General features: G+C 49.7%; 74 protein-coding genes, 10 tRNA genes and 1 pseudogene. 72 read left to right on the top strand and 13 right to left on the bottom strand.

The annotated features are described in order from the left end of the window. The first annotated feature begins 57 nt into the window (after nucleotides 1–57). The 18 genes from AB4124_RS31570 to yajC all read left to right on the top strand — a co-directional run bounded on the left by AB4124_RS31570 (nucleotide 58) and on the right by yajC (nucleotide 9,262). Nucleotides 58–149: transfer RNA gene (locus tag AB4124_RS31570), tRNA-Ser, on the top strand. A 17-nt stretch (nucleotides 150–166) separates the two neighbouring features. Next, nucleotides 167–241 (top strand) — tRNA-Glu (locus AB4124_RS31565). A 135-nt stretch (nucleotides 242–376) separates the two neighbouring features. Then, nucleotides 377–452: transfer RNA gene (locus AB4124_RS31560), tRNA-Val, on the top strand. Nucleotides 453–539: 87 nt separating this feature from the next. Then, nucleotides 540–616, top strand: a tRNA-Met gene (locus AB4124_RS31555). 31 nt (nucleotides 617–647) lie between these two features. Next, a tRNA-Asp gene (locus tag AB4124_RS31550) sits at nucleotides 648–724 on the top strand. Between the two features lie 132 nt (nucleotides 725–856). Then, nucleotides 857–932: transfer RNA gene (locus AB4124_RS31545), tRNA-Lys, on the top strand. A gap of 41 nt (nucleotides 933–973) precedes the next feature. After that, nucleotides 974–1,048, top strand: a tRNA-Gly gene (locus AB4124_RS31540). Nucleotides 1,049–1,052: 4 nt separating this feature from the next. Beyond that, nucleotides 1,053–1,129, top strand: a tRNA-Arg gene (locus tag AB4124_RS31535). Nucleotides 1,130–1,171: 42 nt separating this feature from the next. Then, a tRNA-Leu gene (locus AB4124_RS31530) sits at nucleotides 1,172–1,251 on the top strand. 8 nt (nucleotides 1,252–1,259) lie between these two features. After that, nucleotides 1,260–1,333 (top strand) — tRNA-Pro (locus AB4124_RS31525). A gap of 147 nt (nucleotides 1,334–1,480) precedes the next feature. Next, the gene (locus AB4124_RS31520; RefSeq protein WP_441975264.1) at nucleotides 1,481–2,194 is read left to right on the top strand and encodes a BofC C-terminal domain-containing protein; all 714 of its coding nucleotides are present in this window, start codon (nucleotides 1,481–1,483) and stop codon (nucleotides 2,192–2,194) included. A gap of 213 nt (nucleotides 2,195–2,407) precedes the next feature. Continuing rightward, nucleotides 2,408–2,911 (top strand): crossover junction endodeoxyribonuclease RuvC, encoded by a 504-nt coding sequence (gene ruvC / locus AB4124_RS31515; RefSeq protein ID WP_076320426.1) that lies wholly within the window; start codon nucleotides 2,408–2,410, stop codon nucleotides 2,909–2,911. Then, entirely contained in the window at nucleotides 2,908–3,525 is a 618-nt protein-coding gene (gene ruvA, locus AB4124_RS31510) for a Holliday junction branch migration protein RuvA (protein ID WP_441975263.1), read from the top strand. The genes ruvC and ruvA overlap by 4 nt, the downstream gene beginning before the upstream one ends. A 34-nt stretch (nucleotides 3,526–3,559) precedes the next feature. Further along, a complete protein-coding gene (gene ruvB, locus AB4124_RS31505) occupies nucleotides 3,560–4,567 on the top strand; it encodes a Holliday junction branch migration DNA helicase RuvB (RefSeq protein ID WP_076320428.1) in 1,008 nt (335 codons plus the stop codon). 57 nt (nucleotides 4,568–4,624) lie between these two features. Then, nucleotides 4,625–6,715, top strand: coding sequence for a SpoIID/LytB domain-containing protein (locus AB4124_RS31500; RefSeq protein ID WP_441975262.1), 2,091 nt, complete (start codon nucleotides 4,625–4,627; stop codon nucleotides 6,713–6,715). Nucleotides 6,716–6,720: 5 nt separating this feature from the next. Then, on the top strand, nucleotides 6,721–7,752 hold the full coding sequence (queA, locus tag AB4124_RS31495) for a tRNA preQ1(34) S-adenosylmethionine ribosyltransferase-isomerase QueA (protein ID WP_441975261.1): 1,032 nt from the start codon (nucleotides 6,721–6,723) through the stop codon (nucleotides 7,750–7,752). Nucleotides 7,753–7,772: 20 nt separating this feature from the next. Further along, nucleotides 7,773–8,912: a tRNA guanosine(34) transglycosylase Tgt gene (gene tgt, locus AB4124_RS31490; RefSeq protein WP_098742576.1), complete on the top strand. Its 1,140-nt coding sequence runs from the start codon at nucleotides 7,773–7,775 to the stop codon at nucleotides 8,910–8,912. Between the two features lie 47 nt (nucleotides 8,913–8,959). Next, complete coding sequence (gene yajC, locus AB4124_RS31485) at nucleotides 8,960–9,262, top strand: preprotein translocase subunit YajC (protein ID WP_076320432.1); 303 nt, start codon at nucleotides 8,960–8,962, stop codon at nucleotides 9,260–9,262. Nucleotides 9,263–9,381: 119 nt separating this feature from the next. On the opposite strand, the gene AB4124_RS31480 is transcribed toward yajC, so the two are convergent. Continuing rightward, nucleotides 9,382–9,771, bottom strand: a complete 390-nt coding sequence (locus AB4124_RS31480; RefSeq protein ID WP_076320433.1) for a TIGR04086 family membrane protein — start codon at nucleotides 9,769–9,771, stop codon at nucleotides 9,382–9,384. A gap of 192 nt (nucleotides 9,772–9,963) precedes the next feature. Between AB4124_RS31480 and AB4124_RS31475 the strand changes: the two genes are divergently transcribed. Further along, a complete protein-coding gene (locus tag AB4124_RS31475; protein ID WP_441975260.1) occupies nucleotides 9,964–10,746 on the top strand; it encodes a YetF domain-containing protein in 783 nt (260 codons plus the stop codon). Here the strand turns inward: AB4124_RS31475 and spoVB are convergent. Beyond that, nucleotides 10,743–12,344, bottom strand: coding sequence for a stage V sporulation protein B (gene spoVB / locus AB4124_RS31470; protein WP_441975259.1), 1,602 nt, complete (start codon nucleotides 12,342–12,344; stop codon nucleotides 10,743–10,745). The genes AB4124_RS31475 and spoVB overlap by 4 nt on opposite strands. A 188-nt stretch (nucleotides 12,345–12,532) precedes the next feature. Here spoVB and AB4124_RS31465 point away from each other — a divergent pair, with 188 nt between their 5' ends. The 6 genes from AB4124_RS31465 (at nucleotide 12,533) to AB4124_RS31440 (ending at nucleotide 19,196) form a co-directional block, all read left to right on the top strand. Beyond that, a complete protein-coding gene (locus tag AB4124_RS31465) occupies nucleotides 12,533–12,790 on the top strand; it encodes a post-transcriptional regulator (RefSeq protein WP_076320436.1) in 258 nt (85 codons plus the stop codon). Nucleotides 12,791–12,921: 131 nt separating this feature from the next. Next, nucleotides 12,922–14,172, top strand: coding sequence for a protein translocase subunit SecD (secD, locus tag AB4124_RS31460; protein ID WP_076320437.1), 1,251 nt, complete (start codon nucleotides 12,922–12,924; stop codon nucleotides 14,170–14,172). After that, the gene (secF, locus tag AB4124_RS31455) at nucleotides 14,162–15,079 is read left to right on the top strand and encodes a protein translocase subunit SecF (RefSeq protein WP_441975258.1); all 918 of its coding nucleotides are present in this window, start codon (nucleotides 14,162–14,164) and stop codon (nucleotides 15,077–15,079) included. The genes secD and secF overlap by 11 nt, the downstream gene beginning before the upstream one ends. 148 nt (nucleotides 15,080–15,227) lie before the next feature. After that, nucleotides 15,228–16,193, top strand: coding sequence for a cation diffusion facilitator family transporter (locus AB4124_RS31450; protein ID WP_441975257.1), 966 nt, complete (start codon nucleotides 15,228–15,230; stop codon nucleotides 16,191–16,193). Nucleotides 16,194–16,254: 61 nt separating this feature from the next. Further along, complete coding sequence (recJ, locus tag AB4124_RS31445) at nucleotides 16,255–18,654, top strand: single-stranded-DNA-specific exonuclease RecJ (RefSeq protein WP_441975256.1); 2,400 nt, start codon at nucleotides 16,255–16,257, stop codon at nucleotides 18,652–18,654. 26 nt (nucleotides 18,655–18,680) lie between these two features. Then, nucleotides 18,681–19,196 (top strand): adenine phosphoribosyltransferase, encoded by a 516-nt coding sequence (locus tag AB4124_RS31440; RefSeq protein ID WP_076320441.1) that lies wholly within the window; start codon nucleotides 18,681–18,683, stop codon nucleotides 19,194–19,196. 93 nt (nucleotides 19,197–19,289) lie between these two features. On the opposite strand, the gene uraA is transcribed toward AB4124_RS31440, so the two are convergent. Beyond that, complete coding sequence (gene uraA, locus AB4124_RS31435) at nucleotides 19,290–20,588, bottom strand: uracil permease (RefSeq protein WP_441975255.1); 1,299 nt, start codon at nucleotides 20,586–20,588, stop codon at nucleotides 19,290–19,292. 301 nt (nucleotides 20,589–20,889) lie between these two features. Between uraA and AB4124_RS31430 the strand changes: the two genes are divergently transcribed. The 8 genes from AB4124_RS31430 (at nucleotide 20,890) to AB4124_RS31395 (ending at nucleotide 32,375) form a co-directional block, all read left to right on the top strand. Beyond that, on the top strand, nucleotides 20,890–23,067 hold the full coding sequence (locus AB4124_RS31430) for a RelA/SpoT family protein (RefSeq protein ID WP_430113237.1): 2,178 nt from the start codon (nucleotides 20,890–20,892) through the stop codon (nucleotides 23,065–23,067). 251 nt (nucleotides 23,068–23,318) lie between these two features. After that, complete coding sequence (gene dtd, locus AB4124_RS31425) at nucleotides 23,319–23,762, top strand: D-aminoacyl-tRNA deacylase (protein WP_076320444.1); 444 nt, start codon at nucleotides 23,319–23,321, stop codon at nucleotides 23,760–23,762. A gap of 501 nt (nucleotides 23,763–24,263) precedes the next feature. Then, complete coding sequence (locus AB4124_RS31420) at nucleotides 24,264–24,770, top strand: type 1 glutamine amidotransferase domain-containing protein (RefSeq protein WP_100535766.1); 507 nt, start codon at nucleotides 24,264–24,266, stop codon at nucleotides 24,768–24,770. A gap of 83 nt (nucleotides 24,771–24,853) precedes the next feature. After that, nucleotides 24,854–25,309 carry a hypothetical protein gene (locus AB4124_RS31415; RefSeq protein ID WP_076320446.1) on the top strand — a complete coding sequence of 152 codons (456 nt, stop codon included), beginning with the start codon at nucleotides 24,854–24,856 and terminating at the stop codon, nucleotides 25,307–25,309. Between the two features lie 720 nt (nucleotides 25,310–26,029). Beyond that, on the top strand, nucleotides 26,030–27,283 hold the full coding sequence (gene hisS, locus AB4124_RS31410) for a histidine--tRNA ligase (RefSeq protein ID WP_441975254.1): 1,254 nt from the start codon (nucleotides 26,030–26,032) through the stop codon (nucleotides 27,281–27,283). Between the two features lie 46 nt (nucleotides 27,284–27,329). Continuing rightward, nucleotides 27,330–29,105, top strand: a complete 1,776-nt coding sequence (gene aspS / locus AB4124_RS31405) for an aspartate--tRNA ligase (RefSeq protein WP_441975253.1) — start codon at nucleotides 27,330–27,332, stop codon at nucleotides 29,103–29,105. A 35-nt stretch (nucleotides 29,106–29,140) separates the two neighbouring features. Further along, nucleotides 29,141–29,896, top strand: a complete 756-nt coding sequence (locus AB4124_RS31400) for a tRNA threonylcarbamoyladenosine dehydratase (RefSeq protein WP_098742591.1) — start codon at nucleotides 29,141–29,143, stop codon at nucleotides 29,894–29,896. Between the two features lie 301 nt (nucleotides 29,897–30,197). Continuing rightward, nucleotides 30,198–32,375, top strand: a complete 2,178-nt coding sequence (locus tag AB4124_RS31395; protein WP_441975252.1) for a HelD family protein — start codon at nucleotides 30,198–30,200, stop codon at nucleotides 32,373–32,375. 108 nt (nucleotides 32,376–32,483) lie between these two features. Here the strand turns inward: AB4124_RS31395 and AB4124_RS31390 are convergent, their stop codons facing one another. Beyond that, the gene (locus AB4124_RS31390) at nucleotides 32,484–32,630 is read right to left on the bottom strand and encodes a hypothetical protein (protein WP_430181996.1); all 147 of its coding nucleotides are present in this window, start codon (nucleotides 32,628–32,630) and stop codon (nucleotides 32,484–32,486) included. Nucleotides 32,631–32,871: 241 nt separating this feature from the next. Here AB4124_RS31390 and AB4124_RS31385 point away from each other — a divergent pair, with 241 nt between their 5' ends. The 4 genes from AB4124_RS31385 to nrdG all read left to right on the top strand — a co-directional run bounded on the left by AB4124_RS31385 (nucleotide 32,872) and on the right by nrdG (nucleotide 37,736). Next, complete coding sequence (locus AB4124_RS31385) at nucleotides 32,872–34,179, top strand: replication-associated recombination protein A (protein ID WP_441975251.1); 1,308 nt, start codon at nucleotides 32,872–32,874, stop codon at nucleotides 34,177–34,179. A 57-nt stretch (nucleotides 34,180–34,236) separates the two neighbouring features. Next, nucleotides 34,237–34,776 (top strand): PCYCGC domain-containing protein, encoded by a 540-nt coding sequence (locus AB4124_RS31380; RefSeq protein ID WP_430133415.1) that lies wholly within the window; start codon nucleotides 34,237–34,239, stop codon nucleotides 34,774–34,776. Between the two features lie 231 nt (nucleotides 34,777–35,007). Continuing rightward, nucleotides 35,008–37,236 carry an anaerobic ribonucleoside triphosphate reductase gene (locus AB4124_RS31375; RefSeq protein ID WP_441975250.1) on the top strand — a complete coding sequence of 743 codons (2,229 nt, stop codon included), beginning with the start codon at nucleotides 35,008–35,010 and terminating at the stop codon, nucleotides 37,234–37,236. After that, entirely contained in the window at nucleotides 37,233–37,736 is a 504-nt protein-coding gene (gene nrdG, locus AB4124_RS31370) for an anaerobic ribonucleoside-triphosphate reductase activating protein (protein ID WP_441975249.1), read from the top strand. Before AB4124_RS31375 ends, nrdG begins: the two co-directional genes overlap by 4 nt. 75 nt (nucleotides 37,737–37,811) lie before the next feature. Here nrdG and mnmA read toward each other — a convergent pair whose 3' ends face one another. After that, a complete protein-coding gene (gene mnmA, locus AB4124_RS31365; RefSeq protein WP_441975248.1) occupies nucleotides 37,812–38,921 on the bottom strand; it encodes a tRNA 2-thiouridine(34) synthase MnmA in 1,110 nt (369 codons plus the stop codon). A 300-nt stretch (nucleotides 38,922–39,221) separates the two neighbouring features. Here mnmA and cymR point away from each other — a divergent pair, with 300 nt between their 5' ends. The 15 genes from cymR to AB4124_RS31290 all read left to right on the top strand — a co-directional run bounded on the left by cymR (nucleotide 39,222) and on the right by AB4124_RS31290 (nucleotide 55,684). Then, nucleotides 39,222–39,641, top strand: a complete 420-nt coding sequence (cymR, locus tag AB4124_RS31360) for a cysteine metabolism transcriptional regulator CymR (RefSeq protein ID WP_009592789.1) — start codon at nucleotides 39,222–39,224, stop codon at nucleotides 39,639–39,641. Between the two features lie 13 nt (nucleotides 39,642–39,654). Next, a complete protein-coding gene (locus tag AB4124_RS31355; RefSeq protein WP_430113225.1) occupies nucleotides 39,655–40,800 on the top strand; it encodes a cysteine desulfurase family protein in 1,146 nt (381 codons plus the stop codon). Nucleotides 40,801–40,941: 141 nt separating this feature from the next. Next, nucleotides 40,942–41,463 carry a PRC-barrel domain-containing protein gene (locus AB4124_RS31350; RefSeq protein ID WP_076320455.1) on the top strand — a complete coding sequence of 174 codons (522 nt, stop codon included), beginning with the start codon at nucleotides 40,942–40,944 and terminating at the stop codon, nucleotides 41,461–41,463. Between the two features lie 11 nt (nucleotides 41,464–41,474). Then, the gene (locus AB4124_RS31345; RefSeq protein WP_071222775.1) at nucleotides 41,475–41,684 is read left to right on the top strand and encodes a hypothetical protein; all 210 of its coding nucleotides are present in this window, start codon (nucleotides 41,475–41,477) and stop codon (nucleotides 41,682–41,684) included. 157 nt (nucleotides 41,685–41,841) lie between these two features. Next, nucleotides 41,842–42,909 (top strand): AI-2E family transporter, encoded by a 1,068-nt coding sequence (locus tag AB4124_RS31340; RefSeq protein ID WP_076320456.1) that lies wholly within the window; start codon nucleotides 41,842–41,844, stop codon nucleotides 42,907–42,909. Nucleotides 42,910–43,328: 419 nt separating this feature from the next. After that, nucleotides 43,329–45,956, top strand: a complete 2,628-nt coding sequence (gene alaS, locus AB4124_RS31335) for an alanine--tRNA ligase (protein WP_441975247.1) — start codon at nucleotides 43,329–43,331, stop codon at nucleotides 45,954–45,956. Between the two features lie 217 nt (nucleotides 45,957–46,173). After that, a complete protein-coding gene (locus AB4124_RS31330) occupies nucleotides 46,174–46,434 on the top strand; it encodes an IreB family regulatory phosphoprotein (RefSeq protein ID WP_006208869.1) in 261 nt (86 codons plus the stop codon). 12 nt (nucleotides 46,435–46,446) lie between these two features. Beyond that, the gene (gene ruvX / locus AB4124_RS31325) at nucleotides 46,447–46,860 is read left to right on the top strand and encodes a Holliday junction resolvase RuvX (protein WP_076320458.1); all 414 of its coding nucleotides are present in this window, start codon (nucleotides 46,447–46,449) and stop codon (nucleotides 46,858–46,860) included. A gap of 17 nt (nucleotides 46,861–46,877) precedes the next feature. Continuing rightward, nucleotides 46,878–47,180, top strand: a complete 303-nt coding sequence (locus AB4124_RS31320; RefSeq protein ID WP_076320459.1) for a DUF1292 domain-containing protein — start codon at nucleotides 46,878–46,880, stop codon at nucleotides 47,178–47,180. After that, on the top strand, nucleotides 47,180–47,491 hold the full coding sequence (locus AB4124_RS31315; protein WP_179090578.1) for a DUF1292 domain-containing protein: 312 nt from the start codon (nucleotides 47,180–47,182) through the stop codon (nucleotides 47,489–47,491). The genes AB4124_RS31320 and AB4124_RS31315 overlap by 1 nt, the downstream gene beginning before the upstream one ends. 94 nt (nucleotides 47,492–47,585) lie before the next feature. Further along, on the top strand, nucleotides 47,586–48,629 hold the full coding sequence (gene mltG / locus AB4124_RS31310) for an endolytic transglycosylase MltG (protein ID WP_076320461.1): 1,044 nt from the start codon (nucleotides 47,586–47,588) through the stop codon (nucleotides 48,627–48,629). A 112-nt stretch (nucleotides 48,630–48,741) separates the two neighbouring features. After that, complete coding sequence (locus AB4124_RS31305) at nucleotides 48,742–49,674, top strand: peptidase U32 family protein (protein ID WP_441975246.1); 933 nt, start codon at nucleotides 48,742–48,744, stop codon at nucleotides 49,672–49,674. 12 nt (nucleotides 49,675–49,686) lie between these two features. After that, nucleotides 49,687–51,033 (top strand): peptidase U32 family protein, encoded by a 1,347-nt coding sequence (locus tag AB4124_RS31300; RefSeq protein WP_441975245.1) that lies wholly within the window; start codon nucleotides 49,687–49,689, stop codon nucleotides 51,031–51,033. Nucleotides 51,034–51,247: 214 nt separating this feature from the next. Continuing rightward, nucleotides 51,248–53,422, top strand: coding sequence for a methyl-accepting chemotaxis protein (locus AB4124_RS31295; RefSeq protein ID WP_441975244.1), 2,175 nt, complete (start codon nucleotides 51,248–51,250; stop codon nucleotides 53,420–53,422). Nucleotides 53,423–53,893: 471 nt separating this feature from the next. Then, nucleotides 53,894–55,684: a peptidoglycan D,D-transpeptidase FtsI family protein gene (locus AB4124_RS31290; RefSeq protein ID WP_441975243.1), complete on the top strand. Its 1,791-nt coding sequence runs from the start codon at nucleotides 53,894–53,896 to the stop codon at nucleotides 55,682–55,684. Here AB4124_RS31290 and AB4124_RS31285 read toward each other — a convergent pair. After that, on the bottom strand, nucleotides 55,633–56,796 hold the full coding sequence (locus AB4124_RS31285; protein ID WP_430133387.1) for an AI-2E family transporter: 1,164 nt from the start codon (nucleotides 56,794–56,796) through the stop codon (nucleotides 55,633–55,635). The genes AB4124_RS31290 and AB4124_RS31285 overlap by 52 nt on opposite strands. A gap of 142 nt (nucleotides 56,797–56,938) precedes the next feature. Here AB4124_RS31285 and AB4124_RS31280 point away from each other — a divergent pair, with 142 nt between their 5' ends. Further along, nucleotides 56,939–58,321, top strand: coding sequence for a polysaccharide deacetylase family protein (locus AB4124_RS31280; RefSeq protein ID WP_441975242.1), 1,383 nt, complete (start codon nucleotides 56,939–56,941; stop codon nucleotides 58,319–58,321). A gap of 129 nt (nucleotides 58,322–58,450) precedes the next feature. On the opposite strand, the gene ilvD is transcribed toward AB4124_RS31280, so the two are convergent. Both ilvD and AB4124_RS31270 read right to left on the bottom strand, forming a co-directional pair. Then, a complete protein-coding gene (ilvD, locus tag AB4124_RS31275) occupies nucleotides 58,451–60,139 on the bottom strand; it encodes a dihydroxy-acid dehydratase (protein WP_076320468.1) in 1,689 nt (562 codons plus the stop codon). 238 nt (nucleotides 60,140–60,377) lie between these two features. Next, nucleotides 60,378–60,617, bottom strand: a pseudogene (locus AB4124_RS31270) (KGG domain-containing protein); the annotation flags it as partial. A gap of 209 nt (nucleotides 60,618–60,826) precedes the next feature. Between AB4124_RS31270 and AB4124_RS31265 the strand changes: the two are divergent. The 3 genes from AB4124_RS31265 to mgrA all read left to right on the top strand — a co-directional run bounded on the left by AB4124_RS31265 (nucleotide 60,827) and on the right by mgrA (nucleotide 63,524). Beyond that, on the top strand, nucleotides 60,827–61,594 hold the full coding sequence (locus AB4124_RS31265; protein ID WP_379415474.1) for an HAD family hydrolase: 768 nt from the start codon (nucleotides 60,827–60,829) through the stop codon (nucleotides 61,592–61,594). A gap of 37 nt (nucleotides 61,595–61,631) precedes the next feature. Beyond that, nucleotides 61,632–62,384 carry an NAD-dependent protein deacylase gene (locus AB4124_RS31260; RefSeq protein WP_076320470.1) on the top strand — a complete coding sequence of 251 codons (753 nt, stop codon included), beginning with the start codon at nucleotides 61,632–61,634 and terminating at the stop codon, nucleotides 62,382–62,384. 123 nt (nucleotides 62,385–62,507) lie between these two features. After that, the gene (gene mgrA / locus AB4124_RS31255) at nucleotides 62,508–63,524 is read left to right on the top strand and encodes an L-glyceraldehyde 3-phosphate reductase (RefSeq protein WP_441975241.1); all 1,017 of its coding nucleotides are present in this window, start codon (nucleotides 62,508–62,510) and stop codon (nucleotides 63,522–63,524) included. 137 nt (nucleotides 63,525–63,661) lie between these two features. On the opposite strand, the gene AB4124_RS31250 is transcribed toward mgrA, so the two are convergent. Then, nucleotides 63,662–64,525, bottom strand: coding sequence for an AraC family ligand binding domain-containing protein (locus AB4124_RS31250; protein WP_441975240.1), 864 nt, complete (start codon nucleotides 64,523–64,525; stop codon nucleotides 63,662–63,664). Nucleotides 64,526–64,714: 189 nt separating this feature from the next. On the opposite strand from AB4124_RS31250, the gene AB4124_RS31245 reads away from it, so the two are divergent. The 12 genes from AB4124_RS31245 to AB4124_RS31190 all read left to right on the top strand — a co-directional run bounded on the left by AB4124_RS31245 (nucleotide 64,715) and on the right by AB4124_RS31190 (nucleotide 81,041). Next, nucleotides 64,715–65,893 (top strand): galactokinase, encoded by a 1,179-nt coding sequence (locus AB4124_RS31245; RefSeq protein WP_441975266.1) that lies wholly within the window; start codon nucleotides 64,715–64,717, stop codon nucleotides 65,891–65,893. 1 nt (nucleotide 65,894) lies between these two features. After that, on the top strand, nucleotides 65,895–66,884 hold the full coding sequence (galE, locus tag AB4124_RS31240; RefSeq protein ID WP_441975239.1) for a UDP-glucose 4-epimerase GalE: 990 nt from the start codon (nucleotides 65,895–65,897) through the stop codon (nucleotides 66,882–66,884). 19 nt (nucleotides 66,885–66,903) lie between these two features. Beyond that, nucleotides 66,904–68,493 carry a UDP-glucose--hexose-1-phosphate uridylyltransferase gene (locus tag AB4124_RS31235; protein WP_441975238.1) on the top strand — a complete coding sequence of 530 codons (1,590 nt, stop codon included), beginning with the start codon at nucleotides 66,904–66,906 and terminating at the stop codon, nucleotides 68,491–68,493. A gap of 177 nt (nucleotides 68,494–68,670) precedes the next feature. Beyond that, nucleotides 68,671–69,834 (top strand): iron-containing alcohol dehydrogenase, encoded by a 1,164-nt coding sequence (locus AB4124_RS31230; RefSeq protein WP_430113211.1) that lies wholly within the window; start codon nucleotides 68,671–68,673, stop codon nucleotides 69,832–69,834. 203 nt (nucleotides 69,835–70,037) lie between these two features. Next, nucleotides 70,038–70,571: a protease gene (locus AB4124_RS31225; protein WP_076320476.1), complete on the top strand. Its 534-nt coding sequence runs from the start codon at nucleotides 70,038–70,040 to the stop codon at nucleotides 70,569–70,571. Between the two features lie 4 nt (nucleotides 70,572–70,575). Next, on the top strand, nucleotides 70,576–72,108 hold the full coding sequence (locus AB4124_RS31220; protein ID WP_076320477.1) for a flotillin family protein: 1,533 nt from the start codon (nucleotides 70,576–70,578) through the stop codon (nucleotides 72,106–72,108). 147 nt (nucleotides 72,109–72,255) lie between these two features. Then, entirely contained in the window at nucleotides 72,256–73,113 is an 858-nt protein-coding gene (glcT, locus tag AB4124_RS31215) for a glucose PTS transporter transcription antiterminator GlcT (RefSeq protein ID WP_076320478.1), read from the top strand. 283 nt (nucleotides 73,114–73,396) lie between these two features. Next, entirely contained in the window at nucleotides 73,397–75,478 is a 2,082-nt protein-coding gene (gene ptsG / locus AB4124_RS31210) for a glucose-specific PTS transporter subunit IIBC (RefSeq protein ID WP_430133365.1), read from the top strand. Between the two features lie 59 nt (nucleotides 75,479–75,537). Beyond that, nucleotides 75,538–75,813, top strand: coding sequence for an HPr family phosphocarrier protein (locus AB4124_RS31205; protein WP_009591829.1), 276 nt, complete (start codon nucleotides 75,538–75,540; stop codon nucleotides 75,811–75,813). Further along, complete coding sequence (ptsP, locus tag AB4124_RS31200; RefSeq protein ID WP_339292762.1) at nucleotides 75,806–77,527, top strand: phosphoenolpyruvate--protein phosphotransferase; 1,722 nt, start codon at nucleotides 75,806–75,808, stop codon at nucleotides 77,525–77,527. Before AB4124_RS31205 ends, ptsP begins: the two co-directional genes overlap by 8 nt. A 335-nt stretch (nucleotides 77,528–77,862) precedes the next feature. After that, on the top strand, nucleotides 77,863–80,217 hold the full coding sequence (pulA, locus tag AB4124_RS31195; protein WP_441975265.1) for a type I pullulanase: 2,355 nt from the start codon (nucleotides 77,863–77,865) through the stop codon (nucleotides 80,215–80,217). A 194-nt stretch (nucleotides 80,218–80,411) separates the two neighbouring features. Next, nucleotides 80,412–81,041, top strand: coding sequence for a 50S ribosomal protein L25 (locus AB4124_RS31190; RefSeq protein ID WP_441975237.1), 630 nt, complete (start codon nucleotides 80,412–80,414; stop codon nucleotides 81,039–81,041). An 83-nt stretch (nucleotides 81,042–81,124) separates the two neighbouring features. Here the strand turns inward: AB4124_RS31190 and AB4124_RS31185 are convergent, their stop codons facing one another. From AB4124_RS31185 to kduI, 4 genes are all read right to left on the bottom strand, one after another. Next, complete coding sequence (locus AB4124_RS31185) at nucleotides 81,125–82,009, bottom strand: transporter substrate-binding domain-containing protein (RefSeq protein ID WP_441975236.1); 885 nt, start codon at nucleotides 82,007–82,009, stop codon at nucleotides 81,125–81,127. Nucleotides 82,010–82,273: 264 nt separating this feature from the next. Then, a complete protein-coding gene (gene kduD, locus AB4124_RS31180; RefSeq protein WP_441975235.1) occupies nucleotides 82,274–83,026 on the bottom strand; it encodes a 2-dehydro-3-deoxy-D-gluconate 5-dehydrogenase KduD in 753 nt (250 codons plus the stop codon). 77 nt (nucleotides 83,027–83,103) lie between these two features. Continuing rightward, nucleotides 83,104–83,853 (bottom strand): DeoR/GlpR family DNA-binding transcription regulator, encoded by a 750-nt coding sequence (locus tag AB4124_RS31175; RefSeq protein WP_076320484.1) that lies wholly within the window; start codon nucleotides 83,851–83,853, stop codon nucleotides 83,104–83,106. Nucleotides 83,854–83,893: 40 nt separating this feature from the next. Beyond that, nucleotides 83,894–84,727 (bottom strand): 5-dehydro-4-deoxy-D-glucuronate isomerase, encoded by an 834-nt coding sequence (gene kduI / locus AB4124_RS31170; protein WP_379416045.1) that lies wholly within the window; start codon nucleotides 84,725–84,727, stop codon nucleotides 83,894–83,896. A gap of 273 nt (nucleotides 84,728–85,000) precedes the next feature. Between kduI and AB4124_RS31165 the strand changes: the two genes are divergently transcribed. The 4 genes from AB4124_RS31165 (at nucleotide 85,001) to AB4124_RS31150 (ending at nucleotide 89,259) form a co-directional block, all read left to right on the top strand. Next, nucleotides 85,001–85,828: a glycerophosphodiester phosphodiesterase gene (locus tag AB4124_RS31165; RefSeq protein ID WP_076320486.1), complete on the top strand. Its 828-nt coding sequence runs from the start codon at nucleotides 85,001–85,003 to the stop codon at nucleotides 85,826–85,828. A 191-nt stretch (nucleotides 85,829–86,019) separates the two neighbouring features. Then, on the top strand, nucleotides 86,020–86,760 hold the full coding sequence (locus AB4124_RS31160; protein ID WP_076320487.1) for a hypothetical protein: 741 nt from the start codon (nucleotides 86,020–86,022) through the stop codon (nucleotides 86,758–86,760). Between the two features lie 226 nt (nucleotides 86,761–86,986). Then, complete coding sequence (locus AB4124_RS31155; protein ID WP_076320488.1) at nucleotides 86,987–87,397, top strand: BlaI/MecI/CopY family transcriptional regulator; 411 nt, start codon at nucleotides 86,987–86,989, stop codon at nucleotides 87,395–87,397. After that, nucleotides 87,397–89,259 carry a M56 family metallopeptidase gene (locus AB4124_RS31150; protein ID WP_076320489.1) on the top strand — a complete coding sequence of 621 codons (1,863 nt, stop codon included), beginning with the start codon at nucleotides 87,397–87,399 and terminating at the stop codon, nucleotides 89,257–89,259. The genes AB4124_RS31155 and AB4124_RS31150 overlap by 1 nt, the downstream gene beginning before the upstream one ends. The last annotated feature ends 327 nt before the right edge of the window (nucleotides 89,260–89,586 follow it).

The following is an 89,586-nucleotide window of genomic DNA, read 5'->3' as shown; positions in this document are numbered from 1 at the left end:
CACTCGACTGTTAATCGAGTTGTCACAGGTTCGAGTCCTGTTCGGGGAGCCACTTATGGAGAGGTGTCCGAGTTGGCCGAAGGAGCACGATTGGAAATCGTGTAGGCGCCAAAAGCGTCTCGAGGGTTCGAATCCCTCTCTCTCCGCCAGCAAGGACTGCATATATGGCCCGTTGGTCAAGGGGTTAAGACACCTCCCTTTCACGGAGGTAACAGGGGTTCGAATCCCCTACGGGTCACCACTATCTTTATTGCATCAGGGGATGAGAATCCCGTCGGTTCGTCGGAGGGTAACTTCGTAAGCATAGACTTCGCAGTCTCGAACGAAGTGAGAGTATCCCCTACGGGTCACCATTATCTTTAACAACATTCCAGACGGAGGCTTAGCTCAGCTGGGAGAGCATCTGCCTTACAAGCAGAGGGTCGGGGGTTCGATCCCCTCAGCCTCCACCATGATTTATCCCCAAAACGTGAAGCACATGCTTCGCAAGTAATTCCGATTACTTTTCGGGGACCCCATTTAAGCAACCCTTTTAATGACGCGGGGTGGAGCAGTTCGGTAGCTCGTCGGGCTCATAACCCGAAGGTCGTAGGTTCAAATCCTGCCCCCGCAACCAATTTTATATCGCAATAGCGATAATGCCTCATGGAACTGTGGTGTAGAGGCCTAACATGCCTGCCTGTCACGCAGGAGATCGCGGGTTCGAATCCCGTCAGTTCCGCCATTCTTATAAGCTTCAGGGATGAGAATCCATCATGGGTTCGTCGAAGCATCATCTTCGTAAGCATTGACTTCGTAGTCTCGAACGAAGAGAGAGTATCCCGTCAGTTCCGCCATTCTTTACTCTTAGTAATAAGAGCCATTAGCTCAGTTGGTAGAGCACCTGACTTTTAATCAGGGTGTCGAAGGTTCGAGTCCTTCATGGCTCACCATCTTTACCAAGAGTGCTTGAGACGGAATACATATTTACATTGCGGACGTGGCTCAGCGGTAGAGCATCGCCTTGCCAAGGCGAGGGTCGCGGGTTCGATTCCCGTCGTCCGCTCCATTTTGCGCCCTTAGCTCAGCTGGATAGAGCGTTTGACTACGAATCAAAAGGCCGGGAGTTCGAATCTCTCAGGGCGTGCCATTTTTCAAACTAAATTACTTACTCTATATGAAATTTCATTGTGCCGGTGTGGCGGAATTGGCAGACGCGCGCGACTCAAAATCGTGAGGGAAACCGTGGGGGTTCGAGTCCCTTCACCGGCATTAATTAACGGGATGTAGCTCAGCTTGGTAGAGCACCTGGTTTGGGACCAGGGGGTCGCATGTTCAAATCGTGTCATCCCGATTCGAATCGAAAGACTGCTTTCAGTTACACTGAAAGCAGTCTTTCTTTGTTATGGATTGAAAATGATGCTAATGGCAAAAGCGGAACTGAATAATTCGGCAGCTTCCCGGTCACAATATGAAAAACATTGAATAGAAGGGGATAACCTTGAGTGTTTTTCATTTCTTTAAGAAGCTGTTCAGAAAACGGTGGAGACGCTGGAGACGCGCGATTTGGCCCTGTGCAATCCTATTGATCGCAGGTATCATGATATGGACCGGCCAGAATATAAAGGATCAGATGCACAAGCTGCTCACTGCTGCATCCGACGAAACGCCACTGGCCGTAGAAACGATGCATTACTTGCAGATCGCGGATGATAAGTTGGAAGAACGCTGGCAGGATCAGAGGGAATTTATGCAGAAGCTGAATACCTCGAAGGGAAAGAAGCATGTTCATGTTCGCATCACTTATGTATGTGGCATCGAAGAGCAGGATATGGGTAAGCTTACGGCGGACGGTATTTATGAACTGATGAATAAAAATCCTTTATGGCAGGGACGCTTGGATAACAAAGGAGTAGTTTGGCTGGAGCACACCGTATCCGACCTCTCCCCCACCTGTAAGAGGCAAGCTTATATGAGTATCGATTCCCAAGGAAACTTAACGTTGTTTGATGGCCCACCGGAAGAAGAGAAAGTGATGCGGACCTTCTTTCAGCTGGATGTCGGTTCGATGGAGTCTTCTTTGCCCAAAGATGTGATCAAGCAGCTTGAAGAAGGTATTCGAATCCAAGATATGGAAGAGTATAACAGTGTTCTGTCAACCTTTAGCGATTATGCACGGGATATGGCTGAGAATGTCATGAACCCGACCCCTTAAAATTGTCCCTGCTTTGTCGCTTGGTGACTGAAAATGCTGCTGCCCGGAAATTTTCCGGGCAGTTTTTTGCGTTGGAGGGGGATGTCAGCGGTCTCAAAATAGTGGATACGTAACGGTTGCTTAAAGGATCAAAGTTTTTCCTCAACAGAGGTCGATCTTTTGTTATAATGAGAGAACGATACATATGTTCGCTTCATCAGAGGAGAGATTGGTTTGCGCATTTTAGGGATCGACCCCGGGATTGCGATTGTAGGTTTCGGGTTTGTAGATAAGGTTGGAAGTAAAGTTACACCGGTACAGTATGGCTGTATCCAGACGGAAGCCCATACACCGGATGAAGAGAGGCTGCAACACGTGTACGAAGGCATGCAGCAGCTTATTGATAAATATGAGCCTGAGGCCGTTGCTTTCGAGAAATTGTTTTTTAACCGCAATGTAACCACGGCGATGTCCGTATCCCAGGCCAGAGGAGTTCTTATCCTGGCTGCGGTCCAACGCGGGCTCCCGATTGCAGAATATACGCCGATGCAGGTGAAGCAGGCGATTGTCGGCTATGGCAAGGCCGAGAAGAAACAGGTACAGGAGATGGTCAGGATGTTCCTGAAGTTGCAGAGCATTCCCAAACCTGACGATGTGGCGGATGCATTGGCTGTAGCGATCTGTCACGCGCATTCCTATACACTGAATTCCAAGTTAAATGAGGTATTGCGAAAATGATCGATTTTTTACGGGGACAGGTAGTCCACTTAGAGAGTGAATATATTGTACTGGATGTTCATGGGGTAGGATACCGGGTGTTCTGTCCGAATCCGTATGCCTTTGCCAAAACCGAAGGAACCATCACGGTGTTTACCCATCATCATGTCCGTGAAGATGCCATCCTGCTGTTTGGATTTCCGACACGGGAGGAACAGAAGCTGTTCCGTAAACTGATCGAAGTCTCGGGTATCGGTCCGCGTGTGGCGCTCGGCATATTGGGCGGGGGATCACCGGATCATGTGGTTTCCGCCATCTACCAGGAGAATGTATCCTTCTTAATCAAGCTTCCGGGAATCGGTAAGAAAACAGCGCAGCGCATGATTCTGGACCTGAAGGACAAGCTTGAGGGATTCGGAAATGCGAGCATGATGACAGGTCTTTTTGCCATTCAGGAGCCTGAGCCGGAAGCTGACGGCTCGGCGTGGTCTGAGGCTCGTGAAGGATTGAAGGCTCTTGGTTATACGGATAGCGAGCTGGATAAAGTCTGGCTGAAGATCAAGGATTCCGGCGCAAGCGGCGAATCCGTCGATGTGCTCATGAAGCGGGCACTGCAGCAGCTATTCGCTGGTTAGATAGAGAATCGCTGCAGGAGAGGAGTTTATATAGATGGACGATCGAATTATTTCCGCCAATCTAATGATGGACGAACAGGCTGTCGAGCTTAGTCTGCGTCCACGCTATTTAGCTGAATATATAGGACAGAATCAAGTTAAGGAAAATCTCAAGGTATATATCGAAGCGGCAAAAATGCGTAACGAAGCGCTTGACCACGTGTTGTTGTACGGTCCTCCGGGTCTCGGCAAAACGACACTGGCGAATATTATCGCCAATGAGCTTGGCGTTAATCTCCGTACGACTTCCGGTCCGGCAATCGAGCGACCGGGGGATCTGGCTGCACTTCTCACTAATCTGCAGGAAGGAGATGTCCTGTTTATTGATGAGATCCATCGGCTGCACCGGACGGTAGAGGAAGTGATGTATCCGGCGATGGAGGATTTTGCGCTGGATATTATGATCGGGAAAGGGCCAAGCGCACGCTCGGTACGTCTGGACCTGCCGCCGTTTACCTTAATTGGCGCCACTACCCGGGCTGGATTGCTCTCTGCGCCGCTTAGGGACCGTTTTGGCGTGGTAAGCCGTTTGGAATTCTATACGGTGGACGAGCTGAGTTATATTGTGTCACGCAATGCGGATCTTTTAGAGATCGAGATATTAGGAGAGGCAGCAGAAGAGATTGCCCTGAGGTCGCGCGGGACGCCCCGCATTGCCAACCGTCTCTTGAAACGGGTCCGTGATTATGCTCAGGTTCGAGGAGATGGCATGATAACGCCAAGCATCGCTCAGGAAGCGCTGAAAATGCTGCAGATCGATCCGATGGGACTGGACTTTATTGATCATAAAATGTTGAACGCCATGATCAAAAGCTTCCGTGGGGGACCTGTAGGTCTGGATACCATCGCGGCAACCATTGGAGAAGAAAGCCAAACCATTGAAGATGTTTATGAACCGTATCTCCTGCAGATCGGTTTCTTGCAGCGTACACCCCGGGGACGGGTTGTAACGCCCACAGCTTATCAACATTTAGGTATTCCCTTCCCTGAAGATCGTCGTTAGATTATAGAATCATTACACTCATACCAAATCCTAATAGCTACAGGAGGAAAGACTTAAATGGATAGGAACTGGACGAAATCATTATTCGGTTGGACCACCAAGGGACTCTTGTCACTGGCTGTTGCCGGAACCCTATGGAGCGCGCCTGCAGTACATGCGGCCGCTCCTTCAATAGATACGATTCGAGTTGCGATGTTTTTGGATCTGGGAAGTCAGTATAAATCAACAACCAATGCCGTTACGCTGAAATCCGCTGAGGCTCTGACGGCATCGCTGCTTGTATCCGGTGCTCAGCAGACTTTGATGAGCATTCCAGCAAACCAGCAGGTCCGAATGAGTGTGGATACATACCGCGTCAAGGTGCTCGAGACCACGGATTGGAAAACGGCTTCGGAAGCGGCGAAAAAACTGGAGGCGACGAATGACAAACCGACGCTGTTTGCAGACGGCAATGTATACAAACTATATGCCGGTATGTATGGGACAGAGAAAGCGGCCGTGGACGCGGCAACGCGAACTGCGAAGACGGTAGCTGCATATCTGAATGGTCAAACGCCTTCTGTTAAAGGCGGACTGCATTTGTCTGCGGGATCGTACGGATCGGAGGCTGAGGCGGAGTCTGTACGTAAGACGTATGCAAATGCCGGCATGGATGCCTTCAATGTTGTGGTACCTAACGGAGGTGCATCCGCTTATGAGGTTTGGGTAGGCGAGGCAGCCAACACAGCCGATCTGGCTGCAGTCAGACAGGAAGCTACTCCAATATCCGGCGCCCTCGTTGAAATGAATGCCGCAACCACGGGTCTGATGATGAGACGAGATGTAAGCCTGAACCTGGCGACTCCTCAAGAGACACAGCATTATATGTTGTCAGGTGGTCAGTCGGTTCTGCGGGTAGAAGGAAGCTCAGGTGCCGGAACGAATGTGAAGGAGCGATCGGATCGCTCCTATCGAGGCGCTTTGGAGATCGGACAAAAGAACGGTCAATTGTATCTCGTCAATGAACTGCCGTTCCAGCAGTACCTGTATTCCGTCGTTGGAGCCGAGGTGCCATCTACTTGGGGTGTTGAAGCGCTGAAAGCACAGGCTGTAGCGGCACGCAGTTATGCGCTCTTCCAAGGAAATAAGTTCGAAGTAGCCCATGTCGTGGACACAACGCTAAGCCAGGCCTATTATGGGACCGCCTATGAGTATCCAAGCATTATTCAGGCAGTGGATGCAACTGACGGCGAAGTGGTCATGAAAGACGGCAAAATAGTGGAAACCGTGTTCTCCTCCAATAGCGGAGGAATGACGGCGGACTCCACCGAGGTGTGGGGTAACCGTAACGATCTGTTTGCCGCGGTGGAAAGCACTGGAGATTCCTCATCCCAGGCAGCGCTTAAATCTTGGTATCATGTACTTCTTCCGAGTGGCGCTACAGGCTATGTACGTGAGGACAATGTGAAGGAAACCGGCAACAAAACATCGGCAGGGCTCCTCTATATGACCGTTACCGCCAAGGATACGAATGTACGCCCATTGCCATTGATCCAATCGAACGTTGAGCCTGTAGGCAAGATGAATCCAGGAGAAACGGCTGTCGTCCTTGAGAAAGTGGCGGAATCCAACAGCTATGACTGGGTTCGTGGTCCGTATACTTCGGATCAACTACTGTCCTCTCTAAAAGGAAAAACCACTAACAGCCTGCCTGCTTCTATTACTTCGCTGGATGTAACGGAGCGAGGCCCTTCTGGACGTGCCCTTACGGTGAAAGCCAACGGTCAAGTGCTGGACGTAAAATATCCGGATATGTTCCGCTCGGCTTTTAACGGACTGCCAAGCACATTGTTTGATATTGAATCGACCGGAAGTTATACTGTATTGAGCGCGAATGGTGCGGTATCAACGGTTTCAAGCGGCCAAACGATATCCGTTATCTCAGGGAGCGGTAACGGAAATGTCAAAGGTTCCGGTACCGTTGTGATGAATGGATCGGGGAAAGCACGTGTGATTGAAAGCTCTTCCGGCTTTAAATTTACCGGTAAAGGCTTAGGCCACGGACTGGGCATGTCCCAATGGGGTGCCAAAGGAATGGCAGATGAAGGGTATGATTACAAGCAGATACTCCAACACTATTACCGCAACACGACTATTACGAAGGACTGAACGACATGAATGTGAATTTGTATGATTTTGAATTACCCGAACACTTAATTGCGCAGACGCCACTGCTTGATCGAAGCTCTTCCAGGCTTCTCACGCTGGACAAAGAGAACGGACATATAAGCCATCAAACGTTTGCGGACATTATAGACAGTCTGAATCCGGGGGATACACTCGTATTAAACGATACCAAGGTCATACCGGCCCGATTGTTTGGTGCAAAGGAAGACACCGGTGCGAAAGCAGAGGTCCTTCTGCTGAAGAATATGGGGCAAGACCGGTGGGAAGCACTTGTAAAACCGGGCAAGAAGCTGAAAAAAGGGAACGTAATTTCCTTTGGGGACGGTAAATTAAAAGCGATCATTGAGGAAGAAGGCGAGATGGGTGCTCGCATTCTATCCTTTTCGTATAAAGGGATTTTCCAAGAAATCCTGGATGAACTGGGGCAAATGCCGCTTCCGCCATATATTAAGGAGAAGTTGGATGACCGCGATCGGTATCAGACCGTATATGCGAAGCATGAAGGATCTGCAGCCGCTCCCACGGCGGGCCTGCACTTCACGGAAGCTCTCCTGGAACAGATTCAGGCCAAGGGAGTAGACATCGCCTTCATTACCCTTCACGTGGGATTGGGGACATTTCGTCCGATGTCCGTGGAACAGGTTGAGGATCATGTCATGCATGAAGAGTACTATTCCCTTTCCCAGGAAACCGCTGAGCTGCTGAATGAAACGAAGCGGCGCGGCGGTAGGGTTATCGCTGTAGGGACTACCTCTTGCAGAACGCTGGAGACGGTTGGATCGGCGCTGGAAGGCGAGCCGCTGCGTGAGAGCAGCGGCTGGACAAGCATTTTCATATATCCCGGATATGCTTTTACCGTTGTGGACGCGCTGATTACGAATTTCCATCTGCCGAAATCCACGCTGGTGATGTTGGTCAGTGCGCTGGCCGGACGCGAACACATTATGAAGGCGTACAAGGAAGCTGTTGAGAAGGAATATCGATTCTTCAGCTTTGGAGACGCGATGTTTATCTATTAATTCGGAGGTTGGTTAATACAATGGTAGCAGCTGTTACTTATGAACATATTAAAACGTGTAAACAATCGGGCGCGAGGCTCGGCAGAGTGCACACCCCGCACGGCGTGATCGATACGCCGACATTCATGCCTGTGGGAACATTGGCAACGGTAAAAACCATGAGTCCGGAAGAACTAAAGGCTATGGATGCCCACATTATATTGAGCAACACCTATCATCTCTTTTTGCGTCCTGGACACGATATTGTGAAGGAAGCGGGCGGACTGCACAAATTCATGAACTGGGACCGTCCGATCCTGACCGATAGCGGAGGCTTCCAGGTATTCAGCTTAGCAGAAATGAGAAAAATATCGGAAGAAGGCGTACATTTCCGTTCCCACTTGAACGGAGATAAACTGTTTATCTCCCCGGAAGTCGCGATGGAGATTCAGAACGCGCTTGGATCTGATATTATGATGGCTTTTGATGAATGCCCGCCTTATCCTGCGGAGTATGAATACGTTAAACAATCCACCGAGCGGACCTCTCGCTGGGCTGAACGCTGCTTAAAGAGCCATGCCAGACCGGAAGACCAAGCCCTATTCGGCATCGTTCAGGGAGGCATGCATGAGGATCTGCGCCGTCAGAGCGCCCGTGATTTGACTTCCATGGATTTCCCGGGTTATGCTATTGGTGGACTTAGTGTGGGAGAATCGAAGCAGCTTATGTATGAAGTGCTGGATTACACGGTGCCCTTGCTGCCGAACAATAAGCCTCGCTATTTGATGGGAGTCGGATCACCCGATGCGTTGATTGAGGGCTCGATTCGTGGTGTGGATATGTTCGATTGCGTGCTTCCGACGCGGATCGCTCGCAACGGGACAACGATGACAAGTCAAGGCCGTCTTGTCGTTCGAAATGCTCAATATGCCAGGGATTACGGACCGCTGGATCCGGAATGTGACTGCTACACTTGCCGTAACTACTCGCGTGCTTATTTGCGTCATCTGATCAAGAGTGATGAAACGTTTGGATTAAGATTGACGACGTATCATAACCTGCATTTCCTGCTCAATTTGATGCGTAACGTGCGTCAGAGTATTATGGAAGACCGTCTGCTTGATTTCCGCGATGAGTTTTTTGATAAGTACGGCCTACATGATAATGAAAAAGGGTTCTAAAGCAAGTTCATGGCCATCATGATAAGTTTGTGAAAGGGGGGAAAGATATGTTTGATTTAGCAGCTGGTGCAGGTCAAGGCGGAGGCGGTATTTTAGGGTTGATTCTGCCTTTCGTTTTGATGTTTGTCATCTTTTATTTTCTGCTTATTCGTCCACAGCAGAAAAAACAGAAGACCAGAAACGCAATGCTTAGCGCCTTGTCAAAAGGCGATAAAGTGGTAACCATTGGAGGCCTTCACGGTACAATTGTGGAGATTACCGACGATATTGTGGTTTTGAAAGTGAACGATGTAACGAAGTTGACGTTCGATCGTAACTCTATCAGCCATAGTGTGAATGCGGATGCATAATTACGTTTCACCTACATATGGAATGTAATCGTTATAACAAAGGCCGATTCCTTTTAGGAGTCGGCCTTTGTTTTTTAGCATGGTAGTGAGATGCTCGCCAGGAGCGTTAGTTTGAAACTTTATTTTTTTAAGTTGACCCCGAACATTCCCCCGATGGCGCCGGCGGCAAATACCGTGGCAATCAGCGTCAAATCTCCGAGAGATAAAGAACTATCCAAAGCAAGAAAGCCAATGACGAGCAGCGTAATGCCATATATCAGCCCTGTCAGGCAGCCGTAATACCAACCTTTGTTTCCTGCGCGCTTGCCGCTCACACAACCTCCGATAAAGGCTGCGATGGCATGTACGAGAAACGTGTAGAACGATAAATCATCTTCGGCTAGTCCGCTGCCCCATAGAAGCAGGGATAAAGCAAACGCGCCAAGAAACATCCAGAAAAAAGAATACAAAAGTCCTGAAAGAATCGGATTGGAGATCCTGAAAGTGAAAACTCGCCGGATCGGTTCCATGAATCATCCCCCTTAACTAATCTTGATCATTATATTGTATGGCCAAGCCTGTACTTATAGTACAAACCGAGCATTTTGCATCCGGTTTTGCATGATTTCCATTAATTAATCCGTTGTAATCGAATGGGAAAAGCTATAGCAGGCCAGAATAGCTGTACATGAGAATGTTCGACAAGCTAGGAGGGATTGTTTATGTCTCATATGACTATTCTGATTCTGCGGACCATTCTGATGTATGTGGTCATCTTTGTCACCATGAGAATCATGGGCAAACGGGAAATCGGAAAACTGTCTATCTTCGATTTGGTCATATCTGTTATGATTGCAGAGATTGCCGTTTTTGTTCTGGAAGATGTCCAAAAGCCGATTTGGGAGGGACTTGCTCCTATCGCCGTTTTGGTTGCCATTCAGGTAGGTCTTGCTTACATCGGACTGAAAAATCGAAATATACGGCTGTTTGCTGACGGAAAGCCAAGCGTATTGGTGTCCCGGGGCAGGCTGCACCGTAAGGAGATGGCAAAGCTCCGCTATAATCTGGATGATCTGATGCAGCAGCTAAGGGGCAAAGATATTGACAGTCTGGCGGATGTTGAATTTGCGATACTTGAAACTTCCGGTCAGCTCACCGTGATTCCAAAGGATACGGGGGACAGCTCAAACGGCAGTTCGAATAACTCTTCAAGTTCATCCAACACCTCAGGGGCCACCAATTTTTCATCTACTTCATCCCAATCCGGAAAAGAGAACCCTACAGTCGTAGATATTCCTTACGATAAAATTACGTATGAAGGCCTGCCCATCCCGCTTATATTGGATGGAAAGGTGCAGGACGAGAACCTTGAATTAATCGATAAAACGCGGTTCTGGCTTAAGAACGAGATACAGAATTACGGTGCTAAGGATTTTAAGGATATTTTTCTATGCTCTATTGACCATAAAGGCCGGATTTACATTGACCGTAAAGACAGGATCTAACGACGGCTGAATTTGTTGAACCAGGTGCCGACGACAGGCACACGATCCAAATCTCGCGGTGTTACCAGCTTGGTCATAAAAATCATGATGAAATAGACCAGAATACCAATTGCGATGGAAGCCCAGAATTGCAGCCATGGCGCGGTCGAAAACGGAAGATGTTTGTACCCATAGAGGACACAGGCACCCATAATGATCATAACCGCCCCGATTTTGACATAATCCAGCAGACGGAATCGAAAGCCGATCAGTCTCGATAGGCTGAAACCGTGGAGTAATGTAACTGCAATACTGTTTACGATAATGGCAATGACGGCCCCTATTATGCCGAAGGCGGGATTGGATGCCAAAAACACGATGAGGCTCATTTTGATGATCGCCCCGAATAACGTGTTGAGTAATGCCCGGCCCGGACGGTCCAGAGCTTGCAAGGCAGCTTGAAGCGGGGACTGCACATACAGGAACAAGGCAAACGGCGCCATGATTTTGAGCATATCGCTAATCTCCGCGTTGTCGTATAGGAGCAGGCATAATGGCTCAGCCAGGACAAACATAATGATGGCAAACGGAGCTCCGGAGACAAGGGCTAGCCGAAGGGATTGGTTCATTCGTTTGTGGATGGTCGTCCGGTCATTGCGGGCGGCTGCTTCCGAGAGTGAAGGCACCAGAGAGATGGCCAGAGAAACCGTCAGAGCACCGGGCAACAACAGGAGCGGGATGATCATCCCTTGCAGTGCTCCATACTGAGCGGTTGCTACGGATGTCGCTATACCTGCCATGGCCAGGCTGCGATTGGTCAGGATTGTCTCCAGGAGGTAGGAGAATGAACCTACCATCTTGCCCCCCGTCACAGGCAATGCAATACCGAATAAACGTTTCAGAATACCTTTATTCGAGGGAGAGTCTTCTTTTGCAGTTTTTTCGGATATTACTTTTTGCGGTTTAGGTAAAAGTTTATTCCTAGGTCGTCCCTCCCCGGGATATTGCAGCAGCAGGGCTAGCATCCCAATCAGTTCCCCCACGGCTGTTCCGAGCATAGCACCCGCAGCCCCATAAGCGATGCCTTTGGGCATCAAGAGATGCGCAAACCAGAGCATGCAAATAATTCGGACAATTGTCTCGATCACGGAGGAACTTGCGGAGGGAATCATGTTCTGTTTGCCCTGGAAATATCCACGGTAGACCGACGAAACGGCAATGATGATCAACATGGGTGTCATGCTGATAAAGGTTTGGTATACACGCTCGTCCGGCAAAAGCACGCCGGTTACCCAAGGGGCAAGGAGCAGACTAAGTCCCGTAAAGAGGGCGCCTGCTGTAAGCGTCAGCATCAGGCTGACATGCAGGATTTGCTTGGAAGCATCACGCTTTCCGGCACCTTCCGCTTCGGCAACCATTTTGGCAATGGCTAGCGGAATTCCACCGGTAATGATCGTCACGAGCACGATAAAGAAGGGATAACCCAGTTGGTAAATTCCGACACCCTCGGGTCCAATGATCCGGGGGAGGGCGATCCGGGGGATAAAACCGAGTAGGCGGTTTAATATGCCGGCTGCAAGTAAAATCAGCGTTCCTTTAATAAATGATTGCTTGTTCACTGTCCATCCCACTCCCTGGTTAAGACTGAATACGGTGACACGACATGGCTATTCTTATGGATATGCCCTACCTGTCCCATCTGATGACTTTACTTTTTTTTCAGGACATGGTAGGAATAGAAGGAAAGCAATGTATCCTGTCGAATGTAACTTAGGGACAACAGGGAGTCAGTGAGGAGGCCATATGCATGGAACTCGAGCAAATGAGCGAGGAAGAATTGATGAGCACCATTGAGATGGTATGCTTGAGCAAGGTTGAGGAAATGCATTTGATTGGGTACGAATATGTGACTAGCGACGATATTTGGAACTGTGTCAGCAGTAAATATGAAAAGGAAGGCATCCCCTCCCTCCACAAACTGGTCAATGACATTCTGTCCTTGAAGGCGACAGCTTTAATGAACTATATGACAATATCAGCATATAAGGGATCTTCTTTCGATTAATCGAAGAGGTCCTTTTTGCCTTGCGGATATAAGGGTTCATTCATAAACCCGACAAATTTTGATAAATTGACTGGGTTTTATGACATCGCTATAATAGGAATATTGAGTAAAAAGGGGGAACAAAGGACGGCATGAAGAGAATAATCAGTTTCGTCGGAACCGTACTCGTGATCACTGTTTTAATGGCCGTTACAACTCCAGGCTTGCTGAAAGACGTCCGTCTAGGTCTGGATCTTAAGGGTGGATTCGAAATCCTTTATGAAGCAGAGCCTTTGATGGAAGGGCAGCAAGTCACAAAAGAAGCACTGCAGGAAACCGCAAAGAGCTTGCAAAAGCGTGCGGATGCAATGGGAACATCTGAGCCTGAGGTTACGCCGGAAGGGGCGAACCGGATTCGCTTGAAGGTGGCAGGCGTAACGGATGAGGCTGAAGTTCGAAAAACGATGAAAGAACCTGCGAACCTCACATTCCGAAGCAATGACGGCTGTAAAGAAGGCGAGGAGTTCTGTAAGATTGAGCTCCGCGGCGACGATTTCGTCGAGAACGGCGCATCGGTTGCCTATGACCAGCTTAATCAGCCTATGATAGATATTAAAGTGAAGGACAAAGGGAAGTTTGCTGAAATTACAGGACGTCTTCTCGGTCAAGAGCTGGCTATCTTCATGGACGATCAATTGCTATCAGCTCCGACGGTACGTGCCGCATTAACGGATGGTACCGCACAAATTACAGGGAGCTATTCGCTGGATGAAGCGAAGCAGATCCGGGATACGATTAATCTCGGCGCCCTGCCGCTGAAGCTGGTTGAGAAGTACTCTCAGAGCGTAGGAGCTACGCTCGGTATGCAATCTCTTACGAAAACGGTAGAAGCAGGTCTTATCGCGTCCGTTGCGATTCTGCTGTTCATGATAATCAGATATCGCGTACCGGGTTTGCTGGCAAGCTTTGCACTTATTTTGCATACATGGCTTCTGATTCTTATTTTTGTATGGGCTGACTTTACGTTGACGCTTCCAGGTATTGCAGCATTTATATTAGGTATAGGTATGGCGGTTGATGCCAATATCATCACCTATGAACGCATTCGGGAAGAGATCAGAACGGGCAAGAGTGTTCCATCAGCTGTTAAAGCAGGCGGTAAGTCATCCCTGCGAGCCATCATGGACTCCAACTTGACGACGATACTCGTTGCCGCTGTCATGTTCGGATTTGGTACCGGCGCGGTTAAAGGTTTTGCGCTTGTATTGATTCTGGAGATTATCTTGAGTATTGCCACGAACGTTTATTTCTCCCGTTTCTTGCTCAATCTACTTGTGAATATTGGTTGGGCCCGCAAACCGAGCCATTATGGCGTAAAGGAGCGTGACATTCGTGAGCTTTAAGAACTTTGATTTCGTAGGCAAAAGCAGATTTTTCTATATTCTATCCATTGCAATTACGATTCTGGGCTTGGTATTTCTCTTGACTCGTGGTCTTAACTATGGAGTTGATTTCCAATCTGGCTCGAACGTAGATATCTCTCTCTCCAAGCCGCTGACTACGGAGCAGATTAATACCGTATTAAAAGAGGCTGGCATCGGTGAAGATGCGAGCATTACTCCTGGTAATGACCGCGTGAATATTCGATTCAGCGAGGTGCTGACCGAGGACCAGGATCTGAAGATGCGTTCCGGCATTGAGAAGCTGGATAAAACGGCCACCTTCGAGATCAACACGGTTGACCCAGAGATGGCAAAAGAGCTGGGCCGAAACGCAATTTATGCGGTATTGATTTCCTGTATCGGGATTATCATCTATGTCAGCATCCGTTTTGAATGGCGGTTTGCGATTGCAGCGATTATAGCGTTACTTCATGATGCATTTGTTGTTATTAGTATTTTCTCCATCCTCGGTCTCGAGGTGGATCTGACATTCATTATTGCCGTTCTGACGATTATCGGTTATTCGATTAACGATACGATCGTCATCTTCGACCGGATCAGGGAGAACCTGAGGTTTGCCAAGATTAAAAGATTCTCGGATCTTAAAGATCTGGTTAACAAAAGTTTGACCCAGACGATCGGACGTTCGATCTATACAGCATTGTCTGTTTTCATCGCTGCACTCTTCATGCTCCTGCTTGGCGGTGAATCGATTCAGATGTTCTCTCTGGCAATTTGTATCGGTTTGGCATTCGGCGCGTACTCTTCGATCTTTATCGCAAGTCCGTTGTGGCTCGTCCTTAAGGGGCGCAATGTCAACAATAAACCAAATTCGCCTAAGCCAAGCAAGGATAAGATTGAAATCTAATTCAGCCGCTGTTGGCGTAGCAGTCTAGACAGTCTAGATAGCAGAGGGTCCTATACAAGTGGAAAGCCGCGTCGCAGGCGACGCGGCTTTCTAAAGTTAACAGCGATAATAAATATAGGATCGATAGTGACATTGAGGGGGGCCTCAAGTGAGCAATGAACGTTTGAATCATACGGAGACTGTCCTTTGGACAGGCATTGTAACGGATTTTGCATTAGCCTTGTGTAAAGGGATCGTCGGATATTTATCCGGCAGTAAGGCTCTAATCGGAGATGCTCTGCATTCTGTGGCAAATGCCGTGACTTTATTGGTGGATCGTTTACCGAGCCTGGGTATATTCGGCAATAAAAGCTCCATTCGGGACAAACGGAAGGTTTCGGACACGACGGAGCCCGTGATTTCGATTCTATTTGCCGTTTTATTGATCATGGGCGGTATTCAAATTGCGGTATCCGCGATTCAAACCATGGCATCAGGCGACCTGGAGCCGCCAACCAAATCGGCACTGCTTGCTGTTTTCATATCACTCGCGGTGAATGAAGCGGTGTTTCAGTACCAATGTCGGCAGATAAAAAGAAACAAGGATCCCCGGTATGAGGTGCTGTCCGCTGATCATCGATTTGCCTTGTACTCTTCGCTAACGGTATTAATCGGCGTGTCACTAGCTATGGGGGGCTCTTATTTTGAATGGACACCCCTGCTCTATATGGATTCGGTTGCGGCTCTGATTGTGGCTTGTCTCGTGATCCGCAAAGGGTATATACTAATCGTTCATTCCGTTTATGGAACGCTCGTGGAAGAGAAGCGGCATGAGCACGAAGCCGATTTCATGGATACGATTCAGCGAGTGCATGGCGTGATCACGATCGAGGAACTGAAGGTTCAGGAATACGGGCAGATCCGTCATGTGAACATTGAAGTGAAAATTACCGTGAATCCGCGGACGTCCGTATTGGAGGCTCAAGAGATTGCCGAGCGAATCCGGAAACTGTTAACCCATCGCTTTATTCAGGTTACGGATGCCAAGGTTCACGTGGTACCCTATGAACCGGGTTATCCATATAAATCGAACTATGACTTAATGGACAACGATATGCCGACACTGCCGCAGTAGCGTCTGGAGCTAACAGGTGTAAGTCAACAGGAAAAAGGCAGGAAAAGGAAGGTGAGTCCCTGTGCTGTATTCCAAATATGAATGGAGAATACGCTCGGCAGAGTCATCGATCATCGATAGGCTGGCCCAGGATTTGTCGCTGCCACCCATGGTGGCTTCACTCATGGCGTCACGGGGGATACAATCAGCCGAGGATGGACGGAGATTTCTATATGGAACGTTTGAGCTGACGCATGACCCTTATCTCATGCAGGGGATGCAAGAGGCTGTCCCGCGTATTCGTAAAGCTTTGGAGGATCGGGAACATATTCTGATCTATGGCGATTATGATGCAGACGGTGTTTCCAGCACGTCATTGATGATTCATCTGATGCGCTACTTGGGTGCATCTTATGATATTTATATACCACACCGATCCAATGAAGGTTATGGTTTACATAATCACGCGCTGGATTGGGCCCATCAACAAGGGGTCAGTCTAGTCATTACCGTAGATACTGGAATTAGTGCAGTCGAGCAAATTGCGTATGCCAATAGCCTTGGCATCGACGTAATTGTCACGGACCATCATGAGCCGCCTGAAGTGCTGCCAGAAGCTTATGCACTGATCAACCCGAAACTCCCTACATGCCCGTATCCCTTTAAGGGGTTGGCAGGCGTAGGCGTAGCTTACAAGCTGGCACAGGCTCTCGTTGGAGAACCACCGGAGGAATGGCTTCAGATTGTTTCCATCGGGACCATTGCGGACTTGATGCCGCTTACGGGGGAGAATCGGGTGCTTGTGAAGCACGGAATCGAATCAATGCGGAATACGAGGTATGAAGGCATTCGATGCTTACTGGAGGTATCGGGGATCCATGTGGAGCAGGTGACTGCCGTAAATGTGGCATTCTCCATGGCACCACGGATTAACGCCAGTGGCCGTCTGGATCATGCAGGCCGTGCCGTTACGCTTCTTACAACAGAACACCGTGATGAAGCGGAACGGCTTGCCTGGGAACTGGATGGGCTGAACAAGGATCGGCAGCAAGTGGTCGAAAACATCGTCCAGGAAGCGCTTAGCATGGTTCAAAACCGCTGGAGAGGACAGGAGGTTCCTCCTGTCATCGTATTGGCGGGTGAAGGCTGGAATGTTGGCGTGGTTGGTATCGTGGCATCCAAAATATTGGAGCGATTCTACAGGCCAGTCGTTATCCTCGGGATTGATCCCGAGACGGGGAACTGTAAAGGCTCCGCCCGTTCAATTCCGGGATTTGATATTTATGCGGCTCTGCACTCCTGCAAGGACGTCATGGACCATTTTGGCGGCCATCCGTCTGCAGCGGGCATGAGCCTCCATCGGGATCGATTGGAGGAATTTGAACAGGGACTACATCGATATGCTGAGGAAGCACTAGAAGAAGAGCATCTGATCGCAATTTGTGAAGCGGACCTGGAGGCCAGCTTGTCGGAAGTATCGGTGCCCGTTATTGAACAGATTGAACAGTTAAGTCCGTTTGGCATGGCGAATGCCGTGCCGAAGATCGTTTTCCGGGATGTTGTCATAAAGGAAGTTCGTAAAATCGGCAAAGAAGGAAAACATCTGAAGCTTCGCTTGCAGCAGAAGCGTGAGGTTATGGATGCGATCTCATTCGGATGGGGGCATCTGGCCGATATATTGCCGGTAGGCACGGCTGTGGATGTGCTTGGTGAGCTTTCCGTGAATGAATGGAACGGAAGTCGTAAAGTACAGCTCATGATTCAGGATATCTGCGCTCCTTATCAACAGGTGTTTGACTACCGCGGGATCAAAGAGCCGTTACAGGAAATTCAGAGGTGGAGAGCGGAGCTGGAGCCGCATCTGCGTTGCCCTGCAGTTCGGTCGGCCGTGGTGTACGCAAAAGATTCACATCCGGAAATAAAAAGTCAATTGTATGATATGTGCCTTTGGGTATATGATAGGAATGCTGGCATCATGCCGGATAATGATATTGCTGAAAACAGTCAAGAAGATATTTCCGTTTTGTTCGTACTGGATGTACCGGAAACGGCTGAACAACTGGATGCATTTATGTCAGCCTTCCATTCCGTTCCCAATATATTCATGCTGCATCCGACCCGGAACCTGCACGAACGTCTGCAAATTCCGGACCGCGAACAGTTTAAAAAGCTGTACGTTTCACTTGCCGGGATGACGTCCGCTCCCATGTCGGAGAATGAGGTTGTAGCACGTCTGCAGAAGCAGACTTCCTTATCTACACGCATGCTGCTCAAAGTACTGGATGTGTTTGAGGAACTGGCGTTCATCCAGCGTGTCCAGGGACAGATTACCTTTATACCGAAGCCGGAGAAAAAACCGCTGGACGCTTCCCGTCACTTCCGTGAGCTAAGCGATTTGGCGGATATGGAGCAGCATTTGCTGCATGCCGGTACCGAACAGTTAACCCAATGGATGATGTCCCGCACAAAAGGCGTATCTTAACCGCAACTATACAGGAGGAGATTATTTTGGATTTTAAAGATTATATTCGTGTTGTTCCCGATTTTCCGCAGGCGGGGATCAGCTTCAAAGATATTACTACACTGCTGAAGAATGGTGAGGTGTATCGCAAAGCCATCGAAGAATTGAAGATCTTGGTATCCGATCTTAAAATTGATGTGATAGCTGGTCCCGAAGCTCGTGGATTTGTCGTAGGTGCTCCGCTGGCTTATGCTCTTGGAGTAGGATTCGCGCCCATTCGCAAAAGCGGAAAGCTTCCCTATGAAACGATTGAAGTGGGATACGACCTCGAATATGGAAAAGATCGCTTGGCGATGCATACCGATGCGATCGAGAAGGGTCAAAATGTATTGATTGCGGATGATCTTCTTGCAACAGGCGGTACGATTGCGACTTCGGTTAACCTCATCCGTCAATTGGGCGGAAACGTCGTTGGAGCTGCATTCATGATCGAGCTGGCGGATCTCAATGGCCGTTCGAAGCTGGATGGAATCGAAGTATTTACATTGATGCAATACGAGTAATCGACAACAATCTTCCTGATTTTCCCGGGAAATAATAGACGCCCTGAGCAACCAGCTCAGGGCGTTTTCCGATTGGGGATAGGGGTGTTAGTTTCAATCCGGCGTTTTCTCTACGAGCGGCTCATCATTTTTTTCATTGGAGAGGCCGGTAATCTCGAAGACTTTGAAGAGGAGAGCCATGAGGACACCTACAATGGTAGCCAGGGCCATACCCTTCAACTCGACGGTACCAAACTTCAAGGTTACGCCGCTAATCCCTGTTACCAGGACCAACGTAGCCAGGATCATGTTGCTTGCCTTGGAGAAGTCGACCTTTTGCTCAACAAAGATCCGAAGTCCGGAAGCTGCGATAACCCCGAACAGCAACAGTGATACGCCGCCCATTACAGGGGTAGGAATGTTGGCTACAACAGCGGAGAACGTGCCGGAGAAGGAGAGCACAATCGCAATAACGGCTGCTCCCGCAATTACGAATATCGAGTATACCTTTGTGAGTGCCATGACACCAATATTTTCACCATAGGTGGTATTTGGTGTTGAGCCAACAAAACCTGACAGAATGGTGGATATACCGTTAGCCAGAAGAGAGCGATGCAGGCCAGGGTTTTTGGAAAGGTCTCTGCCCACGATATTACTTGTTACCAGCAAATGCCCGATGTGCTCCACGATAACAACGAGGGCAACCGGAATGATGGTCCAGATCGCCCCGTTATCGAATACCGGGGTTGTCAGCTCCGGAGCCGACAGGAACCTCGCGTTCGCGATTTTCTCTGTGTCTACCACGCCTAGAGCGAAGGACAGAGCATAACCGACAACAATCCCGATCAGAATGTGAATGATTTTGGAGAAGCCGCGGAACAGGATGGCCCCGAATACGGTGACACCAAGAGTCACGAGCGAAATCGTAATGATTTTCGGATCAATGGACTGTCCCTCTTCTGGTAAAAAACCAGCCATACCTGCTGCAACCGGTACAAGCTCAAGCCCGATCATTGCAATGATGGCACCCATGACCGCTGGAGGGAATACAAAGTCGATCCATTTGGTACCCGCATATTTAACGATGAGAGCTACCACGCAGAAGATAACTCCTGTAACGATAAAGGCTCCTAAGGCTTTGCCATAGTTGGCATCCGGATCTTTGGCGAGCACGATCAGAACCGGAGAGATAAACGCAAAGCTGGAACCCAGGTAAGCCGGGATCTTTCCTTTACAAAAGAAAATGTATAGCAGTGTACCAATACCGTTCATCAGCAGGATCATGCCGGGATCCACACCGAATAGGTTCGGTACAAGCACCGTACTTCCGAACATGGCAAACAAATGCTGCAGGCTCAGAAGGAAACCTGGACCAAACGGAAGTTTCTCATCAACTTGAATTTCTCGTTGCAAACCATTTCACTCCTCTTAGGACTTTAAATATAGGACCGTTCGCGTACGATCTTTAATAGATTAAATACAATCGTTCGTTTTTTCAACAATAATTTTTACAGTTCGTCAAAATATCCAATTGGTGTCAAGTTTTGATGTCTCCGAGCCGGAAACGGGCATACTATAAGTGTTTGAACGCTCGACATGTTGACGTATAACGTCACAAGCGTCATAATGATAGGAAAACAATCACGAGGGAACCTGCACGTTTTGACAAGGGCGGGTTCCATTTTATATAGAAAGGGAAGAGAAGGACTCCAAAATGGGCATAGAGCGATTACTCGAAAAGGCCAGCGCCTATATAAAAGAACCCGATCTTCTCCGCATCCAGGAAGCTTATGAATTTGCGGAGCAAGCCCACCACGGACAAGTGCGGAAATCGGGAGAACCTTATATTCTTCATCCGCTTGCGGTTGCAGACATCGTGGTGAATATGCAGATGGACACGTTGTCTATTATTGCTGCGTTGCTTCATGATGTCGTTGAGGATACAACCGTATCGCTCGAGCAGATCCGCGAGCGCTTCGGAGATACCTGCGCACTGCTGGTGGATGGATTAACGAAACTGGAACGCATTCAATTCCGATCCAAAGAAGAACAGCAGAACGAAAATTATCGTAAAATGTTTATCGCGATGGCCCGGGATATCCGGGTGATCGTTATTAAGCTGGCGGACCGGCTTCATAATATGCGCACGCTCAAGTATCAGTCCGAGGAAAGCCAGCGCCGTATTTCCTATGAAACGCTAGAGATCTTTTGCCCGATCGCCCATCGTCTAGGTATTTCCGCGATCAAGTGGGAGATGGAGGATATCGCTCTTCGTTACTTGAACCCGCAGCAGTATTACCGCATCGCGAATTTGATGCACAAGAAGCGGGCTGAACGAGAGCAGTATATCGATAATGTCATAGTCTGTATCCGTGAGAAGCTTGACGAGATGAGTATACAAGCCGACTTATCCGGCAGGCCGAAGCATATCTACAGCGTGTTTAAGAAAATGACGGTGAAGAACAAACAATTCAACGAAATTTATGATCTTCTTGCAATTCGCATTATTGTGGACAATATTAAAGATTGTTATGCTACGCTTGGCATCATCCACACCTTGTGGAAGCCGATGCCTGGCCGTTTTAAAGATTATATCGCCATGCCCAAAACGAACATGTATCAATCCCTTCATACGACGGTGGTCGGACCGAATGGGGAACCGACAGAGGTTCAGATCCGGACCTGGGAGATGCATCGTACGGCGGAGTACGGTATCGCGGCTCACTGGTCCTATAAAGAAGGTTCCGCAGGCAACGGAGGCAGCTTTGATAACAAGATGACGTTCTTCCGTGAAATATTGGAGCTGCAGCATGAGACGAAGGATGCCTCGGAGTTTGTAGAATCTCTGAAGATGGACTTTTTTTCCGATTTGGTATTTGTGTTTACGCCAAAAGGCGAAGTAATCGAACTTCCTTCAGGCTCCGTCCCTCTCGATTTTGCCTACCGAATTCATACAGAAGTAGGAAACCGGACCATTGGTGCCAAGGTCAACGGCAGAATTGTTCCGCTGGATCATCAGCTCAAGACCGGTGATATCGTGGAAATTTTAACATCGAAACATTCGTACGGTCCTAGCCAGGACTGGTTGAAGATTGCCCAATCCTCCCATGCCCGGAGTAAGATCAAGCAGTGGTTCAAGAAAGAGAAACGGGAAGAGAATGTGGAGAAGGGCCGCGATATGCTGGAGCGTGAGATCAAGCGCCTCGGTCTTGAGGTGTCCGAGTGGACGACCGATGATAAATTAATGGAGGCGGCCAAGAAATTCGCCTTTAATGATATCGAGGATATGTTATCCGCGGTTGGCTTTGGCGGGATCACTGCCGCCCAGATCTGTACCAAAGTGACCGAGAAGCTCCGTAAGGAGCAGGAGGAAGCGAATCAGCTTGAATTGACTTCCGAGATGAAGGAAATCAAGCCGGCGGAGAAACGAAGCCGTCCGACGAACGGCGTACGCGTTAAGGGGATCGATAACCTGCTGGTGCGTTTCGCGAGATGCTGCAATCCCGTACCCGGCGATGATATTGTCGGTTACGTTACCCGCGGACGCGGCGTATCGGTCCATCGTTCGGATTGTGCCAATCTGCCGACCATGAGTGAAGGCGAGGAGGCCGCACGCGTAATCGAGGTGGAATGGGAAACGGCCGTTGAGGCCAATTACAGCGTCGATATCGAAGTGACAGGCCATGATCGTAACGGGCTGTTAAACGAAGTTCTTCAGGCGGTATCAGAGAGCAAGACGAATATTTCCGCAGTGACCGGCCGATCTGACAAGAACAAAATGGCGATGATTCACATGACGATTTTGATCCGCAATACGGATCACCTCCATTCCGTTGTGGAACGAATCAAACGGGTGAAGGATGTATATACCGTTCATCGAATCATGCAGTGATAGCAATGATGGCACGGCTCCCGTGGTTAACGGACTCCGGGACTTCATGGACATGGACAGTCTCGGATGATTATACGAATGCGGTCTGTTATCCTGCGGGAGACAGGCCGTTTTATTTTAAGATATCGGAGTATAGACTTCGGAGGATCTGCTGCCTGATATCGCAAGAAAAACTACCGATAAACGCGGTCTGTCTTCTTAGAGAGTACATCGATAGACATTTTTCTTATAGAAAAGAAGGAGCTAAACCTATGAGAGTGGTTATTCAAAGATGTAAGCATGCGCAAGTTACGGTTGACAATGAAATCGTAGGCAAGATTGAAGCGGGTTTGATGGTGCTGGTAGGGGTGACGCACGAGGATGAAGAGAAGGATGCCAAATACCTTGCCGAGAAGGTTGCGGGGCTGCGAATTTTTGAGGATGAGGATGGAAAAATGAATTTTAGCGTCCAGGACGTGGGCGGAGCCATTCTATCGGTTTCCCAGTTTACGCTCTATGGCGACACCCGCAAGGGAAAACGTCCGAACTTTATGGCTGCCGCCAAACCGGATGAAGCGAATGCACTCTACGAATCGTTTAACCGCGAGCTCTTAGCGAAGGGGTTACAGGTTGAGACCGGGGTATTCGGAGCTATGATGGACGTGTCGCTAACCAATTGGGGACCGGTAACCCTGATCATTGACAGCAGATCATAAACGGTTAAAAAAGACGGGCAGCATGCATCATATTGGAGAGATGGGGCATCCTGAGTGGACAAAGGCTTGTTAGGTATTCACACAAAAAAGGAGCCGTGTTCGCTATGCGCCAACCTCCCAAATTTTCGATATGGAGCAGTTTGCCTACGATGGTCGGGTCCGGAGACATTAGGGAAGCAGCGAGCACAGAACGCATGGTTACAGCTTCTGAAGATCCTGTACGACTCATCAGCGTAAAAGGACATATCCGGAAGCAACTGCCGAGATCGTAGAACTAAATAGGATAGCGTATTGAGTCACTTCTGGTGACTACATAGCAGAGCCTGAGAACATTTCAGGCTCTTTTTTAATTCACTCATAAGTTGGGAGTCCTAAGATTCTCTGTTATGACTTTGTAACTGAATGGTGTAGATCATGGGGCTTCCGTGCATTTCGCTGTTATAAAAAAGGCATTCCAGGGTAATAACAAATCGAGGACAATCATGAAAGGAGATATGCCAGATGAGTAAAGTTGCATTTCTACTAGCTGACCAATTCGAAGATTCCGAGATGAAAACTCCTTATGATGCCGTGAAGGAAGCGGGGCATCAAGCTGATATTATTGGATTGAAACAAGGACAAGAGGTAAAGGGTAAACAGGGCAAGGCATCGTATACTACGGATAAAGCCATTGCCGACGTCAATATAAACGATTATGATGCGGTGGTTATTCCAGGCGGCTCTTCTCCGGAAAATTTGCGTCTGGATTCCCATATATTGCAGTTTGTTGCATCAGCGGACAAGGCAGGCAAACCGATTGCCTCAATATGCCACGGGCCGCAAATTCTGGCAAGTGCCGACCTGCTGAAGGGACGTACGATCACTTCCTATCCTCCGCTTCAGGATGACATGGTTAACGCAGGCGCAAACTTTAAGGATGAGGAAGTCGTCGTGGATCGCAATTTCATTACTTCCCGGACGCCGAAAGACGAGCCAGCCTTCGTGCGTGAGCTGTTAAAGGCATTGTAAGAAGAGACTAGCAGCATGCTGTATGGTTTGTCCATGTTATACCGGTTTTTCAAACAAGTGGGTTGAAAAAAGGAGGAATGGACATGTCTAGACAAATTCAAGCTTATTTCAGAACGGAAGACGACGCTGAAGGCGCAAGGACGAGGCTGTTAACGTACAACACAGAGCAGTTGGAGGTGGGACAGCTTCAGGATCCGGTTCGAGGTGGAGGCAATATCCTCGTGCCGCTGGTGCCATGGGGTAATTCCGGCACGGGTGGAGCAACTGCAGGGGCTACAACGATGGGAGCTCCAGGCGGAGTCGTCGGGGCTCCGGGGGTCATCGTGGGCTCACGGGATGCCGATGACAGCCGCGATATAGCGCAAGATCGGCCGCACGGCGATGACACGCTGGGCGATGCATGGCGCGAAGCGGACGTGACGGACCGGGACTATGATGATCTGAGATATACGCTGTCCGTTAAGGTAAGGGACGAGGATTACGATCAGATCGTACATGATTTGCGGGCGAATAACGCTTATGTGGAGCGATTTGATTAATTGACGGAAAATGCCTGACAGGCGTTTGGATTCCCTAAGAAGTTGGAGATTATCATTCGTATAGGGCATATTCATTAGTACACAAAAAGGGCTGTTCCGCTAATGGAGCAGCCTCTTTCGGTCCTTTTATTAAAAGCGCTTTCTCGCTTGTAACATAACTGTAATGTTTGTTCAATGTTCCTTTAATATTCCCTGTTTATAATAACAGCATGACCCCCTTTTTTATATAATATATGTTTTGGACCTACAACGTGGTTTGTAGGTTTTTTTCTTTTTTCGGGCAATTTCTACAAAGTTTCTTGACTTTAGTGTGGTAGTTCATTAGAATCTAAAAATATAATGTTTTGGGTATACTATATTTATGAATAATGGATTTCATGACGGGAACAAGTACTCCATCCCCACAAGACCAGAGAAGAATCCCTTGGCTGTAAGGATTCGCTTGATGAGTGGACGAATGACCTCCCCGAGAACAGACGGCGAAGCAAGCACCGGTTGACCGGTGGGATAGACAGTAGCCGAACTGCGCGGCCGGGCGTTAAACGGATGAAGCGGATGATTGAATGCACTGATTTATAGTGTGTCGACGCCGGAATGTGGGTGGTACCACGGGTGATTATATGAATATCTCTCGTCCCTGTTGTCTTAAGACAGCGGGGCGGGAGATTTTTTAGTTTTCACGACTTTTTGCGAAATGACTCCTTAGGAAGAGGGATGAAGATGGCAAACGAGAAATTCGAGAAACCGACAGGCACGCAGGACATCCTGCCAGGTGCCGTCGAGAAATGGCAGTTTATCGAGGTGAAGGCACGGGATTTGTGCCGGAGATACAACTACCGCGAAATTCGCACACCGATCTTTGAACAGACCGAGTTGTTCAAACGCGGGGTGGGCGAAACCACCGACATCGTAGAGAAGGAAATGTATACGTTCAGGGATAAAGGCGATCGCAGCATGACCCTCCGTCCAGAAGGAACGGCAGGCGTCGTCCGGGCTTACGTGCAAAACAAGCTGTATGGAGAGCCTGACGTCACGAAGCTGTACTACATGGGCCCCATGTTCCGCTACGAGCGTCCACAGGCGGGACGCTACCGCCAATTCCACCAGTTCGGCGTAGAGGTGTTCGGGACTGCAGATCCGGCTATTGATGCTGAGGTGATTGCGCTGGGTTACAGCTTCTACAAGGAGCTTGGGCTGAACGGCGTAAAAGCGGAGATTAACTCCGTAGGGACGCCAGAGGTACGGGCAGCTTACCGAAGTACATTACTTGCTTTCCTGGAACCGATGAAAGAGAGCCTATGCTCGGATTGCCAGTCACGCATGGAACGCAACCCGCTGCGCGTGCTGGATTGCAAGAAGGACCAAGGGAAGTTCGGTGATGCGCCTTCGATTCTGGACAGCCTGGATGAGGAATGCAGCACGCATTTTGAGAAAGTAAAAGGGTACCTGGACGCCATGGGCATCGAGTATGAGATCAATCCAAGACTTGTTCGGGGATTGGACTATTATACGCATACCGCATTTGAATTCAAGGCCCAGGGCATCGGCGCAATTGATACGGTAGGCGGCGGAGGACGGTTCAACGGACTGGTCGATCAGATCGGCGGACCGGATCAGCCGGGCATCGGGTTCGGGATTGGTCTTGAGCGAATCCTATTGATCCTGGAGCATCAAGGTGTTAATCTGTCAGCCGCCAAGCCGCTGGATGTCTATCTGGTGGCGCTGGGTGAAGCCGCCGAGCAGGAAGTGGCAAAATTGATCTACGAACTGCGGAGCAATGGCGTAGCAGCCGAACGTGATTACCTTGGCCGGAAAATGAAAGCCCAGATGAAATCCGCCGACCGTCTGCAGGCTCGTTATACCGCCATTTTGGGTGAAGACGAACTGGCGCGCGGAGAAATTGCCCTGAAGTCGATGGAAACCGGCGAACAGCGTACAGTTAAATTGGATCGTCTGGTACAAGAATTGGTTTAATCGTCGCATGAAGCGACTTAATAATATTAAAGGGGAATGATAAACGATGAAAAGGACGCATCAATGCGGTTACCTGACAACCGCGAACATTGGAGAAACTGTAACACTGAACGGCTGGGTACAAACCCGCCGCGACTTGGGCGGCGTGCTGTTCATCGATCTTCGCGATCGCAGCGGCATCATGCAAATCGTATTTAACCCGGATTTCTCCGGCGAAGCTTTGGCTGTTGCCGATAAGGTCCGCAGCGAATTCGTCGTGGCCGTATCCGGTAAAGTTGTAAAGCGTGATCCTGAAACGTTCAACGCGAACCTGCCTACTGGCGAAATCGAAGTCCAAGTGACAAGCATTGAAGTGCTGAATGCAGCCAAAACACCTCCGTTCTTTATCGAAGACGGCGTGGAAGTGGATGAGCAGCTTCGCTTGAAATATCGATATCTGGACCTGCGTCGTCCAGAGATGCAAAAAACGCTGATGCTGCGCTCCAAAGCGTCTAAAGTATTCCGCGACTTCCTCGACGACGAGGGCTTTGTGGATGTGGAAACACCGATTCTGACCAAGAGCTCGCCGGAAGGCGCACGTGACTATCTCGTACCGAGTCGTGTGCACGCAGGTGAATTCTTTGCACTTCCACAATCTCCGCAAATTTACAAGCAGCTCCTCATGGTGAGCGGGCTTGAACGCTACTACCAAATTGCACGCTGTTTCCGTGACGAAGACTTGCGGGCTGACCGTCAGCCTGAGTTTACCCAGGTCGACATCGAGACGTCCTTCATGGAACGCGACGACCTGCTGAACATGATGGAGCAGCTAATGGTGAAGTTGTTCAAGGAAACCATCGGCGTTGAACTTGCAACGCCATTCCAGCGTATCAGTTATGCCGATGCGATGGGCAAATACGGCTCCGATAAACCGGATCTTCGCTTCGGTTTGGAATTGATCGAAATGAACGATATCGTTGCTAACAGCGGGGTCAAAGTATTCTCTTCCGTTATTGAAAAAGGCGGCGAAGTGAAGTGTTTGAACGCTAAAGGTTGCGGGACTTGGACACGTAAGGAAATTGACGATCTGGGGCCATATGCAGCCCGTTACGGAGCGAAGGGGCTTGCTTGGATTCAAGTGAAAGAAGGCGAGTTCAAAGGACCTATCGTGAAATTCTTCAGCGAGCAGGAAATTGAAGCGGTAAGAGAACGTACGGGAGCCGAAGATGGCGACTTGCTGCTGTTCTCCGCAGACAATAAAAAAGTGGTTGCCGATGTCCTGGGCGCACTCCGCTTGAAAATCGGACGCCAGCTTGGCCTGATCAACGACAACGAGTACAAGTTTGCTTGGGTGCTGGACTTCCCGCTGTTCAGCTATGATGAAGAGGCGAAGCGCTATGTGGCCGAGCATCATCCGTTCACCCGTCCAAAAGACGAAGATCTGGAATTGATGGATACGGATCCGCTTGCCGTGCGTGCGGAAGCTTACGACATCGTTCTGAATGGATACGAAGTAGGCGGCGGTTCCATGCGGATTTTCAAACGCGAGATCCAAGAGAAAATGTTTGCGGCTCTTGGTATGTCGCCGGAAGTGGCGCATGACAAATTCGGTTATCTTATGGACGCGTTTGAGTACGGCACTCCTCCACATGGCGGAATCGCCTTTGGGTTGGACCGTTTGGTGATGCTGCTTGCCGGACGCACGAACCTGCGTGAAACGATTGCGTTCCCGAAAACGGCAAGCGCAACAGATCTGTTGATGGACGCTCCTTCCCAGGTGGACGGAGGACAGCTGGAGCAGCTGCATATCAAACTCGCCAAGAAACCGGGCGACGAGAAATAAGTCCGTTGTTCTTGATAAAGGAGGTTGCTTGAATTATGCTGCACCAATTTTCCCGTACGGAATTAGCCATTGGTCCTGAGGGCCTTGAAGTGATGAAGAACAGCACGGTAGCCGTGCTGGGTATCGGCGGCGTGGGAGGCATTGCGGTGGAAGCCCTCGCCCGTTCCGGGGTAGGCCGTATCATTCTGATCGACAAAGACGTTGTGGATATCACCAACATCAATCGGCAGATCCATGCCTTAACGACCACGGTAGGTCAGAAGAAAGCAGACCTGATGGTTGAACGTGTCAAACTGATCAATCCGGAATGTGAAGCGATCGCCCTGAACATGTTCTACACCGAAGAGACGTATGAAGAGTTGTTTAAATTCGATCTGGATTATGTGATTGATGCGTCGGATACGATCATTTATAAAGTACATCTGATCAAGGAATGCCTGCGGCGCGGGATTCCTATCATCTCCAGCATGGGGGCAGCCAACAAAATGGACCCCACGAAGTTCCAGGTAGCCGACATCTCCAAAACGTCCATGGATCCGATTGCCCGTATCGTACGCACCAAGCTGCGCAAAGACGGCATCAAGAAAGGGGTCAAGGTCGTATTCTCACTAGAGGAGCCGATGAAACCCCGCCAGGACGTTACGGAGAAGATCGTACCCGAGAATGCCCCTGAAATTCGGAAAGCGAAGCAGCCTCCGGCAAGCAATGCATTCGTTCCGCCAGTGGCCGGACTGATTATGGTCAGCGTAACGGTCAGAGAACTGCTCGAAAAGGGTGGCGTTTCGTTATAATGATCCAGTAAAACTCGGATTGAGAAAACGATAGACAAGCGGAAGGCAGGACGAAACGCGCCTTCGACCAAAACATAGAGTGGTTAATAAAACGCAGTGTCCAAAGCAATGGACGCTGCGTTTTTTATGGTCATCGCCGAAGCGAGTATGAATGGAAAACCAGCACCATGAAATTCCTTGTGACAGAGCTTTGCTAGTATATTCGTACCAGTTGTGCTACAATGGAACTCCTTTTTGTGTCACGGCCCTTAAAGCCAGACTTTCGATGCGAAAAAATATGTTTCTTAGGAGGTAACTGAAAGTGTCAGAATCTTTTCAAAGTGCCTATCAAGAAGAAGAGTCAAGGCTAAACGAGGTTATCGTTGAAATTGACCGTCAGCTTGAACGTTTGCGCGGGATTCCCGTATACACGGGCCATGATTTTACGGAGCAGGTGCTCGAAGCGGGGCGGGAAGAGAAACGGCAGGCTCTCGCCAAAAGTTTGCCGGAGCCTTACTTCGGGAGGCTGGATTTTCAGGAGAGCGGAACGGGAGCGAAGAAACCTCTCTACATCGGGAAGATCGGCTTCGATAAGGAAGATGCCGGGGATCACCCGATGGTGATTGATTGGCGAGCCCCGGTCGCGAGCCTATTTTATTCGTTTACGGGCGGTACCGACCCGGCATCGTTCGAAGCACCCGAAGGAATCATCGAGGGGCTGGTGTATTTAAAACGCAACGTTGTGATCCGCAAGCAAATTTTGGAACGGGTATCGGATACGTACAATCGGGATAGCGGCGGACCTGCCGTATCCGATGAGTTTTTGGTCTACCGTCTCGGGGAGAACAAGGACAACCGGCTTCGGGATATCGTATCTACGATCCAAGCCGAGCAGGACAAAATCATCCGGGCTGCTAAAAATACCGCTCTCATTATCCAAGGGGTGGCGGGAAGCGGAAAAACGACGGTGGCTCTGCATCGGCTGGCTTATTTGCTCTATCAATACAAGGAGCAGGTAACCGCGGAGAAAATGATCATATTCGCACCCAACCTGATGTTTCTGGATTACATATCCGACGTACTGCCCGAGCTCGGAGTTGGCGATATACAGCAGCGCACGTTTGGCGATTGGGCAGCGGAGCTGCTCGATATCGAGCTCGCTTCGGATGATCATGCACAGACGCTTCATCTATGGTTCGAGACCGACCCGGGGCAGGGAACCCCGGATATTGACGATAATGTCAGCGGGCGCTATAAAGGCTCATTAAGACTGATGGAGATCATCCGGCGCTGCGTGGAGGCTATCGAAACCGAGGCTCTACCGGATGGGGACTTCTCACCATGGGACGGGGCCGTACTGAAACAGGAGACGATCGCGGAATGGTTCTACCAGGAGTATAAACCGTATCCACTGGCCAAACGGAAGGAACGGCTGCTTGCCAGATTGCACCGCTGGGTCGAGATGGAACTGAAGAAATCGCCATCATCGGCCGTTATGAAAGAACGGAAGAAAAAAGCGACTCAACGAGAAAAGGCTTATGCGAACCGATGGCCGAAATTTGAGCCGGTCTCATTATATAAACAATTGTTTGGTGCGGCAAAGGCAACCGGAACGATGTTTGCAGAGCTAACCGCTCTGATTCCGTCCGAGGTGCTCGCGGCAACGCGTAAAGATCTGAAGAAAAACGTGGTCCATGAAGAGGATTTGCCTGCCCTGCTGTATTTCCACTGTTTGCTGAATGATATTACCGGTGAGCAGCGCTTTGACCACATCGTCATTGATGAGGCTCAGGATTTCTCGCCATTTCAGGTAGCTGTGCTGGACCTGTTCGTAAGAGGACATTCCTTCACCATATTAGGTGATTTGTCGCAGGGCATTCATGCCTATCGCGGCGTTCATGCGTGGGAGGAAATGAGCTCCTTGTTTAAGGAAGAGGAAACAGCTTATTTTGCGTTGACACGCAGTTACCGCTCGACGATGGAGATCATCGAATTTGCCAACGGCATTTTGGAGAAGGGTGTCAGCAGTGATCTGCTCGCCGTACCCGTATTTCGAAGCGGCGATGCCGTTCGCCTCATTCCTTATGAGTCGGAGAAATCCAGAACAAGAGATTTGGAACGGGCGATGGAGGCACTCATCGCTAAGGAATATCGGACGGTAGCCATTCTCACCCGAACCTTGCGGGAAGCGCAAGAGCTGCATGAACAATTAATTGCTGCATGGCCGATGCTGAATCTGATCGATGGCAGCAAAGGGACGTATCAGGGTGGTTACTCCGTGCTTCCTGTTTATTTGTCTAAAGGGCTTGAGTTCGATGCGGTTGTGGTGGCGGATGCGGATCGGAGTCATTACGCGGAAAAAGCTTGGGATGCCAAGCTGATGTACGTCGGCTGCACCCGGGCACTGCATGAGCTGTGGCTGCTGCATGGTGAAGCGCGTCCTTCTTATGTGACGGCGGACGCTTCGGATATTACAGCCATCGGTTGGCCCGCAGAGTAAGATAGGATTGTGTTACTAAGCGCGAAGAGGAAAGAACATAAAATGTCCCGTGGGGTGGTACATGTCTGCATGTGCTTGTCTCTGCGGGGCTTTTTGCTGTGCCCGCGCTTAACCAAGCATTTGGTAGGAAGAACCAAGGTTATCGATATACCGGATCAAAGTCCAAACGGCGAGAAAGAAGAGTGCAGCTGCCAAGATGATGTAGAGGGTCATTTTTCGCATAGGTTTTCGTTTGGACTTCTTGCGAGTCGTCATAGCCACTCTCCTTAGATAAGGCTTCTCTATAATTTCCTATAATTAAGTAACGCTCCGGAAAGATAAAAGTTGGTTATCATGTTAAACGTGCAGCGAATATCGATGGGTATCCGAACCACTAGCGTGGATGTCCATAGGCTTGCTACAGGCATGACAAAATTGAATATGGTATGATAGAGTGTGACGGATTTGATTGAAACCGGCTTATCTTTGCATTGATATCAGACAAGGAAGTGTAGTTATGGATTTATTCAGTATCGGGCGTGAAGGGGACCGGGATTCCAGGCTGCTGGCCGATCGGATGCGCCCTTCGTCGCTGGATGAATATATAGGACAAGAACAAATTATCGGACCGGGCAAACTGCTCAGACGTGCCATAGAAGCAGACCAGGTCTCTTCCATTTTATTGTACGGCCCGCCGGGTTGCGGCAAAACAACGCTGGCGCATATTATCTCCCAGCAAACGAAGGGGTACTTCGTTCGGCTGAATGCGGTGGAAGCCTCGGTTAAGGACGTCAGGGAAGTCATTGAGCAAGCCCAGAGCAACCGCAGTCTGTACGGCACCAAAACGATCCTGTTCCTAGATGAGGTTCACCGCTTTAACAGTTCAAGACAGGATGCGCTGCTGCCTGCCGTGGAGAACGGTACGATTATATTTATTGGCGCGACAACAGAGAATCCATTTCATTACGTAAATGGGGCCTTGATGAGTCGTTCAACCTTGTTCCAGCTTGAGCCGCTGACTAAGAACCATTCCATGATCGCCATGCAGCGCGCGTTATCCGATCCAGATAAGGGACTTGGATTCATGGATCTCCAGGCAGACGAGGAAGCATTGGAGCATATTGCAACGATGGCAAACGGCGACATCCGCCGTGCTCTGAACGCCCTCGAATTAGCGGCCATGACCACGCCCCCGAATGAAAGCGGCAGGGTTCATATTACGCTCGAAGTGGCCGAAGAATCGATACGCAAGCCGCTCGTCAAGGCGGACGAGTCCACGCAGTATGACGTGCTGTCTGCCTTCCATAAAAGCATTCGAGGTTCCAGTGATGCGGCCTTGTTCTGGTTCCTGTATGCGGTCGAAAAGCTAGGGATGGACCCGATGGTGTTCATCCGCCGCTTGATCGCTGCCAGCAGCGAGGATATCGGGCTGGCTAATCCGCAAGCGATGGTGCAGGCGGTGAGCGCACTGGATGCCTACCGGAATAACGGCTGGCCGGAAGCCAAGTTGAACATTGCCCAGGCGATTCTGTTTGCGGTGGAGAGCCCCAAATCGGATGGCGTTGTGACCGCCATATCCCGGGCGATGTCCGCCATGGATGAAGTGAAATCGGCTGAGGTTCCGCTTCATCTCCGTGATGCGCATTACTCGGGGGCGGTGAAGCTGGGACATGTCGGCTACAAGTACCCGCACGATTATCCAGGCCATTACGTGAAGCAGGAATATCTGCCGAAGGAGCTCTCCCGCCGGGTGTTCTATCAGGCGACGGAGCAGGGGAATGAAGCCAAGATCGCACACAATCAGCGATTACGACGCGAAGAATAGGGTCTTACAGCAATAACGGGATCAATGGCCGCTAGTTTAGCTAAATGGAGGAAACGAATGATGAAAACAGGGAAACAACGGTTTGTCATCCTGCTGCTGTCCGCTGGTCTTATGCTGAGCGGCTGTTCGGGGAAAAACGCCCAGGAGCAGGTCGAAAGTGGACAGGCAGCCGAGGCAGCGCATGAGCACGGACATCAGACGCAGCTGGCCAACGGGGATATTCAGGAGGCGACGGCTTCGATTGACGAGCTGCCTACCTTTTTGATGAGCCAGACCAGCGAGCTGCAAACGATCTATGCCTTGTCTGCGCAGGTGAGTGATGTCCTAAAATATATTCCTTGTTATTGCGGCTGTGGAGAGAGTGCCGGTCATGAGAGCAACCTGAACTGTTTTATTGATGAGATTCAGGAGGACGGCACCGTGGTGTGGGACGATCATGGCACCCGCTGCGGGGTGTGTTTGGACATTGCCGTGGAATCTGCCAAAATGAGCAGCGAGGGCAAGAGCCTGACGGATATTCGGACCGCAATCGACGAGAAATACAGCACAGGCTATGCGAAGCCGACACCAACTCCAATGCCGCCCGCCGAAAGTTAATTCTACTGTAGATAAGCAAGAAGGTACCCGATGTGATCGATGGATCACTCGAGTGCCTTTTTTTGTTGGGTTTAAGGCCTCCAAGGCTGTTTTCAGGAATCGCCTGATCCGTTTCTCAGACTGACCGCCGTGATCTATCTCACAGCATCAAACTATATATGGATGTAAATTTATAAACCGAGACTATATATAGTGTGTTGATGATCTAAGGAGAAGGAGTTGATCGATTTCATGAAAGTCATGAAGAGAGACGGGTGCCTGGTGAATTTTGAGATAAACCGGATTGTGAATGCAGTGGATAAAGCGTTTATAGCCGTTGAGGGTGTGTCCCGCATGGAGGCTTCCCTGCAGATTGGCGATGCGGTTGTTCGTGCCACTGCGGAGATGGAGCAGGTGAGTGTGGAGGAAATTCAGGATATTGTTGTCGAGCATTTGCAAAATACAGGTTATGCAGAGGCTGCGGCAGCTTATCAACATTACAGGGAAACCCGTGACCTGGAGCGGATGCGGAGGGGAGAGCTTTACAAGATCAGCACGGATGTTATTGGGGTAACGAATCTGGATCTGCTGCGGGAGAATGCGAATCTGAACGGGGAATCCTTCAGTGGAAAAATGAGTCGGATCGGCTCCGAGTACGCCAAATGGATGGCAAGCAAATTCATCCTCCCAGGAGATCTCATGAGAGCGGTGAGGGATGGTTATGTGTATGTGCACGACCTGGACCAGTATGCACTCGGAACAACGAACTGCATTTTCATTCCGTTTGACCGACTATTGGCCAAGGGATTCAATACCGGTAACGGATCGGTTAGGCCGCCGCAGAGCATCATGACCGCGATGGCGCTGGTGGCCATCATCTTTCAATCCCAGCAGAACAGTCAATTCGGCGGCGTGTCCGGAAATAAAATCGATTGGGATCTGGCCCCGTATGTCGGTAAATCGTTTCGTCGGCATTTTCGCAAAGGGCTGGCCTACTTCGGAGAGGTGGAGGACAATAGACCCGGTGCACGAGTTCTTCTGGATAACGAATTATACGTAGACAATGAGCAATTGAAAGAAATTTATCCACGAATATATCACTATGCATATAACGAAACGGTGAATGAAGTAAAGCAGGCCGCGGAATCCCTGATTCACAATCTGAACACGATGAGCAGCCGGGCCGGCGGACAGATCCCTTTTACATCGCTGAACTATGGCATGTGCACGTCAACCGAAGGAAGGCTGGTGTCCCACGCTCTACTGGATGCCACGATGAGAGGACTCGGCGGGGGAGAGACGCCGATATTTCCGCAGCATATTTTCCAGTGCAAGCAGGGGATTAATCAGGCGGAAGGGGAGCCCAACTACGATCTGTTCCTGAAAGCTGTTGAGTGCTCCAGCCGCAGGCTCTACCCGAATTTTGTCAACGTGGATGCATCGTTTAATCTGGTCTACTATAACCCGGACGAGCCAGACACGATTATTGCCACCATGGGCTGCAGAACCCGGACGATTTCAGACCGGTTCGGGCGAAACCGTCTAAGCGGCAAAGGCAATTTATCTTTTAATACGATCAATCTGGTTCGTCTCGGCATTGAGCATGGCATTATCGAAGGCAAACGGGATATGCCCGATCTGAACCTCTTCTACGAGCAGTTGGATCAGTATTTGACGATTGCGGTAGAGGGTTTGATTCATCGTTACGAGCTGCAGGCCGACCAACCGGCCAAAGCGTCTGATTTTATGATGCGGGAAGGCGTGTGGGAAGGCGGCGAGGCACTGGCACCGGAAGACAAGGTGCGCGTGCTCATCAAGCACGGAACCCTTGCGCTTGGATTTATCGGGCTGGCTGAATGCCTGAAGGCGTTAACCGGGCTGCACCACGGAGAAGATGAGACCAGCCGCAGTCTGGGAATCGAGATCATCCGGCATATGCGTCAGTTTTGCGATGCAGCCAGTGAAAGATATAACCTGAACATTACGTTGTTTGCCACGCCGGCAGAAGGGTTATCGGGGAAATTCACGAAGCTGGACCGGCAAACCTTTGGTGTGATCGAAGGTGTCACAGATCGCGAGTATTATACGAATTCGTTTCATATTCCGGTGTATTATCCGATGGCCGCGTACCGCAAAATCCGTTCCGAGGCTCCTTTCCATGAGCTGTGTAATGCAGGAGCGATTTCGTATGTGGAGCTGGACGGCAATGCCCGGCAGAATACGGCTGCTTTTCGGGACATCGTACAGTTTGCCCTGCAGCAGAATATCGGATATTTCTCCGTAAACCATCCCGTCGATCGTTGCCCGGCATGCAATTACGAAGGGATCATCGGAAGCTCTTGCCCTGGATGCGGAGCCTCGGAGGCGGATGGAAACTTCCAGAGGCTGCGGAGGGTGACGGGATACCTAACGGGCAATTATACGGAGCGCTTCAATTCGGCCAAGCAGGCTGAGGTCAGGGATCGGGTGAAACATCTGTGAATGTGTGCGGGTATATCCCCGAGAGCATTAATGAAGGCCCAGGAGTTCGGGCAGTTCTATTCGTGAGCGGCTGCCGTCATGCTTGCGCCGGATGTTTTAATACGGATTCCTGGGACTTTGAAGCGGGGGAGCCGTTTACAGAAGAATTGTCTACGTCCATACTGCAGGATATTATCGACAACCCTTTGCTGGATGGCGTGACCTTATGCGGTGGGGATCCGTTCTTCTCGCCGGAGGAGTCCGCGGCGTTTGTACGCAAGCTCAGGACCCTCTGTCCTGGGAAAAGTGTATGGGCCTACACGGGCTTCACCTTTGAAGCGCTGATGAGGCAGCCAAAGCTGAGCGAATTGGCGAAACAGTGTGATGTTATCGTGGATGGCAAATTTCAGTTGGAGCTAAGGGATGTCTCGCTTCCCTTTCGAGGCAGCTCGAATCAGCGCTTAGTTGACGTAGCCGCCAGCCTAGAACGGGGAGTAACGGTAGAATATGTTCTTCGCTAGCACGTAAAAAAAAAGAGCACACACTTTACGGAAACTTCCGTGTTCAGTGTGTGCTCTTCGCATTACGGCAGCGGATTAATATGGAACTTTATCCGCCGTTTCGATCGTTCCGCCGCCAAGGCATTCGTCCCCTTGGTAGAAGACAACGGCTTGGCCCGGCGTGATTGCTTTTTGCGACTTGGCAAAAGCGACATGAACGGTTCCGTCTTCGCGTGGAGTTATCGTTACCTCTTGATCCGGCTGACGGTAGCGGAATTTCGCGGTGCAGGTAAAGGCGTCTTTGGGCATAGCGTCTTGTCCTGCAATCCAATTGATTCCGGAGGCAACGAGTCCAGTTGAATACAAACTCGGATGATCGCCTTGGACAACGTACAGAATATTGTTAGTTAAATCCTTGTCGGCCACAAACCAAGGCTCTCCGGAGCCTGAGCCGCCAATGCCGAGACCTTGGCGTTGTCCCAGCGTGTAGTACATCAAGCCATCATGGCGGCCTTTCACTTCACCCGTGACAATGTCCACCATATCACCGGATTGGGCGGGGAGGTACTGTCCAAGAAATTCTTTGAAATTCCGTTCGCCGATGAAGCAAACGCCGGTGCTGTCTTTTTTCTTGGCGGTATACAGTCCGGCTTCCTCAGCGAGTCGGCGAACTTCCGGTTTCGGCAGATGCCCGATCGGGAACATTGCTTTGGAGAGCTGCTCTTGGCTCAGCGCATTAAGGAAGTAGGTTTGATCCTTATTGCTGTCGACGCCGCGCAGCAGGCGGTACTGTCCGTCCTCCTCGATGACGCGGGCGTAATGGCCGGTAGCCACATAGTCGGCTCCCAGATCCATGGCCTTATTCAGAAATTCACCGAATTTGATTTCACGGTTGCACATGACATCGGGGTTCGGCGTTCTCCCAGCTTTATATTCATCGAGGAAATAGGAAAATACTTTATCAAAGTACTCCTTCTCGAAATTGACGGTATAGTAGGGAATGTCGAGCTGCTCGCACACGCGGCGCACGTCTTCAGCGTCCGCTTCAGCTGTGCAGTAGCCAAGCTCATCGGTGTCATCCCAGTTTTTCATAAAGATGCCGATCACTTCATAGCCCTGCTGCTTGAGCAGGAGTGCTGTTACGGAGGAGTCGACTCCTCCCGACATGCCGACAACGATACGAGTGTTATGTTTTTCTTTTGACATCGTTATCACCATTTTCATATTGAATTGTGCCCATGGAGGTATTTTAACATATTGGGACAAGGTTCACACGTTTCATTTTGTCCACTCAGCGTGAACATTTTTCGGGTTTCCGGCTGGAATATTACCCATTGAGGTCCAGGATATGTTACCATAAGCTGAGGGTAATGATCGGAATACGGAGAAAAATACAGGATAAGCTGCTTCACGCTTAGATTACGTCGTATTTGTCGCTAAACCCGCCACCTACAATTCATGTACAGGATGGACATAATATACAAATTACCGAAAGAGGTGTCACCCTTGAAGATATCAACAAAAGGAAGATACGGATTAACAATTATGATGGAGCTGGCCGCCAGGTTTGGTGAAGGACCAACTTCGCTGAAGAGCATTGCAGAGAAGAACCAGCTGTCGGAACATTATCTTGAGCAGCTGATCGCACCGCTGCGAAATGCTGGATTGGTCAAAAGCATCCGTGGCGCATACGGAGGATATATCCTTTCCCGTGATCCGGCCTCTATAACAGCAGGAGATGTAATCCGCGTGCTTGAAGGACCGATATCCCCTGTGGACTTCACGGAAGAGGACGATCCGGCGAAGCGGGATCTATGGCTTCGTATCCGCGACAGCATTGCTGAAGTGCTCGATTCCACGACGCTGGACTATCTGATCAACTATCATGAACAGTCTGCTGCAGACAACTATATGTTCTATATATAAGGGTGAGACGGATATGAGATCAGTATATTTGGATCATGCCGCATCAACCCCGGTTCATCCGGAGGTTGCTGAGCGGATGATGAATGTGATGACAAGCCAATACGGCAATGCTTCAAGCGTTCATGCTTTTGGACGGGAAGCGAAGAAGATCGTCAACGGGGCGCGTGATCGAATTGCGTCCCTTTTGGGATGCCAATCGGACGAGCTGGTGTTCACCGGAGGCGGCACCGAAAGCGATAATTTGGCTATACTGGGATTGCTGGAGTCGCTTGGCGTGAATGGCAAGCATGTGATTACGTCAGCAGTTGAACACCATGCGGTGCTTCATACATGCCATGAGTTGGAACGGCGGGGCTGTGAGGTTACCTATGTCCCCGTCGATTCTACTGGGCGTGTCTCTGTGGAGGACATTGCGGGTGCGATTCAGGACAACACGGTGCTGGTCACCATCATGTATGGCAATAATGAAGTAGGCACCGTTCAGCCGATCAGCGAAATCGGCGAGCTCTGCCGCAGCCGGGGCATCGTGTTTCATACCGATGCTGTTCAGGCATTGGGAGCGGAGGCGATCAACTGCCGCGAGCTGCCGGTGGACATGTGGAGTTTTTCCGCCCACAAAATCAACGGCCCCCAAGGCGTCGGAGCATTGGTTGTCCGCAGAGGACTCAGCGTATCTCCACGTCTGTTCGGAGGGCTGCAGGAGAAGAAACGCCGTGCCGGAACAGAGAATATGGCCGGCATCGCCGGTTTTGCGGCAGCAGTGGAATGGACCGTTAAGAATATGGAGACGCGTATCCAGCATTATCGCGAGCTGAGATCGACGCTGCTTGAAGGACTTCGTCAGGAGATTGGCGAGGATGCTTTTGTAATCAACGGAAATTCGGAGCATTACCTACCTCACATCCTAAATATCAGCTTTCCCGGTGCCAATACGGAGACGATGCTGATGAACCTCGATATGGAAGGAATTGCGGCGGCAAGCGGCTCGGCTTGTACGTCGGGATCTCTGGAAATATCCCATGTACTCCAAGCAATGAAACTTTCTGATCCTGTTTTGCGCTCCGCGATTCGTTTTAGTTTCGGTTTGGGTAATACTACTCAAGAAATGGAGCACACTGCCCAAAAAATTGGAACCATCCTTAATCGGTTACGTAAATAGATGTTAAGGGATTTCTCCTTCTAGAGAATAGGGGGTATGCGTTCGTCCATTTCATCCTTGGAAATTACCCGTTCTGGCTCACGAAATGTTGACCGGCGGCTGATTTCAAACCATGAAGGATGAGGAGGTGTCCACTGCAGTATGAAACTTCAAGAAATGATTGGACTGGCTGTATTCGACGTGGAGAACGGTAAGGAAATCGGCAAAATCCACGATTTTATACTAGATGAGAACTGGTTGATTACCGGGTTGGAGCTGGAAGGCAAGGCTTTGTTTTCCTCGCATGTGAAAAGCGTCTCATGGGAAGATATCGTAGCATACGGGGAAGATGCCGTCATGATCCGGAGCCAAGAGGCTGTCCGCAAGGTGGGCGCCAATGATATACCACTTACGTTCCTTTTGGGCAAGCGCAAACTGAAAGAGATGCAGGTCTTGACAGAGGATGGTATCCTGCTCGGACGTATATCGGATGTTTATTTTGAGCAGGAACAGGGCAATACAATACTAGGGTTGGAAATATCCGATGGATTTGTCTCGGATTTGATCGAAGGTCGCAAATGGCTGCCTTGCACAGCGGAAATGGCTATCGGCGAAAGTGCCGTTATGGTACCCCCGATGAGCGAACAGCGTCTGGAAAAAGCCATTAATTCTGTGAACGGATAGGGTGAGGTAGGATGAAATGTCCAAACTGTAGTTCCAAAGATATCGGGAAAATCGGCTCCCACCAGTTTTATTGCTGGGGTTGCTTTATCGAATTGACAGTCAACGGAGAGAAAATGTCCGTATACCAGGTAGAAGAGGATGGTACGCTCAGCTCTCTGGATGATTTGTTCTTCGGTGATGAAATGCAGCCGGATTTCCCTCCTATGCACGCGTCTTCCTAAGAACGCGTACATATAGTTAGATAACGACTCCTTGCTGAAGGTCTATATGGCTGAGCAGCAGGGAGTCTTTTTCATGTTGGCCTGCAGAAATGTTAGTTTATTTCTGGAAGCTTGTACATATACTACAGGGTAGCTTTCGAAAAAGGAGGGTGCCTGTGTGGAACAGCTGACCGAGAACAAATGGTTTCGATTGTTGGTATGGTTAATGCTTGGACTCATCTCTCTTTACTTTGTCTGGCTGCTGCGTCCGCTGTTTCTGGATGTCTATCGATTTCTCAAGGCTGTCCTGGCGCCATTTCTGGTTGCCATGATCATATCTTATGTGCTCAATCCGGTAGTATGCATGCTCTCCGACCGTAAAGTTCCGCGTAGCATGGCGGTGCTGCTCATCTACGCTGTCTTTCTGACGTCACTTACCGTCATTCTGATCAATATGATTCCGATGCTGATCCGGCAGCTGGAGGAGCTCAACGAGCATTTGCCTGAATTATCGATGAACGCCCAGAGCCTGATGACCAATCTGGACAGCAGGCTGCTCCCCCCGGGAGTAAGGACAGGCGTCAATAGCTGGTTCTTGCAGATGGAATCGAGGCTGGCCGGGGGAATTTCGGATTTCATGGACAATATCGGCAACACGATTAATATCCTGTTTAATGTGTTAATTGTTCCGTTCCTGATCTTCTACATACTAAAAGATTTTGAGGTGTTCCAGCGAACCGCCGTATCCTATCTGCCGCGGAGCCGCCGCAAGTCGATTGTCACGCTGCTGAAAGAGATCGACACGGCCCTCGGGAATTACGTCCGCGGACAATTCCTCGTATGCTTAATTATCGGCGTACTAGCCTATGTAGGGTACATGATCGTGGGTATGCCCTACGCGCTGCTATTGGCAAGCATCGTGGCGGTGTTTAACATCATTCCCTATTTGGGCCCCTTTCTCGGCGCGGCTCCAGCGCTTGTGATGGCATCTACGATTTCCTGGAAGATGGTGCTGCTGGTGGCGGTGGTTAATATGGTCTGTCAAACGCTGGAGAGCAATGTCATCTCACCGCAAGTGGTAGGCAAAAAGCTGCATATGCATCCGCTCCTGATCATATTTGCACTACTTGTCGGTGGACAGGTGGCAGGAACCGTAGGCTTAATTTTGGCTGTTCCTGTCTTTGCCGTCATCAAAGTGCTGCTGCAGCATTTTTTCGCCTATTATGTCAGAAGGAAATCCGGCTGAAGGCTCCAGTCTCAGCTGCAATGCTCATGCATTGACAGATAGTTTCACCCTATATATACTTGAAATGATAAACCTATAACCGTACAAATCGATGAGAAAATCCAGTAGGCTTTGTGTACCTTGCCCAGAGAACAGGTTCCTGCCCGGACAATTTCCGGCTGGCTGCGAGAACCTGGAAGCGAACCTAAGCCGAATGCTAATTTTTGAGTGTGATTCAAATTCACCGGGTAGCTCCCGTTATCCAGCTGTTACGAGGCGATCGTTACATATGTTGTTCCAGGAGATTTCTGCTGGAGGACGAATGGACGATAACCAGGGTGGTACCGCGAGAACATCGTCCCTGAATTCAATTCAGGGGCGTTTTTTGTGTTCGAATACAAGTGATTCGGACCTATATTATGACTGGAGGAAGTGTAGAGATGAAAGCTAGTGAAATCCGTTCCAAATGGCTAGAGTTTTTTGCAGAGAAAGGCCACAATATTGAGCCAAGTGCATCGCTTGTTCCGCACAATGACCCGTCCCTGCTTTGGATTAATGCAGGCATGGCTCCGCTCAAGCCTTATTTTGACGGGCGTGTGAAGCCGGAAAATCCGAGAATTGCGAACTCGCAGAAATGTATTCGGACCAATGATATTGAGAATGTCGGCAAAACCCGTCGTCACCATACGTTCTTCGAAATGTTGGGCAACTTCTCCATCGGAGACTACTTTAAAGAAGAAGTTATCACCTGGGCCTGGGAGTTCCTGACGGACAAGAAATGGATCGGCTTCGATCCGGAGAAGCTGTCCGTTACTGTATATCCGGAAGACGAGGAAGCCTACAAGCTGTGGAACGAAAAAATCGGTCTCCCGAAGGAGCGCATCATTAAGCTGCAGGAAAACTTTTGGGATATCGGCGAAGGACCTTGCGGACCTTGTACCGAGATTTTCTATGATCGCGGTGAAGGATACGATACGGATGCTCCGGAATCCGAAATGTTCCCAGGCGGTGAGAATGAACGCTGGCTCGAGGTATGGAACCTCGTATTCTCCCAGTTTAACCACAACAAGGACGGCAGCTATACACCGCTTCCGAACAAGAACATTGATACGGGTGCGGGACTCGAGCGCTTTGCTTCCATTCTGCAAGATGTGGCATCCAACTTCGATACCGACCTATTCCAGCCGATCATCCAGAAGACGGCAGAGCTTGCCGGCGTTAAATACAATGAAAAGACGGAATACGATATCGCGCTGAAAGTCATTGCCGATCATATCCGGACAGTTGCTTTCGCAGTAGGCGATGGCGTGCTGCCGTCCAACGAAGGCCGCGGTTATGTCATCCGTCGATTGCTCCGCCGTGCGGTTCGTTATGGAAAGGTGCTCGGGCTGGACAAACCATTCATGTATACTTTGACCGGAACCGTAGGCGATATTATGGGAGTATACTACCCAGAGGTCGTTGAGAAGCGCGCTTTTATTGAGAAGGTCATTGCAACGGAAGAAGAACAGTTCCACAAAACGCTCTCTGACGGCTTGAACATCTTGGCAGACGTGAGCGCAGAAGCGAAGAAGCTGGGCAAATCGGTAATCAGCGGCAGCGACGCGTTCAAATTGTACGATACGTATGGCTTCCCGTTTGATTTAACGGAGGATTATGCATCCGAGCACGGATTGACCGTGGACCGTGAAGGCTTTGATGCCGCGATGAAGGAACAGCGTGACCGTGCTCGTGCGGCCCGTCATGAAACGGAAAGCATGAAGGTCCAAGGCGGCGTTCTTTCCGATTATACGGTTAAAAGTGAATTTGTTGGATATAATGACACCGTCAGCGAGGCTAAAGTGCTCGCCATTGTTTCCGGTGACAGCTTTGCAGACAGCGTCAGTGAAGGCGAGACCTGCCAGGTCATTCTGGACGTTACCCCGTTCTATGCCGAAAGCGGCGGCCAGGTCAGCGATCAGGGCATTTTGGAAGGCGGATCTGTACGTGCCCGAGTGGAAGGTCTCTTCAAGGCTCCGCATGGACAGCACGTGCATTTCGTAACCGTGGAGCTCGGCGAGCTTAAGGTGGGCGATACGGTCAAGGCGCAGGTGGATTCCGCTATGCGCAATGATATCGTTAAGAACCATACAGCCACACACCTTTTGCATAAAGCATTGAAGGAAGTTCTGGGCGATCATGTCAATCAGGCAGGTTCGCTTGTTGAACCGCAGCGTCTGCGCTTCGACTTCTCCCATTTCGGCAGCATTACGCAGGTGGAGCTGGCCGATATTGAGCGCCGCGTGAATGAACAGGTGTGGAAGAGCATTCCGGTCGTTATCGAGCGCAAGGCCATTGATGAAGCGAAGGCGATGGGTGCCATGGCATTGTTCGGAGAGAAATATGGAGATATCGTCCGTGTCGTCCAGGTCGGAGATTACAGCATCGAGCTGTGCGGCGGATGCCATGTAGGCAACACATCCCAGATCGGAATCTTCAAGCTGCTTGGCGAGAGCGGCATCGGCTCCGGCGTTCGCCGCATTGAAGCCGTAACGGGCCGCTACGCTTATGAGCATCTGGAGGGGCAAATGGACCTGCTCAAGCAAGCCGCCGGCTTGTTGAAGAGCAATCTTGCGGACGTGCCGAAGCGGATCGAGGGCCTGAACCAACAGGTGAAGGATCTTGCCCGGGAGAACGAGTCCCTGCAAGGCAAGCTTGGAGCCATTGAAGCCAGCCATTTGACCGATAAAGTGAAGCAGGTAGGGAACACGTCGCTGCTTGCAGCTGAAGTGCAGGCTGGCAGTATGGATGGACTCCGTGGCATTGCAGACGAATTGAAGGGCAAACTTCCGGAGACGATCCTCGTGCTCGGCTCCAAAGCGGGCGACAAGGTGAATTTCGTCGTAGCCGTTCCGCAGGACCTGGTGAAGCAAGGCTACCATGCTGGTAAGCTCGTTAAAGAAGTGGCTTCGATCTGTGGCGGAGGCGGCGGGGGCCGTCCGGATATGGCACAAGCGGGGGGCAAGGATGCTTCCAAACTCGCCCAGGCGCTGCAGCATGCTGAGGATCTCATAGCCCGGGGCGTGTAACAGATTTGTCCAGATTGTGTACAGCAAGCAATAGTAAGCAGGATCCAACATTTTGCTGTACACAATCCCGAATTTTTTGGAACACTTTCTAAATATTTCGCTTTCGATTTCCGTAGAGACTTAGGATTATGTTATGATATAACTAGATCAAGCTGGTAAATATTTATTCGACGAAGCATGGTAAACATGTTCTTTGAAGAAGCGAGGTGTGTCACACATGGACTCCATGGATAAGACAGTCAAGTTCAATGTAAAAGGTGATGAAAAGGAGGCTTCCGCCCAGGACATTCTACTTTCGGTATACGATTCGCTGGTAGAGAAGGAGTACAATCCGATTAACCAAATCGTAGGGTATCTTTTGTCCGGGGATCCAGCTTATATACCTCGGCACAATAATGCCAGAAGTTTGATCCGGAAAAAAGAGCGAGATGAATTGATTGAAGAACTGGTCCGGTTCTATTTAGCCAGTCACCGTTAGGAGCACACAGGGATGAAGAAGATCATGGGATTAGATTACGGGGACCGCAGAATCGGTGTTGCCATAAGCGACGTGTTCGGATGGACGGCCCAAGGGGTTGAAGTTATCGAGCGCCGCCGTGATGAAGGCGAACTGGACAGAATTGCCGCACTCGTCAAAGACAACGAGGTCGGTGAGATTGTGGTCGGCTTGCCTAAAAATATGAACGGCACGATTGGTCCGCGGGGCGAAATCTGCATGGAATTCGCAAGTACATTGCGAGAGTCCCTATCCTTACCCGTTCACCTTTGGGATGAACGGCTATCAACAGTATCCGCTGAAAGGACATTGCTTGAAGCCGATGTCAGCCGAAAGAAGCGAAAACAGGTTGTAGATAAAATGGCGGCAAGCTTGATTTTGCAAAACTACTTGGATTCTAAAAGGTAAAGGTGAGGGTGATTACAATGGCTAATGAGCATATTGGTATGGAAGAAGAACCGGAAATTATTTATATTCCCGACGATGAAGGCAACGAGGAAGAATTCGAAGTTATCATGAAATTTGAAGTGGATGGCTCGGATGCTAAATATATGATGGTCGTACCAAGGGAGTCTGCTGACGAAGAGACAGACGAGGTCTACGCCTTCCGTTATGAGGAAGACGGAGAAGACTTGAAATTGTTTATGATTGAAGATGACGAAGAATGGGCCATTGTTGAAGAAACCTTCAATACGCTCGTGGAAGAGCTGGACGGGAGAGACGAATGATGTCTGATTTTTCGGTTGAGAATATCGTATGGACCCAAGTACTTAAGGAAGCATTCGGTGAGAGTGTAGAGCTTGAGGACGAAAAAGGCCATATCGAGGTTTATGATATTGCCGCCGAATTTGAAGTGGATGGTCAAGGGTATGCCATTCTGGTTCAGCCGGATCGAACCGATGAGGAGTACGAGGTGCTTCGTATCGTCAAGGGTGAGGACGGCGGATTGCAGCTGGCAACCATTGATGACGACGAGGAATGGGAGAATGTGTCGGAGCTCTATGATGAGCTGACGTTTCCCGAAGGCGACGAGGATTAAGTTCCCTCCTACAGGAGCACATGCTTAATTTTCAAATGAAAGTTCAGGAAGGGGCGGAGCTGTCCGCCCCTTTTGGTGTGAAGGGATGAGTAGATTGAAGAAACTGGCAATAGCAGTATTGGTCCTGATCCTAGTTGCGGGTGGGGCCGTATTCTACGTATGGAATGGTTTACAGCCCGTTCACAGCTCGGAAACTCCTGTCGAATTTACCGTGGAGTCCGGCATGAGCACGTCCTCTATCGCCGATCTGCTGGAGGAAAAGGGATTGATCAAGAACGCCCTTATACTTAAAGGTTATTTAAAGCTTAGCGGGGAAGGAAGCCGTCTGATGGCAGGAACCTATGAGGCAACCCCAGGCACTCCGTTCAAGGAACTATTATCGAAGATGAACAAAGGCGAAGTGAAGCCCGAGGAAATGGTTCGTTTCACGATCCCTGAGGGATATACGATCCTTCAGATGGCAGAGACGATCGCTCACGAGAGCGGAATCGATGAGCAGGAATTTCTGAAGGTTGTGGATCAGACTGCCGGCTGGGATGTTCCGATTGCAGGAGAAATTCCCCAAGAAGCAGACCTCAGGCATCACCTCGAGGGATACTTGTTCCCTGCGACCTATGAGTTACCGAAAAAGGATATCACGGCAACAGGCATTGTAGAAACCATGCTGAAAGAAACGGAGAAACGTTTGGCTGAAATTCCGGGTTGGGAGAATCAGTTAAAGGCTCGCGGCGTGACATTCCATGAACTCATGACCATCGCTTCACTGGTTGAGCGGGAAGTGGTTGCAGATCAGGAGCGTGCCCTGGTGGCCGGCGTTATTTATAATCGATTGGAAGAGGATATGAGGCTGGAAATCGATGCAACCGTTCAATATCTGTTAGATAAACCGAAGGAACGACTGCTTTATGCCGATCTGGAGGTTGAGAGCCCGTATAACACTTATCGTCAAAAGGGTTTGCCGCCTGGGCCCATCTCAAGCCCGAGCCTGGAATCTATTCAGGCTGCCCTGAATCCGGAGAAATCCGAATATTTGTTCTATGTGACAAAGAAAGACGGTACACAAGAGCATTTGTTTGCCAAAACGTATAAAGAGCATTTGAAGAATATCGAGACCAGCAAGAAGATGGCACAACAATAATAATATTACGTGTTTAGCATTTCCCCTGATACGCTGCTGACAAGGAACAGATCCTAGCTTCGTACTCAGAAGAGTCTTGTTGAACACCCTCTATGTAGGGAGGAATTTTTAAATGAGTATCAAATCTGAATTATTGGCGGCAGCTGGGTCCGTGGCTGATGCCGCTGCTTATCTGGAAGCGGGAGCCGATGCACTGCTCGTCGGCGAAGATCGATTCGGCATGAGATTGCCCGGCAGTCTGACATTGGACGAAATAACTCAAGTCGTACAGCTTGCTCATGAGCGAGGAAGTAAAGTATACGTAAGCTTGAACAATTTGATGACGAATGATTTGCTGCCGGAGCTTCCTGCCCATGTTAAGGCACTCGGAGAGATCGGAGTAGACGCGGTGGAATTTAACGATCCATCGGTGCTCACTACCGTAAAAGAGTTGGCTCCACAGGTAAAACTTCATTGGAATGCAGAAATGACCGCCACCAACTACTCAACGGCCAATTATTGGGGAAGCAAAGGCGCATCCCGGGTTATTCTTGCGCGTGAATTAAATATGGATGAGGTAACCGACATGAAGCCGCAGCTTCAACTGGAAGCACAGGTTCAGGTTCATGGAATGACAAACATCTATCATTCCAAGAGACGCCTGGTCAACAGCTATATGCAGCAGCAGGGCAGGCCCGTGAATGAGGGCAGCCTTGGCAAGGAGCGCGGTTTGTTTCTCATTGAAGCTGAGCGTCAAGAAGAGAAGTATCCGATCTATGAGGATATCAACGGAACCCATATTATGAGTTCGGAGGATATTTGCATTCTGGAGGATCTGCATCTCTTAATGGCAGCAGGCATTGACAGCTTTAAGGTAGAGACGCTGCTGAAGCCGCGGCATTACAATGAGCTGGTGATTCGAACTTATCGCCAAGCGATTGATCGATATGCTGCAGATGCTTCAACTTATGCATTTCAGGAAGAGTGGATGGACGGAATCCGCGCTATTCAGGATCCGGAACGTGAATTGTCGTTTGGATTTTTCTATAAGGAACAAGTTTATTAAGGAGTGGACAGCATGGAAGCAATGGCACAGCCAACGTATAAGGGCAAACGCTATCGCCTGGACAAGCCGGAATTGCTCGCCCCGGCTGGTAATTTGGAAAAATTGAAATTTGCGGTGCATTATGGCGCCGATGCGGTATATATTGGGGGTCAGAAATACGGCCTTCGTTCCAATGCGGACAACTTCAGCTTTGAAGAAATGAAAGAGGGCGTGGAGTTCGCCAAGAAATACGGCGCTAAAGTATTTGTAGCAACCAACATATATGCGCATAATGAGGACATTGAGGGAATTGAATCCTACCTGCGAAGTTTGGAGGAAGCCGGCATTGCGGCAATCATCGCTGCAGATCCGGCTATTATTGAGGTGGCCAAACGTGCTGCACCCAAGCTCGAAGTTCATCTGAGCACACAGCAATCCACATTGAATTGGCAGGCCGTGAAGTTCTGGAAGGACGAAGGATTGCCGCGGGTTGTACTGGGACGCGAGGCGAGCCTGGAGGAGATCGCAGCGATTAAAGAACATGTCGACATTGAGATCGAGGCCTTTATCCATGGGGCGATGTGCTCCTCGTTCTCCGGTCGCTGCGTGTTATCCAATCATTTTACGGATCGTGATTCCAATCGGGGCGGATGCTGCCAATCCTGCCGTTGGAAATATGATTTGTTTGTGGATGGAAGAGAAGATCAAGGCCAGTGGGTATCGGAAGAACAGCAGTTGATAGAACAGCCGGCCCCTGCTCCGTCCCCATTCAAACCGGGGGTTACGCAGATCCCGCTGTTCCAGCCGGAAGACAACCAGTTTACGATGGGGTCGAAGGATCTCTGTATGCTCGAGCATATTCCGGATCTGATTGAGGTGGGAATCGACAGCTTCAAGATTGAAGGACGGATGAAATCGATCCATTACGTAGCGACAGTGGTCAATGTTTATAGACAGGCGATTGATTCCTATATGGCTGACCCTGAGCATTATGTATTGAAGCCGGAATGGATTGAGGAAATTAATAAAGCGGCCAATCGACCGCTGAATACCGGATTTTTCTATGATACACCGGATCATGAGGATCATATCTATGAACCGGAAGAGAAGGCGGTTCCTTATGACTTCGCCGGCTTGGTGATGGAGTATGATGAGAAATCGGGAACGGCCGTCATTCAGCAGCGAAACCACTTTAAGCCTGGGGATGAAATCGAGTTTTTTGGACCGGAAGGAACCTTCTTTAAGCAGTCAGTTGGTCCTATTAGGGATGAGAATGGCAATGAACTTGATGCAGCTCGCCATCCTTTGCAGCTTATTCGCATGAAGGTGGACCAGCCGGTGCGTCATTTTGATATGATGAGAAAACGCAAAGGAAAATAAAAAATATAGTCACTTAGAACTACACAATTGAGAATCCGGGTCTGTGGATGGACCTTGGATTCTTTTTATTTGTAAAAAAATTAGGGATTAAGAATTATTTTTTTGCGAAAACCCAAAGGAAAACACCTCCAATTGTCGAAATAAAGAGTAACGAATACGTTTCAAGGGATTGGACCGACGTATTAATAATATGATTGTGGTAGGTGAACAGCTAATGTCAGAAGTTGAGCAGCATGATAAGAAGCCGAAAAAGAACAAGAAGCCCGGAGGAATTAAAGAGAAAAAGGAAAAACCTTCGGCATCAACAGGGATACATACTGCCAAGTCGTTCTTTTCAAACGTGGGAACGGCTATAAGCCGGATGCCAATGAACCCGGCGAAATCCGTCGGAATTCGGTTGTTCCTGATCTTTTTGTCAGCTATTGTATTTTTTGTTATCGTCTTGGGGTATCTGTCGTACGATAAGGCGAAGAGCACGATTGAGAAGAATGCTGCGAACGGCAATCAGCAGACGATCATTCAAACCTCTGAGAAAATCGACATCATTCTGGAGAAGTATGAGAATGCCGGTAGATCAATCTTCTATGACATTGAATTGCAGAAGTTATTGTCTGAATACACGGATAAAAAGTTAAGCGATTACGATTCATTTACGGTGGAGCGCAGCATTCGCGATAAACTATCCAATCAGATTACATCGGATTCGTCGATCAGAGCCATTTATCTGATTCCTACCAAGGGAGAGAAGATCATATCGGCAGGTCAAACCTCAGAATCCTCCAAAACTGTCCTTGAGCAAAGCTGGTATGCCGAACTGAAGGAAGGCAACAAGAAGATAATGTGGCTGCCAACGATGCAGAACAGCGGAGCTCCATATTTCACGATTGCTCGTTCTTTGGGGTCTATGAATGATCTGAATTCAACGTATGTGGTTATGTTTGAACTCAATGCCTCGGTATTGGATACGCATCTGAAGGGGATCAACCTGGGCGAGAACGGCCAACTGCAATTGATCAGTCCGGAAGGCATCGTTGTCTCCTCCAGCGAGTCTTCCATTGTGGGTAACGAAACCGCCTGGACGTTTGCGAAGGAGTTTCCGGAGGACTCCAGAACGGATAATGTAAGAACCAAGGATGAGAACGGAAGACAGGTTCTGGCGGTGTACAATACGCTCAGCGCTAACGATTGGAAACTCGTAGGTTCTGTCCAAACCAGCGAGCTCACGAAGGATGCGTCAAGCATCCTGGTCATCACGCTTATCGTGGCTGCCATCGACGTTATTTTTGCCATTCTGATCGGGATTTGGATGGTAAGAATGATTGCCCGTCCATTAGGCAAGCTTAACCTGTTGATGAAAGAAGGCGCCAAAGGCAATTTGAATGTTCGTACAGACCATAAGAGCCAAGACGAAATCGGTCAGCTCTCCGCAAGCTTTAACGATATGATGGAGCAGATCACCGGACTCGTTCAGCAAACGAGCAATACCGCTCAGGAAGTGCTTAGAACGGCTACCGAGTTAAGCGATGCCTCGAAGAAGACGGCTATTTCCGCCAAAGAAATTGCCGTAGCTACCGAGGAAATTGCCAACGGTGCCAGCAGTCTGGCGGTTGAAGCCGAACGCGGCAGCGATCTGACCAACAACATCTCGAAGCAGATGCAAATTGTCGTTTCCGCCAACGAAGAGATGGGCAAATCGGCCCGTCACGTGGAAAGCGCAAGTGAGCTTGGAACGAAGCATTTGAGCGACTTGCTGGATAAGACCCATCAAACCGAGGATATGACCCGCTCGATGATGCACAAGGTCGATGGCTTGAAGGAGACGACTTCATCCGTTGTCAAAGTGCTTGACGTCCTTCAGAACATTACGAAGCAAACGAACATCCTCTCATTGAATGCAACCATCGAAGCGGCCCGTGCCGGGGCGGCTGGTAAAGGCTTTATGGTCGTGGCCGATGAAATTCGCCAGTTGGCAGACCAATCCAGGCAGTCCATCGATATGGTCAGCCAGATTACAGATCGTATCATGACCGAGATGAATGAAACCGTGCAGGTATTGCTGGACGCGAACCCACTCTTCAAGGGTCAGATGGATGCTGTTAAGGAAACGAACGATATCTTCGTATCCGTTCAGCAGCAGATGGTCGACTTTATTGAGTCCTTGGATTCGGTAACGCATTCGATTGATGAACTGAATGAATCTCAGAATGTACTTTCGGAAGCGATGAGTAATGTGAGTGCGGTAGCCGAAGAATCCTCTGCAACTTCGGAAGAAGTGGCTTCTCTCTCCACAGAGCAGCAAAGCGTCAGCAGTCAGCTGGTAAATCTATCATCGCAGCTGGAGAATGTATCGAATGAGCTGAAAGAGACTTTGTCTCGTTTTAGACTGTAAGATTGAATATATAATTCAAAGGCTGTTCCATCAGTTTAAGCTGATGGAGCAGCCTTTTTTCAGATTACAGAATTTATAAGTTTTCAGTGTAGCAAAAGCCATTCTGTATTCGCATTTATAGGTTTTGGGGCTCCCCGCAAAGTATTTGGAATAAGGAACGAAGTATAGACTCCACTTTGTGGGGCTTTTTTTCGATATCGGATAAAAATAACTTTCAGAGGAGATGGGATTTTGGAAAAAATGCCAAGAGAAAAAGTATGGCACATGGATGCGTTACAAGGAAGACAGGGACCGTGGGCAAACTATATTTTCGCAAGTGCAAGATTCAAGTGCACGTTGACGTTAAGTGTCAACCTTTTAATCGTGGGTGTCTTTTCTGGAGAGCTCATTTTTGTAGAGAAGTGAACATGATTGAGTCAGGCCCCATATGGAAATAATGATGAGACATAGACCATATTGGAGGAGCAAGACATGAGGCTAATCCGAAATAAGCGAATTGCATACGGATGGCTGATACTGACGCTATTGATCGCCGTTTTGACGCTGCGTCTTGCATGGGTACAGCTTGTGATGAAGCATCAGCGGGTACCCGGCAGCCGACATACGATGGTAGAGGCATCGCTCATACAGAGGGAGCGAGGCATTGTGCTGGATTCCGGTCGCGGACATTTTACGGATCGGAACGGAAAACCGCTCACGGGCAAGCTCATCTGGGCAGCCGTGTTGTTTCCTGCAGGCGAGAAGGAACTGAAGAGCTCCCATAATCAGTTAGTGAAGCTGGCCCGTATACTGGGAACAAATAAGGATCATTTGATACAGACCTGGGGCAAGCTAAAGGAGCCTGAATTGTGGCATGGAGATAATTCGCTCATTCCTCGATCCTTAACCAAAGATCAGATTGTGCAGATTCAAGAGCTTGATCTTCCCAAACTTAAGGTTCTTCCTTATGAGCAGCGGTACGGCAATCGCCAATCGGGAATGCAGTGGCTTGGTTTTGTGTCAGGTCAGCGTAAGGAAAGCCTGTTCTTTGACGATGATCCGGAGGTTACCGGAACCAGTGGATTGGAGAAAACGATGGATTCGTTGATACGTGGGGAAGGGCCGACCATCGTCTATTTTCCGGTTAACAGCACCAATGAGGTCATTCAGGATATTAAGCCGATGGTGAAGGCACCTGATAATCGGTACTATCCGTTAAGGGTATCCACCACGATTGATATTGATATTCAACGAGGGATTGAGGCCTTAACGGAGAAAGCGGGCATGAAAGAAGGAGCGGTTGTTGTGCTGGACGCTCGAAACGCAGATATCGTGGCTATGGTCTCCAGGCCATTCTATAATCCGGAGCAGATTCACCCGAAGGACGGCCAGTGGGAGAATCGCGGATTGAAAGCAGCCACGCCAGGTTCCATCTTCAAGCTAGTCACGGCCGCAGCCATACTTGAGAATGGTTTAAGCTCTGAAAGCGAACAGTTCCATTGTGATGGCGAATACGGTAAGTTCGGAATGTCCTGCTGGAAAAAGGGAGGGCATGGAACGATTGATCTTCGCGAAGGCTTCGCGGAGTCATGCAACGTCGTATTTGCTACTCTAGCGGAGAGACTGTCAGCTCATCAAATGGCGGAGGCGGCCTCCGCGCTGGGCTTCGGGCAAACGGTAGGCTGGAAATCCAGGCAGTTTTTAGGGCTTCGTTCCTTTGCGCCATTGGATCATGAAGAGAAGGGCACGGTTTTTTCCAACTCTGTGGACACCTCTGACGCAGGTGTTAGGGTCCAGACAGGCATAGGCCAAAGGGACGCTGCCGTATCCCCACTGCAAGCAGCCAATGCGATGGTCACGCTGCTTCATGGCGGGGTGAAGACCAAGCCCCGTATTTTACAGCAGATCCGGTATGCTAACGGCCAGCTGCTCCAGGATACGGATCCACTAAAGGAGTGGATAGCTGGAAGGGGTATTTCCCGGGAAACCTCTTCCATCCTGCTCGATTGGATGGAGGATGTCGTCGAAAAGGGAACAGGCAGCACATTAAAAAATCGCAAATGGACTCTTGCCGGTAAATCCGGAACGGCGCAGGTAACCATAAAAGGCCGTGCCCGAAACAACCAGTGGTTTGTCGGGTACGGCCCAGTGGAGAAGCCACGTTATGCCGTGGCTGTATTGGTTGAGAACCGGAGCCCGAACAGCAGCAATCAGGCAACGGACATATTCGGTCAGGTTTCCGATTTCTTGGCTTCAGTTGAATCGGTCTCCGGCTCTGCGTAAGAGCGGGACATGTCCCAAGGGGAAACCTCGAATTCTTCGCTTGGCAGCCGGATCCACTGCTTCAGATATCCCTGGGTAAGCAGTTCCTTGATGAGAATCAGAAGGATAGGAGCCAGAATCAAACCGGCAACTCCAAAAATGGACAGCGAGATCATCATAAAGGACAACATCAGAAATGCTGAGGATACGCCGATCGAGTTTCCTGTAATTTTTGGTTCAAGCAGCTGTCTGGAAATGACAACTACGGCAAGCAGTACGATCAAGCCAATGGCAAGCCCAGTGTTGCCGACGATGAACAAATAGGTAATCCACGGAATAAGAATAACGGGAACACCGAGCAGCGGCAGTACATCGAACACAGCGCAGATGAGCGCAACGGACAGGGAATTTCCCGTACCTAAGATCAGAAGTCCTATGTATACAATGACAAAGGTAATGCTGACAAGCTTCATCTGAGCTTTTAAATACGAGCCAATCGCCTTGAATACATTTTCTTTGAGGAAAAGAAAAGCCGTCTTGAGGGTCTTCGGCGTCTTGTCTTTGGCGATTCTCCGCCAGCTGCCGATCTCAATGCTCAGGAAGAAAGCAAGGATGATCGCAACCCCGAAATTCGCAATGAACGAGGAGAACGACCCCATAAACCCAATGACATAATGGAAGAACGATTCGGCAGCACCCTGGGCAAAAGTGGTGATGTCCTGGAAATAACCGTTCAGACGGTCTGTCAGATCGGGTGGCAGCGCGTCGAGCTTGGTTTGGAGGAAATTCAGGCTCTCTGAAAAATGTCTCTGGATCGTTTTGGTGTAACCTGGCAAATTATCCTGCAAGTTCATGAACTGCGATACGATTAGCGCTCCGGCTCCGAACAGGATGCCTAGGATGACCAGCAGGAAGAGCAGAACGGATATCGCGGCAGCAAATGGTTTTGGCAGCCCCCTGCGGTGCAAGAATTTGGAGAAAGGCTCGATAATCAGGAAAACGAGGAAAGATAAAAACACCGGAGCCGCAATTTGGTACAGCTTGCTGAATATGAACATGATCAGGTAAACCGTAAGCACGATTAAACCTATATCGAAGGCGGTTCTCCAATATTTTTTATACAAGGGAAGCATAGTGGGATATCGGCTCCTTTATACTATATTAATTGATATCATTGTACACGATTTGTGAAAAAAAAGCCTATTTCTTTAAGTGCTATGCTAAAATAATAATAGTGGGTTCTTTAGAAAAAGAAATAAAAAGCGGGGAGTTAGCATGCAAACATTACTGCTATGGTTGTTTTACCTTTCATCTTTTTATGCATTTATTCCCGGCATCTTGACCCGGATATTTGGATTCCGAGTATTTCGCAGGGGAACAGGCTCGAACGACTTCGCCTTAACCTTTGATGATGGTCCTGATCCCGTCTATACACCAAGACTGCTGGATCTCTTGAAGCAGCATAATATGAAGGCGACGTTTTTCCTGGTGGGTTCTCATGCCGAGAAGCATCCAGAAGTTGTAAAACGCATTCATAGTGAAGGTCATCTGATCGGGATTCATAACTATGTTCACAAGAGCAATTGGTTCATGCGGCCGGTCACCGTCCGTAATCAGGTCAAGCGCACGGATGATATTATTTATTCCATCACCGGTGAGCGCTCGAGTTATTACAGACCGCCGTGGGGAATCGTGAATTTATTCGATTTTGCCAAGAATACCGGCTGCCGCATAATCCTATGGTCGTCGATGTTTAATGATTGGCGGAGCAAGATTGGCGCTGACAAGCTGACTCAGCGAATGCTTGCCAAGCTTAACGGTGGCGAGGTTATGCTCCTTCATGACTGCGGCACGACTGTGGGGGCGAACCCCGATGCACCGGAGCAAATGCTGATCGCATTGGAACGTGTTCTGAAAGTCGCAGAGCAGAAGGGAATGAGCAGCGTCCGAATCGACGACATGATAGCGAAGGAAAGCAAAGTGAAAGCGAAGAAGCCGTCTCCTCTCAAGCGTATGATCGTCTCGTTGTGGCTTCTCTGGGAAAAAGGATTTCATGCGGTGTTTGCGCTCGAAACGGTTACTCCGGGGGACCCGATGCTGCATTTCCGGAAGCGTACTTTTACCGGTAAAACGGTCGTGATGGAAGATGGCAGCCGACTTGAAAAGGGAGACCAGGTGCTAGAACTTCATTTTGATAACAAAAAATTGTTTGAGATCGGCAGCCGCTCCCGTTCGGAAGTACAGCTCGCCATCAAAATGATTCGTGCCGTGCAAAAAGACCTGCCTTCTCTGGCTAATATGGTGCTGGAACGGCCTGAGTACAAGGATATCAAGGGTTTGTATGCTGTTACCATGATTTCACGGGGACCGGAGCAATTCGGATTTCATGTCATGGATTTACCGCGGGGACTGTTTGCAAGCTCGTCCAGACTGTATCTGAAACTGCTGCTTAGCGTCATTCATCCGAAAGGGCAGGCCCGTCTTAAAGAGGGCAGTCAGATCATGGAGCCGAGAATGCTCATGATGCCGGTGGATGTGCTGATTGGCCGTTATGCTGAGAAGAAGAATCAGGCCCAGCCTCCATCCGAGGAGCAGCAGGAAATACAACAAGAACATGTGGGTGACATGGCCGTTGCCAGTGCATCGCAGGGTATGTAATTCATCGAACCGATTGTTTTCTGTCATTATGTATGGATCATCTCTCAGATGGAATTTGGATATAAAAAAGGGGTTATCCCTGCAGGCTTACCAATGCCTGCGAGGGATAACCCCTTTGCTTTGTTTGAATTAGATTTTCAATACGCCGCCTGAGCTGGCGTTCGTAACAAGCTTCGAGTAACGAGCGAGATAACCAGTCTTCACTTTCGGTTCGAAGTCAACCCATTTGCTGCGGCGTACAGCCATTTCCTCATCGGAAACGCCCAGCAATTGAATCGTCCGGTTATTCAGGTCAAGCTCGATGATATCTCCGTCTTCAACGAAAGCGATAGGTCCGCCTTCTGCCGCTTCCGGCGAGATATGTCCGATACTGATACCGCGGGATGCGCCGGAGAAGCGTCCGTCTGTGATCAGACCGACTTTGGCCCCAAGCCCCATACCTGCGATCTGTGAAGTCGGCGCCAGCATTTCTGGCATACCAGGTCCGCCCTTCGGCCCTTCATAACGAATGACAACCACATGGCCTTCTTTAACCTTGCCGTTGGCGATGCCGCTAAGCGCTTCATCTTGCGAGTTAAAGCAGATGGCAGGTCCTTTATGGTATCCTCCAACCGATGGATCAACGGCACCGACTTTGATGATCGAACCTTCAGGAGCCAGATTACCATACAGTACGGCGAGACCACCGCGCTCGGAATATGGAGAATCGATCGGATGGATAACGTTCTGATCCTGAATTTCGCAGCCCTCTACGTTCTCGGCTAGCGTCTTGCCTGTTACGGTGATGCGATCCCCGTGCAATGCGCCAGGCTTCTTAAGAAGCTCGTGCAGAACCGCGCTTACGCCGCCTGCCAAATGCACATCCTCGATAAAGTAATCCGAAGCTGGAGCCAGCTTGGAGATGTGAGGAACGCGGTCAGCAACTTCGTTGATTCGCTCCAGCGGGTAATCGAGACCGGCTTCTTGAGCGAGAGCCAATGTATGAAGCACCGTGTTGGTGGAGCCGCCCATGGCCATATCGAGCGCAAACGCGTTGTCGATAGCTTCTACGGTTACGATATCACGCGGCTTGAGGTCCATTTTTACGAGCTCCATCAATTGTTTGGCTGATTGTTTAACGAATTCTTTACGCTCTTCGGCAATGGCAAGAATGGTGCCGTTGCCCGGCAGAGCCAGACCCAGCGCTTCGGCGAGACAGTTCATGGAATTGGCGGTGAACATGCCGGAACAGGATCCGCAGGTTGGACAACCGAATTGTTCCAATTCGAGGAGCTCATCATCATTGATTTTGCCAACCTGGTGAGCGCCGACGCCTTCAAATACGGAGGTCAGTGACAATTTACGGCCTTTGCTGTCCACGCCGGCTTTCATCGGTCCGCCGCTGACAAACACCGTTGGGATGTTGACGCGCAGGGCACCCATCAGCATGCCTGGCGTGATTTTGTCACAGTTCGGAATACATACCATACCATCGAACCAGTGAGCGGATACGACAGTTTCCAGGGAGTCGGCTATGATCTCGCGGCTTGGCAGCGAGTAGCGCATGCCGATATGTCCCATGGCAATTCCGTCATCCACGCCGATGGTGTTAAATTCGAACGGAACGCCGCCGGCTTCACGGATCGCTTCCTTCACGATTTTACCGAATTCCTGAAGATGCACATGACCCGGAACGATGTCGATGTAAGAGTTACATACGGCGATGAACGGTTTGCCGAAATCTTCTTCCTTAACGCCTGCTGCACGCAGAAGGCTGCGGTGCGGCGCGCGGTCGAAGCCTTTTTTGATCATGTCTGAACGCATTTTTTTGGTTGTCATGATGTCGATTTCCCCCCAGATCTATTATAAAATTGTTACGCTTTAGCGCGGTCTTCCGGCAAAGCAGCCGGGTACCTGTAAACAGCGAATAGGTTTTAAATGAGTCTATCACAAAAAGGTAGGTTTTTCTACATGATATTAATTAGGAAGCGATGGAAAGAGGCCTGTTGTGATGGCATGCAAAGAGCCTGTTCCCATAGGGTGGGCACAGGCTCCTATTTGAGTGATGGTACTATTTCTTGCCGCCTTTGCGGCCAATTTCCTGATAGAATTCACGATTATGATTCCGCGAGGTGGCTTCGCCGCCCTTTTGACCGATTTCCTGGTAAAACTCGCGGCTATGGTTCTTGGACGTCGCTTTGCCGCCTTTTTTGCCGATTTCCTGGTAGAATTCGCGGCTATGCTTTTTAGCGGTCGCTTCGCCGCCAAGACGTCCTGCTTCTTCGCGGGTCATCTTTCGATTGCTGCTTGTTGCCATCACAAATCACTCCTTTACCGTCGTATTTGCTATGCGTATATGTTACTTACCACGGCTCATTTGTCATGAATCAAAACATTCGACTAAAGATTGGAAAATTCCCATTTCGGATCGATTTCTGAGTCCCAGCGTTAATTCCGTTTAAATCAGAGTTTATTTCATGGTTTAATAAGAGTATGATCAAGAATAGGATAGGGAGGTTTTTTACATTGCCGTTTGTTCAAGTGAAGGGACGAACCGTTCCCTGCAAAGGGATTTTGTTTGATAAAGACGGAACGCTGCTCCATTTCATGGCGCTATGGGGAGGATGGACCGATTATGTGCTCAAGTTCATGGAGGAACGGCTGGAATTAATGGGAGCCGGCTTCACGCTGCCGAAAGAGCAGGTGCTGGGCACAAAGCATGATGCAAGCGGGCGCGTATCGGGTTACGATCTTCAGGGTCCGCTCGCCATGGGCACTGTGGAGGAGACAAACGGGCTATTGGCTTGGCAGCTGTACGCTGCAGGAATGCCCTGGAACGAGGCGATTATGCAGGTCCATCAAATTACGAAAAACGCCATGTATGAAGTTCGTCAGCAGAAGCCGGCATTCCCGATGCCGGGGCTGGAGAATTTTCTGAAGAAGTGCAGCTTGGCTTCCGTGAAGATGGCCGTGGTTACTTCGGATGAAACCTCAAATGCCAAGGAACAGCTGGAGTGGATGGGGCTTCACTCTTCCTTTACGGCCATTTTAGGAAGAGATCAGGTTCGAAACGGCAAGCCGCACCCTGAAATGACGGAGACCGCCTGCCGCCTGCTTGGGATTATGCCCGAGGAAGCGGTGGTGATTGGTGACAGCAATGCGGATATGCAAATGGCGAAGCAAGCAGGCGCCGCTCTGGCTGTGGGTTTATTGACAGATGAGGGGGAACCTGTACATCTGACAGATGCCGATGTTATCATATCCGATTATAATGAATTAGACGTGCACAGGTAGACGTGTTATTTTAAGGGCTGTACGGAGGTGTAAAAGAGTGGAGAACAGGGAAAAGATCGAGCAGTTGGCAACATGGATCGAAGCGAGCGACTACATTGTTTTTTTCGGGGGAGCTGGTACCTCCACGGAGAGCGGGATTCCTGACTTCCGTTCGGCAGCCGGACTATACCAGAGCGAGCACCAATCTCCGTATCCGCCGGAGGTCATGCTCAGCCACACTTTTTTTATGAAGCATCCGGAAGTGTTTTACGACTTTTACCGGAGCAAGATGCTTCACCCGCATGCGCAGCCGAACGGCTGTCACCGGCTATTGTCGAGACTGGAACATGACGGTAAGCTGAAGGCGGTGGTCACGCAAAATATCGACGGTTTGCATCAGACCGCTGGATGTTCTGAGGTGTTGGAGCTTCATGGCTCTGTGCATCGCAATTATTGCATGGATTGCTCCCGGTTCTACAGCCTGCAGGATATTCTGGACATCAAGGAAACCGTCCCGCGCTGCAAGGATTGCGGAGGACTGGTGCGTCCGGATGTCGTGCTGTATGAAGAGGAATTGGACCAAAACATCATCATGCGCTCGATCCAGGAAATATCGACGGCGGATTTGTTGATTATAGGCGGGACTTCGCTGACAGTACATCCCGCTGCGAGTTTGATATCCTATTTTCATGGGAGCAAGGTGGCTTTGCTGAATGCAGACCCAACCCCTTACGATCACCGGGCAGGCCTCTTGATTGCGGATCGGATCGGTCAGGTCATGACGCAGGTGGATAAGCTGATCAGCACGTAACGGCGACAGAGGCGGCGTGCTGCTGCACCTATAACTGTAATCGTTTTCTTGTCAAAGGACGACCAAACACGATAAGATGGAATTTAGCAATGGACCTATCACTTAGAGAGGCAGGGATTGTAAGTGACCTATGTGGCTAGCGAAGACCGCTATGAAGGAATGAAGTATAACCGCGTGGGGCGATCCGGATTGAAACTTCCGGCGATCTCCCTTGGATTATGGCATAATTTCGGTAGTGTCGACACGTATGAAAACGGGCGTAATATGATTACGCGCTCCTTCGATCTGGGCATAACCCACTTCGATCTGGCGAACAATTACGGACCGCCTGCAGGCTCTGCCGAAGAGACGTTCGGTAAAGTTCTCTCAAGAGATCTTAAGGCTTACCGTGATGAAATCGTCATTTCGTCCAAAGCGGGCTACTATATGTGGCCTGGACCTTATGGTGACTTTGGATCACGTAAATATCTGGTAGCAAGTCTCGATCAGAGCTTGAAACGAATGGGTCTGGACTATGTCGATATTTTCTATCATCATCGGATGGATCCAAAAACGCCGCTTGAGGAAACCATGGTGGCGCTAGATCATCTTGTTCGTTCAGGCAAGGCGCTTTATGTTGGAGTCTCCAATTATTCGCCAGAGAAGACGCGGGAAGCGATATCGATTCTGAAAAGCCTGGGAACTCCGCTGCTCATCCATCAGCCAAGCTACTCCATGCTGGACCGTTGGGTGGAGAATGGACTGCTCGATGTCCTGGAAGAGAACGGAGTCGGAAGCATCGCCTTCACTCCGCTTGCTCAAGGACTATTGACCAACAAATATTTGAACGGCGTGCCTGGCGATTCACGCGCCGCAAGCGCATCCGTATTCTTGAACGAGAGCAATATCACGCCTGAAGCGCTGCGCAAGATCAGAGCTTTGAACCAAATCGCTCAAGCGCGGAACCAGAGTCTCGCCCAATTTGCTCTCGCCTGGGTCCTCCGCGGCGGCCGGGTGACATCTGCCCTGATCGGGGCAAGCAAGGTGAGCCAGATCGAAGACAATGTAGCTGCCTTGAACAACCTGGAGTTCTCGAAGGAAGAGCTGGATCGCATTGAAGCGATTCTGAAAACAGAGAACACCTCTTCCGCAGAAGGATGATCATTTGCCACTAATGATTGCATGCCGAACATAACATAGATTCCAACATACATGAATGGAGCGCCTCAGGATGATTACGGACCTGACATGCGCTCCTTTTTTCATTGAAATATATCGGACTGACGATATCATTAAAGTTAAGTTAATGCGGAGGATGAGAGGATATCCTTGCGGTACCGTGTCGGGGATCGGCCGACAAGACGCTTGAACTGACGCGAGAAATAAAGTGGATCGGTGAGTCCAACGGATGCGGAAACCTGCTCGATGGACAAATCGGGGCGTTCGCGCAGCAGCCGCTTGGATTGGTCGATTCTTAATTTAAGCAGATACGTAATCGGAGTCATGCCCGTTTCCTGCTTGAAGATGCGCGACAGGTATGCGCGGTTGTAACCTAAGCTAGCGCACATTTGTTCAATCGAGACGGGATGAGCGTACTGAGAAGCCATGTAATTGATCATTTGCTTCACCGTGCGCTGAACCTGCGGTTCTGCCAGTGTTAAACGGGACGGCCGGTCACTCCGATTCATGATCTCAGCCCAGATTAAATGCAGATAACCGATGGCGGCGATATGTGAGCTTTCTTCCCTGGATTGAAAATGGCTTTGAATAAGGGACACATAGCCGGGAATCGGGTTGTTCTCCATGAGATGGAGGACAGGCTTTTCGGGTGTGAGTCCCGAACGGGATACGCCTTCGCCGGCTTGCTCTCCATCAAAGGCAACCCACCGATAACGCCAGGGCTGGTTCGCATCGGATACATAACTGACAATCTGACCGGGATGGATAAGGAAACAGTCGCCGGGGCCGAGCTGATACCTGTCGGTTTCGGTTCGAAATACGCCATGTCCCGACTCGATGATATGCAATAAGTAATGATCGTATATTTTCGGCCCCAATGCATGCTCCGGCCGGGTCTGGCTCTCACCGGCGAATCGGACGTGGAGCGAACCGCTGCCTTGCTGGGCAGGATTGGAAGCAACAGAATAGGTTGGTTTCATCATTCATTTTCCTTTACAATAAGTTTGGGAAAAAGAGGAACTACGGGGACATCGTTGATTTTATGAATTCATTGTACCTCCAGAAGTCACATAAATCCATATGTAACGCACAAGATTTCATTATCGGTTAACGAGATTTCCATTATACTGAAGACAGTAAAACTACCATATGTACAGGATGGAGTGATGGCAGTGACGACGCAACAGCTTATGGAAAGATTTATGGACAAGCACGGTGAGAACCAGCATAAGGTTCGCATATTTAACGCACCCGGTCGCGTGAACCTGATCGGGGAGCATTTGGATTATAACGGAGGTTACGTGCTTCCGGCCGCCTTGGAGTTTGGCACCACCTTGATTATAAGGCCGCGCGACGATAACAAGGTAAGCTTTTCATCCACGAATATCCCCTATGAACTAACGATCAGCCTGGATGATGATTATGGCCACAAAAGCGATCAATGGACGGATTATCCGGTCGGCGTCATAACGGAGCTAAATAAAATCGGCTGCAACCTTAGCAGCGGTTATGACCTGCTCTACCATGGAGATATCCCGAACGGCGCAGGCCTCTCATCCTCGGCGTCCATCGAAGTGGTCACGGCTTACGCTTTCTTGAAGATGGAAGGCAAGGAGACGGATACGGTGGAGATTGCAAAGCTTTCGCAGCGGGTGGAGAACCTGTTCGTTGGCGTCAACTCCGGCATTATGGATCAATTCGCCGTAGCCAACGGCAAGCAGGATCATGCCATTCTGTTAATGTGCGATACGCTGGAGTATGAGCTGGTACCTTTCCGGACCGGAGCATACAAAATCGTGATATCGAATACCAACAAACGGCGCGGACTCGTCGATTCCAAATACAATGAACGCCGCAGCGAGTGCGACCGCGCTTTGGAAATTTTGCAGAAGGAGCTGCCGGCGTTATCGTATCTCGCTCAACTGAATCCGGATCAATTCGCAACCTTGCAGGACAGCATCCGAGATGAAACCGTCCGAAGACGTGCCCAGCATGTCGTTGAGGAAAACCAGCGTGTGCATGATTCCGTGAAGGCTTTGAAGAACGGTGATCTGGAAGCATTCGGACAATATATGAACCAGTCCCACGACTCTTTGCGTTATCTGTACGAAGTAACGGGCGATGAGTTGGATGCGCTGGTGGAAGAAGCTCAGCGGATTCCAGGCACGCTGGGTTCCAGAATGACGGGAGCCGGTTTTGGAGGCTGTACGGTATCTCTCGTGCACGAGGATGCGGTGGAGCGTTTCATCACGGAAGTGGGGCAGCAGTACGAAGCCAGAATTGGACTGAAGCCGGATTTCTACGTATGCGGTGTAGGTCAAGGCGTGCTTGAAGTGAAGGAGGGCGAATAATATGGCTATTTTAGTAACTGGCGGTGCGGGTTATATCGGTTCTCACACCGTAGCGGAGCTCTTGGAGCAGGGGGAAGAGGTTGTTGTGATCGACAGTCTGGAGACGGGGCATCGCGAAGCGCTGATCGGCGGAAAGCTGTATGTTGGCGATTTGCGTGACAAGGCGCTGCTGAAACAGCTGTTTTCGGAAAACGACATTGATGCCGTTATCCATTTTGCCGCGAATTCACTGGTTGGCGAGAGCATGAAAGATCCGGTGAAATATTACGATAACAACGTATACGGCACGCTGTGCCTGCTGGAAGCCATGAATGAAGCGGGTGTGCGGAAGATCGTCTTCTCGTCAACGGCAGCAACCTACGGCGAGCCTGAGAAGGTGCCGATCAAGGAAACGGACCGGACGCAGCCGACGAACGTGTACGGGGAAACCAAGCTGATGATGGAACGGATGATGTCCTGGTTTGATACCGTGCTTGGCGTGAAGTATGTGTCCCTTCGTTACTTCAACGCAGCCGGCTCGCATGCCAGCGGTAAGATCGGTGAGGATCACCGGCCAGAAAGCCATCTGATTCCGCTTGTCCTGCAAACGGCTTTGAAGCAGCGCGCAAGCATCTCGGTGTTTGGCGATGATTATGCAACGCCTGACGGCACATGTGTCCGTGACTACATTCATGTCAGCGATCTTGCGAACGCGCATCTGCGCGCGGTTGAGTACCTTCGCCGCGGAGAGTCCAGCAATGTGTTTAACCTCGGCAACGGACTTGGGTTTTCGGTTAAGGAGGTTATCGAGACCTCGAAGCAGGTGACGGGTGCCGACATTCCGGTTGTCATGGAAGCTCGCCGTGCCGGTGACCCTGCGGTATTGGTGGCGTCATCGGACAAAGCGCGAACGGTTCTCGGATGGACACCATCCCGAACGACGCTTGAGGAGATTATCGAGAGCGCATGGAAATGGCACAGCAGCCGTCCGGACGGTTACGGTGACAATTAATCCAAGGGGGACGATGACCATGAATGCAGCAACATCAGGAACTCCCGAATCCAAGCAGGTTCTTCATGCGATTGAAATGCTGGTGCGTTTTGCACTTCATAAAGGCCTGATTCAGGCAGCCGATGCCGATTACAGCCGCAATCTGCTGCTGGAGGATTTCGGATTCAGCGAACCGTACGGCGACGAAGTGAACGACCCGATACCGGATGGGCCTCAGACTATGCTCGACATCATGATCGATTACGGCGCGGCACATGGTATGATCCCCGAGAATACCGATACGTACCGGGATCTGCTGGACGCCAAAATCATGGGCCGGCTCATGGCAAGACCTTCGGAAGTAACTGCGCAGTTCCGGGCGGTCCAGCAGGAGCAGGGGATTATTGCGGCAACCCGGCAATTTTACAATCTGTGCATCGACTCGAACTACATTCGCATGGACCGCGTAGCCAAGAACGAATACTGGCGGCATGCCAGCGCGTATGGCGATATTGAGATTACCATCAATCTCTCCAAGCCGGAGAAGAGTCCGAAGGAAATCGCCATGGCTAAGCTGCTGCCTCCGCCGGTCTATCCGAAATGCCAGCTTTGCCGGGAGAACGTCGGTTATGCAGGCAGGGTCAATCACCCTGCGCGGCAAAACCTGCGCATTATTCCGCTGGAGCTAAACGGAGAACCATGGTTCTTCCAATACTCGCCGTATGTTTACTATAACGAGCACTGTATTGTATTCCATCACGACCATGTGCCGATGAAGCTGACTAAAGCGACGCTTGCCCGCCTCTTGAGCTTCGTCGATGCCTACCCGCATTATTTTCTCGGATCGAATGCGGATCTCCCGATTGTCGGGGGCTCGATTCTCACGCATGATCATTTTCAAGGGGGACGCCATACTTTCCCGATTCAGAAAGCACCGAAGGTGGCCGGATTTACGCATGGGGATTATCCGGCCGTATCCGTGGCCATTGTGAAGTGGCCGATGTCGGTTATCAGGCTATCCTCAAAGGAACGGGAATCGCTCCTTGAATGCGCGAACAGCATATACGAGGCATGGAAAATCTACAGTGATCCTTCAGCAGATATTGAAGCGTTCAGCCAAGTGGACGGAGAGCGGGTCCGTCATAATACGGTTACTCCGATTGCCCGCCGAAATGACGAGGGCATCTATGAGATGGACCTGGTTCTGAGGAACAATCGCACGAATGAGCAATATCCGGAAGGGATCTTCCATCCTCACCGGGAGATGTTCCACATCAAGAAGGAAAACATCGGCTTGATTGAAGTGATGGGCCTGGCGATCCTGCCGGGCCGACTCAAGGAAGAGCTCGATCTAATCGCCGATATCCTGGCGGGGAACGAGGAGCTTTACGCGGACAGCAAGGCCACCGACCATCCGCTTGCCATCCATGGAGATTGGATCGAGGAGCTGCGAGGACGGGGAGCAGCCTCGCCGGATAAGGCCGAGGCGATCGAGCTGATTCGCCGGGAGGTCGGCCACAAATTTACGACGATTTTGGAGCATGCCGGGGTGTATAAACAGACGGCAGAAGGACAACAGGCATTTCAGCGATTCCTGAGCCATATGGGATACGTCTCAGACAGCAAATAGATATTCATTGATGGATATATGATGGATTGAAGTTAACGATAACGATGATCATCATTCAAACAGCCGATCTTTCTGGAGAAATACGGCTGTTTGTTTTGCATTAGGGGAATGGTATAGAATGAAAAAGCATGCAACATAGAATATAGATGCGAACAAGATGCAATGGAGGTAATGCACATGAGACCTTTTGTTTTTCATAATCCGACTCAATTGATTTTTGGCAAGGGCCAGCTGAGCGCTTTAAGTGGTGAAGTGGCCAAATATGGCCGAAACGTATTACTCGTATATGGTGGCGGCAGCATCAAGCGCAGCGGACTGTACGATCAGGTTATCGCATTGCTCAAGGAAGCGAATGCAGCAGTGACGGAGCTTGCCGGTGTGGAACCGAACCCGCGCCTGTCGACGGTTCATAAGGGTGTGGCATTGTGCCGGGAGCATGACATTGATCTTATTCTGGCCGTTGGCGGCGGAAGCGTCCTTGACTGCTCCAAGGCCATTGCCGTTGGCGCCAAATATGACGGAGATATGTGGGATTTCGTAGAGCGCAAAGCCGTTCCGCAAGCGGGTCTTCCACTTGGAACGGTACTTACGATGGCTGCAACGGGATCGGAGATGAACGGCGGCTCCGTCATCACCAATGAAGTAACCCAAGAGAAGATGGGCTGGGGAAGTCCTCATGCGTACCCCGCATTTTCGATTCTGGACCCTGTACATACGTTCTCTCTTCCGCGGGATCAAACGGTGTACGGTATCGTAGATATCATGTCTCACGTGCTGGAGCACTACTTCCACCAAGACACCAACACGCCCGTGCAGGACGGATTCTGCGAAACGATACTTCGTACCGTTATCGATACGGCACCGAAGCTGGTTGAGGATCTGGAGAACTATGAGCACCGCGAGACGATCATGTACTGCGGAACGATGGCGCTCAACGGCATGATCAATATGGGGATGGCCGGTGACTGGGGAACCCATAACATCGAGCACGCGGTATCTGCCGTATACGATATTCCGCATGGCGGCGGACTGGCGATCCTGTTCCCGAATTGGATGAAATATAATCAAAGTGCGGATCCTCAGCGCTTCAAGTCACTTGCCGTGAACGTATTCGGAGTGGACCCGGCAGGAAAAAGCGATGAAGCCATCGGATTGGAAGGAATTAAAGCGCTTCGCAGCTTCTGGACTTCCATCGGTGCGCCAAGCACGCTGGGAGCGTACGAGATTGACGACAGCCAGATCGAGGCTATGGCCGATAAGGCGATGCGGTTTGGTCCTTTTGGCAACTTCCGCAAGCTGCAGCGTGAAGACGTCGTGGAGATTTATAAAATGTCGCTATAAGGGTTGTCCTGTCGTTACATGACAAGGAATAGGAATGGGTTCAAAGCCTGCCGGTTCATGCCGTGCAGGCTTTTTAATTGGGACGTGGAATATAGATTATGAAGAGATTTTCATACGTTTGAGGGAAATAATTGAAACTTTAGCAAACATTTTGCCGTATTACTTGTTATACACAGTAAGGAGTTCTAGAGGGGGCAATCAACATGGAAGCGTTATATTGGGGCTGCTTGATCGGAGGCGTGATATTTGCCATCGTAACCGTAGTGCTTGGTGACATACTTAGCTCGGCGCTTGACGGATTATTGGACTTTTTGTCAGTGGATTTTTTCAATCCGGTTGTGATCGCTGGAGGAATCACTGTATTTGGCGGTACCGGAATCATGCTGACGAAATACACGGAATTAGCGGCAGGTGCCCATGTAACGCTGTCTGTCTTAGCGGCTATCGTCATTTCGATTCTCGTCTACTTCGGCTACGTTAAACCGATGGCGAACAGCGAGAACTCGACGGGCTTCTCCATAAAGGAGCTCGCGGGCATGATCGGCGTTGTCACCGTACCGCTTCCTGCAGAAGGATTCGGTGAAGTGATGGTCAAGGTTGGCGCAGGCAACACGACGCACATCGCGTCTAGCTTTGATCGCCAAAGTCTCCCCGCAGGTGTCCGTGTGGTGGTTGTCGACGTTGTTGAGGGTGTCCTGAGAGTGTCCGAACTGGAAGAACGAAAAGGAGAGGATTGATTTAATGCCAGAATTCTTAGTAATTCCGTCGATTGTTGTAGGCGTCATTGTCGTGTTAGGACTTGCGTTCTGGGCCCGTTACAAAACGGTGAGCCCGGATGAAGCGATGATCGTAACCGGTTCTTTTTTGGGAAGTAGAAATTTGTCGGAGGATGAATCCGGCCGCAAAATCAAAATCGTGCGCGGCGGAGGCGCATTTATACTTCCCGTATTTCAGCGCTCCGAATTTGTATCGCTCTTATCTCATAAACTGGATGTTATGACACCTGAAGTGTACACGGAGCAAGGCGTTCCGGTTATGGCCGATGGGGTAGCCATCATAAAAGTGGGAAGCTCGATCGAAGATGTGGCAACGGCAGCCGAGCAATTCATGGGTAAGCCGATTGAAGCGCTGAAGGGCGAAGCCCAGGAAGTGCTGGAAGGTCATCTACGTGCCATTCTCGGTTCCATGACGGTAGAGGAAGTTTACCGTAACCGCGATAAATTTGCGCAGGAGGTTCAGGGTGTCGCTGCAAGAGACCTCAAGAAGATGGGATTGCAGATCGTTTCCTTTACCATTAAGGACGTTCGCGATAAGCATGGATATCTGGAAGCGCTGGGTAAACCACGGATCGCTACGGTAAAGCGGGATGCGGAGATTGCCGAAGCCGAAGCGGTGCGTGACGCGCGGATTCAGAAAGCGCGCGCGGAAGAAGAAGGACAGAAGGCCGAGGTTATACGTGATACCAACATCGCGGAAGCCGAGAAGGAACGGGAGCTGAAGGTCGCTTCCTTTAAGAAGGAGCAGGATACGGCGAAGGCCGAAGCAGACCAAGCCTATCATATCCAGGAAGCCCGTGCCAAACAAACGGCGGTTGAGGAGCAGATGAAAGTTGAGCTCGTTCGTAAGGAACGGGAAATCGATCTGCAGGAAAAAGAAATCATGATTCGTGAGAAGCAGTACGACGCGGACGTGAAGAAAAAGGCCGAAGCGGATCGCTATGCCGTTGAGCAGGCGGCCGAAGCGGATAAGGCCCGCAAGATGCGCGAAGCGGATGCCTTGCAGTATTCCATCGAAACCCAAGCTAAAGCCTCTGCGGAACAGAAGCGCCTGGATGGTCTGGCGGTTGCGGATGCTGAGCGTGCGAAAGGTACGGCTGAAGCCGAAGTCATTCGCCTGCGCGGTATTGCCGAAGCCGATGCCAAAGAGAAACTCGCCGAAGCGTTCCAGAAGTTCGGAGAAGCTGCTGTGCTAGACATCATCGTAAAAATGCTGCCTGAGCTTGCCGGCAAGATTGCTGAGCCAATCTCGTCCATCGACAAGCTGACGGTTGTTGATACAGGCAAAGGCGAGGGAGCAGCTCGCGTGAGCAATTATGTGACCGAGCTGATGTCCACGGCGCCTGAAATGCTGAAGAGTGTGTCAGGGATTGATGTGGAAGAACTGATTAAAGGATTGACCAAGAAGTCTGCCCCGGCCCAAAAGCCGGTAGCTGTGGAGCAGGAGCTTGTACCTGTACCGGTGCCTGTTGAGACAAGTGCTGCGAAGGAAGAATAGAACGAGCGGCAAGTAGGATTGGATAGCGCCCACAGGGAGCGGTACGGCACTTTGGAGTCTTTGGCAACCACATATGATTTTGCCGCGCTCAGATATTTCTGATAAGATATCCGAGTATACGCGTATGAATCAAAAAGAGGTGCAAACGTGAGCAGCTTACAAGTGGCTAAAGTGTTGAACAATAATGTAATCATAGCGAAGCATCCTCAACATGGCGAGGTTGTTGTTATTGGCAAGGGAATTGGCTTTAACCGGAAGAATAAAGACCGTATCCTGGCCTCCGCTGCCGAGAAGATGTTCATTTTGACCAAACCGGAGGAGCAGGAGCAGTATAAGCAGCTGGTGCCTCATATCGATGAGAAGCTGATTGAGGCGATGAATGACATTATTCTGAACGCTGCCAAATCCAGCGACGCTCCTCTGAATGAGCATATCCACATTGCGTTGACTGATCATATTGCATTTGCCATTAAACGCCATGCCCAAGGTCTCTATATTCATAATCCCTTTTTATACGAAACCCGAGAGATGTATCCAGAGGAGTACGAGATGGCGGAATACGCCGTCCGTACCATCAGGGAGAAACTTGGGGTCGACTTGGGCCAAGAGGAAATCGGATTCATTGCCCTTCATTTTCACGGCGCGCTCACAAACCAGCACATTTCGGAGGTTCGCAAACATTCGGAGCTGATCGCGGACCTAGTGCATACCGTTGAACAGCAGCTGGATTATACCATCCCGAGGGACTCATTGGATTATTCCCGTCTACTAACCCATCTCCGGTTTGCGTTGGAGCGGATTCGGCGGGGAGAAGCGGTAAACGAGACGAGTTCATTGGATGGTCTGCTGAAGCGTGAATATCCTGAGACGTATTCCTTGGCATGGAAACTGACAAAGATGATGGAGCAGCGACTGAAGAAGCCCGTATATCCCGCTGAAGCCGGTTATTTGACCATTCATCTGGAGCGGCTGGTCCAGCGCAAAGAGCAGGGCGAGCAAATGTGAAGATTTTATTAAGTCCCTTACCATGTGGTTGCAACGAAAAATGAACGATGTTACAATACGAACAGTTATGAAGCATAAAACTTCAAATCAAACGTGTAACTGATTCGATCAGGCATGAGTATTGCAGGAATTTGGTTGTTATTACCCATTTTTGGGTAATCTAATCCATGAGATTAGCCATCCATTTTCCCGTGGTTACTCATGCCTTTTTTTTGATTTGCTTGTTTTATGATGTTCTACATTCAGCTTTGTGATCACAACTAGATAGAGGGTGAGAATTTTCATGTTTAAGCGGCTTTTTGGCGTCCTGCAAAGGGTCGGTAAAGCTCTGATGCTGCCCGTGGCCATATTGCCGGCGGCCGGACTATTACTCGGCCTTGGAAATATGCTGGTCAACCCTGATTTCCTGCAGTATGCACCGTGGCTCAATGCGGCTTGGGTTCAAGCAGCTGCCACTGTCATGATGAATGCGGGACAAATTGTGTTCACGAATTTATCCTTGCTGTTTGCAGTGGGGGTTGCCGTCGGCTTGGCCGGAGGTGAAGGTGTGGCCGGGCTTGCTGCGATCATCGGTTACCTTGTCATGAACGTTACCATGGGCAGCGTTATAGGTGTGACGCCATCGATGATTGGCACGAATTACGAATATGCCAGCGTGCTTGGCATTCCGACCCTGGCAACCGGGGTATTCGGCGGAATTATTGTAGGTATATTAGCGGCAAGCATGTACCGAAGATTTTTCAAAATAGAGCTTCCGTCCTATCTGGGCTTTTTTGCAGGAAAACGCTTTGTTCCGATTATGACGGCTGCAACGTCCGTTTTGCTTGGTCTGTTAATGGTCTTTATATGGCCACCGATCCAGTCTGCGCTTAACACTGCATCCCATTTTATGCTGGAGCAAAACCTGACGCTGTCCGCTTTTGTGTTCGGCGTTGTGGAACGCGGATTGATTCCGTTCGGTCTGCACCACATTTTCTATTCTCCATTCTGGTTTGAGTTCGGGGAATATTTGAATCAGGCAGGTCAAATGGTGCGCGGTGATCAAAATATATTCATGGCTCAGCTTCGGGATGGTGTCGAGTTTACAGCAGGCACCTTCATGACGGGTAAATATCCGTTTATGATGTTTGGTCTTCCTGCTGCTGCGCTTGCTATCTATCATGAAGCGAGACCGGAGAACAAAAAGTTCGTTGCTGGTATTATGGGGTCGGCAGCACTGACCTCCTTCTTGACCGGGATCACGGAACCGCTAGAGTTCTCCTTCCTGTTCGTCGCACCGATCTTGTTCGTCGTGCATGCGTTGTTCGCAGGTCTATCCTTCATGACCATGCATATTCTGGGTACCAAGATTGGCATGACCTTCTCGGGCGGCCTGATCGATTACATGATTTTCGGTGTCATTCCGAATCGGACGCCATGGTGGAATGTTCTCATTGTTGGTGCTATCATGGCAGTAATCTATTATTTCGGATTCCGGTTTGTCATTCGGAAATTCAATCTGAAGACGCCGGGCCGGGAGGAAGCTTCTGCATCGGAGTCGGAATCAGGCTCCCAGGGAGCAAGTGGTGACAGCAAAAATGAACTGCCGCTTAACATTCTGACTGCGCTTGGCGGCCAACCTAACATTGCGCATCTGGATGCCTGCATTACCCGTCTTCGGGTAGAGGTGAAAGATAAGGGTCGTGTCGATAAGACAAGGCTGAAACAGTTGGGTGCGTCAGGTGTGCTGGAGGTGGGGAATAATATCCAGGCGATATTCGGAACGCGTTCCGATACGATTAAATCGCAAATCCAGGACATTATGTCGGGTATAACACCGACTACCGCACCTGCAGCAGCGGATGTGGAAACGATGCCGACTGCTAAAGAAGAGTTGCAGGCGGGTCAGAACGGAGAAACGCTTGTCATGGAGGAGATCGCATCTCCAGTCGATGGAGAGCTTATGGATATTTCTCATGTACCTGATCCTGTGTTTGCAGAACGAATGACGGGGGATGGATTTGCGGTATTGCCTCATAACGGAACGATCGCTTCTCCTGTTAACGGAACCGTGTTTAACGTATTCCCCAGCAAGCATGCGGTCGGCATTATGTCCGATGGCGGCAAGGAAGTGCTTGTCCATATCGGCGTCAATACCGTTAAGCTGAAGGGGCAAGGGTTTGAAGTGCTTGTTCAGGAGGGGGATCTGGTATCTACAGGCCAACCGATCATGCAAGTGGATCTGGATTATGTGAAGGCGAATGCCAAATCGATTATCTCTCCTGTGATCTTCTCGAATTTGCCGGAAGGAGCTTCTGTGAAGCTGAACAAGACCGGTGAAGTAAAAAGCGGTGAACAAGGGATCATCACCATATTGAAACCTTAATTTCACGGTTATCTCAAGGATTCCAAAAAATTTAAATATACGAAAGTAGGATGATGAACATGCAACAAACATTCAGAATTATTGACGAAGATGGAATTCACGCACGTCCAGCAACAGCATTGGTAAATACGGCGAACAAATTCCAGGATACCAATTCATTTGCTGAAGCTAACGGCAAAAAAGTAACGTTGAAATCGATCCTGGGCGTTCTGTCCCTCGGATTGGAGCAAGGTGATACATTGACACTGATCACGGAAGGCGGCAATGAGAGCGAAGCGCTGACTGCACTGCAAGAAGTGATGGTGAACGAAGGGTTAGGCGAGCTTCATGAATAATTTGAAAGGAATCGCGGCTTCCGCAGGCATCGCGATTGCACGTGCATTTACGCTGGAGCATCCCGATTACTCTGTTACGGAAAAGCAAGTGGCAGACACAGATGCCGAGCTTTCGAAGCTGGATGCGGCGCTGGCTCAGTCCCAGGCTGAGCTGGAAGCGATCAAAGCCCGCACGCTTCAGGAACTCGGGGAGAAGAAGGCTGAGATTTTCGAATCTCACCTTCTCATCCTGAATGATCCGGAATTGATTGAACCGGTCAAAGCGAAAATCGCTTCCGATTCGGTTAACGCGGAATACGCCTTAAATGAAACGGCAACCCAATTCATTCAAATGTTCGAGAACATGAAGAGTGCCTACTTGCAGGAGCGGGCAGCGGATATGCGCGACGTAACCAAACGTATTCTTAAGCATCTGCTCGGCCTGAATTATGTCAGTCCATCCGAAATCAGCGAAGAAGTGATCGTGGTTGCAGAGGACTTGACCCCGTCGGATACAGCGCAGTTGAACCGCAACTACGTTAAAGGATTTACGACGAATATTGGCGGGCGTACCTCGCATTCTGCCATCATGGCCCGTTCGCTTGAAATTCCGGCTGTCGTCGGAACGAAAAACGTGCTCTCTTCGGTCCAAAACGGGGATTTGATCATCGTTGACGGACTGGAAGGGGATGTCATCATTAATCCTACTGAAGCTATTGTAGCCCAATACCGTGCGAAGCAGGATGCCTACGCCAAACAGGTCGAGGAATGGAAGAAACTCCGCTCCGAACCGACGGTATCCAAGGACGGGATCCATGTGGAACTGGCCGCCAATATCGGGACACCAAACGATGTAACTGGCGTGTTGGAGAATGGCGGGGAAGCGGTAGGATTGTATCGTACGGAATTCTTGTACATGGGCAGAGATAAACTTCCTTCCGAAGAGATCCAGTATGTCGCTTATAAATCGGTACTGGAGAAAATGGAAGGCAAGCCGGTTGTTGTCCGCACGCTTGATATCGGCGGGGACAAAGAGCTGCCTTATCTGGATCTTCCTAAGGAAATGAATCCGTTCCTGGGATTCCGGGCCATTAGGCTGTGCCTGGACCGTCAGGATATTTTCAGAACACAGCTTCGGGCACTGCTCCGCGCAAGCGTCCATGGCAATCTGCGAATCATGTTTCCCATGATCGCGACACTCGGTGAATTCCGCGAAGCCAAAGCGCTTTTGGAGGAAGAGAAATCCAAGCTTGTAAGCGAAGGCATTCCGGTATCCGAGGAGATCCAACTCGGGATCATGGTGGAGATTCCATCCACTGCGGTGCTTGCGGATCAGTTTGCGAAAGAGGTTGATTTCTTCAGTATCGGAACGAATGATCTTATCCAGTATACGATGGCCGCTGACCGCATGAATGAACGGGTTTCTTATTTGTATCAACCCTATAATCCGGCGATTTTGCGACTGGTTAAAATGGTTATCGATGCCGCTCATCGCGAAGGCCGCTGGGTTGGTATGTGCGGTGAAATGGCCGGTGACGCCACGGCGATTCCGATTCTCCTCGGTTTGGGGCTGGATGAGTTTAGCATGAGCGCTACATCCATTCTTCCGGCGCGCAGCCAGATCGGGAAGCTGTCCCGCAGTGATATGCAGGCACTCGCTGCCAAAGCAATTGAAATGGGTACCGCAGAGGAAGTAGTGGCTCTGGTGGAATCCATAGAAGTTGCAGGCGAGTAAGGGGAGGAAGCCCCGAACGGTCTTAGGAATTGATGAAGCACTTCGTTTGTTTTGAGGACTCTACTAATCTTTTTCCACGAAAACCATACATTGACAACATCTGTCCATTTGGGCAGATGTTTTTTTGTCAAAAGAAAGACACCCGGCATATTTGCTAGTATAATAGCCTAAATATATAGTTAATTGACATCAAACCCAAACCAAATCAGGGCTTTTGGCATATCATGGTATATGAAAGCGTTCTACATTCATGTGCTAGAGGTCTGTCTTATGATTCAGGCGCCCATACTAGGAAGTAAATCTACTTATAAGTGACGGTGATGATGACTATGGACATGATCAAGAGCTGCACTAGTGTTAAGCTGGGGGCAACCTACCGAAGAGAGGGAACGGCCTTTCAGGTATGGGCTCCGGAAGCGGTTCATGTGAGACTGGCTTTGTATGAAAGTCCGGGAGAGTATAACGAGCAAGGTCTCGTAACGGATCACGAGGGCGGTATTTTATATTCAATGGAACATAGTGGCGACGGTATATGGTCGACTGTCGTAAACAGGGATCTTCATGGAACGTATTATATGTATCAAATCGAGTCAGTGGACGGTGACGTGTGTTATGCCGTTGACCCCTATGCAACAGCGGTGTCCGCCAACGGCTGCCGCGGGGCGGTTGTTGATCTGGCGAAGAGCAATCCGCCGGGGTGGGAGCAGGATGTTAGACCCGAGCTGTTGAAGCCTACGGATGCGGTGCTCTATGAGCTTCATGTACGCGACTTCTCGATTCATACCGATTCGGGAATGAAATATAGAGGGAAATATAAGGCATTCACGGAGGGTGGCCTGCGGGATTCCGAAGGGAATACCATTGGCCTGGATCATCTTGAAGAATTGGGTGTAACCCATGTGCATCTGCTGCCGGTATTTGATTTTCGAACGGTCAATGAGCTGGACGGTTATGAAACCGGCTGCTTGAACCGCGAGTATAACTGGGGGTATGATCCGCAAAATTACAACGTTCCTGAAGGGTCATATGCGACAGACCCTATGGATCCAATTGTGCGCATCCGGGAGCTGAAGGAGATGATTCTGGCTCTGCATGCGAGGGGAATCCGTGTCATCATGGACGTGGTTTACAACCATACGTATACGGTGGATGACGGTCCGTTTGAACGATTAGCGCCGGGGTATTTCTATCGCAAGGATGGATATGGAAATTTATCGAACGGTTCAGGCGTAGGCAATGAGCTGGCTACGGAGAAGCCGATGGTACGCAAATACATCAAGGATTCCTTAAGGTACTGGGCCGAGGAGTATCACATCGATGGATTTCGGTTTGATTTGATGGCTTTGATCGATACAACAACGATGAAAGAGCTTGTAAGTGAGCTTCGGCGTGAGGTGGATTACTCTCTTCTGTTTTATGGTGAACCCTGGACAGGAGGCTTAAGCCCGTTAACGGAACAGACCGTCAAAGGAAGCCAGAGGGGTCAAGGCTTTGCTGTATTCAATGATCATTTCCGGCATGCCATTAAGGGTGACAATGACGGTCGCGGCCCTGGGTTTGCTACGGGCGAACCATGGTACGAGGGTGCGGTCGTTGAAGGGATGATGGGCTCGATCCATGATTTTGCGCTGCATCCGGATGAGACGGTCAATTACGTCACCGTGCACGATAATTTGAATCTGTGGGACAAAATTTTGGTGGCACACGGGATGGAAGAGCAGGCAGGGCTGCTCCATCTGATGGACGGGAAGCTGGTTAACGGCGGCGATGTATGGCAGGCAACTGCTGCATCTAAGCCTTATGTCGATATTCCTGATGAAGATGTGATGTCGGCAGTGCCTGTGCGCCGCAGCTTGCTGGCTAACGGCATTGTACTGCTCTCTCAGGGGATTCCGCTGCTGCATGCCGGCGATGAGCTGCTTCGCACGAAATTTGGCGATCATAACAGCTACCGCAGCGGGGATGCCGTTAATGCCATCCGCTGGTCGAACAAGAAACGATTCAGACCTGTGTTTGACTACTACAAAGGCCTTATTGCCCTGCGCAAAGCCCATCCAGCATTTCGGATGGCAGCAAGAGAAGAGATTGAGGAACATATGGAAGTGCTGCGCAGCAGCGATCGGATTATTGCCTACCGGTTAACGCATCATGCCGCACAAGATAGCTGGGGACAGATCGTTGTGATCGTGAACGGGAATGAGCATGAAATGACGGTTGATCTGCCGCCTACGCCTTACCGCTGGAACATCGTGGTGAATGATCGCCAGGCAGGTACGGATACGATCGAGACGTTGGACCAAGGATCTATAGCCGTCCCAGGGCTGTCGCTGATGGTGTTGTACGAGGATCAGGCCCAGAAGAAGCAAGGGCTGACTACCGTTGAGATCGAATATGAGAGACGTGATCAAGCTTATGATGGCTGGAACGTATGGGTGTGGGGAACGGGCGTGCAGGATGGCAGCGTGCCATTCTCAAAGGCGGACAGCGGCAAAGCTCGAGCGGTCTTCTACGCAGCTTCCGGAACCAAGCGGGTCGGCTGTATCGTCAGGTTGAATGATTGGGAGGATCGGGAAGGCGAGAACGACTGGTTTATCGATATTCCGCCGGATGAAGCAAAGGTACGGATTTCGCTGCGAAGTCACAAAGACGAAGGCTCTGGGGGTCAAGAGCAGCAGGATATGGCGAGTTGAGGATTGTATCGTAAAAAAATAAGGAGCCCTCCTTTTGTACTGAAAGGGGGGCTCCCATTATTTATATTTCAAAAGGGGTACAATTCATTACCCATTGAATTGAAATTTAAAACATCTGCATCTCATGATTAGTTAGCAGGGAAATAGGGTAATAATGAGATAGACTTTGTTTTCGATAAAGGAGGATGTCACTCATGTCAAAAGGAAACACAGTTCAACTCCAGGCAGATGTTCGTAACGAATTTACACGGGCTTCTCGCCGAGTGCTTCGCGAGAATGGCGGAATCCCCGGCGTCGTATACGGCGGGGGCGAGGAAAGCATCCCAGTTGCTGTTAATTTCAAGGATACGGCCAAGCTGTTTCACACCGGACGTTCAGAGGTATTCCAGCTTGATATTCCAGGCTCTGGTAAAATTCCGGTTTTGATTAAGGACATTCAAAAGAGACGCGGCACTGTATCCCATGTGGACTTTCTGCGGATCTCCATGAATAAGCCGGTTCGTGTCAGCATTCCGGTGGATTATCATGGTACTGCTGTCGGAACGAAATCTGGCGGTATTCTGCAAACCCAGGTGACCGAAATCGAAGTAGAGGGCTTGCCAGGCGAACTGCCTTCTACCCTTGAAGCAGACGTATCCGCTCTGGAGATAGGCGACAAGCTTACGGTTGCAGATATTAAAGTACCGGAGGGTATTACATTACATGCTTCGGATGAGGAGATTCTCGCAACCGTCATCGTGCCTCGTGCCGTTGAGGCTGCAGAGACAGAGGATGAAGCGGACGCTAAGGAAGCGAATGCGGGAGAGACAGCCGAAGAATCATAATATGCACATGTAAAAAGGCGTTTGCTTTGCTGAATCCAGCAAAGCAAACGCCTTTTTGTCGGGAATTTTGAATGTGGAAAATTCTATTTAACCTTTCGATCATGGATGCCTTTATAACTCACCGGAGCGTCTCCAAAGTATTTGTTCCAAATGGTCAAATACGTTCCGTCCTGCTGCATGGTGGCCAGTGCGTTATCAACGGCAGCGACGAGATCCGGATTCCCTTTTACAAAGGCGGCAGAAATCTCGAACACCTGATTGGCGGATTCAGCGGTAGCAACCGGCAGATCAGGGAACTGCTGCTTCAGGTTGGTCACGGATAACTGGTCCGAAATGACGGCATCCAGCTCTCCATTTGCGAGCTTGTGGGCTGCGTCTGATATATACTTGATCGGGACGATGTCCGCTCCATGCTTCTTAGCCATATCCTTATAGATTCCGGTGGGGTTCAGGCCGACACGCTTACCCTTGATATTCGAGAAGGTACGGATCTGATCTTCGCCAGAGGAACGCACAAGCAGAACCGGAGTAGAGGATAGATAAGCGACGGAAAAATCATAAAGGGCCCGCCGGTCCGGCCGGTCTTCAATCTGGTTGAAGACGGCATCGTATTTGCCTTCCGTCAGCCCTGGCAGCAAATTCTCCCATTCGGTTTCAACGAATTCTGCTTTTAGCTCCATATGACGGGCAACCTCTTCAGCGATTTCCACATCGAAACCCGTAAGTCTTCCGCCCGTTCCATGGTAGCTGAAGGGAGGATAATCCCGTTCCGTTGCAATTCGCAGGGTTCCGCGTTCCACGGCATTCCGAAGCAGGAAGCCGGTGTTCACCCGGTAAGGGTTTACGCCCATATTGGGGGTTGGCACCCGGTCATTGCTGTTAGGGGTGCAGCCGGTAAGGACTATTGAACCGATCAGTGTGAATATACAGGCAAGACTGATCCAACGTATCGATTTTGTTCCGCGCATGACTCCAAAAACCATCCTTTCTTTATTCACGGTCCTTCGAGGCCCATTTCGTAAAGTTAGGATGTCCCAAAGGATGGTTCGTATATTCGTGAAATGTCGGTACCCGGCAAGAACTTAGGGTCTCTAATCAGATGAAAGAGGAAAATGGACGAAAAAGAGGCTGTGCTTCCTCTGCCTGCAGCAGCAGTGGAAAAGCACAGCCTCTTATCGCTAGATTGGGATGAAACTTAGGTTGACATGCTTTTGATACAGCGCTTATGACCCTTAACGGGCCATCCATCCGCCATCAACACAAAGTACATGTCCGTTCATATAATCCGAAGCGGCGGAAGCGAGGAATACGGCAGGTCCGCCAATATCCTCGGGTTTACCCCAGCGTCCGGCAGGAATACGATCCGTGATGGAAGTGCGTCGTTCCTCATCCTGACGGATAGCTGCCGTATTATCGGTTTCGATATAACCGGGAGCAATTCCGTTCACCTGGATGCCACTGGCTGCCCATTCATTAGCCAATGCTTTCGTAAGACCGGCAACACCATGCTTGCTTGCCGTATATCCGGGCACGTTGATTCCGCCTTGGTAGGACAGCATCGAGCAGATATTAATGATTTTGCCGCTGCCGCGTTCAATCATATGTCTTCCGGCCAGTTGGGACAGTAAGAATACAGTATTCAGATTCAAATCAATCACGTCAAGCCAATCCTGTGTAGCATGATCCTTGGCCGGTGTCCGGCGGATAATGCCGGCATTGTTCACGAGAATGTCCACGTGCCCTGTTAGCTCCAGCGCTTGGTCAAAAGTCTGCTGGAGTTTGCTCTGGTCGCTTAGATCGACCTGAATTTCGGAAGCTTTTCTGCCGAGTGAAGTGATGGCATCTATCGTTTCGGCGCTTGTATTCATGGACACGGCAACGATATCCGCGCCGGCTTCGGCTAGAGCTATCGCGATGCTTTGTCCCAATCCTCTGGCGGAACCTGTGACGATTGCAGTTTTGCCTGATAAATCAAACCTGTTCATGCTCCGTAAATCCCCTCTCACTTGCTCTCTATTAGAATCGTATGAAGCTAACCCGGTCGTTAAGTTTTATGCAGCGGTTACAGCATAGTAACGCCGGCACCGTCATATTGATTGACCGTCTCGGGTGACAGTCCCGCATCGGTAATGATGCCGCTGATCTCCTGCAGGGATGAAAAAGTCCTTAATGCCGTTTGCCCGAATTTATGATGGTCAACAACGGCATAAACCTCCAGCGAGGTTTCGATTAATGCCCGTTTGAAAGGGATCAAGTCCCCGGTATATATGGACAATCCATGATCAAGATGGACGCCCGTCGCGGATATGAAGGCCTTTTGAATGTTTAGCTGCGTTACATACGATACGCCTTCGGGGCCTGCAAGCATATTCCGGACCCGGTAGCCCCCCGGTACGACCAAACGGATATGATTCTTCGTTGCCAGTTCGCTGATGATATAGACATCGTTCGTAATGACCGTTAGGGGCACGTCTTCCAGCCTGCGGGCGATCTCCAGCGTGGTGCTGCCTCCGTCCAGGGCAATGATGTCGTCGGTGTTGATATGCTTCAGTGCTTTCAGCGCGATTTCGGTTTTTTCATTCGGGTGCTTGGCAAGTGGTTCTTTGGACGGCAGGATGCCGAATTGATCGCTGTGCGCAAGCACAGCCCCGCCATGCACACGAACGATTAGACCTTGTTCCTCGAGCTTGGTCAGATCCTCGCGAATCGTTTTTCCGGTCACCTGAAGCTGCTGGCTTAGATCGGCGACAGTCACTTCTTTATGGGTTAGAAGGTACTCCATTATTTTTTCATAGCGTCGTAACGGGTTCATATGAATCTCAACTCTTCCGTGGGTTAATGGATAATCCCCTCTATTTTAAATCTTTTATGGACACCGGGTCCATATCATCATAACGTTTATTATCTCCGGCCATACCCCAGATGAAGGTATAGTTGCTTGTGCCTACGCCGCTGTGAATCGACCAGCTTGGCGAAATCACGGCCTGTTCATTGCGCATAACGATGTGCCGCGTTTCATTAGGTTCCCCCATCAGATGGATGACCACCGCTTCTTCCGGTAAATCAAAATAGAGATAAGCCTCCATGCGTCTTGGATGGGTATGGGCAGGCATCGTGTTCCACATGTTTCCTTCTTTCAGCAGGGTCATACCCATAACAAGTTGGGCGCTCTCAATGCCTTTTTGATGGATGAAACGATAGATCACACGATCATTGGAATTTTTGATATCGCCCAAAGCGCTGGAATCAGCTTCCTCCAAAGTGGCTTTAGCTGTCGGGAATGTTTGGTGCGCCGGCGCAGAGTTCAAATAGAATTTGGCTGGGTTGGATGGATCCGTGCTTTTAAAAATAACCTCTTTCGTACCCATGCCAACGTACAAGCATTCTTTGTTGTTCAATTCATGCTCTGCACCGTCAACCAGCACGGTACCATGTCCGCCAATATTGATAATGCCAAGCTCACGGCGTTCCAGGAAAGAGGAAACACCCAATTCTTTAAGGTCCGTTTCCAGTTTGACCTGCTCTCGAACGGGAGCGGCGCCACCGATAATCATACGATCTTCGTGCGTCAGGACAAGCTCCAGCTTGTCAGGCGTAAACAGGACTGGGATATGGAATTCCTTGCGGAGTCTTTCTGTGTCAAATTGTTTCACTTCGTTCGGGTGTGAGGCATAACGTCTTTCCATGTTCATTCATCTCCTCAAGATTGTATTTTAATGAAATTTATAATGTTCATGTATGTACAAATTACTCCATTTACGTTCATATTACAAGAGCTAAATATAAAATGAACAAAAATCATACCTGGTGAACATTGAGCTGAGTTCATTCATATCTGACTGAACTTGGAGCAGAAAGGGAAGAATTAGCATCAGATGGGATGGGCAGGCTGTCCTGAAATGATCCTTCACGAGGTAGCCATGAAGTGAACAAGGTACGACTAGGAGATTGATAGCCCAATGAAAAGAATGATTTTTATCTTAGCAGTTGTGCTTGCAATGACCGGTTCTCAAAATATCGCTGACGTAGATCGAGACCAGTCCTGGGTTAATATCGCCCATCGGGGGGCGTCGGGATATGCCCCGGAAAATACGATGGCTTCTTTTGTTAAAGCGTTTGATATGGGAGCGGATATGCTGGAACTGGATGTCCAATTGAGTAAGGATGGGCAGGTCGTCGTGATTCATGATTCCACGGTTGAGCGAACCACGGATGGACAAGGAGAGGTAGGTAATTTAACCTTCGAGGAGATGCGTAGGCTGGATGCAGGTTCATGGTACGATTCGGCGTTTAAAGGAGAAGTCATTCCTGCATTGGCGGAGGTACTTGAGCATTTCACAGGACGTATCGGGTTGTTGATCGAATTGAAATCCCCCTCCCGGTATCCGGGTATCGAGCAAAAGGTCGCAGACGATTTGAATAGGTATATCTTCGGCGCTGATGGTGGTGAGCGGTACAAGGACCTGATCATCGTGCAGTCTGCAGATACGGACTCGCTGCTTCGGTTCCACAAGATAATGCCCGATATCCCGCTGGGCGTTATTATCACCAGTTCGGGCGACTTATCCAAGCAGCGGTTGGAGGATATGAAAGCCTATGCGGAATATGTGAATATATCGTTGAGACTGGTCTCTAAGGGGCTGGTTCAAAAGATCCATCAATCCGGGATGAAAACGATGGTCTGGACCATTCGGGACATGCTGCAATTTCCTTACGTGCTTCAAGCGAATGTGGATGGGATTATTACGGATTATCCGGATCGGGTACCGATATCCTATATGAAATGATCATAATGAAGGGGTGTCACTTGGGTTTGCATTTTAACCTGCAGGGGCAGCTCTTCTTTTTTTGTATTCAACGAAAACAAAAAAATCTGCACAAACCGTGTTGACATTATTGAACTACAGTTGTAGTATTGATTTGTAACTACAGTTGTAGTTTATAAAAACAAAAAATCATAGGAGAGGAGCATTACCAAATGAAGGCAGCAACGAAAGTAGCGATCGCGACACTAAGCAGCATTTTATTAATGGGTTCTTCCGTAAGTCTCGCGGCAAAGGCGCAGTCCAACGAGAAAGCCCAAGAAGCCACTGTTAAAAAAACAGACGAAGCAGCCAAGCCTATATCAGCAGAGGAAAAAAAGTTTATCGAAGCTGAGATCCAGAGAGTGAAGGAGTTGGCCCAAGAATCGGGTGATATGTATGTCCTGTATCATAAGTACCCAAAATTAAATAGCGGATTTGATATTAGCTATTGGGGAGGGATTCATGAATTCACTACTTACGAGGACTACTTGAAAAAAGCTTCAACCCTGAAGGGATCCATTCTGCAGCAGCCTGCCAACCTGCCAAAGGGATATAAGTTTTTATCAGCGGTCATTGAAGGTCCGATCGAAGGAAAGTTCGTTGATGAAGTAAGGGCCGAAGGTAAGAAGAGCGGAAAGCCCATCTATGTGAAAAAGATCGATTGGAAAGAGGCGGCAACCATCCGTCTTAAATATGCGAGCGGAAAAGACACGCTGGGCTTTTCCAAGGATACGGTAGATTCGAAGGGAAGCAAGAAAAAAGGTTTCTTTGACGATAAGCTGCCGAAGAATGTCTTTCCAAAATACGTTTTTTGGAATGATGGCGGCAAATTCGAATACAGCATTTCAACCTCCTCTTTGGATATGTCCAGGAAACAGAAGATCGAAATGCTAAAAGCAGCCGTGAAAAAATAACATTTTGCGCCAGCTATATTTTTTCTCGGACAGGCGCTCCAAAATACGATGACATGGGTTCTTTTGCAGATCATCATGCCCACAGGCGGTGCGAATCATTTTTTCGTGTAACAAAAACGAGAAATTACGCTCTGCCAAACAAGTTGACATTACTAAACTACAAATGTAGCATGTGTATTATAACTACATATGTAGTCTGAGTAAATTGACTTTGGAGGTTTCATGCATGAATCAAATACCACCGATTACGGATGCAGAGCTGGAAATTATGCGCGTATTGTGGACAAATCCGGACTGCCCTTCCAGCGAGGTCGTAAAACAAATGACGGATCAAATGGGGTGGAGCCCCAATACGACCCGGACGCTCCTCAGTCGTCTGGTGCAGAAGGAAGCAGCGGGTGCGAAACTGGAAAAGGGTTCAAAGCGCACCCAACTATTTTATCCGATCATCAGCGAGCAGGAGTATCTGCAGTCCGAAACCAAATCCTTCATGAAAAAGCTTTATGGGGGATCTTTAAAGCCGATGCTGGCCAACTTTCTGCAGGATAAAAAACTGAATGCGCAAGAAATCGAGGATCTAAAGGCATTGTTTGACGATAACCGCAGCGACGGGGAAACAGAAAAGAGAGAGCCCTGATGAGTCCTACATTGCATGAAAATTTATTGTCTTTTTTTGGCTGGGTGATTCGCGGATCGTTCATGGCCTCCATCCTGATCGTACTTGTGCTGATTCTACAGTTTCTATTAAGAAACAAAATTGAGGCCAGATGGAAATATTGGCTTTGGCTACCTGTAGCCATACGTTTGCTGCTCCCTTGGGCTCCGGAATCCTCGCTTAGCCTATACAATGTTTTGTCTTTGGAGGCCATAGCACCCGGTATTCATCAACAAACTCAAGTTTCATCGGGTGGGAAGGAAGCGGGGAGAATAAGCGAGGCGACGGTTCATGTTGAGCGCTCTATAAACCCGGGAGCAAGCGGAACCTCGGAAGTACCTGCTCCATCCCTTGAATCGGGACTCGTGCAGGAGAGCGGCTTTTGGTGGAATGGGTTCAACCAAATAGGCTTCACCAATACGCTGATTGCGGTTTGGTTTGCGGGCGTGCTGCTTCTTGCCGCGAAAACGATATACGACCAGCTTCGATTGAAACAAGCCCTGCGCGCGGGCCGAAAGATAGATACGCCTTTTCTATCGGCAGTGTTTCACGAGACGAAACAGCAATTAGGCGTGAAGCAAAAAGTGCAATTTCTGTCCAGCGAGCGAATTCCTGGACCTGCCGTGGTCGGTTTTAGCAAGCCGGCGATCGCCATTTCGCCCAGTCTGCTCATCACGCTGAAAAAAGATCAACTTCAATATATTCTGGCGCATGAGTTCGCGCATATTCAGCGGCGGGATGTCGCCGTGAACTGGTTGATGCATACCATCCTGATCATCCATTGGTTTAATCCGTTATTATGGCTAGCCGTACGTAAAGCAAGACAGGATCAGGAGATGGCTTGCGATGCATGCGCCTTGAATCGGATGAGCCCGCAGCAAAACAATGCATACGGACAAACGATCATCCACGTGTTGGAGCATTTTTCAGGAAACCAACGCCAGCCGGGGCTTGCCGGCCTGTCCGCCACACATAAACAAATGAAAAGGAGACTTACGATGATTAAACATTTTCACAAAAAATCATACCGTCTATCCATTCTGGCGATGGGGATGATTATCGCGCTTGGCAGCGTGACATTGGTTAATGCTAAGGAAAGCGATGCAGGGAGCGTAACACCAAAGGCTTCCGTGCAATCGGAACAGGATTTAAAAGCTGCTGATATGATCTATCCCGAGGGAGATATAGACCGCGAGCTCTACAAGAACGAACTGGAAAAGGCGCAGAAAAAAGCAGAAGTTGCAGCCAAGGCTCTAACTCCAGAGGAAAAGAAGTATATCGAAGCTGAGACCAATAGAGTGAAGAAGCTAAGTAATGAGACAGGCGATATGTACGTTCTGTATCATAAATATAAGGATCTTAACAGCGGATTCGACCTAAGTTATTGGGGAGGGATAGAAACATTTACCGCTTACGAGGACTACTTGAAAAGAGCTTCCACATTGGAAGGTTCCATCCTGAAGCAGCCCGCCAACTTGCCGGAGGGATATAAGTTTTCCAAAGCGAGAATTGAAGGTCCAACTGAAGGCAAGTTCCTTGATGAAGTAAGGGCCGAAGGCAAGAAGAGCGGAAAACCCATCTATGCGAAAAAGATAGATTGGGAAGAGGCGGCAACTATCCGTCTTGAGTATACGAACGGGAAAGACACACTGGCCATTTCAAAGTATACGTTGGACTCAGAGGGAAGTAAGAAGAAAGGCTTCTTTGAGGATGACTTCCCGGCGCATATCTATCCAAAATACGTGTTTTGGCATGAAGGCGGCTTCGAATACAGCATTTCAGCCACATGGGATATGTCCAAAGAACAGAAGATCGAAATGCTGAAAGCAGCGGTGCAGAAATAATATTTTGGGCAAGTCATTAAGCATCACAACCAATCCGGGAAATCCGGTGGCGAAAAAAACCTGATCTATTGGCTGAAATTGCGGTCAAGAAATAGAGTGCACTTTTCAATTTTGCAGTTCGTAGATCCTGATTCGAAGGCCCAATATACGATTAAATAAAAAAAGCCTGGTTTTCCAGGCTCAGATTGTCGAGAAACCCTGTGCTTTTTTCAAAGTACAGGGTTTCTCCCTTTTTAAGTGGTCACTTCAACAGGGAAAATGGGGGATTACCCCCTGTTTTCCAGGCGATCCAGGTGGATCGCTATCTTCTTCATGTTTTGTACGGTT

This window comes from Paenibacillus sp. 2KB_20 (genome assembly GCF_052115765.1).
Classification (GTDB): domain Bacteria; phylum Bacillota; class Bacilli; order Paenibacillales; family Paenibacillaceae; genus Paenibacillus_AQ.
This window is presented reverse-complemented; position numbering and strand designations above follow the sequence as displayed.

What these genes read in the sequence shown, in the direction of transcription:
- ruvB (WP_076320428.1), top strand. Translation starts at nt 3,560, where the DNA reads ATGGACGATCGAATTATTTCCGCCAATCTAATGATGGACGAACAGGCT.
- AB4124_RS31175 (WP_076320484.1), bottom strand. Translation starts at nt 83,853, where the DNA reads ATGAACCCGTTACGACGCTATGAAAAAATAATGGAGTACCTTCTAACC.
- AB4124_RS31465 (WP_076320436.1), top strand. Translation starts at nt 12,533, where the DNA reads ATGGAACTCGAGCAAATGAGCGAGGAAGAATTGATGAGCACCATTGAG.
- AB4124_RS31500 (WP_441975262.1), top strand. Translation starts at nt 4,625, where the DNA reads ATGGATAGGAACTGGACGAAATCATTATTCGGTTGGACCACCAAGGGA.
- AB4124_RS31305 (WP_441975246.1), top strand. Translation starts at nt 48,742, where the DNA reads ATGAGTATCAAATCTGAATTATTGGCGGCAGCTGGGTCCGTGGCTGAT.
- mnmA (WP_441975248.1), bottom strand. Translation starts at nt 38,921, where the DNA reads ATGTCAAAAGAAAAACATAACACTCGTATCGTTGTCGGCATGTCGGGA.
- AB4124_RS31355 (WP_430113225.1), top strand. Translation starts at nt 39,655, where the DNA reads ATGAGATCAGTATATTTGGATCATGCCGCATCAACCCCGGTTCATCCG.
- AB4124_RS31220 (WP_076320477.1), top strand. Translation starts at nt 70,576, where the DNA reads ATGCCAGAATTCTTAGTAATTCCGTCGATTGTTGTAGGCGTCATTGTC.
- AB4124_RS31295 (WP_441975244.1), top strand. Translation starts at nt 51,248, where the DNA reads ATGTCAGAAGTTGAGCAGCATGATAAGAAGCCGAAAAAGAACAAGAAG.
- ruvX (WP_076320458.1), top strand. Translation starts at nt 46,447, where the DNA reads ATGAAGAAGATCATGGGATTAGATTACGGGGACCGCAGAATCGGTGTT.
- AB4124_RS31385 (WP_441975251.1), top strand. Translation starts at nt 32,872, where the DNA reads ATGGATTTATTCAGTATCGGGCGTGAAGGGGACCGGGATTCCAGGCTG.
- ptsP (WP_339292762.1), top strand. Translation starts at nt 75,806, where the DNA reads ATGAATAATTTGAAAGGAATCGCGGCTTCCGCAGGCATCGCGATTGCA.
- dtd (WP_076320444.1), top strand. Translation starts at nt 23,319, where the DNA reads ATGAGAGTGGTTATTCAAAGATGTAAGCATGCGCAAGTTACGGTTGAC.
- AB4124_RS31300 (WP_441975245.1), top strand. Translation starts at nt 49,687, where the DNA reads ATGGAAGCAATGGCACAGCCAACGTATAAGGGCAAACGCTATCGCCTG.
- AB4124_RS31420 (WP_100535766.1), top strand. Translation starts at nt 24,264, where the DNA reads ATGAGTAAAGTTGCATTTCTACTAGCTGACCAATTCGAAGATTCCGAG.
- AB4124_RS31250 (WP_441975240.1), bottom strand. Translation starts at nt 64,525, where the DNA reads ATGATGAAACCAACCTATTCTGTTGCTTCCAATCCTGCCCAGCAAGGC.
- AB4124_RS31150 (WP_076320489.1), top strand. Translation starts at nt 87,397, where the DNA reads ATGAGTCCTACATTGCATGAAAATTTATTGTCTTTTTTTGGCTGGGTG.
- AB4124_RS31345 (WP_071222775.1), top strand. Translation starts at nt 41,475, where the DNA reads ATGAAATGTCCAAACTGTAGTTCCAAAGATATCGGGAAAATCGGCTCC.
- AB4124_RS31165 (WP_076320486.1), top strand. Translation starts at nt 85,001, where the DNA reads ATGAAAAGAATGATTTTTATCTTAGCAGTTGTGCTTGCAATGACCGGT.
- hisS (WP_441975254.1), top strand. Translation starts at nt 26,030, where the DNA reads ATGGCAAACGAGAAATTCGAGAAACCGACAGGCACGCAGGACATCCTG.
- AB4124_RS31285 (WP_430133387.1), bottom strand. Translation starts at nt 56,796, where the DNA reads ATGCTTCCCTTGTATAAAAAATATTGGAGAACCGCCTTCGATATAGGT.
- AB4124_RS31330 (WP_006208869.1), top strand. Translation starts at nt 46,174, where the DNA reads ATGGACTCCATGGATAAGACAGTCAAGTTCAATGTAAAAGGTGATGAA.
- AB4124_RS31350 (WP_076320455.1), top strand. Translation starts at nt 40,942, where the DNA reads ATGAAACTTCAAGAAATGATTGGACTGGCTGTATTCGACGTGGAGAAC.
- AB4124_RS31290 (WP_441975243.1), top strand. Translation starts at nt 53,894, where the DNA reads ATGAGGCTAATCCGAAATAAGCGAATTGCATACGGATGGCTGATACTG.
- AB4124_RS31320 (WP_076320459.1), top strand. Translation starts at nt 46,878, where the DNA reads ATGGCTAATGAGCATATTGGTATGGAAGAAGAACCGGAAATTATTTAT.
- AB4124_RS31315 (WP_179090578.1), top strand. Translation starts at nt 47,180, where the DNA reads ATGTCTGATTTTTCGGTTGAGAATATCGTATGGACCCAAGTACTTAAG.
- galE (WP_441975239.1), top strand. Translation starts at nt 65,895, where the DNA reads ATGGCTATTTTAGTAACTGGCGGTGCGGGTTATATCGGTTCTCACACC.
- pulA (WP_441975265.1), top strand. Translation starts at nt 77,863, where the DNA reads ATGATCAAGAGCTGCACTAGTGTTAAGCTGGGGGCAACCTACCGAAGA.
- AB4124_RS31230 (WP_430113211.1), top strand. Translation starts at nt 68,671, where the DNA reads ATGAGACCTTTTGTTTTTCATAATCCGACTCAATTGATTTTTGGCAAG.
- AB4124_RS31185 (WP_441975236.1), bottom strand. Translation starts at nt 82,009, where the DNA reads ATGCGCGGAACAAAATCGATACGTTGGATCAGTCTTGCCTGTATATTC.
- secD (WP_076320437.1), top strand. Translation starts at nt 12,922, where the DNA reads ATGAAGAGAATAATCAGTTTCGTCGGAACCGTACTCGTGATCACTGTT.
- AB4124_RS31415 (WP_076320446.1), top strand. Translation starts at nt 24,854, where the DNA reads ATGTCTAGACAAATTCAAGCTTATTTCAGAACGGAAGACGACGCTGAA.
- ilvD (WP_076320468.1), bottom strand. Translation starts at nt 60,139, where the DNA reads ATGACAACCAAAAAAATGCGTTCAGACATGATCAAAAAAGGCTTCGAC.
- AB4124_RS31155 (WP_076320488.1), top strand. Translation starts at nt 86,987, where the DNA reads ATGAATCAAATACCACCGATTACGGATGCAGAGCTGGAAATTATGCGC.
- AB4124_RS31380 (WP_430133415.1), top strand. Translation starts at nt 34,237, where the DNA reads ATGATGAAAACAGGGAAACAACGGTTTGTCATCCTGCTGCTGTCCGCT.
- AB4124_RS31190 (WP_441975237.1), top strand. Translation starts at nt 80,412, where the DNA reads ATGTCAAAAGGAAACACAGTTCAACTCCAGGCAGATGTTCGTAACGAA.
- AB4124_RS31205 (WP_009591829.1), top strand. Translation starts at nt 75,538, where the DNA reads ATGCAACAAACATTCAGAATTATTGACGAAGATGGAATTCACGCACGT.
- AB4124_RS31400 (WP_098742591.1), top strand. Translation starts at nt 29,141, where the DNA reads ATGCTGCACCAATTTTCCCGTACGGAATTAGCCATTGGTCCTGAGGGC.
- alaS (WP_441975247.1), top strand. Translation starts at nt 43,329, where the DNA reads ATGAAAGCTAGTGAAATCCGTTCCAAATGGCTAGAGTTTTTTGCAGAG.
- ruvA (WP_441975263.1), top strand. Translation starts at nt 2,908, where the DNA reads ATGATCGATTTTTTACGGGGACAGGTAGTCCACTTAGAGAGTGAATAT.
- AB4124_RS31375 (WP_441975250.1), top strand. Translation starts at nt 35,008, where the DNA reads ATGAAAGTCATGAAGAGAGACGGGTGCCTGGTGAATTTTGAGATAAAC.
- queA (WP_441975261.1), top strand. Translation starts at nt 6,721, where the DNA reads ATGAATGTGAATTTGTATGATTTTGAATTACCCGAACACTTAATTGCG.
- AB4124_RS31475 (WP_441975260.1), top strand. Translation starts at nt 9,964, where the DNA reads ATGTCTCATATGACTATTCTGATTCTGCGGACCATTCTGATGTATGTG.
- AB4124_RS31390 (WP_430181996.1), bottom strand. Translation starts at nt 32,630, where the DNA reads ATGACGACTCGCAAGAAGTCCAAACGAAAACCTATGCGAAAAATGACC.
- ptsG (WP_430133365.1), top strand. Translation starts at nt 73,397, where the DNA reads ATGTTTAAGCGGCTTTTTGGCGTCCTGCAAAGGGTCGGTAAAGCTCTG.
- AB4124_RS31235 (WP_441975238.1), top strand. Translation starts at nt 66,904, where the DNA reads ATGAATGCAGCAACATCAGGAACTCCCGAATCCAAGCAGGTTCTTCAT.
- AB4124_RS31225 (WP_076320476.1), top strand. Translation starts at nt 70,038, where the DNA reads ATGGAAGCGTTATATTGGGGCTGCTTGATCGGAGGCGTGATATTTGCC.
- AB4124_RS31160 (WP_076320487.1), top strand. Translation starts at nt 86,020, where the DNA reads ATGAAGGCAGCAACGAAAGTAGCGATCGCGACACTAAGCAGCATTTTA.
- tgt (WP_098742576.1), top strand. Translation starts at nt 7,773, where the DNA reads ATGGTAGCAGCTGTTACTTATGAACATATTAAAACGTGTAAACAATCG.
- AB4124_RS31280 (WP_441975242.1), top strand. Translation starts at nt 56,939, where the DNA reads ATGCAAACATTACTGCTATGGTTGTTTTACCTTTCATCTTTTTATGCA.
- aspS (WP_441975253.1), top strand. Translation starts at nt 27,330, where the DNA reads ATGAAAAGGACGCATCAATGCGGTTACCTGACAACCGCGAACATTGGA.
- kduI (WP_379416045.1), bottom strand. Translation starts at nt 84,727, where the DNA reads ATGGAAAGACGTTATGCCTCACACCCGAACGAAGTGAAACAATTTGAC.
- kduD (WP_441975235.1), bottom strand. Translation starts at nt 83,026, where the DNA reads ATGAACAGGTTTGATTTATCAGGCAAAACTGCAATCGTCACAGGTTCC.
- yajC (WP_076320432.1), top strand. Translation starts at nt 8,960, where the DNA reads ATGTTTGATTTAGCAGCTGGTGCAGGTCAAGGCGGAGGCGGTATTTTA.
- AB4124_RS31430 (WP_430113237.1), top strand. Translation starts at nt 20,890, where the DNA reads ATGGGCATAGAGCGATTACTCGAAAAGGCCAGCGCCTATATAAAAGAA.
- AB4124_RS31480 (WP_076320433.1), bottom strand. Translation starts at nt 9,771, where the DNA reads ATGGAACCGATCCGGCGAGTTTTCACTTTCAGGATCTCCAATCCGATT.